Origin of the sequence: uncultured Clostridium sp. (assembly GCF_963515715.1) — a bacterium.
Classification (GTDB): domain Bacteria; phylum Bacillota; class Clostridia; order Clostridiales; family Clostridiaceae; genus Clostridium_AW.
Map to the genome: position 1 here is coordinate 1 of NZ_CAUPZS010000010.1, position 103,292 is coordinate 103,292.

A 103,292-nucleotide genomic window follows, 5' to 3' on the forward strand; every position below is an offset into this window, starting at 1 on the left:
GTCCGACTGGTCCAACAGGTGCAACCGGTGCAACAGGCGCGACAGGTGCGACAGGTGCGACAGGTCCGACTGGTCCAACCGGCCCAACAGGTCCGACTGGTCCAACAGGTGCAACAGGCCCAACAGGTGCAACAGGTGCAACAGGTGCGACAGGCCCAACAGGTCCAACAGGTCCGACTGGTCCAACAGGAGCAACAGGCCCAACAGGTCCAACAGGTCCGACTGGTCCAACAGGTGCAACCGGTGCAACAGGCGCGACAGGTGCGACAGGCCCAACAGGAGCAACAGGTGCAACAGGTGCAACAGGTGCGACAGGTCCAACAGGAACAACAGGAGCAACAGGCCCAACAGGTACAACAGGTGCAACAGGAGCAACAGGCCCAACAGGTGCAACAGGAGCAACAGGCCCAACAGGTACAACAGGTGCGACAGGTCCAACAGGTGCTACAGGAGCAACGGGAGCAACAGGAGCAACAGGAGCAACTGGAGCTCAAGGACCGCAGGGAGTACAAGGCCCACAGGGCCCACAAGGAGCTCAAGGAGTACAAGGCCCACAAGGTGCACAGGGAGTACAAGGCCCACAAGGAGCTCAAGGAGTACAAGGCCCAATAGGTGCAACAGGTGCAACAGGAGCCACAGGTGCAGGAAGTTCACTATCTTCAGTACAATCAAGTAGTTCAATAAATCTTCCTCTTGCGACTCAAGTATCTGTACTATCTCTTCCAGTGACTACTGTTGACGCACAGAGGTTAAAAGTGGATTCAATGGCAGAAGTAGAAATAACAACAGGCACCCTTACTCCTTATCAATATACAATCACGTATAATCTATATCAAGATGGAGTTTCTATTGCTGAAGTAACGGTTGAGAAGGCTCAAGACAATGTTCCATTAACTACGCGTGTTTTAGGAGAAGTTCCTAATCTAACCTGGATAAGTACTCCTTCACCAGGTTCACACATTTTCGAGGTTCGTATTAGAGTTACAGGAACTAATATTGCAAGTGCTGTTGCACTTACTAGAGCATTAAATATAATAAGCTTTTAATGATAGAATATTTATAACGTTGTAACTTCAAAAATAGATAGATATCCAAATATTAAGATAATATTATTTAAATCAATTAATTTGAAACCATTGACAGAGGTCTAGTTACCTCTGTCAATTATATTTTTAATCAATTGGTTTTACCTTCTGTTTCATGTAGATATAAATCACAAAATCAAATTTTGCATCATAGTATGTACTAGAAAATTATTTTCGAGGTGATTAAATGATAACTATCAGTTTATGTATGATTGTTAAAGATGAACAGGACGTCATATCTAGATGTTTAGATTGTATAAAAGATATTGTTGACGAAATAATAATAGTAGATACTGGATCAACGGATAATACAAAAGAAATTATTAAAAGATATACAGATAAGGTATTTGATTTTGAATGGATTGGCGATTTTTCTGCAGCAAGAAATTATGCCTATTCTAAAGCTACAAAGGATTTCATTCTTTGGCTAGATGCTGATGATGTTATTCTTGAAGAAGATAGGGAAAAATTTAAAGAACTAAAGCAAAATTTAAATAATAATGTTGATGTAGTAATGATGAAATATAATGCAGGTTTTGATGAAAATGGTAATATTACTTTATCGTATTTTAGAGAACGTTTGTCAAAGAGAATAAACAATTACCAATGGATTGAGCCTGTACATGAATATCTAAAAGTAAGTGGAAACATAATAAATTCTGATATTTGTATAACTCATAAAAAAGAATATGTATCCGATAAAGGTAGAAATTTATCTATCTATCAAAAAGCTATATGCCAAGGTGTAAATTTAACACCTAGAGCCCTTTATTATTATGGGAGAGAGCTATATTATAACGAAAAATATGATGACGCAATAAAATATTTTAAGAGATTTTTAGATACTGAAGAAGGATGGGTAGAAGATAATATAAATGCTTGTTATAGTCTTTCAATTTGTTATAACGAATTGAATGATAAAAAAAATATGCTAGAGATTTTATTGAAGAGTTTTGAATATGATACTCCAAGAGCTGAGATCTGCTGCCAACTTGGATATTACTATTTTAATAATAAAGATTATAAGAGAGCTATATTCTGGTATAAGTTAGCTCTAGAGCTAGAAAAGCCAGTTGATAGCTGGGGTTTCATATCCCACGATCATTGGGGTTATATTCCATGCATACAACTATGTGTATGTTATGATAAACTTGGAAACACAGAGGAAGCGATAAAATATAATAATAAAGCCGAAGAATATAAGCCAAACGATCCTGCTGTAGAATATAATAAAGACTACTTTAAAAGTATTGATAAATGATAAATCTGATGCAAGAACTACTAAATATTATAGATACAGATAAGCTATTTTATATAGAATTCATGTTTGATGAGGTTTATGAGAATTTAAGTAAAAAAAGTTTGATAATTTAAAAAAAGCCTAGGATGTTTACGTCGTAGGTTTTTAGTTTATAAAAAAGCTTTTATTTAACAATTGTTGACTTATTTTTGAATATGATTTATTATTTGTATATACAAATAATGAAATATGGTTTTTAACCAAGCAAAATAGAAGGGTTGATATAATGAATTTTAAAAAACTTACATTGGAGGATAAAAGTATACTTGAAAGGTATACAAGCCCATACAAATTTTTAAGCTGTGAATACTCATTTACGACTTTATATATATGGAAAGATGCCTGTAATACTCAGTATACAATCTATAAGGATGCATTAATCATAAAGAAAAAAGATTTTGAAGGAAACTATTACTTTATGCAACCATTAGGATATAAAGAGGAAGATTTACAAGAAATATTAGAGTGTTTAGCACAATATAAAAAAGAAAATAATATGGATTATTTATTTAAAGATTTAGAGGAAGATTTTATAGAGAAATTAAAATCTTTGAGCATGGAGATACAAGAGGCTTGCATTGAAGAGGATAGAGATAATTTTGATTATTTATATGAAGCAGAAAAATTAATAAAACTCTCAGGAAAAAAACTTCACAGAAAGAAAAATCATTATAATTCCTTTGTTAAAAAATATGATTATGAAGTAAAGGAAATATTAAATGAAGAGGTTATTAAGGATGTAATAAATGCTTCAGAAAAATGGTATGATGAGAATAATAATAATGATAAAATGCTTTATTATGAAACTTTAGCTATAAAAGATATGGTTAGAAATATAGATTTATTCAACTTAAAAGGAATAGCAGTGTATGTAGATAACGAGGTTGCAGCTTTCACTTTGGGAGAAAAGCTTAATGATAAATTAGCGGTTATTCATATAGAAAAAGGTGATATAAACTACAACGGGATTTATAGCTTTATCAATAAAACATTTATAGACAAGTGCTTTAATGATGTGGAAATAATAAATAGGGAACAGGACTTGGGTATAGAAGGGCTTAGAAAGGCTAAACTTTCTTATTACCCAGTTAAATTAGAAAAAAAGTTTATACTTAGTTGTTATTAGAAAATTAGAAGAAATAATAGCTTTTCAATTGGATATTTAATCTATTTGAAGGTTAGTTTATTGAAAAGGTGATTTTATGAAAAAATTATTAGAAGGAAAAAAAGTGAGACTTACAGCTATAGAAAAAGAAGACGTAAATCAATTTACTCAATGGTATAATGACACCTACTTTATGAGAAACTACGATGTGATAAGTGCGGTACCTAAAAATAGTGAAGAAATTTCAGAAATGTTGCAGGAAGTAAAAGGATCTAGTGACAAATATATATTTGCTATAAGGCATATTGAAAGTGGCGAATTTATTGGAGTTACAGGCTTTGAAAATATTCTATGGAACAATGGGACAGCCCTAATATATATAGGCATAGGTAATGAAAAATATAGGGGCCAGGGTATAGGAGAGGAAGCTATGTATTTAACCATGGAATTTGGATTTCAAGAGCTTAATTTTCACAAAATATATTTGTATGTACTAGAATATAATAAGCCTGCTGTGAATCTATATGAAAAATTAGGATTTATAAAAGAAGGTGTATTTAGAGAATTTATCAACAGAGATAGTAAAAGGTATGACATGTATTTATATGGAATACTTAAAGAAGAATGGGATAAATCATAAAAAGGAAACTAGTATAAATTAGAAAGGATAATTGTAATGGCAGATACAGACCCATCATTACGTAATTGCTTATATTTTACAGTAAACAAATTATCTAGAGTAATCGGCAGAATGGCAGAAGAAGAGTTTGAAATAACAGGCTTGTCACCCACTTATGCTTTGTTAATTAATATAGTTAATGCTAATAAAGGTGTAGGACAAAAGGAAATTGGAGAAGCACTTCATATGACCCCATCGACTATAACTAGATTTATAGATAAATTAGAAGTTAAGGAATTAGTAATAAGAAAATGCGAAGGGAAAAATTGCCGTATATATCCTACGGAAAAAGGTAAAAGGTTGCAATCAGATATTGATAAAGCATGGAGCAATTTACATGAAAGATATTCAAAAATACTTGGATATGAAGAAGGAGAACGGCTAATAGATATCATAGATAGATTAGAGATAAAGCTTGAAGAAAACTTTTGAAAATTAAAGTTCTATGATTTTTAAGTTGTAACATATAAGTTGACAGTGATATAAGTTATATATATAATCATATTAAAATTAATAAATTTTATTTTAAGAAAGGGCAAGGTATTGGCAGGAATGAGAATTTAATTCACTTTAATTTATGTAAAATGAAAAATTAAATAAAGTCTTAAGTAAAGGCTTTATTGTCATGCATTTTATTTAATTTTGAGAGTGGATAGTGTTTTTATAACTGTTGATAGTTTGTTCATACAGTGTGTTTTTTAACTTAATTTATTATTTGAATATTAATGTGTATTAATGCGTATTAATAGCATTTTATTCAAAATGTATTAGGGTTGTTATATAGTTATGACGCTATCCTCTCCAGATTACAAGGAGGGGATTTTTTATGTTATTAATGGAATGCAGTAGCATTAAAAAATATTTTGGCGATAGATTAATACTAGATATAGAAAATTTAAAAGTTTATTCTGAGGATAGAATAGGGATTGTAGGTGTAAATGGAGTAGGCAAAACCACATTAATTAATATACTTAGTAAAAGATTAGAACCTGATGAAGGATGGGTTAAGTTATATGAAAAATACTCATATATATCCCAGTTAGAAAAACCAGAAAATAAAAGCATTAGCAATGAAATGGCTTCAAAATTTGGTGTTGCAAATATTTGGAATGAAAATATGAGTGGAGGAGAAAAGACTAGGTTTAAGCTTGCCGATGGTTTAAGCCATAATAGTTTATTGATATTTGCAGATGAGCCTACTAGTAATGTAGATATAGAGGGTATTGATCTTATGGAAAAAAAGTTTGAAGAATACAAAGGTGCATTAGTTCTTATATCTCATGATAGAAATTTTTTAGATAAATTGTGTAACAAAATATTGGAGATAGAGTATGGCAAAATAAAAATATATAAAGGAAATTATAGCGATTATGTTGCTCAAAGAACTCAAGAGAGGGAAAGAGTTGAATTTGAATATGAGGAGTATGTAAAAGAAAAAAGGCGACTTCAGGCAGTAGTTACTGATACTAAACAAAAGGTAAAGGGTATAAAAAATGCTCCTAAACGAATGGGCAATTCAGAAGCTAGGCTCCATAAGATGGGAAACCAAAAGGGAAAAGCAAACCTTGAGAGGGCAGTGAAAAATATCGAGAAGAGAATAGAACATCTAGAGATTAAGGAAAAACCTAAAAAACAAGAGGGTATTAAGCTAGATATTGTGGATTCAAATAAACTTCATAGCAAAATAATCATACAAGGACGGAATATAAACAAGATATTTGGTGAAAAGGTTATATTCCATGGTGCTGAATTTGATGTATATAATAACTCAAAAATAGCATTGATTGGATCTAATGGATGTGGAAAAAGCACTTTGATTAAAATGATAATGAACAATGATGATTCAATAAAAGTTGCTCAAGGGGCTCAAATAGGGTACTTTAGTCAAGATATGAGCATTTTAGAAGAAAGCTTGACTATAATAGAAAATGTAATGGAAAGTAGTATATATAATGAAACTTTTGCGAGAACATTACTAGCAAGATTATTATTTAAAAGAGAGGATATTTATAAAAAAATAAGTGTATTAAGTGGGGGAGAACGGGTTAAGGTGTCCTTTGCAAAAATGTTATTGCAGGATATAAATTTGCTTATATTAGATGAGCCTACTAATTATATGGATATAAGTTCCCTTGAAGTGGTGGAAAAACTTCTCAAAGAATACAATAGCACTTTATTGTTTGTTTCTCATGACAGAAGATTTGTAGGTTCTGTTGCAGATCACATAATGGCCATAGAGAACCATAAAATAAAAATGTTTAAAGGAAGCTACAACGAATACTTGGCTAGCAGAAATACGTATTTAGATAATGATAAAGAGGAAATTGAAAAACAAATTTTTATATTACAAAATAAACTTTCAGAACTTATAGGAAGACTATCCATGCCGTCGAAGAAGGATGATGTAATAGCGCTAGATAAGGAGTACCATGAAGTATTGGCTAAACTAAAAAAGCTGAAGGACAGTCTCTAAAAGAAGTTTAAAAACGTTTTGAAAAGCTATTGACATTAACGCAACGTAAAGGTGTAATCTAGTCTTGTGAGGAGGTGAAGAGATGGAATATACAGTGCAAAAGTTAGCTAGTTTAGCAGGTGTTAGTACTAGAACACTTAGGTACTATGATGAAATAGGAATTCTTAAGCCGGCAAGAATTAATTCATCAGGATATCGGATTTATGGCCAAAGAGAAGTTGATAGGTTACAACAAATACTTTTTTACAGAGAATTAGGTGTGAGTTTAGACAGCATAAAGAATATAGTAACTACACCTTCCTTTGATGGAACTAATGCACTTAGAGAACATCGTGAAAAGCTCCTCGAAAAAAGAGATCAATTAGACTTGTTAATAGCTAATGTGGATAAAACAATAGCTTTAACAGAGGGGAGGATTAAAATGAGTGATAAAGAAAAGTTTGAAGGTTTTAAGCGAAAGATGATTGATGATAATGAGAATAAATATGGTAAGGAAATTCGAGAAAAATATGGCAAGGATAAGATTGAAAAATCAAATGCAAAATTAATGAACATGACTCAAGAAGAATATGATAAAGTAACAAGCCTAGCGGAACAGGTGATATCAACACTAAAAGAGGCTTTTAAAAATGGTGATCCAGCTAGTGATATAGCTCAAAGAGCAGCTGATTTGCACAAACAATGGTTAACATTTTATTGGAGTGAATATAGTAAAGAAGCACACGCTGGTCTTGCTCAAATGTATGTTGATGATGAAAGATTCACAGCATATTATGATAAAGAGCAACCTGGAACAGCAGCATTTTTAAGAGACGCAATTTTAATTTACACAGGAATGAAAAAATAATATTTCATAATAGGTTAAACAAAGGCGACTGGCTAAAAACCAGCCGCTTTTTTATATGTATATTGTTTAACTTGTAAATAATTTATGATTAACGTTTTCCGTGAAATCATAGAAGAATATTTTAGACATGGGTGGATAGACTATTTTAATATAAATGGTCTTTTGTTTATTAGATGTTTACACAAGGAGGGTAGTATATGGAGCATACAGCAATGATTGGGGTAAGTACTCCAAGAAAAGAGGCTTGGGATAAGGTTACTGGAGCGGCGAAATATAATGGAGATACAACTATTCCTGGTACTTTGTATGCTAAAATGCTTACTAGCACTCATGCTCATGCAATTATAAAGTCAATTGATATTTCAGAGGCATCAAAAGTTACAGGAGTTCAAGCTATAATTACTGGAGATTATTTTCCTGTGCTAAGTGGTTCCGTAATAGAAGACAGACCTCCTATTGCAAGAGATAGAGTAAGGTATTTTGGTGAACCTGTGGCCGTAGTAGTAGCTAACAGTGAAAGGGAGGCAATGAAAGCTATACAACTTATAAAAGTTGATTATGATCCTTTACCTGTAGTAAATTCAATAGATGATTCAATAAAACCAGATGCTACCTTAATACATGAGAATTTAGGTCAGTATCATTGCCCAGTTAAAGATGTATATCCTCAACCTAATTCAAATATTGCAGACCATGTGAAAATTAGAAAAGGAGATATAAATAGGGGATGGGGGGAAAGCGATGTTGTTGTAGAATTAAGTTTTTCACTTCCTCAATCTGACCATCTTGCCATGGAAACTCGAAATGCTGAAGCTGAAATACTACCAGATGGAAATGTGATAATATATACTTCTTCTCAAGCTCCTTTTTCAGTAAAGAAGAGGTTGAGCAAACTTTATAATATACCCGAAGGAAATATCATTGTGCGTGTTCCCCTAGTTGGAGGAGCTTTCGGTGGAAAAGCTACTGTTAACCTTGAGTTTATAGCATATCTTGCTTCAAGAGCAGTTGGAGGAAGAAGGGTTAAAATAGCCAACTCGCGGGAAGAGGATATTGCTTCATCACCGTGTAAAATAGGTACTAAAGCAAAACTAAAAATAGGTGCTACTAAAGATGGATTAATAAAAGCTCTAGAGTGTACTTATCACGTGGATTGTGGTGCTTATGCGGATACTGGTCCCCGCATGGCTAAAGCAATAGCTGTTGATTGTACTGGACCATATAATATTGAAAATGTTTGGTGTGATGCAATTAGTGTTTACACTAATCATACATATGTTACATCTTATCGTGGATTTGGCCATACGGCATTTACTTTTTCTATTGAAAGGATACTAGATAAATTAGCATCTACAATAGGAATAGATCCATTAGAATTAAGAATGAAAAATGCTATATTTCCAGGATGTTTTTCTCCAACACAAGATAAAATAACTTTAAGCAATACAGGAAATTTGGGAAGCTGTATATTGAGATTAAAAGAAATAATTAATTGGCAGGAAGGCAGAAGGATAGAGACAGACAGTGGAACCGTAAGAGCAAAAGGAATGAGCTGCTTTTGGAAAACTTCTGATTCTCCAACTAATGCATCATCTGGTGCTATTCTTACTTTAAATAGTGATGGTAGCATAAATCTTAACTTTTCTGCTGTTGAAATTGGACCTGGAATGAGAACTACTATGGCTCAAATACTTGCTGAAAAGATGAGGATGGATATTAATAAAATTCATGTAACTATGAATGTAGATACTCAAATTTCGCCGAAACATTGGAAGACCGTTGCAAGTATGACAACTTTTATGGTTGGAAATGCAGTTATTAAGGCTGCTGAAGATTTAATGCAACAATTACGAGAACTTGGAGCGATAGTACTTAAATGCACTTCAGAGGATTTGGATGTGAAAGAAGAAAAAGTATATCTAAAAGATGATCCTGATATATATGTATCATTTAAAGATTTAGTTTATGGATATGAATACCCTGGAGGAACATCTATAGGGGGGCAAATGATTGGTAGGGGTAGCTATATTATGAAGCATCTAACTAAATTAGATAAAGAAACAGGAAAAGGAAAAGCGGGAGCATCATGGACTGTAGGAGCCCAGGCTGTAGAAATAGAATATGATCCTATAAAGTATACATATAGGATACTAAAAGCAGTAACTGTTATTGATGTAGGTAAAGTAATTAATCCTAAAACTGCTAGAGGCCTCATAATGGGTGGTATGAGTATGGGGCTTGGATTGGCAACTAGAGAGGAATTTTTATATAGCCAATCTGGTATATTAAAAAATACTTCTTTACGAAGCTATAAGCTAATACGTTTCGGAGAAAACCCCGAATATACAGTAGATTTTATAGAAACACCTCAAATAGATGCACCCTTTGGTGCTCGAGGTATGGGTGAACACGGCATTCTTGGAATTCCTGCTGCTTTTGTTAATGCTATATCACTGGCAGCTGGAGTTGATTTTAATGAACTACCAATCTCACCTGAAGTAATATGGAAAGCTAAAACTGGAGGTAAATATGATACCTTTTGATTTTGAATATTATAAACCAGAAACAGTAGAAGAAGCTGTTAACTTATTTGATAAATTAAATTCTGAAGGAAAAGAACCAATATATTATGGCGGGGGAACAGAATTTATTAGTATGGCAAGAGCAAACAATGTATATACGGAAGCAATTATTGACATTAAAGATATTCCAGAATGTAGCATACATGAATTGAAAAATGGTGAATTAGTAATCGGTTCTGCTGTAACACTTACTAGTATTGCAGAATTAAACCTTTTTCCTCTCCTTAGTTTAACGGTTAAAAGAATAGCTGATCACACAATACAGGGTAAAATTACATTAGGGGGTAATTTAGCTGGCACTGTTATATATCGTGAGGCCATATTACCTCTTATGGTGTCTGATAGTGAGATAGTAGTAGCAAGTATCAATGGAAAAAGACGAGTTTTCATAAGGGATTTATTTAATAAACGTATTCAACTTGCCAAAGGAGAGATGATTGTTCAAGCGGTTATAAAAAGTGAATTTCTTTCCCTACCTTATCTTCATGTAAAAAGAACAAAAAATGAAAAAATAGACTATCCTTTAATTACAATAGCTGCTTTAAAAAATAATGATAGAATTAACATCGCTTTTAGTGGTGTATGTGAATATCCATTTAGATCCTCTTTGATAGAAGAAATTCTAAATGATAATCTAATTTCCATAGATGAAAGAATAAAAAAAATTATTACCAGTGTGCCTGATAAAATATTAGATGATCTTAGTGGTTCTTCTGAATATAGAAAGTTTATGCTACATGTAATGTTAAATGAAGTATTAGAAGAATTTAAGGGAAGTGATAAATCAAATGCTTAAAATTTTAAATAGTACTGTCTTAATTTTAAATGTAAATGGGGAAGACAGAGAAGTCACTGCTAAGCCTTCTGATATTTTATTATACACTTTACGGCAAGGACTCGGTCTTACTAGTATAAAGCCTGGTTGTGAAAATGGAGATTGTGGCGCATGTACTGTTTTAGTAGACAATTGGCCTATAAAGGCGTGTCTGATGCTTACTGTGGAAGCTGTGGGAAAGAGCATAGTTACCGTTGAAGGACTAAAAGATGCACCTATACAAAAGGCCTTTGTTGAAAATTGGGGCTTTCAATGTGGTTACTGCACCTCTGGATTTTTAATGGTTTGTCATTCACTGGCAAAAATTCATCCTAATGCTAATAAGCATGTAATAGAAGAATGGCTTCAATCTAATTTATGTAGATGTACAGGATATGAGGAGATTGAAAATGCTGTAAAATCAATTTTAAGTGGTAAAGTTTAATGAAAATTGAAGGAATAATTTTGGCTGCTGGATTATCAACAAGAGCTGGTACAAATAAACTAATATTAGATATAGATGGCAAAACTGTAATTGAGAGATGTATTTATGGAATGTATGATTTATGCTCTAAAATCATAGTAGTGGGCGGACATAGAATGGAAGAGATAAAAGATATATTGGATAAATATCCTAAAGTAGAGCTAGTTTATAATCCTGATTATTTAGAGGGAATGTTTAATTCAGTAAAGAAAGGACTAAGCCATATTAAAGAAGAAAGATTTTTTTTAATTCCTGGAGACTATCCTGTTATTAGCAAGAAAACATATGAAAAGATGTTAAAGGTAGACAGAGATATAGTTATACCCGTGTATAATGGGAATAAAGGACATCCATTGTTAATGAAAAGCTATCTAATAAAGGAGCTATTAGAAGATATTCATTATGAAACCTTAAGAGATTTTATTAGCGAGAAAGGATTTACATCCCTAAATGTAGAAGAACCTGGGATATTGATGGATATAGATACGATGGAGGATTATAACAGGGCTCTCTTATACTTTATATCTACAGCAGTCTATAGAGATACTGAATCTTGAATTGTGGTATAAATTAACTTATAATATATTCAATGAATTAATTTTAAAAAATAAAATAAGTATTGAATTAATGAGAGTATAAATTTAAGTATAATGATTAATTAAGGAAGTTGAATTTATGGAACATATTTTTCAAAAGATTGATGATAACCACTCAAGATCTGCAAGAGAGATTATTCTTGAAGAGCTTAGAGCTGCTATTTTCGATAAAAAATTAAAGCCGGGAGATAGATTGGTTGAGAATAATATAGCTAAAAGTATGGGAGTTAGTAGGACACCAGTACGTGAAGCTTTACGACAATTAGAGATAGAAGGATTAGCTGTAAATATTGCTAGAAAGGGAACTTTAGTAAAAGGAATTACCAAAGAAGATGCTATGGAAATTTATGATATAAGAGGAGCTCTAGAAGGATTAGCTGTAAGAAAGGCGTGTTTGAATATTTCTAGAATGGAAATATTAAGATTAAAAGAAATAATTGAGATAATGAGAAGATGTATTGATGAAAATGATAATGAGAACTATATTAAGTCTCATAATGAATACAATGGAATAATATTGAATGCTTCGAAAAATAAAAGACTTATAGCGAATTTAGAGAATATATATGAATATTTAAAAAGTATGAGAAAAGTAAGTTTATCTAATGAAATCAGAAGAGAGGAAGCTCTTCTAGAGCATAGGAATATAGTAGAGGCAATAGAAAAGGGCGATGAATCGTTAGCAGAGAGATTAGCCAGAGAACATGTTGTAAATGCCAAAAATGCATTTATAGGAAAAATGTAAAAATAAAAGAAAAGACATGGATGATAGAACATATTATCCATGTCTTTTCTTTTAAATCAATTAAAGGTTTAATTGATTTAAGATTCATAATATTGATGAAATTTCTAAAAAATATTATTGAAATCATTGGGGTGATAGTATACAATAATTAATAATGGTATACAATTTAGTTAAATTGCATACAATGGTATTAAATGTATAATATCAAAAATAAAAATCAGAAAAAACTAGAAAAAGCTAGGGAAAAGGGGGATTTTACATGGAGCTCAAGGTGGTAGCCAAGGCAGGAACTTTAGAATCAAGTGATATTCAAATAATAATAGATCCAAATAATAATGGAATAGACATTGAGTTAAACAGCGTGGTTATGGCTCAATTTGGAGAGCAAATAGAGGCTCTTATTAAGGAAACCTTAAATTCATTAGAGGTTAAAAATGCAAAAATAGTTGCTGATGATAAAGGTGCAATAGATCCAGTGATTGTAAGCAGAATTCATACTGCGGTATACAGATCAGCACAATCAACGGATTTTAAATGGATATAAAGGAGGAATGAAAGATGAAGCTTAGACGTTCTATGCTATTTGTTCCAGGTAATAATCCAGCTCTAATTAGGGACGTGCATATATATAAACCAGATTCAGTTATGTTTGATCTAGAAGATGCTATTTCCATTAATGAGAAGGATTCAGCCCGTTTTCTAGTTCATAACATGCTAAAAAATTTAAAGGATTATTATAAGGAACTAAATATAGAAACTGTAGTTAGAATAAATGGTTTAGATACTGATTTTGGATTAAAAGACTTAGAAGCAGTAGTTTTAGCTCAACCGGATATAGTTAGAATACCAAAAACAGAAACACCACAGGATGTACTAGAAGTTGAAAAACATATGGAAAGAATAGAAAAAGAAGCTGGAATAGAGATTGGTTCAACTAAAATAATGGTTGCAGTAGAATCACCTTTAGGAGTTTTAAATGCATATCAAATTGCTACTTCTTCAAAGCGACTTGTAGCTATGGCTATAGGTGGAGAAGATTTTGTAACTAGCATGAAAACAAACCGTTCAGAAGAAGGAATTGAATTGCTTACAGCAAGAGGAATGATAGTTATGGCTGCTAGAGCTGCGGGAATTTCAGCTTTAGATTCAGTGTATTCACATGTGAATAATGATGAAGGTTTCTTAAGAGAAGCAAAGCTTATAAGACAATTAGGATTTGATGGTAAATCTTTAATACATCCAAGGCAAATTGAACTTATTCATTCAGTCTATACTCCATCAGAAAAGGAAATACAAAAAGCTTATAAAATAGTAGTGGCTACTGAAGAAGCTATAAGAGAAGGTAAAGGAGTATTTACTGTAGACGGAAAAATGGTAGACAAACCTATAATAGATAGAGCAAATCATGTTTTAGCATTAGCGAAAGCAGCTGGTGTTATGGTAGGGGGTGACTGCTATGAAATGTAAAAGAGTAGATGAAACCTTATTAAAAAGCATAGAGGGTTATGAAGATAGGAAGGCTTATATTGAACCATTCACTTATAGTCCAGAAGGAACTATGATTTATAGTGAAAATGAAAATATAAAAGAAAAAGTAAAAAGAGACAAAGTGATAGATTCTTTAAAGGAAGCAATAGAAAATGTAGGCATAAAGGATGGAATGACAATTTCCTTTCATCATCATTTCAGAGCTGGGGACAAGTTACTTATGATGGTTGTAGAAACATTAGCAGAAATGGGAATTAAAGATTTAAGAATAGCTGCAAGTTCGCTTACAAGTGCTCATGAAGAACTTGTTGAATATATAAAAAAGGGTATAGTTACAAGAATAGAAACTAGCGGCATAAGAGGAAGATTGGCAACGGAAATATCGGAAGGAATATTAGGAAAGCATCCAGCAGTAATACGTTCTCATGGGGGAAGGGCTAGAGCTATATGTGAAGGTGAAATAAAAATAGACGTTGCATTTGTTGCCGCACCATCATCAGATTGCATGGGTAATGCTAACGGTGTAAAAGGAAAATCTATATGCGGATCCATGGGATACGCTAAAGTAGATGCAAGATATGCAGATAAGGTCATAGTTGTTACAGATACATTGGTTGAGTATCCTAACTTTCCACAAAGTATTCAACAAACCTTAGTTGATTATGTGGTTGTAGTTGACGAAATTGGAGACTCAAAGGGGATAATGTCAGGTGCAACTAGACTTACATCCAACCCAAAGGAATTATTAATGGCTAAGAGAGTTTCAGATGTTATGTTAGCTACAGGATTATTTGTGGATGGCTTTTCAATGCAAACTGGTTCAGGTGGTGCAGCTCTTGCAGTTACTAGGTTTGTAAAAGATGAAGCTAAAAAAAGAAATATAAAGCTTAGCTATGCCTTAGGCGGAATAACTAAACCAATGGTTGAACTATTGGAAGAAGGATTAGTTGATACGTTATTTGATGTACAATCTTTTGATTTATATGCAGCGGAATCTATAGGAAAAAATGAAAAGCATGTGGAGATAAGTGCAGATTTTTATGCTAATCCATTTAATAAATCAGCAGCAGTGAACAAATTAGATTTCGTTATATTAAGTGCCTTAGAGATAGATGTGGATTTCAATGTAAATGTTATATCAGGCTCCGACGGAGTTATAAGAGCTGCTTCAGGGGGACACAGCGACACTGCAGCAATGGCTAAGGTTTCCATAGTAGTTGCACCGCTTACTCGAGGAAGAATATCAACGATAATTGATAGGGTTACTACTGTTGTTACTCCAGGAAGTACTGTGGATATAGTTGTAACTGATTATGGAGTAACTGTTAATCCAAGGCGTAAGGACTTAATTGAGAAATTTAAAAAAGCAGGTATTCAGCTTGTAACAATGGAAGAGTTAAGAAAAATTTCTACAAGATTATTAGGAACGCCAAAAGAAATAGAATTTAGTGATGAAGTTGTAGCAGCAGTAGAGTATAGAGATGGAAGTATTATAGACGTAATCAGAAAAAGAAGGTAATAAGAAGTTGTTTATTAAATTGCAAGAGGTGGCTATGAAAATATTTCTTGCAATTTAAAATAATAAATTTGGGGAGGAAAATTAAAATGTCTACAACAACGGTTACAAAAACGTCTAAAGAAATGAAAGAAACTTTTAAAGTATTTGGAATGCCATGGTACATTTTGATTGGAGTTGCAGCAACGGTTATATTTGCAACTGCAAAAGGGTTTTTACCTAATAATGTAGTAGGAGGTTTTGCCTTACTTTACACAGTAGGTATATTATTTGGATTTGTAGGTGATAGAATTCCTATATGGAACGAATATGTTGGTGGAGGTCCTATATTAGCATTCTTAGGCGCAGCGGCATTAGTTTATTGGGGAGTAATACCGGAAAAAGGTGTGGAAACTGTAAAATTATTTATGGATACAACTGACTTTTTAGATTTATTCATTTCAGTACTTATAACGGGCTCTATACTATCAGTTAACCGTAAGTTATTAATGAAGGCATTCTTAGGATACATCCCAGCGATATTTGGAGGTATTTTCGCTGCTTTTGCGTTTGGGATTTTAGGAGGATTAGTATTTGGTGTACCTGCTAAAGAAGTTGCTACAAAATATGTTTTGCCTATAATGGGTGGTGGCACTGGAGCGGGAGCTATACCAATGAGTGAAATATATGCCAGTGTTACAGGGGGAGATCCAGCTGCATGGTTATCCTTCGCACTATCAATATTAACTATAGCCAATATAATAGCTATAATTTCAGCTTCTATATTAAGCAAGCTTGGAGAAACAAAAACAGGTGAAAAATTTAATGGGCACGGTGAATTAATTAAAACAGCAGATGATATTTCTAAATTAGAAGAAAAGGTAGAGGTTAAAGTTACTGCTAGAGAAGTTGCAGTAGGATTAATATTGTCTTGCTCATTCTATGTATTAGGAAACATACTCTCAAAGATTATAACAATACCTGAGTTCACATTGTTTGGAACCAATGTAAAAATAGATATACACAGATTTGCATGGATGGTTATATTGGTAGCAATAGCTAATATAACTAATGTAATACCTTTAGAATTAAAAGAAGGTGCTAAAAAATTACAAGGTTTCTTTTCGAAGCAATTTACAATAGTAGTGATGGTTGGAGTTGGAATAGCATTAACAGATCTTGGAGAATTAATAGCTGCATTTACCTTTGGAAATGTTATTATAGCTGCACTTATAGTTTTGGGAGCTATAGTGGGTTCAGGCTTAGTTGGATGGCTTGTAGGGTTCTATCCAATTGAAACAGCTATAACTGCAGGTCTTTGCATGGCAAACCGTGGAGGATCTGGGGACGTAGCCGTTTTAACAGCGGCAAAACGTATGGAGCTAATGTCATTTGCGCAAATATCATCCCGTCTTGGTGGTGGATTGATGCTTATTATTGCAAGTATACTGTTCGGCGCACTTTTCTAAATAGTAGAAGGTAAAAGAGTGTTGATTTTCAACACTCTTTTTAAACAAGCTATTAAAGTAACTTGATTTATATATTAGTAAATTATCTAATATTGAGAGGTGTTTAAATGAAAAAAATTAATATAAAAAAGTTAGCCACAGAAGCAAGACAAGAGGGATTGTTCAGTGAAGCTTTTGAAATATCTAAAAGAAAAAAAGTATATAAGGTCAAAAGCTTAAAAGATGGGATATTAATAATCATTTACTTTATTTTGGCCCTTATAGTTATCGCCTTTATCAGAAATATCTAATATATTAGGCATTGTGTTATGTTTATATAAAGAGTGCAGAAGGAGGTGTAGTTAAACTAGGGTGTTTTTTACCCAGTTTAACAAAGGGATATGAGTGAAAATGTAAAAGAGCAAGCTTTAAAAATACATGAAGAAAAAAGAGGAAAACTAAAAGTAGTAGGAACTATACCAGTTGAAAATGGAGAAGATTTGGCTTTAGCCTATACTCCAGGGGTAGCTGCGCCTTGCTTAGAAATAGCTAAAGATAGAAATAATGCCTACAAATACACTATTAAAGGAAAGACTGTAGCAGTTGTTTCAAATGGAACAGCAGTGCTTGGATTAGGAGACATAGGGCCAGAGGCATCTCTTCCAGTAATTGAGGGTAAAGCATTGTTACTAAAGAGGTTCGGAGATGTGGATGCAATACCTATTAGCATAGACTCTAAAGATCCCGAGGACATAATAAATACAATTAAAAACATAGCTCTAGGTTTTGGAGGTATACATCTTGAGGATATAAAAGCTCCTGAATGTTTTTATATTGAAGATAAATTAAGAGAAGAGCTAGATATTCCAGTATATCATGATGATCAACATGGCACTGCTATTGCTGTATTAGCTGGATTATATAATGGATTAAAGGTAGTAAAGAAAAACATAGAAGAAATAAAGGTAGTTATAAATGGAGCTGGTGCATCTGGAATTGCAGTGGCAAAGCTTTTAAGGGTAGCAGGTGTTAAGGATATAGTTTTGTGTGATCTAAAGGGAGCAATTATTGAAGGAGGTGCCTCTTTAAATGAGGCTCAGCAAGAAATTGCAAGGATAACCAATAAATCTTTTGAAAAAGGTAAATTAGAAGATATAATTAAGAACAAGGATGTATTTATAGGTGTCTCTGATGGGAATGTATTAACTAAGGAAATGGTTAAAACAATGAATACAGGCAGTATAGTTTTTGCTCTGGCTAATCCTACTCCAGAAATAATGCCACATGAAGCAAAGGCAGGAGGAGCTAGAGTAATAGCTACAGGTAGGTCTGATTTCCCAAATCAAATTAATAATGTATTAGTGTTTCCAGGAATATTTAAAGGAGCTTTAAAAGTTAGAGCAACAGATATATGTGATGAAATGAAAATTGCAGCGGCAAAGGGCCTTGCCAGTCTAATAAAAGAAAAAAAGTTAAATGAAGAATATATAGTTCCCAGCGTATTTGAAGATGGAGTTTGTGATGCTGTTGCAGATGCAGTGATGAAAGTAGCAAAGGAACTTGGACTAACTAAGTAATTTGAAGGATACTTTAATTTTCACCCCTTGGGTTTCGATGCTCAAGGGGATTTTTATATTTATGAATTTATGCAACGTTTTTACCCCCTCATACGTCTAATAGATGAAGCAGCTTCGAAAGGGAAAATGAAAGGAGTGGAGAAGTTGGTTAATGAAATAAGCTTTTACAAAGCTAAAGATGGAGATGGAGAGAGTTTTTATAGGATGCTAGAACCTATAAAAAACAAGTTATACAGAGTGGCTCTTATTTATATGAAAAATGAAGATGATGCATTAGATTGTATTCATGATTCTATTGTAAAAGCTATTCAATCCATTGATAAATTAAAAGAGCCACAGCATTTCAATACCTGGATTACTCGCATTATGATAAATACATGTAAAGATCATATACGAAAAAATAAAAATATAGAAATAAATGATACTACTACTTTTGAAGATAAGTTGATTTATAGTAATGACAATATAGAAGAAAATATGGATTTATATAAGGCTTTAGATAGCCTAAAAGAAAAGGAAAAAGAGTTAATTGCCATGAGATATATGAATGATATGAGTATAAAGGATATTTCAGAGGTAACCAATGTTCCAATGGGAACTATTAAAAGTAGCATTAGTAGAACCATAAAGAAGTTGAGAGTCTATATGGAGGAGGTATAGAGATGAAGTATGAGAACATAGATAAAATTAAAGTTTCATCAAAGTTAGATGACATAATTAAAGATGCAATTGAAGAGGGGTATAAAGATAAGGGGGAATCAAAAATGAAAAATAAATGGAAGAAAAAAGTAGTAGCGGCAGCGGCAACTATAGTAATTGGAACAACAGCACTTGGCATGGCATTTCCTGCCTATGCTAAAGATATTCCTGTTATAGGAAATATATTTTCTTATTTAAGTGAAAACAAAAAGGGAAGTTATATGGATTATAAGGAGTATTCTAAATCATTAGATATGACTCAGGAAGATAAGGGGATTAAAATTACTTTAAATGATGCTATATATGATGGAAGAACAATCATGACCACATATACTATAGAAAGTGAAAAGGACTTGGGGGATAAGATATCTGCTAAAGATGATCTTAGTATCGAAGGATATAAAGGTGGAATGACAGGTAGTAGTGGAGTTTATAAAGTAAAGGAGAATACCTACGTAGGTTTTACTAGAATGTCTATAGATGAACCTAAAGAGGATCTTAATCTGAAGCTAAAAGTTAATGGCATAAATAATCATAATGATTTAGATATAAATGGAGATTGGAGTTTTAAATTTAATCTTAAAAAGAGTGATGCTGATACTATAATAGTTAATAAAAGCGCAACTAAAGAAGGAGTAAATTTAAATATAGAAAAAATAACTTTTACACCTATGTCCACTATTTTATATTATAATCAACAGGTTTCAGAAGAAGAATTAAATGGATATCATAGTGTAGATATTAATCTCGTTGAAGTGAAAGATGATCTAGGTAATGTATATTCAGGTGAGGGAGACGGAGGACATGGTACTAAAAATATTATGAATTGGACGTCTACCTATGAAAAAATAGATGAAAATGCTACTAAGCTTATAATAACTCCTAAAGCTGAGTTTACTGTATTAGCTAAAGATGGACAGCGAATAATTAGCCCAGCAGCCCTTAAAGATAAATATGTGGATAAAGAAGTGTTAGATTACTTAAAAGAGAAAGGAATAATGCCTAAAGAGATAATTTTGGATGACATAGTTATTGATTTAAAATAGTTACTTATGTTTAATCATAAATCTTGAATCTTGCCCCTTGAGTTTTATATTCAAGGGGATTTTATTTGTTAAGTTTAAAAGAGGAATTATTAACAATAAAAATGCAACTTAATATTACTTTATATGGTAATGAAAATAATAAAAATGAAATATAATTTTCATAGGGGTTTCTTTTTATGCAATGATTGAGAAAAAAATATTTTATTATGTAAAAATAAGTCGCTTTGAATTTTTTAAGTTAAAAGCTTATAACACTAGTTCTATAAGGTTTGTTCTCATAAAATTGAAGGATGAAGATATATATAATTTGAATGAAAAATATAATAAATAATTCAAAATTAAATATTATTGAATTATTTTTAGTCATATGTTAGAATGTTAATAAATTGTAAATTGACACTAAATATATAATGCGCTAAATTCAAATAAAAAATAATAGTGTATTATTAAAAAATTAACATTATGATGGGGGAGTAGAATATGGGTAAACCTATTATTGAGACCGAAAAAGAAAAAAAGAGAGGTCTCGGAAGATTTTTAGACTGGGTTGAAAGGGTTGGAAATAAGATGCCACACCCTATGGCAATTTTCATTATATTAAGTATTATAGTAATAATAATATCTGACCTTTGTGCAAGAGCAGGTGTAAGCGTTCAATTCGACATGGTGGACAGGGTTAATGGAGGAACAAAGTTAACAGATGTAAAGGCAGTAAGTTTACTTACAGCGGATGGTATAAGATACATGTTCACAACTGCAGTTACAAACTTTACTTCCTTTGCACCATTAGGAACGGTTTTAGTTGCTATGCTGGGAGTAGGTATGGCAGAGGAAACTGGATTTATACAAGCTCTACTTAGAAAAACAGTGATGAGCACGCCTAAACAACTTATAACGGCGATAGTTGTATTCCTTGGTATTATGTCTAACATAGCATCAGACGCAGGATATATAGTTTTAATACCTTTAGGAGCATTGGTGTTTTTAAGTTTTGGTAGACATCCACTTGCAGGTATTGCTGCAGCATTTGCAGGTGTATCAGGTGGTTTTAGTGCAAACTTGCTTATAGGAACCACAGACCCACTACTTGGTGGTATATCCACTGAAGCTGCTAAGCTTATGAATCCAGCTTACGATGTAGCGGCTACAGCAAACTGGTATTTTATGATTGTTTCAACTTTTTTAATAACGATTATAGGAACTTTCGTAACGGATAAAATAGTAGAACCAAGGCTTGGAGCATATAAAGATGTTCCATCAGAAGACATACTTGAATTAACTAAAGAAGAAAAGAAAGGTTTAAAGTATGCAGGTATAGGATTCTTAATATTTTTAATAGTTATATTAGCAATGGTTGTACCATACAATGGTATACTTAGACATCCAGAAACACATGAAATTATAGGAAAAACTCCATTTATGGATTCAATTGTTCCAATCATAGCATTATTTTTCTTTGTGCCAGGGGCTTGTTATGGAATCGCTGCTGGTAATATAAAAAACAATAAGGATATTGCAAATGCATTAGGTAAATCCATGGGCAAAATGGGAGGCTATCTTGTTTTAGTTTTCTTTGCATCTCAATTCGTTGCATATTTTGGTCATAGTAACTTAGGAACTATATTAGCAGTAAAAGGTGCAGGATTCTTAGAAACTACAGGATTGACTGGTATACCGCTTATAATATTATTTATTTTACTTTGTGCATTCATTAATTTATTTATGGGATCAGCTTCAGCAAAATGGGCCATTATGGCACCAGTGTTTGTTCCAATGTTTATGAAAATAGGCTTTACACCTGAATTTACTCAGGCAGCTTTTAGAGTAGGAGACTCATGTACGAATATCATAACTCCACTTATGTCATATTTTGCATTGATAGTTTCTTTTGCTGAAAAATATGATGAAGATACAGGAATAGGTACATTAATATCAATGATGTTGCCATACTCCGCACTATTCTTAATAGGATGGAGTGTTCTATTGATACTATGGTATGCTTTTAAATTACCACTAGGACCTGGAATAGGAATATTTATGTAGTAAAAATATAATATTACAAATATATATAGATATATAACTATATACCTATATAGTTAGTCATCCCCTTGGGTTTTAACACTCAAGGGGATATTTGTTTTTGCAATTATTTAGGTCATTCCTTATTATTGATGGGAATAAAATGCCATGAAACGCATAAACTATTCACTGAATAAAAATACCTATTTAAGGAGTGATTTATATGGCCACAAAAATTGTTGCATCTCCAAGTAAATATATTCAAGGAAATGGGGAGCTAGCTAAAATTAGGAATTATACAAAGGATTTTGGTAAGCTCCCATTTGTTATTGCAGACGATTTTGTTATGAGTTTGACTAAAGATATTATAGAAAAGAGTTATAAAGATAGTGATTCAAATTTTGTAATGGAAAAATTCAATGGAGAATGTTCAAAAGTAGAAATAAACAGATTAAAAGAAATATGTAAAGGTAAGTCTTGCGATATAGTTGTGGGTATAGGTGGTGGAAAAACTTTAGATACAGCAAAAGCTATAGCTCATTATTTAAATTTACCTGTTATTATAGCACCTACCATAGCATCAACAGATGCCCCTTGTAGCGCTTTATCTGTAATTTATACTGAAGAGGGAGAATTTGACGAATATCTATTATTACCTAAAAACCCAACAATGGTACTTATGGATACAAAGATAATAGCAGCTGCACCAGTAAGGTTATTAGTGGCAGGCATGGGAGATGCGTTAGCTACATATTTTGAAGCTAGAGCTTGCAAACATTCAAATGCAATTACAATGGCAGGGGCACATTCTACTGATGCTTCCTATGCCCTTGCTGAGCTTTGTTATAATACGCTGATGACAGATGGATTAAAGGCGAAATTAGCAGCTGAAAGCAAAGTGTCAAATATATCTTTAGAAAAAATAATTGAAGCTAATACATATTTAAGCGGTATAGGTTTTGAAAGTGGAGGATTAGCGGCAGCCCATGCTATCCATAATGGTTTTACGGTATTAGAAGAGTGCCACCATTTATATCATGGGGAAAAGGTTGCCTTTGGTACAATAGCGCAACTGGCCCTTGAAAATGTTCCTATGGAAGAAATTGATGAAGTAATTGAATTTTGTATTGACGTAGGACTTCCTATAACCCTTGAAGATATGGGAATAGAGGAAGTTAAAGAAGAGGACATAAGAAAAGTTGCTAAAGCCTCTACCGCTGAAGGAGAAACCATATACAACATGCATTTCCCAGTAACTGAGGATGATGTATATGCAGCAATATTAACTGCTGATAAAATAGGAAGGCTATATAAATAAAAATAATATTTCCTTGACAAAATAATTATTAAATCATATTATAGATATTAAAATATATTATATTGAATTCCATTGAAGGGAAGAGTAAATATTATCTGAGTATCTAAAGCGAGTGGAGGCAGGTGGAAGCTCCATGAGAAAAGTGATATTGAAAGACATCCTAGAGGAGTTTATCTGAAATTAAAAGTAGGATAAAACGGATTCCACCGTTAAAGGGATTAAAGATGACTTAGTTATTAATTAACTTTGTTGAAACAGGATGGCACCGTGAATTTATAGCTTTCACTCCTATAAGGGAGTGAAAGCTTTTTGTTTTATCCGATGACTAGCATCCGTAATACTTCCATCTTCTATAAGTGGGAGATAACGGATGCTACGTCCCTGGATAAGTTCTTCTAAGCTTCAGTTGGAGTAAGTATTCCTTTTAAGCAAACTCCATCTGAAGCTAAGAATCACTTGATGATTAGAATAGGGCCCATTCTAATTATATGGTGTTATTCTATGGTTTCATAAGTTAATAATATAAGATTAATTAGGGTGGCACCGCGAATTTTCGCCCCTTGAGCTTTAATGCTCAAGGGGATTTTTGTTTATTAAAATTAGTTTTTATTAGATTTAAAAGGAGAGATTGTAATGAGAAGAGTTATGGTAAAGGAATTAAATAATTATATAAATGAAGAAGTTAAAATCCAAGGATGGATTTATCGTATAAGAAAACTTAAAGAGATTACTTTTATGATCTTAAGAGATAGAACCGGCTTAGTGCAATGTGTTATAGACAATAAAACAATAGATGTAGGAAATATAAAATTAGAGTCTGTAGTATCAATTATAGGAGAAGTAAAGGAAGATAATAATATATTGAATCCTTTTGAGGTTGTTACTAAGAATTTTGAAATATTAAATGAAGTAAAAGAAGAGTTGCCTATTGAGATCAATAAAAAAGAGTTAGGAATTAATTTAGATACTATGTTGAATAATAGAGTTTTAAGCTTGCGTCATGAAAAAGTAAACTCTATATTCAAAATACAAAATCTCATAATACAAGGATTTAGGGAGTTTTTGACTAAAGAAGGGTTTACTGAAATTTTCACACCTAAAATTGTAGCTGAAGGTGCGGAGGGAGGTACAGAAATATTTGAAGTAAAATATTTTGAAAATAAAGCATATCTTGCACAAAGTCCTCAATTTTATAAACAGATGATGGTTGGGGCTGGCTATGAAAGGGTTTTTGAAATAGCCCACGTATACAGGGCGGAACAGCATAATACTAATAGACATCTCAATGAATATATAAGCATGGATTTTGAGATGGGATTTATTGAAAATGCAGAAGATGTAATGAACATGGAAGAAAATCTTTTGAAGCATGTGCTAAATAAGATAGAAAAAGAGGGTAAAGAATATTTAGAGATATTGAATACAGTTATGCCTAAGATAGAAAGTACCATTCCAAGAATTAAGTTTAGTGAAGCTATAGAGATACTGAGAAAGGAATATAATAAAACTGACATAGATAGAGACTTAGACCCTGAAGGAGAAAAGTTAATTTGTAAGTATGCAAAAGAAAAATTGGGATGCGAGTTTATATTTTTAACTCATTATCCAAGAAAGAAAAGACCGATGTATACAATGCCTTGTGGTGAAAATGAAACTCATAGCTTTGATTTATTATTTAGAGGCATTGAAATAACAACTGGAGGGCAAAGAATTCATGAATACGACATGTTAATGGAGAATATAAAATACAAGGGTTTAAATCCAGAAAAATACCACAACTATACTTCAGTATTTAAATATGGAATGCCTAGGCATGGAGGGCTTGCTATTGGACTTGAAAGAATAACAATGCAGATTCTTAAATTAGAAAATGTGAGAGAGGCTTCATTAATTCCTAGGGATAGAACAAGATTGACTCCATAGAAGTTAAAACTACATTTAAGGGATATTACTTGAACAAAATCCCTTAGATGTAGTTATTTTATATTATAGTCTAGCCCTTATTATTTCTTTTAATTCTTCTAATACATTACCGAATTTTTTAGAGGATAGGCGTGGGTAAGCATTTATAAAGTGATAATGTTTTTCTCTAGCCATTATAATTAATTGTTGATAGCGCTCCTTTAAATATTCTGTTCTATGGTTAATCTCTTCTAATTTTCTAGAATCAAGAGCTTTATTTTTAAGTAATGCTAAATTGCTTTTAATTTCTTTAGAAATAAGCTGTAGCTCGGAAAATTGTTTTTTGAAATCAAATAATTTAGCTATTGTAATAGTTGCATCTATTACGAATAAAATTAAACTGACATTATATAATATCTCTGACCATGGAGCAGGAATAGAAAGCATCATTTGTTTAACTCTTGGGTATAATAACTTAATGAAAATTATACTCATGCCACCCCAGATAAGAGAGAATTTTAGACATATATACCCTTTAATATTAAAGGATTCTTTTGAGTAATCCCACCATTTTGTGTTGAATAGCAATTCTAAAATCCATCCTGTAAAATATTCTAAAATAGTTGCAACTGCTGCCCCACCTAAAAATATAAGCCATATTTTATTTCCCAATGGCTCCAATGTTAATATTAAAGTTACCGCTGCAGAGCCATAAATTGGACATACGGGGCCATGTAAAAAACCTCTATTAATAAAGCGTTTATCCGTATATAAGTGATAAATTACTTCAAGGCACCATCCTAGCATTGAAAAAGCTATGAAATAAGCAAAATAATAATAAAATAAATTTTCAGTATAGTGAAACATAGTGTAATCCTCCCAGGTGACTTTATATATTATATAAGTATACAACTTATTTTAAAATATAACAAAAACTATATACGATTGATAAAATATATATAATTGATAAAATATATATGATTCATAAACATAAGTACGTTAATCATAAGATTATTATTACGATAATTCTAAATACATAGAAAGCAAGAAGGTGGTACTTATTATGAAAAATCCATTGTTTAATGAAATAAAAGTTCTAAATAATTTTAGATATGGGTTAAACAACTTTATAAAATATCAGATTGCAACAAAACTCTTATTATCTATAATTATATTTCCTATATCTTCCTTCATAATAAATGTACTAATGAGTAGAAAGGGATTTCATATTATTACTAATACTGAAATACTAAAGTATGGCTTTTCCGTGGAAGGAATGTTAACACTGCTTATACTATATATACTGTCAATTTTCATAATACTACTAGAAATAGGAGGACTAATAGTAATCAGTAATGAAACATTGGCAAATAGAAAAGAATCTAATTTTTACTCTATATTAAAATTTTGTTTGAAAAAATTTCCTGGGTTCATAGGTATAGGTGGTATTTTCGCTATTTTATTTTTCTTTCTTTTTACTAGTTTTATAGGAATAGAATCTTATGCAAGCTTAGGATTTTCATTTCAAATTCTACATTTTATACAGGATTTTATAGATGAACATATATTTTTAAAGGCTATGGAAGTATTAATTTTAATTATACTTTTTGTTAAAGCTATAGGACTAATTTTTTCATTTCATTTTATAATATTGGAGAATAAAAAGCCTAAGGAGGCTTTGAAAGCTAGTAAAAGGTTAATTAAAAATAATAGGAAGAAATTTTTGATTTATTTTTTAACTATAACTGCGATTAATTTAATGTTATTTTTATTAATTTATATGTCATGGATTTCAATTGTGGCTGCTTTAGTAGGAAAGTTTAATTATAATTCCTATTTGGGAAGGATTATAATATCAAGTATAGTTGTGTTTCATCAAATGGGAATGATGATATCTTCTTTTGTAGTTGCACCATTAGAGGTTTATTATATAACAAGGCTATTTTATATATTAAGAGAAAAAAGTAATGAAGTGAAGATTCAACCATTGAATATAAAAATTAGAGAAAAACCAAGTCTATTGGATAAGTTTTTTTCCAATAGAAAAAGAATCTTTGCTGTATTTATGCTTGTATTCATAAGTTTTACTGCCATAACAAGCTTTATAGTAAGTGAAATAATGAATGTTAAATATGACGTGAAAATTACTGCTCATAGAGGAGTTATTAAAGAAGCGCCGGAAAATACTTTGTCATCTATAGAAGCAGCAATAAATCACAACGTAGATTTTGTTGAAATTGATGTACAAGAAAGTAAAGATGGTGAAATAGTTCTTTTGCATGATTCTAATTTAAAAAGGACAACAGGCGTTAATAAAAATATATGGGAACTTGATTATAGTGAAATAAAAGAATTAGATGCAGGGAGCTATTTCGATAAAAAGTTTTCAGAAGATAAAATACCTTCACTTGAAGAGGCTATTAGATTGGCGAAAAATAAGATTAAACTTAATATTGAAGTTAAGATAAATGGTCATGAAAATGATTTAGTTAGGAATGTAGTAAAAATAATAGAAGAGAACGATATTGTTGATTCTTGTGCGGTAACATCTCTTGATTACAAAGTTCTTGAAGAGGTGAAAAAGTTAAATCCTAAAATTAAAAGGGGATATATTATATTTTTGATAAAAGGAGATCTAAAAACATTAGATGTGGACTTTTATAGCATTGATAAATCTGTTGTCAGTGATTACATTATATATACAGCTCATTCTATGGGGAGAGAGATTCATGTTTGGACTGTAAATGATCCCACTAGTGTTAAAAGATTAATTAATTCGGGAGTAGATAATATAATATCCGATGATATAGTTATGGTTAAAAATGTTTTAAATGAGATGAGAAAAGCTTCTCCTTATGAGAGATTTTTAGACATGATGTTTGAATAGATAAAATCCATAAATAATTTTCGATAATATTGTAAATATTCTACAAAAATTAAAATAAAGAATAGACAAAGATTATCGATATATATTGTAATGAATTAAATATTTTATTAAATTTAATTTATAGAATTATAATAAATATTTTTAAAATATGGAATATTTGTTATAATTACTATACAATAATATTTATCTAATAATATATTATATAACTCAAAGAGGGGTTGGTTTGGTGTGGCAGATAATAGGGTTGTTGTAAGTGTAGATGATTTAAAAGAAGGTATGATTGCAGCAGAAGAAGTTATAATTAATAATAATGTATTAATAACAAAAGGAGCAAGGTTAACGGATAGTATAATAAAGAAGTTAAAAGATGTTTACTTAGAGAATGATTTACAAGTATATGAAAGGGATCCAGAGCAAGAAAATATATTAAAGGAAAGTAGAAAGGAATTAGAACAAGCTCAAATGACCGTTAAAAGATTATGCGGACATTTGGAGAATATGTTTTTTAAAATAAAGCTTGAAGGAAAAACAGATATAAATGAAGTGACAAGCTTTTCTAAAAAAGTAATGGAAGAGCTAATTTCTCCAAGAACAATGATTAAAAACATAGTAATAGAAGGAAGCGGACAAGACTCCATATATAAGCATTCAGTTAACGTTGTTATATTGAGTTCTCTGTTAGGAAAATGGCTAGGATTTACAGAAGATAGGCTAAATTTATTGGCATATTCAGCTATTTTACATGATTTCGGTAAAACAAGGATAAGCAAGGATATATTGAATAAATATCCTAGGCTTAACACAGAAGACATGGAAGAATTTAAAAAACATCCAGTAATAGCTTATAATTTAATTAAAAATATATCTTATTTAAGCAATTCCGTAAAATATGGTGTGTTAATGCACCATGAGAGAATAGATGGATCAGGATATCCTTTGGGTTTAAAAGAGGATAAAATACACAAGTATGCAAAAATTATAGCTATTGCAGACACTTTCGACTATATTAATTCAAATAAAAATTCTAATGATCCTTTTAAAGCATTAGAATACATCAGGAAGGATTGTCTGGGAAAGCTTGACTATAATTATAGTAAAATATTTGTAGACCATGTAGCAAACTATTTCTTTGGAGAAAATGTATTATTGAATGATGGCAGAGTAGGTAAGATAGTACATATAGATACAAATAATTTATCCAAACCTCTCATTTTATGTGATGAAAATTTTATAGATTTAAAGCAGAATAGTGAATTAAAAGTAGAAGGATTTCTAATGGATTAATCCTACAAATTTACCCGAACAATTATAATATTATGTCTGGATAAATTATTAATTTATAAAACCCCTAAAAGTAGGTAAAGTACTTTTAGGGGTAATTTTTTAATAAGTTTAATTTTTTTATATAATAATAAATTATTTTTTCAAAACTAAATTTATTAGATTTGTAAAGTATTCTAAATTAAAACCTTCATCTTTGCAATAAAGTCTAATATCATTATTGCACTTATTCTTATCAACAGAATTAACATAATAATCTAAATAAGTTACGCCGATCTCGAACATAAGTATCACCTCCCAATAAGTTATTTACAGTTGTCATGTTAAAGTTTTTCATCATTTTACATACGCCCCTTTCTTATTTTTTTATATTAAAAAAAGCCATGGAAATACCAAGGCTTTCTAATAGCATAAATATAATATTAGGAATTTAAAAAGCCATGGGTAATGATAACCCATGGACACAAACGCTAAAAATATTAATAAATAAAAATTTATACAACACTTGTGGCAGAGCTATCATCATTTTTTATTAAGATGTATTTAGTTGAATTTTTTAATGAAAATATTATTGTTAACATAACTCTACCTCCTTATAGAAATTTTTAATAGATTAATAAGGTAATTATAGCATAAGTAGAAAAAATTGTAAATACATTATTTGATAAATTTATTATAAATTTATTATATATTTTGAGATTTACTATCTAAAAGTAATTTTAAACATTTAACAGGTAAGTTAAAGCTATTAGCTATTTGTTCTATAGTGAAACCTTCAAAAGCTATTTCATCTATATTAAGATCTATTAATTTTAAGGCAAAATAATTAGCTTGCCTTTCCAGCTTATTTAAATTTAAAAGGTTTCTACTAAAAGCACTAGTTATTATATTAGTATGTATAATAGCGTGTCCTAGTTCGTGGGATAATATAAATTTTTCATATTCCATATTTAAATCATCTCGTATAAATACAACTTCTTTATTAAAAAAATTTCTATTATAAAAAGCTTCATTGCCTTTAAGTAAAATATTACACTTAGGTAGCTTTCTTATGGAAATTTCTAAAGAGTCATATAGTTCATAAATATCTTTAGTGCCGTAAACATCAATTAACCCATCTATGAAATTATCAATCCATTTGTATTCCATAGAACCCCTCCATTTGTATAGATTAAACTATAAATTCAAGTCATTTTTTATATTTATAGCTTATTAACTTAAGTTGTCTTAATAGTTCATTAGCAAATTCAATAATTTCATCGTCACTCATCTTACTTATATCAAATCCACCAAAACCCATAATAGCTGGTTGTTCAATAATAAACTTCATAGCTTCTTCTGGAGTACTAAAATTTATACCAATATCTTTATTTTCATTATCCAGTAAATCACTAGTCTTTACCCCTAAAGAATTAGCGATAGAATTTAATACATCTAAACTAGGGTTGTATCTACCATTTTCTACATCAGCAAGGTAAGAACGTGATATATTAGCCTTTTCTGCCAGCTCTTTTTGCGTCATTATTTTTTCTTTTCTATAATTCTTTATATTTTTCCCGATAGACATACAAATCTCTCCTGTATATGTTAAATTTATCATGTGGGTTTAACCGACATTCTTAATGCTATTATATAATATAAAATACGTAAATACAATACAATATTGGTCGGATATACCAGTTAATATGAGGTAAAAGACGTATAAACAAGTAAAATAAACGTAATTTATAAAAATAATCCAAAAACAGGAATGTAGTTCTTTTACAATTTGACGGAAATACAATACAATATTTTTAAAAGATATTGAATATTAAAGAATAAAATTCAGGGGGGATATGTAATGAATAAAGATTTAAATAGAAAGACGGATGGATTATTAAATAGTTATAACTTAATACTAGCTGAGATAAAAAATTTAGAAATAGAAATTGAAGAATTAAAGTTTGAGTACAATGGCTATAAATCAATTAATTATAATGAGAAAACAAGTAAAACCTTTAAAATTAACAATGTAGTAGAAGAAGAATACATAAGAAAAGAAACTCTGATAGATAAGTTGATGAAAGAAAAGGAAAATAAAGAGAGATTAATAAATAAAGTAGATAATGCTTTAAGCACATTAGATGATAAAGAAAGAAGCATTGTAAAGTTAAGATGTATAGATAATAGACCTTGGAAAGAAGTGGGCGAATTATTAGGCTTAGACTACGATTATGCAGGGAGAATAAAAAGGACTGCCATAAACAAGATATCTGATTTAATATGGATTAAGGAAAAATACAGTAAATAAGTCGTAAAAATTGCTTTTATGCTACGTTTCATTCGTGGTTTAATAGTAAATGAGAAAGTGAACTGATTTGAAAAAACATTCAGCAGTTCATTATTTTAAATAAGACGCTTGGATTCCAAGGGTCTTTTTATTTTATCCGATGACTAGCATCCGTAATACTCCCATGATAACGGATGCTACGTCCATGGATAAGTTCTTCTAAGCTTCAGTTGGAGTAAGTATTCCTTTCAAGCAAGCTCCATCTGAAGCTAAGAATCACTTGATAGATATTTCTAATGAAAGGAGGTGATGCATATGGAAATAGCTACTTTAATACATGAGAAAATAAAAAAAGACTTATATAAGAAGTATCCCTATGATAGAGATGGTACTAGCTTTAAAGAAAGACTAACCACTAGAGAGTTAGAAGAACTTATGGGAGTTAATAGACCTACTTATAAAAGGCACAAAGGTGCTTATAGGCAAAATTATTAAGCCCAATATTAATGGCAGGTGATTTTAATGGCGAACACAAATGATTTAAGAATAGAAATTAGCCAAAGGCTAGATAAGAAATTTCCAAATATAAATATATACGAAGAAGGAATAGAGCAAGAATTTAAAAAGCCTTATTTTTTTATTAAGCTATTAAATTCAATACAGAGTAAAGAGTTCAATAATAGATATAAAAAAAGTGTCTGTTTTGATATCAATTATTTTAGTGACAGAGAAGATATTAATTCAGACTGTTTAGACATAGCTGATAAGCTCTATGAGTTTCTTGAATATGTACCTGTAGGTAATAGTTTATACAGAGCTACTAATATGAAACATGAAGTTATAGATGAAGTTTTACATTTCTTTTTCCAGTTTAATTACAAAGTGGTTAAGCAAATAGAGGAAGTGCCAAAAATGCAAACATTAGATAGGGAGGTAGTAACTAAGAATGACTAAGAAAGAAGTTAATCAAGGAATCAAATTTACAAAGGAACAAATTATCAATTCTAATAAGTTTAATGTAATTGAAAAGGATGTTTTAAAAGCTTTACTAGAAGACAAACAATACAGCCTAGATGAGGCTGAAAAAGTTATAGAGAATTTTAATAAGAAAGAGGTGAAATAAATGGCAGGAGGAACATGGAACAAACAAAACAAAATTAGACCGGGAGCATATATAAATTTTAAATCTAAGGAGAAAGACTCTTATATTATTGGGGAAAGAGGAATAGTTACAATGCCTTTAAGTCTTCAGTGGGGACCAGAGAAGCAGGTTGTTGAGATAGGGGCTGATGATGACTTATTTGATTTAATAGGTATAGATATAACAGAAGAAAGTGCGCTATTAATCAAAGAAGCACTTAAAAGAGCAAATAAGCTTTTATTATGTAGAATTAATACAGGAACTAAGGCAACAACTACAATTGAAGGATTAACTGTAACAGCTAAATATACTGGAACAAAAGGTAATAGCATTAAAATTATTATACAAAATAATATTGATGATGAAAGTTCTTTTGATGTAATAACCATGTTAGGAAACACACAAGTAGATAAACAAATAGGAGTTAAATCCATAGAGAATTTAAACTCTAATCCTTTTGTAGAGTTTAAAGGTACTGGAGAATTAAAAGCTACTGCGGGAATTACCCTTAGCGGAGCGGATGATGGTACAGTTACTAATGAGGATTATATAAATTATTTAAGTGAAATTGAATTGTATGATTTTAACACTATGGCAATTTCTACGAAGGATTCTAGCATTAAGGCTATAGTTACAAACTTTATTAAAAGACTTAGGGAGCAAGAAGGGAAAAAAGTACAATGTGTACTTGAAAACTATCCAGAAGCTGACTATGAAGGAATAATTTCTGTTAAAAATGGTGTAATTCTAAATGACATGACGGTTATTTCTTCTGAAAAGGCAGTGGCATTTGTTGCAGGGGCAACTGCTGGGGCAAATATTAATCAATCTCTAACTTATAGCACCTATGATGGAGCTATAGATGTGGATACCAGATATACAAATAAGGAAATAGAAACTGCTCTTAAAAATGGAGAAATAGTATTTATAACAAACAATGGAAAGGCAATCATAGAGCAGGACATAAACACCTTAAAAACTTTTACAGAAGATAAGAATAATGATTTTAGAAAAAATAGAGTTATAAGAGTTCTTGATGGAATAGGTAATGATATTAAAGCCTTATATGAAAATAGCTATATAGGTAAAGCTTCTAATAATGAAGATGGCAGAAATTTATTTAAGAAAGATATAATAAAACATTTGGAAACTTTACAAGGTATAGGAGCAATAGAAAATGTTGCTACGGAGGATGTAGTTATATTACAGGGAGAAGACAAGGATTCTATACTTGCCAAAGTAGGAATACAATCCATAGACAGTATGGAAAAACTTTATATGAACGTGGAGGTGCAATAGCATGGGATTTTTTAAAGCAGAAGATACTATCAGCGGACAAGAAGCTAGGGCTTACATCACTATAGAAGGGCGTAACGAAGAGCTTTTTTATGCTAAGAAAATAGAAGCAAAGGTAGAGAAACAAAAATCAGAAATAAAAACCCTTGGTAAAAGAGGAACACAAAATAAGGCAACAGGGTGGAAAGGGACAGGCACCCTTACAGTCTATTATGCCACATCTTTATTTAGAGAGCTTATGCTTAAATATATGAAGGAAGGTAAGGATGCATACTTTGACATTACTGTAATCAATGAAGATCCAACTAGTAGCTTAGGTAGACAAACAGTTGTACTGAAAAGCTGTAATTTAGATGAAGTAAGCATGGCTGCCTTCGATGTAGATAGTGAAGTTCTTGAAGAAGAAATGAGCTTTACATTTGAGGATGTGGACATATTAAATGCATTTAATAAACCAATATTAGGATAAGACAGGATAAGAATAGGAGGAGTATGGAATGGATTTTAAAGACTTTTTAATGGATGAGTTTGAAGAGGTAGAACCTATAGAGAGAATTATAAAAATGGGTGGCAAGGAAAAGAAGATGAAATTTAAACCTATATCAGCAGCACTAGGTGATGAACTTAGAAAGAAGTGTAGGAAAATAGATTTTTATAAAGGACAAAAGGTTATGGAAACTAATCAAGATAAGTATATTGCTAATTTAATAATAGAAAGCACCATATATCCTGATTTAAAAAATGCAGAACTTCAGAATGCATGGGGGGTTAAAGGTGCAGAGGAATTGTTAAGTGCTATGAAAGCTAAGATGAATGATGGAGAATATTCCGAATGGTCAAGTGCTGTCAGTGAAGTAAATGGCTATGACAAAGGAATGCAAGAACTTGTTGAAGAAGCAAAAAACTAATAAAGGAGGGCGATAGTGATGCTAATTATGCACACTATGCCCTCCATAGGCTTAAAATTCTCCCTAGTACATTGATGAATATGGATAGAAAAGAAAGAGCTTATATTTATGCTAGTATAGACCTCCACATAGAAAGTGAAAATAAGGCTTTAAATAAATCTAAAAAGAAAAGATAGGTACTAAAAAGTAGATTCTCAAATACTATATTGGTATAATATAGTATATAAGGGGGAATTTATAATGAAAGTAAAAATGAGAAAGATGTTAATGTTTTTGATTATTACTGTTTTTACCATTACACCAGTTTTTGTATTTGCTAGTACAAATAAAAAAACTATAAAGGTAACATTCAATAAAGCTAACATTAAAGTTGATGGATCTAGCTTTAATGGCAATAGAATGGTGTACAACAACAAAATATATCTACCAATTGAAAGTATTGCTAAACTATTTAATATGAATGTTTATCATTATGAAAAAACTAAAACAACATATATAGGTCAAGTACCTACGGGAGAGGTTCCTAAAGATGTTGTTGACTCTTGGAAAAAGATTAAGCAACCAGATAAAAATAAAAAAGAAACACTAATTTCAAATAAAGTAACAAATATTAATGCAGTTTTCAATAGTATTGGCGTTAAAATTCATGGTGAAAAAATGAAGACTGATAATATCCTATATAATAATATTATTTTTGTGTCATTAGAAGAAGTGTGTAAGATACTCGAAACTAATTGCAATTATTATAAGCCAACTTCAACAACATATGTAGGAATGATTCCTCAAAATGAAGTTCCATATGATGTGTATAAAAAATGGTTTCCAAATACAGCAAAAGACTTGAAATCAAAACCAGCCACAGGGGAAATGGCAGGATGGCAAAAACTTATAGGTCATGAATATGAGAGCATAGCTGATATTTACTATAAGTTAGACGGAGATATTTTACAGGTAGAATTAAAAGATATAAGAAAAGTTGATTTAAATAGGATTGTAGAATGGACAAATGATGATGGTATAAAAATACGTAATAGAGTAGGAGATATATATGCACTATTTTGTGATTTTAGTCCATATACAACAGATTGGTTTAGAAATAAATTTGGTAAACTTTATGAGGACTGGATGCTGGTAAGCGCCATAAAAGCTGAAAATATAGTATCTGATTATCTAGAAGAAACAGGACAACTTGAAAAACAAAATAATATAACCCTAACTCCAGATGCTGAATATAAAACTATAGAACCTGAGAAAAAGAGTCCTAGTGCTGAAGAAATAATAAGAAATATAGAAAATTCTATGAAAAACATGAAAAATAAATGAGAATATGAATCTAAAATTAAAAAAGTAACTTAATAATAAAAACACTTACATTTTGTAGGTGTTTTTATTATGTATAAAAGTGAGGTGATAATTATAGAAGCGGCATTGACGAATTTAAGAATGTTTGAACAAATTACAACACCCCTATACCAAGTGACAAGAGCAGCGGAGATCTCAGTATTAGCTATAGATGATGTGAGTGATAGTTTAGATAGAGGAGCGGATTCTTCTAATGGATTATCAAGTAAGCTCAAAGACTTGATAAGCAATTTTTTAGGATTTGAAAATATAAAAAAAGGATTATATACAGCTATAGAGGGAGCAGCTAGATTAGAGAGAGAAATTATTAACATGGGCAATACATTAGGCAATAAAGATATTGGAAAGGCTTTCTTTTTAAATTTAAATAAACATGCCAATGAAAGTGCATATAGTATAGAAGAATTTAATGCTGTAACAAGACAATTTAGTAATTCTACGAGGAATCCTAAGAAATTAATGGATTTAAATAAGGCATCTGAAAAACTTACGCTATTAGACCCAGGGCAAGGATTAGAAGGGGCGGGAAGTGCGCTAAAAGAGGCTCTTGGGGGAGACTATACTTCATTGCAAAGTAATTTTAAATTTAATGATGGTGACACTCAAATGCTTCAAAGTGCCGAAGGTATGGATGATTTCATAAATAAGTTTAATATTTTATTAGAGAAAAAAGGTGCTACAGAGCAGGCTTTAGAAGAATTAAATACATCAGCTTTAGTACAGTTTAATAATATTAAGTCTAGTCTAGAGACTGCTTTTTTACAAACAGGTAGCAATGCTTTAGAAGCTTTAAAACCTATTTTAAGTACGATTAATGAATGGTTTAGAGAAGGGAGATTCCAACCGTTCTTTGATTTTATAAGTGCAGGATTCTCAGTAATAGCAACTATAGGAACATGGGCATTTAGTTTAATTTCAAATAGCATAGATGTTGTTATAGATAATATGAATTTTATAACAGATATAGTCTACAATTTAGCAATAATTCTATTGGGATTGTCCCCTATAATATTAGGGTTAGCAGCAGCATGGGGAATTTATAATGCTATAGTGTTTATAACAGGAACATTGATACCTGCAATACAGGCATTAATGACTGGGTGGTCTTTTGTAACACTTCGGCTAGCAGGTGCTTTGGCATTAGCGACCATAAAACACAGACTATTTTATCTTGTCGCATCATTAAATCCTATAGGAGTTGTAATTGGATTAATAGTAGGACTAATAAGTGCTATGCTAGCTTTTAGCGCTGTAACAAACGGAATCAGAAAAACCTTTGCAGATGCATTTGGGTATATAGTTGATATAGCGCAATGGGCTGTAAATGCTATGATAAATATATTAAATGGTGCAATTAAAGGGATAAATAATGTTTCAAGCTTTTTCGCTAACCTGCTTGGAGTAGAAGCAAAACAGATAAAAGAAATAGAATATAGAGCTGATTTTAGTAAGTTTAAAGCATCAGGACAAGACTTTATTGAAAATGCAACTATTGATGATATAAAAGCTAAATTTGGATTAGATAAATTATCAGATCTTCAAGATCCTTTGGAAAATTATGCAGATGACTCAAATGAATTATTAAATAATTTGAATACAGATCAAAAAGATGGTCTAGCACTGGCGAATAATAACCTTGGCCAAATTAAAGATAGTGTAGATATAAGTAATGAACATTTGGAGCTTATGAGAGATTTAGCAGAGCAGGAAAGTATACAAAACTTTGTAACTTTGACTCCTACAGTGCAAGTGACTACAGGAGATGTAAAAGAGGAAGCGGATATTAATAAAATAATATCTAGGATAGAGAATTACATGCAAACCGAATTGGTTAATAGTGCAGAGGGGGTATATGCTTAATGTACAAGATGTATTTAGGAATAAACGATGGGGAAGAAGGTTTTACTCTTCCTGTACTCCCTGAAAAAATAGAATTTAGTGAAAGTGGGGATAACAAAACCTTTGATATTATAAATTTAGGAGAGATTAGCTCAATAAATAAACCTAAATTGACTCAAATATCTTTTGAAAGTTATTTCCCTAAGAATATAGGGCCATATGTGAGTTCAGAGCAACTATTTTCTCCTAATGTTTACATTTCTAAGATGAGGGAGTGGAGAGAAAAGAAGCAAAAGATAAGATTTATATTTACAGGAAGTCCTTTGGATATTAATGATTTATTTACTATAGAGAATTTAAAGCTAACAGAAAAAGGTGGAGAAGTAGGAGATATATATTATTCCATAGAGCTTAAGGTTTATAGGCCTTATTCAGCGAAGAAAGTAGTCATAGATAATAAACAAAATAATACTAATAAGGCTACTGCAAAATCTAAGCCTTCAAGGCCAGTGGAAAAACCAAAGCAAAAAATACATACTGTTGTTAGTGAAGATACATTGTGGCACATTGCTAAAAGGTACCTTGGCGATGGTGCTAGATATCCGGAAATAGCAAAACTAAATAATATTAAAAACCCTGATCTAATATATCCAGGGCAAGTATTTAAGATACCGTAGGTGATATTATGCAAATTGAATTATTGTTAGATAATAAAAACGGAAATATGTTTAATATATCGGAACTTATTACAGAAGTTACATGGAAAACTAAAAGAAGAGGTAAACCCTCCAGTTTAGATTTTAACTTCTTAAAAGACAAATCCATATCTATAAATAATGGTGATGTAGTAAGTTTTAAAGTAGATGACCATAAAGTCTTCTATGGATATGTATTTGATATAAGTGGCAGCAAAGAGCAAGAAATAAAAGTAACAGCATATGATCAAATAAGATATTTACTAAGCAATGACTTCTATGTTTTTACTAATAAAAAAGCTAGCCAAATAATAATGAAGATTGCTAAAGATGTAGGATTGACAATAGGTAATATAGAGGATACAGCATATGTCATACCAAGTTTATTAGAGGATAATAAAAAACTTTTAGATATAATGTACAGTGCATTAGAAAAGACATTAATGAGTACAGGAAAAACTTATACACTATATGATGACTTTGGAGCTCTTTATTTAAAAAATATAAACAATATGAAACAAAAAATTGTAATTTCTGATGACAGCAATTTAGGTAACTATGATTGGAAAAATAGCATAGACAATGATACTTATAATAAGGTAAAAATAGTTAGGGATAATAAAGATACTAATCGTAGAGATATTTATATTGCACAAGATAGCAAAAATATAGCTAAGTGGGGAAGATTGCAATATTTCCACAAGGTAGATGAAAATATGAATAAAGCACAAATACAAGAAATGGTTAATAATACATTAAAGCTTAAGAACAGAGAAACTAAAACTTTGAAATTAAAAGATGTAGTAAGCACAGATATTAAGGAAGATTTAAAGCTGAGAGCAGGGGCAGGGGTATATGTAGAAATAAAAGAAAAGGGCATAAGTCAATATTATTTAATAGAAGATGCTACACATAAATTTGACCAAGGAAATTTAATTATGGATTTTGATTTAAAGGTGGTGTAGATATGGGAATGATAGATATTATAAAGAAGGCTGGAGTGGATGCAGTAGGAGCAAACAATCCAGTTAATATTTTGTTTGGAGAAGTGTTAAATGTAGAAGAGCTTAAAATAAAGATAGATCAAAAGTTTATATTATCTAAAGAATTTTTTATTATCCCACAAAGTTTAATTAAATATGAAATAGATTTAAGCCATAGTCATAGCTATTCAAATGGTTCAACATCTAAAGAACTAAATAAAATAGTTATTAGAGAAGGGCTTAAACAAGGGGATAAGGTATTGCTTTTAAGAGTACAAGGCGGCCAGCAATATGTCATCCTAGATAAGGTGGTGTAACAATTGAGTATATTACCACAGGGAGCAACAATAGAAAATGATTTAGAAATAGCAGAAGAAATTGAAGCAACAAGAACCTATAAAATTGACTTTGAAAAAGGAAAAGTAGTAGGGTATTGTGATGAAGTGGAAGCACTTAGGCAAGCTATACAATTAATATTAAAAACAGAAAGATATGAGCATCTTATATATAGCTGGAATTATGGCAGTGAATTAAAGTATTTAATTGGTAAGGATAGGGATATAACAGAAAGCGAGATTAAAAGAAGAGTAACAGAGGCACTTATGCAAGATGACAGAGTTAATAATGTGGATAATTTTATATTTAAATATGATAAAGATGGTGTAATAGTAAATTTCACTGTCTTTTCTATTTATGGAGAATTTACTGAAAGTGTGGTGAGATAGTTGTTTGAGGAAGTAAATACAGATGAAGCTATACTTAAAAGAATGATGGATAAAGTTCCTGATGATTTAGATAAAAGAGAAGGCAGTATAATGTATAATTCTCTAACTCCCATAGCTTTAGAGTTAGCTGCAGCTTACTCCAATCTAGATAGGTTCTTAGAATATACTTTTGCACAAACAGATACTCCAGAAGAATTTTTAGAAAAAAGGGTAAGTGAAATAGGAATGTATAGAAAACAACCAACTAAAGCTATTAAGAAAGGACAGTTTTATAATGGCGAAAATAAATTAATAGATATACCTTTAGGTAGTAGATTTTCTATAGATGATTTAAATTATAAAACAGTAGAAAAGATAGACAGGGGTATATATAAAATGGAGTGTGAGGAATTAGGAGCTATAGGAAATAAGCCAGTAGGAGTTTTAATTCCCATAGATTATATAGAAAATTTAGCCACCGCAAATCTAGGAGAAACAATACAGGAAGGACAAGATGTTGAAGAAGGGGAGGATTTATATAATAGGTTTACAGAAAAGATTCAAAATCCTACTACTTCGGGTAACTCCAATCATTATAAACAATGGGCTTTAGAGGTTACGGGGGTTGGTAAAGTAAAGGTATTTCCTCTTTGGGAAGGCAATGGAACTGTAAAGATCGTTATGGTGGATAGCAATAAAAAATCTCCTAGTCAGGAACTAATTAATGCTGTATATAACCATATAGAAGAAGTTAGGCCTATAGGAACTAAAGTTACTGTTAAAGGGGCTATGGAAAAACCAATTGATATAAGTGCAAAAATAATCTTATCTAATGGATTTAATATTGCACAGGTTCAAGGAGAATTCATTAAATTACTAGATACTTATTTAAAGGATATAGCTTTTGAATTATCTTATATCAGTATAGCAAGAATAGGAAACTTGCTTCTTAGCACTCCAGGAGTTTTAGATTATACAGATTTAAAGATCAATAATTCAACAGTAAATATGGGACTAAAAGATGAAGAAATACCAGTTTTAGGAACTGTGGAATTGGGGGTGTAAAAGTATGTATCCTAATAATATAGATAAGTTTATAGAAAAGTTAAATAAGATTGATGGAAACATCTATGTAATTGAAGAGGAAGTTAATTTAAAAGATGGAGTGTACGAAGGAGAATTAGAGCATGATAATGTAAGCAGTTCTAGTGTAAGGGTTTATACTGGCTCAAAATTAACGGGAGAAAAACTAGAAAACTTTATATTATCTACTCCAAGTACTACCCCATGGAAGACCATAATTCGCCTTTATGGAAGTGTAGATAAAGCCTATATTACCTATGAAACACCTGGTGATACCATAGAAGCAGAAGATATAAATAAAGTTCAGGAAAGTATTGTTAATACCCAGAAAGCATTAAATAGTGAAGTAGAAAGATCATCTAAGGCTGAAGAAAATATAAATAAAGATTTAAACGAAGAAGCAGAAAGAGCTAAAAATGCAGAAAAAATTTTAACAGATAACCTAAATAGTGAAATTAATAGGGCTAAATCAGCGGAAGAAAAATTAACTAATAATATTAATGAAACAAATAAAAACTTAAATAATGAGATTACTAGAGCGAAAACTTCTGAACAGAATTTATTAGATGGCCTTAACTCAGAAATTAATAGAGCAAAGACTAGTGAAAAAACTTTGACCGATAACTTTAATGCCACTAATAATAATTTAAATAATGAAATTAATAGAGCCAAGGCTGCTGAAAAAGTATTGACTGATAATCTTAATGCTACTAATGATAATTTGAGTAGTGAAATTACTAGGTCTAAAAATGCTGAAAGTGTAATTAATAATGATTTGAGCTCTTATAAAACTAGTAACAATGCTGAAATACAAGGATTAAAAGCTAATGACACTGATTTAGAAAATAAAAAAGCTAATAAAACCTATGTAGATACTGAATTAAATAAAAGGTATTTAAAGGAGCAGGTGTTTACTAAAGAAGAAGTATTACAAAAGATAAAAGATGTTATAGGAACTGCTCCCGAAGCCTTAGATACCTTACAAGAGATAGCAGAGGCATTGAATAACGACGCAAATTTTGCTGGAACTATGACTAATGAATTAAGCAAAAAAGTTGATAAGGTACAAGGGAAGCAGTTAAGTACAGAAGATTATACTACTATAGAGAAGAATAAACTGGCAGGGATAGAGCAGGGGGCAAATAAGTATACACATCCTTCAACCCATAGTGCTGATATTATAGTTGAAAATGCAAATAAAAGATTTGTAAGTGATACGGAAAAAGCTAATTGGAACGCTAAAGAAACACCTGCAGCTTCTCAGACTAAAGCAGATACTGCTCTTAAGATAGCTAAGGAATATACAGATACTCATGATAGTAATGAGATAAAGCATATAGTAGCAACTGAAAGAACCAATTGGAATGAAGCTTACAGTAAGAGGCATGTACACAATAATAAATCTGTGTTAGATAAAATTACACAAGCTCTGCTGGATGCCTGGGATAGTTCCGTAACTCATATGGCGGATTCTATAAAACACATAACATCTACTGAAAGAACATTATGGAATACTGTAAGCAATAAAGTAGATAAAGTGACAGGTAAAGGATTATCAAGCAATGATTTTGATAATAGCTATAAAGGTAAATTAGATGGAATAGCTACAGGAGCTACTAAAATAGAAAATACCAGTACCAATGGAAATATTAAAATAAATGGAACAGAGGCGACTGTATATACTCATCCCTTAGGAACTAATCCTCATGGAACTACTAAAGGTGATGTGGGATTAAGTAATGTGGATAATGTTAAACAAGCTACTAAGACAGAATTTGATATACACGCAACCGATAGCTTAAAACATATAACTGCTGCTGAAAGAACAAAATGGAATAATAAGTGGGATTATAATGAAGCGATTATAAAAGCAGTAAAAGTAAATAATGCAGTTAATTCTGATACGCTTAATGGAAAAAATGTTAGTGACTTTGTACAAAGAAATTCTTTAGAGAGAATAGAGGGTACAACTAAAAATTTAAATAACTACACCTTAGGTGGCTTTTATAACATAAAAGCAGGTGTTCAAAATTATCCATTAAACCATGATGGGTATTTAATTGTTATGCCTTGGGATATGAATAATGGTAAGTTTTCTGGACAAATAGTCTTTGCAGGTGCAGGGAATCCAAATCCAGATATGCATTATAGATATTCGAAAAGCAATGATGCCAGTACTTGGAGTGCTTGGACCAAGATAGCTAAGTTTAGTGATTTACCAACAAAGCTAAGTCAACTTACTAAAGATATTAACTTTGATGACATATACTACACTGAAACTGAGGCAAATTCTAAATTTGCAACAAAACAGGAGTTAGAAAGTGCTGGATATGGAGATATGCTTAAGTCTATCTATGATAAAAACAATAATGGTAAGGTTGATGCGGCAGAGGTTGCAGATAGTGTGCCTTGGACAGGTGTAACAGGAAAGCCAGGTAGCTTTAACCCATCTACGCATACACACACTAAAGCTCAAGTAACAGACTTTCCATCCAGCTTGCCAGCTAATGGGGGAAAGGCTGATACTGCTACAAAGTTGCAAACTGCTAGAACGATTAATGGAGTTAGTTTTGATGGAAGCTCCAATATAACAATAACAGCAAATCCAAATTCTCATACTCATTCAATATCTAACGTTACAGGGTTGCAAGGTGCTTTAGATGGAAAAATGAACAAAGGCTCTATTACATGGAATCAATTAAAGGGGGTGTAAGCTATGTATGGATCTATAAAGTATGGTACTACTAAATATGGAGAAAAATCATCATTATCAGAAGAAGAAATAGATTTATACAGACCTAATCTTTTAGCTTATCTACCTCCAATTTTAAGAGAAATTAAAGAGTTTAAGGTAATAGATGATGTTGTGGGATATGAATTAGGACTCTTGAGTTGGAATATACAAGATTTACTTAAACAATGCTTTATTGATACTGCTACATGGGGACTAACCTTATGGGAAAAAGAATATGGAATTAACATAGATATAAGTAAGAGCTATGAGGAAAGAAGAGAAGTAATAAAAGCTAAAAAGCGAGGACATGGTACAGTAACCAAAAAACTTATAAAAGAAACAGCAGAAGCTTTCAGTGGTGGAGAAGTAAAAGTAATAGAACACCCTGAAAGCTATTCTTTTACAGTGCAATTTATAGGAGTTAGAGGTATACCAAAGAATTTAGCAGGTTTTAAGGATATATTAGACAATATAAAGCCAGCTCATTTATCCTATTATTTTAAATACACTTATACACTTTGGAATCATTTAAATAAAAAGGAACTAACATGGTTCAATGCTAAAGCTAAATCATGGAATGACTTAAAAGTATATGAATAGAGGTGATTATAATGAAAACTACAATTAACTATGGACTTAAAAAGCCAGAAGGTACAGATGTAGTTAATATTGAAGACTTAAATTACAATGCAGATATAATTGACCAAAAGATAAAAGAAGTAGATACAAAGGCATCAAATATAAAAGTGCCAGTAACTTCTGTAAATGGAAAGACTGGAGCGGTTACTTTAGCAGCTAGTGATGTAGGTGCAGTTCCTACAGGTAGGAAAGTTAATAGCAAGCCTTTATCAGCAGACATTGCACTAAGTGCAACAGATATAAAGGCAGCAGATGGGAAAACTTTAGAAGTTTTTAAGACAGGGGTTACGTCGGAATTGGCTCAAATTGCATCTGAACTAAATAAACATGAGATGGAGTTAGCTAAACTTTCATCTACAAATGGTTCCTTTAAATATTATGTTGATATTGTTAATGGTTCAGATACAAATGATGGTTTAACAGTTGCTACTGCTTTTAAGTCAATTAAATATGCGATAAGTAAATTACCAAGAACTATAAATAACTTAGTTTCAATATGTGTTTTAAAAGGTGATTATTCTTCCGAGGGTATAATATATTTAGATAATTTTTACGGTTCTGGTATTCTTACGTTAACTGGTTATGATGGCACTAAAGATATAGATAATGCTTCAAAAGCTGTAGATTATAAAGTAAAGGGTTTAATTGTTAGTGGTTGTTTAGTTAGGGTATCTGTATATGGGCTTTCTAGTAGTAGTAGTTATTTTAAGTCAACATGTTCAATGTCCGTAAGATTTTGGTATTGTAATAATACTTATACATCTCCTTATTCAACAGCATTTGAATTTGAAGGAACACCAAGTGGCGAAGTTAGGTATTGTATAGCTTCAAATAAACAAGTATGTGTTAAGTCCGATAAGTCAAAAGTTATATCTGGAAACTGGACTTCTGCTTCCACTAATAACAGTTTTGGTTTATCTGCTGTTGATGGCGGAGTTATTTCGAAAGACCCCAATTCATCTCAACCAGTAGGAACAAGTGCTAATGAAAATACATCTTGGGGAGGTGTTATAAGATAATGAAGCAACTTACTTTTAATGATGAAATATATGAAGCTGAAAAAATTATTAAGAGTGATTCTAATATTATAGGTTATACAGATAATTTCGAGGTTTTTGGTGTAAAAGATTTTTCATTTTTTAAATTAGGTGAAGGTCAGGTGTTTGACCTCCCAGACTTAACTATTGATGAATTATCTGAAGCATTAGCAGATAGTCAATTAAAAATTATGGAGCAAGAGCAATTGTTACAATCTTCATTACAACTTATTGCGGATTTACAAATACAATTAGCAGGAGGTAGATAGTATGAGTTTAAATTATAGGCTTTGGAAATATTTATTCGACAAAAAATTAAAGTTTGAAAAAGACATTTTGCTGGCTTATTCACTAGGTATTTTAACATTAGAAGAAAAAAATGATATATTAGATATTACAGATTAAGAATATGTGCAGAAAGAATTATGAATGGTGGATTAAATCCAAAAACAGAAAAGGTTTATGTTATTGATGATATAACTAACACTGATTACAGAAAAGCTGTTGAAGATTATATATTAAAGAATACTCCAGAAGTATAAGAGGTTTATATAGTATAATCAATACAAAATTGCCAATATATTTGACTTATTACATATAATGTAATAAAATAGTAATTGAACAGGCCTGTACTAAGATAAAAGAAAGGGTGACTATTATGAAGAAAATATTCCCTATTATTTGTTTGGTTATAGGCTTATTATTTTTTAATGTAAGTCCTGCGTCAGCTGCTGAACAATATATAAACTGGGAGACTGAACCTAATAATTATTTTGAAACGCCTAATTATTTATTACCTTATAGCTACAAAAGTGCTTTAAATAAAGGATATATTCAAGACAAGAATGATATTGATATATGGTTTTTTTTCGCCTCAGAGAAGAATTACAGAGTAGTATTGGAACCACCATACGGAAGTTTGTATGATGTGGCTATATGGGAAAAAGATAGATATACTAAAGAACGAAAACTTGTGGCTAATACGCGAGAAGATAACTTTGATATAGTAAAATATATTGATCTTCCAGGTATTTATGATGATGGTGTAGTACGTGAGTATTATATAGTAGTTCATTCAATATTTCCTGCGTTGAATCAACCTAATGAACCTTACATGTTAGTTATCGATGATACAATATAGCGTAAATAAAGAATCCTGTTACATTACAGGGTTCTTTTTTCGTAATTGAGTTAAATCATATAATGGGCAAAAGTTAAAAAGAAATTAACTATTTTTGTAGGAAATTAATATAATATTAAAATGTAACAAAAAAATATTTATGTAAAAAGAAGGTAATTGAAAAGAAATGTAGAATGATTAAATATAGCTAAAATTTTTAGATGGCCATCTAACCTAGAGGAGAGGGAAATTCATGTCTAAAAAAAATATTAAAACAATGTCATTGACATTGTTATGCTCAAGCCTATTACTCTTTAATTCTGCACCTGTATTAGCAAGTGAAAGTGCAAGTGCAAATGTAAGTGATAATATAAAGGTTGTTTCTATGGCTAATATGTCAAATAAATTAGTTGATGGGGGATCTTGTACACAAACAATAGAAGGTAAAGAACTGGGAGTATTCTCTGTAACTGTAAGTGATTCTGATTTAAGAAACTTAACAGTAGATAGTGATGCGGCTGTAAAAATCTCAATATTGCCAGATTATCCTGTGTATCAAAATTATGCTAGTTTTAACTCAGGAGAGTATAGAATGTTTAATACGATTGGCTGGCATTTTATCCCGATGATAGAGTATAAAATATTTGTTGAACCAGAAACTACAGCTGACGTAACAATAAGTATGTCGAGAGCAACAAGTGCATTAAGTTGGATTAATGTGGGTAACGGTACCATTAATGAAAAAAATTTACTTCAAAGTGGGCAAGTGGAACAATACGGACTTACCTTCAAAACATCAGGAACATATAGGATCACTGTACATGCTGCTGGCAAATTATTTGCAACCTATGGTGATGGCATTGATTCTTCTAACTCAAAAGCTGTGCCATTAGATAAAGAAACTTATGTTTTTGACAATCTTGAAATAAAAAGCACTGGAATATATATGATAGTTCTTGCTAATGGTGATCCTCAAAACAGCGGCAGTACTTACACTGTTACAATAGAAAAAATAAATTAAAAATTTATATCAGATGTTTAAATTCTTAATAAAACAATATTAAAAAACACTCTATTACTAGAGTGTTTTTTATGAATAATAGAGTTATATTACGACACAACTAAATAAACTTTAAAGGCAAAATAAAGACTGAAACATAGTCTTTTTATTTTCCCTATTTTTTGAAAGCAAGGAGGGTGATAATTAATGAAAACTACGATTAACTATGGACTTAAAAAGCCAGAAGGTACAGATGTAGTTAATATTGAAGACTTAAATTACAATGCAGATGTAATTGATCAGAAAATAAAAGAAGTAGATACAAAAGCGTCAAATATAAAAGTTCCAGTAACTTCTGTAAATGAAAAGACAGGAGCAGTTACTTTAGCAGCTAGTGATGTGGGGGCAGTTCCTACAGGTAGAAAAATTAACAACAAGCCTTTATCTACAGATATTGCACTAAGTGCAACAGATATTAAGACTAGTTCTGGAATTACAGTTGAGTCGCAATTGGCTCAAATTAAGACGGATATAGGAAGTGAAACATTACAAACAACTAAGAAGAATCTTAAAGGTGCTATTAATGAGGTTTTTCAGTCTGGCGTTGATGCTAAAAATAGTGTAGTTACGGCTTTAACGTCAAGTGGTGCTGATGTAACTACAGATAGTACGTGGGAGGAAATTTCAAATGCAATACCTACTGTTACAGGTGATTATAAAGTAGGCGATGAGATATATTTTCATAATATTGAACAGAGTACACCATTTGGTACATTGGTGAAGGAGATTTCAGTAGCTGATTTATATGAAGGTACTTCAACATTTTATAGGTCGCCTACATGTATAGTATTTAACGGTGATGGTAGTCGATTGTATTTTACTATTTTAGATTATATAACTGATGGTAGTTTAAAATCGAAAATATATTATTGGGATTTAACTACTAATGAAATAAAAAATATAGAAGTTAACACAACAGATGATTATTTATCTGTGTATAGAAATGTAGGGAAAGTTAAGGTTAATACTAAAAATGGTGACGTGTATATTCTAAGTGATAAAACAAGACTTAATGTGTATAATAGTAATCATAAAATTATAAGGACGATTACAAAACCAAAAATTGTTGACTTTGATTTTGACATGGATACTGGAAATATCTTTATACTTGTAGATACAGGTTCTTCTGGTTATAGTATTGAAATTTATAATAAATTAGGGGTATTAGAATCTGTTATTGATAATAAATCTTTGGGTGCATATTATAATTACATTTATTCTTTATTTTACAATAAAACATATAATTATTTGATAATTAGATATATACCAAGTGGAACAGATAACTACCACAAATTAAGAGCAATAAATCTAAATGATAATACAATAGCATGGTCTGGTGTTGATGCGTGGGAAAAAAGTTATAGTAATACTGATAAAGGAAAGGTGTCAGTAATGTACGAAGGAGAATATTTAGCTACTCTTAAAGGCTATAAAGATGGTTATTACTATGATAATACAGTATATTTAAGAAAAGTATTTGGAGGTTCTATAGGTTCATTTAGAATAGAAGAGGATACTACACGTGTAGCTATGTCTATTGCATTATATAGCAATGCTATTTATGCTATGGGCAGAGATATACACATGTTAAATTATAAACCAGAAAGAAAAGATAGATTACTTGATGGTTCTTATGCAAATAGAGATGAAGAATATTACAATAATGTATTATCTTTTAATAAAGAATATATGGCATATGTTAGTTATGGTACAAAAATAAAGATAGCTTACTGTGTCAATAAATATAAAATACTTAATAAATTGATGTTATAGGAGCGTGATATTTATGTCTAAAAAATTTATAGAAACTAGTGATAATAATGAAGTAATGATAATAATTTATAATTACGATGATTTAAAAGAAGATGAAAGACAAGAACTTGTTGGCAAAGGCTATTTAACTGAATTGGAAGTTCCTAAGCCAACAGAAGAAAATAAAATATGTATACTGCATTTTACTACTGATAGAGGTTTTTACTATGAGTATAAAGATATACCCAAATCAAAAGAAGAATTAATAATAGAACAAATAAACTCTTTGAATATAGCATTAGCTGAATTAATGGGATTATAGGAGGTGGTTATATGCCATATTGGAAAAAGTCTATCTTCGTAAACGCAATAAAAGTAAGAAGAAAAATAGAGAACAGAACAGCAGAAGATATAATACAAGAGTATACTAAATTAACAGAAGAAGAAAAAACAGAGATTTTAAATGATATAAATTCATAATTGAGTTATATTACGACACAAACTAAATAACTAAAAGGCAAAATAAGGACTGAAACACAGTCTTTTTATTTTGCCTATTTTTAGAAGCAAGGAGGGATGACATGGATAAAAAAGAAGTATTTAATGGGGTGATTGCAGGAGCTGGAACGTTTTTTACTTATCTTTGTGGATTTTGGGATACTGCTCTTATAGTGCTTATATCCTTTATGATATTGGATTATATCACTGGTATATTGGGAGGAATGGTATATAAGGATTTAAGCAGCGAAGTTGGATTTAAAGGACTTTTAAGAAAGTTCACTATAATGGTAGTACTCATTGTTGCAGTTTTATTGGATAGATTATTAAACGATGGAACTTGGGTATTTAGAACATTGGTATGTTACTTTTATATAGCAAATGAGGGAATTAGCATATTAGAAAATGCAGGCAGGTTAGGGCTACCCCTTCCAGAGAAGCTACTAGAGGCATTAGCCCAGCTAAAGGAAGGTAATAAAAAAGCTAACAAAGAAATCAATGGAGAAATTAATAAGTAAATAAGGGATTGATTAAGTTGAAGATAATAAAAACTAGTTTGAAAAGAATTGGTTCTTTAAAATGGGGTAATAAACCTAATAAGATAATAATTCATCACCCTCAGTTCTATGGAAATATTGAAGAGTTAAATAATTTAATGATAAACATGGGATACTCCATGATAGGATATAATTATTATATAAGAAAAGACGGTAGCCTGTGGGAAGGAAGACCTGTTGAAGCCATAGGAGCAAACTGTTATGGTCAAAATACTTGTAGTATAGGAGTGTGCTTTGAAGGAGATTATGATAAGGATAAAATTATGCCGGAAGTTCAGCTAAATTCAGGTATAGAACTAATAAAATATTTAATGAAAAAATATGATATAAAGGAAGTGGATGGCCATAGGGCTTATTACAACACTTCATGTCCAGGGAGATACTTTCCATTGGAGGAACTATTGAATGGAGTAAAAGAACATTCCTATATAAGTATAGATGGAGGGGCATATTCAAATTACAAAGGTATGCCTGCATTGAACTTGATTATTAGAGATTACTCAAAGGATATTTTTAGAGTTTTTGCTTGGGTAGACAATGATGAGGGAGCCAGCTGGGCTTTTGATATAAAACCTCCTAATGGTAATTATACGAGGTTATTTAAAAATACTAATAAAGTTATAAATACAAGAAATGGTGGGTTCACTTGTTCTAAAGGATCCTACTATAAAATTAAAGCTAAAGGCTACAATGGTATGGGAAGAGTTGTAGCAGAAAATCAAATAGTTATCAAAATTCCAGATTAAAATTAAAACCATGGGTAAGAAAAATTTATCCATGGCTCTTGTTTTTTATATAATTAAAATTTGTGCAATTAAAACTGAGAAAATTAAAATAATGATAGATTAAAAATTTAGTTTTATTCCTGTATATTCCTCTAGATTTTTTACATTATCTTTATTAAATATAATAATGAAAGGTGAACTGGATAGAAAGCGTAAAACAAATATTTTATATTAAAGCCTTTTTCTCCATTGTATAGTTTTATTGGTATTAATGCTAATATGGCTAAAAGTTGCATAAGTACATCTAAGGACAGTATATATTTAACAGGTACACCCATTAAAAATAAAATACCGCTATAAGCCAGTTGAGACATGAGTATAAGAAATATTTGATTCTTCGCCATATCTTTAAAATTATCATGGTATTTAAAGAAGAAGTAAATGCTAAATACTCCAGTGAAGTCTCCGTCTATGCGCAAGAAGAAAGCTGCAATGGCAATAACCCAAACAAAGGCGATTCTATATTTACTTTTAGAATTATCATAAAGGTATATAGCTATAAGTCCCAAAAACAAATCAAAAATAGTATTCAGTGCAAGAAAGTTTTCTCCAAAAGCTTGTCTAAATGCTAATGTAAAAGGTATTTGAGATATTAAAGCGCAAATAAACAACCTTAGCATGTACTTCTTTTTATTTCTAGTTTTTAAATATCCTTCTGCAATAAAAAAGCAGAATATGGGAAAGGCAAGCCTTCCTATTAGCTTAAAAATTATAACTTGTGGATAAAGAATAGTTCCGATATGATCTAAAAGCATTGCTATAATAGCAAAAAGCTTAAGAGTAGTTGAATTCATATAAATTCCTCCTGTATTTTTATTGATAATATAAAGATACAGGATAATTTTAAGGATTCTATAAAGTTTATATAAAAATTTTACTCATATATATCCCCAGCCAATTTTTCTAAAGCTTCACCATCTAATATAATTATAGAATTCTTATCTTTTTTAATTATTCTATCACTGCATAATTTATTTATGGTTCTATGAAGATGTCTATAACTGCTACCAAGTAGATCTGCCATTTCAGTTAACTTATCTGTTGAAATTCCGTTAATAGTATCACTCCATTCATCTTTAGATGAAGAAACGGCTAAAAGATAGCTGGCTAGCCTATTTTCTAGAGGGTAGAAAAGATTAATGGAACTAACTTTTGAATTTTTATCTAACTTATCTCCTAAACTATTTATTATATATCTTAAAAATAAGGTATCATCAAGGGCGAATTGGCGCAGTACTTTCATAGGTATGCAAACACACAAAGCTTTTTCTAATACTTGAACATTTGAATTGGTATAACTATCACTAACAATTTCAATATCTCCTATTATACTAAGAGGCTTATAAAATCTTAATAAGAGTGATTTCCCATTTTTAAGTAGCAAATAAACCTTAGTTTTACCCTTTACTAAAAAATAAAAATACTCTAGCCTTTCGTCTGATTTACATATATGCTCATTTTTATCGAACATATGCAATTCCATGTATTCCGTCATATCCTTTAAAAACATATCTTTAATATTGTATTTATCAATATAATATCTAAGTTTATTTTTGTCCGTAATTTTTTGCAAGACTATCACCTCAAGGTAAATTTTATACTTATATCAAGTGATTCTTAGCTTCAGCTGGAGTTTGCTTAAAAGGAATACTTACTCCAACTGAAGCTTAGAAGAACTTATCCAGAGACGTAGCATCCGTTATCTCCCACTGTAGAAGATGGGAGTATTACGGATGCTAGTCATCGGATAAACTAAAATAATTAATAAAATTATGACATATGTCCTATTATATGATTTTATTTATATTATAACATTAAGTAAGCAGAAATAATTTGAAATGGAGAGTAAATGTATGTATAAGTTAGGTTCCGTAATTATAGGATTTTTAATTACAATCATGGTCACTATAAATGGTGTTTTAGCCAAGGGTGTAGGAGATTATAAATCAGTATTAATAATACATGTGGTAGGTCTTATATCTATAAGTTTACTTTTGTTATTAAGAAAAGAAAAAATTAATTTAAAAAAAGAGATTCCTAAATATCTTTTCAGCGGAGGAGCCATTGGGGTTTTTGTTGTACTATTTAATAATATATCCTTTAATAAATTGGGAGCGGCTCTTACGTTGTCATTAGGTCTATTTGGACAACTCATAATGTCAGGAATAATAGATCACTTTGGATTGTTTAATATGGATGTAAGTAAGTTTAAAGTGGAAAAGATATTTGGTTTTTTGGTGATTTTTGCAGGAATAGTTGTTATGGTTATATATTAGGAGGGTGAGATATGATAAGTATTATAATCGCCTTTATAACTGGAGCTTTAGTTATTTTATCTATGGTAATTAACTCTAGTTTGGGCAAAAAAATTGGAGTGCTCCAAGGAACTTTTATAAATTATATTGTAGGATTGATAGGCATTTTTGTAGTGCTTTTAATTAAATATGGTGGAATAGGTATACCCTTTAATCACTTGCAGAGCGTACCCTTATGGGCATATTTAGGAGGAGCAATAGGGGTCATAGTAGTGGCAACTTCTAATATTATAATCCCTAATATTCCAACTATATATTCAACTTTATTGATTTTCATAGGACAACTTGGAACAGGTATAGTTATAGACTATTTAACAATGAATATGGTATCAAAAGGAAAGATTTTAGGAAGTATTCTTATACTATTAGGACTTTTATATAATTTTTATATAGATAAGAAAGAATTAGTAAAAGAACAAGCTGGTTTTTAAAAACCAGCTTGTTAATTTTAAAAAAGCATAAAATAATAGTAAGACTACATAACCCTTCCAGGTAATAATGCGTCTATTATTCCAATAACTAGAGCCGCCAATATAGCACCAATTATTGATACTCTCATATGAGGTACAAAAAGTTGAGTTACATATATTATTATAGCTGCTATAACAAATCCCTTAAAGCCCTTTCCAAAAGGTGATGCATCTGCACCCATAAAGCTTTCTACTAAAGCGTCTATTATTGTAATTACAACTGCTGCTAATATCATTGGCCAAAACCCTACTATAGTAAAGCCAGGTGTAAAGAAAGATGTTATTGCAAGCACTATAGCAGTTAATATAAGTCTTATTATATAACCCATTATAGTAGAATTAGTACCTTCAGCATTTTTATTGGCCATAATCATTTCCTCCTTTAAAATAAAAATTAATTCATATATATTGTGTGTATAAAATATAAAAATATTTAAATAATATGAGAAAATTTTTGACTTTAATTTATCATTACCTTAAAAATATAAAAAAATACATTTACAACTTAAGTTATAAATGCATTTTCATAAATTATTTAAATTTTTTTGAGTTATTATCTCGTTTTTTATTAATTGTTTTATTAGAGTTATCTATATCTATTAAATTTCCCTTATATATAGATTTGCCTATAATTTTTATATTTAAATCCTTTTCGTATTTTTTAATTGAGGAAACTTCCTTTTCTGTAGCTATAGAAATAGTAGTACCTAAACTACCTGCTCTTCCAGTTCTACCTGACCTATGTATGTATTCTTTTGAATCCTGTGGTAAGTCTAAATTAAATATATGAGTCACTTCTTTTACATCTAATCCTCTAGCTGCTAAATCAGAGGCTACTAATAATTGAAATTTACCACTTCTAAAACCATCTAAAGCTTTTTTTCTTTCTTCCTTTGAAGCATTTCCATATATTCCATAAGCATTGATATGATGATATTGAAGTTTTGCTGTAGTTATTTCTATTTCATCTGGTTTATTTATGAAGATTATACCTTTTTTAGGTTTCGTTGCAGCTACTAATTTTCTTAAAATCTCAATCTTGTCTCTTTGTTCACAGGTTACATAAAAATGATTAATATTTTCGTTAACTTGAACTTTTTCTTCTATAGTTATGACTTCGGGATCTTTCATTAAACCCTTTGCTATATCTAAAGTTCTATTGTTTATTGTAGCTGAGAAGGTCATAAGTTGCCTATCTCTCATTGTTGTTTTTATTACATCTTTTACGCGAAGTAAGTTGTTTTGGTCTAGCAATCTATCGCCTTCATCTATAACTATAGTTTTTATAGTATGGGCGCTGATTTTTTTCATTTTTATAAGTTCAAATATTCTTCCTGTAGATCCTACAATTATATGAGGTTTTTCTTTTAGTTTTTCTATTTGTCTTTTTACATTAACCTCTCCTATTATAGGGGTTGAAGTCACAGGAATTTCAGAATTTGTAGCTAAAAGTTTTATTTCACTGTCTATTTGCATAACCAATTCATGGGTTGGAGCTAATATAATAGCTTGCATTTCTCTTTTTTCAGTATTTATTTTTTGAAATATAGGAAGTAAATAGGCTAGAGTCTTACCACTTCCAGTCTGGGACTGTCCTATAATATCTTTATTCTCTAAGGCTAGAGGAATGGCTTTTACTTGAATATCTGTGGGGATTTTTATACCACCTTTGTTTAACCCATCAACTAATTGAGGGTTTAAATTTAGTTTATCAAATGATATCGTCATACTTATCTCCTTTTGTTTATGTATTTAGAAATTATTATTTACTAGATTAAATTTTTTATATAGTATTTTATAAGATGATTTACTTATAAATTTTTTTCTTTAACATTATAACACATCTTCCATTACAAGAATGTAATATAATAACTTTAAAATAGGCAACATAAGTAATATAGGTAACGCATATGATGTTAAAATATGGTAAAATTGATATAATCTACTTAAGGAGGAGTCTTTATAATGAAGTTCATTAACCTAAAGGAGGAAAAATTGATGAGTAAAAGAATAGTAATAGCCGATGATGAACCTATTACTAGAATGGATATTTCAGAGATTTTGATGGAGGAAGGCTACGAAGTTGTAGGCACAGTCTCCGATGGATTAAGTGCAGTGGAGATTTCTAAAAAAGTTAATCCAGATTTAATTGTTATGGATATAAGCATGCCTGTACTTGATGGACTAGAAGCCTCAAAAACTATTATCGAAGAGGGAATAACAAATTGCATTATAATTATAACAGAACAAAATATAGAAGAACTTATAGATGCTGGAGATGAAATTGGCATTATGGGATATGTGGCAAAACCTATAAGCGAAAAAAAACTTTTAGCTACTATAGAGACGGCAATATTTAAAAGTAAAAATATGAAAAGCAATAGAAGATATATGAATAATATTGATGAAAAGTGGATGGAAAAAGTAGGATATGTGGAAACCCAAGTTACAATGTAATCAATAAATTAATATAAAATACATTAAGAACATAAAAAAATATAATTAATATAATTATTATGTTATAATTATATTAATTATTAAATATAGAAGTTAAACATAAAATTGATAAAGTAGTTATTTTAGTTTACTATTAGAAAATAAATAATGTATTAAATAAAATCATGTAATTATGAAGGGTATCTTTAAAACTAAGGTACCCTTTTTTTATATGGTCATTATAAACGTTAATATGGAGGAAAAAATTATGGGAAAGATTTTAGTTTTGGCAGAGAAGCCAAGTGTAGGTAGAGATTTAGCGAGGGTTTTAAAGTGTAATACAAAAGGAAATGGATATTTAGAAGGAAATAAATATATTGTAACTTGGGCATTAGGGCATTTGGTTACCCTAGCAGACCCCGAAGCTTATGATGATAAATACAAAAAATGGAGCATGGATACTCTTCCAATGCTACCTAAAAGGATGAAGCTTAATGTTATAGGAAAGACTGGGAAACAGTTCAGTCAGGTAAAGAAAGTAATGACTAGAAATGACGTAGATGAGCTTGTTATAGCAACGGATGCTGGAAGAGAAGGAGAGCTGGTTGCTAGATGGATTGTTGAAAAAGTAGGTTTTAGAAAACCTATAAAACGTCTTTGGATTTCATCTCAAACAGATAAAGCTATAATTGACGGTTTTAATAATTTGAAGCCAGGAAAGAATTATGAAAATCTATACAGGTCTGCAGTATGTAGAGCAGAAGCAGACTGGCTTGTAGGCCTTAACGTTACAAGAGCATTAACATGTAAATATAATGCTCAGCTTTCTGCTGGAAGGGTTCAGACACCAACCCTTGCGCTAATAGTGGAGAGGGAAGAGGAAATTAAAAACTTTAAGCCGAGAGCTCAATATAGCATAGGTGCTAGTAGCAAGGGCTTTACTCTTCGTTGGCAAAATAAAGGGGGGCAGTTCTATACCTTTGATGAAAATGTTGCAAAAGAGGTTGTAGCTAAGGTTAGTGGCCAGAGTGGTAGAATAGTTGAAGTATTAGAAAAGGATAAAAAGCAATATGCTCCAGCACTTTATGATTTAACGGAGCTACAGAGAGATGCCAATAGGATATTTGGATATTCTGCAAAAGAAACGCTTTCTATAATGCAAAGATTATATGAAAATCATAAGGTATTAACTTATCCAAGAACGGATTCTAGATATATTTCTAATGATATTGTACCTACACTTCCACTTAGATTAAAATCTATAGCTGTAGGTCAATATAGTAAATTTGCCAACGATATATTAAAAGATAAGATTAAAGCTCATAAGGGCTTTGTAGATGATAGTAAAGTATCAGATCACCATGCTATAATTCCGACGGAGCAAAGGATTAATTTAGCATATTTGAGCAATGAAGAAAGAAAGATATATGATTTAGTTATTAAACGTTTTTTAAGTGTTATGCTTGCACCTTTTGAATATATGCAAACCACTATTAAAGCAGAGGTTAGTGGAGAAACATTTATAGCTAATGGTAAAAATATTAAATCAAAAGGCTGGAAAGCTATTTATGATAAAGAAGAAGTAGTAGATGAAAATTTGGATGGTGAAGATGAGGTTAAAGATCAGAACCTTCCAAAGGTTAATAAGGGAGATGCCATAAGTTTTATTTCAGTTAGTATAAACAAAGGTCAAACAAAACCACCTGCAAGATTTAATGAAGGAACGCTTTTATCAGCCATGGAAAATCCTCAAAAATATATCAGCTTAAATAAAGAGCATGCAAAGACATTAGGGGAAACAGGTGGGCTAGGAACCGTTGCCACAAGAGCGGATATAATAGAAAAACTTTATAACTCCTTTTATGTAGAGAAAAAAGGAAAAGAAATAATCCCAACATCAAAAGGAAAACAGATTGTAGATTTAGTACCTGAAGATTTAAAATCTCCTGTGTTAACTGCGAAATGGGAAAAGGAACTGGACTCAATAAGTAAAGGTAAGATTAGTGATAGAGAGTTTATAGATAAAATGAGAGGTTACTCTTCAAAACTTGTAGAAGATGTAAAGGGTAGTAGAGATAAATATGTACACAACAATTTAACGGGAACTAAATGCCCTGATTGTGGTAAGTATATGCTTGAGGTTAATGGTAAACACGGTAAGATACTTGTGTGTCAAGATAGAGAATGTGGCAAAAGACAGAATATCAGTAGATTCACTAATGTTAGATGTCCTGAATGTCATAAAAGACTGGAACTTAAAGGAGAGGGTGAAGGACAGATTTATGTATGCGGAAATTGTACCTTCAGAGAAAAACTTTCTTCATTCAATAAAAGATTTAAAGAAAATGAAGGTAAGTTAAATAAAAAAGAAGTTTCAAGATATATGAAAAAAATGAAAGAGGAAAGTGAAGCGCCTATAAACTCAGCTCTTGCAGAAGCTTTAGCAAAATTAAATTTAAAGTAATTTGTGTATAAAATAAAAACTCTATTTAAAACTATTGTAAACAATATTTTTAAATGTATAATTATTTATTATAATTAAGATACAGCTATTAAAAACTAATGTATGCAGTCTTTTAAAGAGAGGATACATGATTAAATTTAAATATGGAGGAAGAAGATGCTAAATAATAAGAATAACAAAGATAAGAATAATAAGTTTGATGACAATAAATTCAAATATATAATTTATTATGCTATTGCTGTTACTTTAGTTGTATTTATGATTAATGATTATGTAGTAAATAATCAAGTTAGACACATAAAATATCCAGAATTTAATAGTATGGTTCAAGAGAATCAAATAAAAGAAGTACAAATTGCTACAGATAAAATTATAATACATCCTAAAGAAGGTACAAAAGATGAGGGAAAGATACTTTATACAGGCAAGATAGTTGAGGATGAAAAGTTGATAGAAAGATTAGATAAGGCTAATATTCTCTATGATGGAGTTGTAATTAAGCAAGATAGTCCTATTAAAAGCTTTATATTAACTTGGATTTTACCATTTTTAATTTTGGCGGCTATAGGAAGAGTGATGTTTAGTAAGATAGATAAGAAAATGGGTAGTGGTGTTATGTCATTTGGGAAAAATACTGCTAAAATTTATGCTGAAAATGAAACAGGTGTAACCTTTAAAGACGTGGCAGGTCAAGAAGAGGCTAAGGAATCCCTTGTGGAGATAGTTGATTTTCTTCACAATCCTAAAAAATATGGGGAAATTGGTGCAAGACTGCCTAAAGGCGCATTGCTCGTAGGTCCTCCTGGAACAGGTAAGACACTTTTAGCTAAAGCTGTTGCAGGGGAGGCAAAGGTTCCTTTCTTCTCCATATCTGGGTCAGGCTTTGTGGAAATGTTTGTGGGTATGGGTGCTGCTAGGGTAAGGGATCTATTTAATCAGGCTCAAGAAAAGGCACCATGTATAATTTTTATAGATGAAATAGATGCTATAGGTAAAAGCAGAGATGGAAATTTAGGTGGAAATGATGAAAGAGAGCAAACGTTAAATCAGTTGTTAGCTGAAATGGATGGTTTCGATTCCTCTAAAGGGGTAGTAATTTTAGCTGCAACAAACAGACCAGAGATTTTAGACAAGGCTCTTTTAAGACCAGGTAGATTCGATAGAAGAGTTATTGTAGATAGACCTGACTTGAAAGGTAGAGAAGAAATATTAAAGGTTCACATAAAGGGAGTTAAGGTATCAGAGAATGTGGATTTAAATGCTATAGCAAAATCAACTTCAGGTGCTGTAGGAGCAGACTTAGCAAATATAATAAATGAAGCAGCTTTAAGAGCAGTAAAAAATAATAGAAAAGAAGTTATACAAGAGGATTTAAATGAAGCTGTAGAAGTTATAATTGCAGGAAAGGAAAAGAAGGACAGGATATTATCTCCTAAAGAAAAAAGAGCAGTGGCTTTCCATGAAGTTGGCCACGCCTTAGTAGCTGCATTGCTTAATAATACTGATCCAGTTCACAAAATTACTATTGTACCAAGGACAATGGGAGCGCTAGGATATACTATGCAGCTTCCAGCAGAGGAGAAGTATTTAATAACTAAAGAAGAAATGTTTGATCAAATTTGTGTCATGCTAGGAGGAAGGGCAGCAGAAGAAGTAGTACTTAATAGTATATCTACTGGTGCATCAAATGATATTGAAAAGGCTACAGCTACCGCAAGGAGCATGGTAACTATTTATGGAATGACTGAAAAATTTGATATGATGGGATTAGAATCCACATCAAGCAGATATTTGGATGGAAGACCTGTTAGAAATTGTAGTGCTGAAACAGAGGCTATTATCGATGAAGAAACCTTAAAAATAATAAAAGAAGCTCATAAAAAGGCAATAGATGTATTAGCAGAAAATAGAGAGTTATTAAATAAGATTACGGAAAGACTATTAGAAAAAGAAACTATCATGGGCGATGAATTTATGGCTATAATAAAAGGTGAGAAGGAATCTACCCAGGAAGAAGAATAATTAGGGTGGTGGTGAAATAATGATTAATTCTGAAATTGAAAAGGAACTTCAAAAGGAAATAGAATTCAACATTGAAAAAGAAAAGTTAGAAGATACTATTACTATAATAAATAATGAGATAAACCAATTAATAAACAGTAGAAAAAAAATAATAGATCATATAACAAACTATAGAAAAGATGATGTTGAAGAATATAGAAAAGATGAAGACCAGGTAGCAGAATATTTTGATCATGAAAGATATATATTAGAAGAACAATTTAGATTTATAGACAAGAAATTAAAGGAGCTAACCATATTAGCTTCTTCTCCCTATTTTGGGAAAGTAGATTTTATAGAAGATAATTCTATGGATGAAGAGCGTATTTATGTGGGTAGGTTTGGGTTAACGCCAAAAGAGACTTATGAACCTATAGTTATAGACTGGCGATCCCCTGTATCAGCGTTATTTTACACTGGTAAACTAGGAGAGGCCTCTTATAAGGCACCTGCAGGAGAAATTAAAGTAGATATATTAGGGAAAAGACAACTAATAGTAAAAAGAGGAAAGCTTTTAGGGTTATTTGACTCTGCTCTTGATATAAAGGATGAAATACTTCAAATGGTATTGAGTAGCAATTCAAGTGATAAACTTAAAGATATAGTAATGACTATACAAGAAGAGCAGGATAATTTGATAAGGCAACCTTATAATAAAACTATAATAGTAGATGGAGTAGCAGGTAGCGGTAAAACTACAATAGCTCTTCATAGAATTGCATACTTATTGTATAATTATAGAGATATTCTCCAAGATAGAGTACTTATACTTGGCCCTAATAATATATTTATGGAATATATTTCAATGGTTTTACCAAGCTTAGGCGAGGTTGGAGTTAAACAGAGTACTTTTGTAGATTTTGCTATATCCTTGATAAACATAGAGGAGATAATGGGTCTAAAAGAGTACATGGAGAAAATAATTCAAGAGGATGAAGAGTTTATAGAAAAAGCTAAACATAAAGGCTCTTACGAATATCTTAAAGAATTAGATCTCTTTTTAGAGCATATCAATAACAATTATTTTAAAGTTGAAGATGTAACATTCTTTGATAATGTAATATTAACTAAAGAAGAAATAGAAGAAATGTTTAATAAATACTTTAAAACCATGCCTCTATTTAAGAGAAGTAAAAGAATAAAGAGAGTTATATATACTAAAATTAGAGATGCTAGGGATGAAAAAGTAAGAGAAATAGAAAAAAATTACAAAGAAACTGTAGCGAAAATGACACCAGAAGAACTAAATGCTCATGGAAATCAATTGGAGTTCCAGAGAAGGCTTAATATTAGAAATGTAATTTCTGAGGTTATGGAAGCTAAGAAGAGACTCCATTGGTTAAAGAATGATGATGTAGTAAATATGTATATAGAATTTAATAAAGATGGATATTTAACGGTGGATGACTTGGCACCTATATTATATTTGAAAATTAATCTAGAAGGGCTCACATATAAAGATGATATAAGACATGTAGTTATAGATGAAGCGCAAGATTATAATCCACTACAGTTAATTGTGATTAAAAAACTAACAAGATGTAAATATTTCACTATAGTTGGAGATAGCAATCAAAGGTTGATTCCTTATGAGGATAAAATAGCTATGGATTATTTAGAGGAATATATGGAACTTGAAAATGTAGAAAGATACCCTTTAAATAAAAGCTATAGATCCACCCAAGAAATAATGAAATATGCTAATACTTATTTAGGTGAAAATGAAATAATCCCACTAGTTAGAAGGGGAGAGGAAGTAATAGTAAAAAGCATACATGAGGAAAAGGAACTTCAAGATACACTTCTAAGTACTATAAAAGAATTTAAAGATAAGGGATTAGAGACCATTGCTGTAATATGTAAAAACGATAATGCCACCCAATATGTAAGCAATCTTATAAAAAGTAAGATATATATAAAGACTATAGATAGAGAAGATGCCATATATACTTCAGGAGAGATAATTATATCATCATACTTGGCTAAGGGCCTAGAATTTGATGGAGTAATAATAATTGATGATGGTTTTAATAACTATTCGAAAATGATGTACGTTATGGCAACAAGAGCTTTACATGAATTGAGGGTTCTTAAATTAGAATATTAGAAGATGGGAGTATTACGGATGGTAGTCATCGGATAAAAAAGGAAGCTAGATTAGCTTCCTTTTAATATTTTAATATTTTAAAAGTCTATTGATTATTTTTTCTGAGATTTCATCCCTACATTGAAAATCTATGTTATCAACATAATATTTTTCAAGTTCGTCATGAAGATTTTTGCAATTTGATAAATTTTTAAGACCTATATCTAATAATTTATAAAAGCTATCACTATCTTCTAGTATTAAATCTTTAACAGATTCTATATAATCTTTATTTAGCAAGGAATCCATATCGATTTCTTCACTGGATAGAGATAATTTATTTATTTCGTTAGAAGTCAGTACTGCTATGTCTAATTCAGGCAAAATCAGATGTTCAATTCTTTCTGGATTTAAAGGATCATGGAATATCTCAACATCATATCCATTTACCAGAGCTTCCTCTTTAATGTAGTTTAACAATTCAGTTTTTCCAGTTCCGGGGCCGCCTTTTAGAAGGTATGTTTTACTACAATATTTATATAAAGTATCTATATAAGTTATTATGCCATTAGGTGTAAAAGCTGTAGCAAATAGATGTCTTTCATTTGCCTTTTTATCTAGATTGTTTTTAATTATGCTATTTTTTAAATTTATTTTTAATTTTCTTAATCCATCTTTGTCTAATGCTTTACTATTATGGTGCCTCCAATCATCATGAACTTTTCTTGCAGCACCTATATAAGCATATGCTCTTTTGAAGCTATCTTTAATTTTGTCATCTACCTTCATTATTTCTTCTTTTACTTTAAAAAGATTAGTTTCATTTAAGCAAGTTCCAAAGTTAATGATTTCATCTAAACCACCAGGTACTTTTGGGTCATTGATGTGAGGAGCTGTACCATCTAATAATGCAATTCCTAGTTCTTTAATTACTACCCCGTCTAGAGATTCATTGTCAGAAGAACAATGAAAGTATTCAATGGAATAGCCCTTTTCACTAAACATTTTTCCTATTTTTTTCATGAGGAAGGATTTTCCAGTTCCAGGGCCACCTTTTATATAAAATATTCTTTTAGCTTCATTTAGGGGTATAATATATTGAAAAAATGAATGAAACCCTATGGAAGTATTGCTTCCAGGGAATAAGTGTCTTTCTTTAACCATAACATACTCACTCTCCATATTATAAGAATCAATATATATTATGCTAATGCTTACATTATGTTGAAAAAATTATTTTTTAAAGAAAATCTCTATCTATGGTAATTACTGCATTATACTGAGGATGAATATTTTTAATATCTCTATCTATGTTTTCAATTATATTAGCTTGAAATTCCTCAGTAAGGGGTTGTTTATAATCGATAACTATATCAAATATTAAATTCTTTTTTTCTCCTTCTCCCACAATTCTAAAGTCGTGAAGGGAGGTTATTACAGGATAATTTTTTATTATTTTTTCTAATTCTTCTCGAGCATAATTAACTTCTTCATCATCTGTGTTTATAGGATCCATATGAATTACTAGTATAATATTAAGCTCTTCTGATAATTCTTTTTCTGCTCTATCAATTATTTCATGTATTTTTACTAAGGATATATCTTTAGGCACTTCAGCGTGAATTGATGCCATAAATTTACCAGGCCCATAATTATGTATAATTAAATCGTGTACTCCAGATATATACCTATAACTTAATACTCCATTAATTATTTTATTAACTAAATCCTCATCAGGAGCTTCACCTAATAGAGGGCTTAGAGTGTCTTTTATTAAATTGTATCCTGAATACATAATAAAAAGAGAAACCAGTACTCCTATATAGCCGTCTATAGGAAAAGTGGTCCATTTTGATATTACTAAAGATAAAGCAACGCAACTTGAAGTAAACACATCTCCTAAAGCATCAAGTGAAGAAGCTTGTAGGGCAGTAGAATTAATTTTTTTACCTATAAAACTATTAAACCTACTTAACCAAACCTTCGTTCCGATAGACAAGAGTATTAATACAAAAGATAAGGTTTTAAATTGAACTGGTATAGGATTGATTATTCTACTATATGAAGACTTAATAAATTCAAAACCAACCAAAATAACCATAAATGAAACAATTAATCCAGATAGATATTCTATTCTTCCATGGCCAAAAGGATGTTCCTTATCTGCAGGCTTTGAAGCTAGTTTAAAACCTATCATAGTTATTAGAGAAGAAGTTGCGTCAGAAAGGTTATTAAAAGCATCAGCAGTAACAGATATACTCTTTGTTATTATACCCACAAATAATTTAACTATAAATAAAATGGTGTTGACTATTATACCTACAATACTTCCTAGAAAACCATAGGAATTTCTTACATTTTCCGTATTTGTATTTTCAGAGTCTTTAATAAAAGTTTTAACTAAAATTTCAGATAACAATTTTAACACCTCTTAAGAAATTTAATAAACACATTTTAATATTATAGCATATTATAACAAATATTAATAAAATAATACAATTCATGAGTAAACTATGATATTCTAATGTTAAGATATATGCTGTGGAGGTATTAAAAATGAACGAAAAATTGAAGTTAGCAGAAGAGCTTATAGATTTTTCATACAGTAGTCCAACAGCTTTTCATGCTGTGGAAACTGTGGAAAACATATTAAGGAATTGTGGATTTAAAGAATTAAAAGAAAGAGATAAATGGGATTTAATAAGTGGAGAAAAATATTACGTTAAAAAGAATGAATCTGCTATAGCAGTATTCATAACGGGAAGTGAAAGTGTAGTAGAAAATGGATTTAAGATCATTGGTGCACACACAGATTCTCCAACCTTTAGGATAAAACCAAATCCATATATGGTTAGTGAAGGAGCGTATTTAAAATTAAATACAGAAGTATATGGAGGGCCAATATTAAATACTTGGTTAGATAGACCTCTATCCATCGCTGGAAGGGTAATATTAAAAGGGGAAAAGGTAATGGAACCTATTGAAAAACTAGTGAATATAAAAAAACCTTTGCTAGTAATACCAAATTTAGCGATACATATGAATAAAGAAGTTAATAGAGGTGTTGAACTTAATCCTCAAGTGCATACTCTTCCACTGATGAGTATTATAAATGACTCATTAGAAAAAGAAGATTATCTAGTTAATTTAATATGTGAGGAGTTAAATTTAAATAAAGAAGACATTTTAGATTTTGATTTATTCTTATATGAATATGAAAAAGGTTGCACAATGGGAATGAACAATGAGTTTATTTCCTGTTCAAGACTAGATGATTTATCCATGGTACATGCAGCTCTTAAAGCTTTAATAGAGAGTGAAAAAGGGAAGAGTACTAATATGGCAGTTTTCTTTGACAATGAAGAGGTAGGGAGCTCAACAAAACAGGGAGCGGATTCAATTTTTTTATCTAGTATATTAGAAAGAATAGTAGAAAAAGAGGAAGTAGGAAAAGAACCTTATTTTAGAGCTTTAGCTAAATCCTTTATTATATCATCAGATTTAGCTCATGCAGTTCATCCTAATTCTCCAGAAAAGGCGGATCCAATAAACAGACCGTTGATTAATAAAGGACCAGTAATTAAAACAAATGCTAATCAAAATTACACAACAGATAGCTATTCTTCATCCATATATGAATCTATATGTAAAAAAGCAAGAGTTCCTGTTCAGAAGTTTGTAAATCGTTCTGATGCTAGAGGGGGTTCAACTATAGGTCCTATATCATCAACACATATAAATATACCATCTGTAGATATTGGAAGCCCAATTCTTGGAATGCATTCAATAAGAGAATTAGGCGGAGTTGAAGACCATTATTTTATTACAAAATCTTTTAAGGAATTCTATAACCTGTAATTACTATTGAAAGATAGCATAGAGTATGATAAACTATTTTTAATAATTTAATATACAAAAGTTACCTATGGGTAGAGGTGCTGTAGTTAATAGTACTTATTTGGAGAAGCCACACTATGAAGAATAAGAAAAGGAACTATGGCCGAAGAAAGCAACACTGGCAATTTGTTTTCTGGCTTTGCATAGAATATATGTAAAGTTGTCACTATTATGGTGGAGAGCTACAGGGGTCACAGAGTTGTTATAATTGCAGCTAAAGGTGTACCTTAGCTGCTTTAATTTTTACCCTATAGATAATAAGTTCTAATACTCCCATTTACTTTTATATAGAGATGAGAGTTGGCGAGAAAAATTTATAGAGGAGATGAGTATAATGAGGTTATTTGGAAATATAGAAGTACAAGACAACACTTTATATATGGGTGGATTAAGTGCTATAGATTTAGTAAAAGAACATGGTTCACCTCTATATGCCATGGATGAAGGGTTAATAAGAAAAAATTGTAAAGAATATTATAAATACTTTAAAGTTCAAGAGATGGGCAACAAGGTAGCTTATGCAGGAAAGGCTTTTTTAACTAAAGCTATGTGTAAATTAATAGAAGAAGAAGGATTATATCTAGATGTAGTATCTGGGGGAGAATTGTATACTGCTTATAAATCAGAGTTCCCAATGGATAGGATATATTTTCATGGAAACAATAAAACTGTAGACGAAATTCAAATGGGCATAGATTTAGGAGTAGGAAGATTTGTAGTAGATGGTTTTGGCGAAATAGATATAATCAATGAAATAGCAAGAGAAAAAGGGACAATTCAAAAGATAATTCTAAGAATTAGCCCAGGTATTGAAGCTCACACTCATGAGTATATAAAAACAGGTCAAGTTGACTCAAAGTTTGGTTTTACATTAATTGAGGATGAGGCTTTTAAAGCCATAGAAAAGGCTATTAAATATTCAAATATTAATTTGATTGGATTACATTGTCATATAGGTTCACAAATTTTTGAAACTACACCTTTTGAAGATGAAGTAGATATCATGCTAGAATTAGTCAATGAGGTATATAAAAAATTTGACTACAAGCTAGAAGAATTAGACTTAGGCGGCGGCTTTGGAATATACTATAAAGCAGGAGATAAGCCTAAAACTACTGAAGAATATTGCAATTCTATAATAGATAGGGCTATAAAAAAAGCTAAAGAGCTTAAAATGGAGCTTCCTATATTAACAATTGAGCCTGGTAGATCAATTATAGGTAACGCAGGAATAACTTTATATACTGTTGGAGCTATTAAAGATATACCTAATATTAGAAAGTATGTATCCGTAGATGGAGGTATGACAGATAATATAAGACCAGCTTTATATAATGCAGAATATGAATGTTTAGTAGCAAACAATATAAATGGAGAAGTTTCAGAAAAGGTTACTATAGCAGGAAAATGTTGCGAATCGGGGGATATACTATTAACTGATATAGTTATGCCTCAAGTTAATAGAGGGGATGTTTTAGCTGTTTTATCTACAGGAGCTTATGGATATTCTATGTGTAATAACTATAATAAAATACCAAAACCACCTGTGGTATTTATAAAAAATGGAACCTCTAGATTGGTTTGTAAAAGACAAAGCTATGAAGATTTATTGGATAATGAAATATAAACTAGAATTTAATGGAACATTTATAAAAATTTAATACTTATATATTTTAAAAGGGTTGCTTAAAAAATATTATGGAGAGGGTCTTCATAATATTTTTTATTTTTTTGGAAATAATAATTTAAGCAATTTATATTTTGAAAGGGATGGATAGTTATGTTATATTACGAAATTTCTCTTATCATTCTTTTAGTATTATTAATATCTTCTGTGATATATATTTTTTTAAAAAATAAAGAACAAAATGAAGATTATAGAGAGATGTATGGGGAGGAATTAGAGGAATGTCCCTATAATAGAAAAGATAAAAGTATTAAAAGCAGAATAAAAGTAATTAAAAGTTTAGATAAATGTTACCAAGATATTTTAAAAGGCTATGATTATATAAACAGTGAAGCAAATAGAAAAAAAGACATACCACCTGCGGGAGAATGGCTTCTAGATAATCTATATTTGATACAAAGAGAATACAAAAGTATAAAGAGTAGTATGCCTAATGACTATTATGAAAATTTACCTTTAATCAATAGAGGAGCTACAAAAGGATATCCGAGAAGTTATCATATAGCAAGAAAAATAGTTTATAAAACAGAAGGAAGGGTTACTGGAGAGTACATAGAAAAATTTATTGATGAATATCAAAAACATACACTACTTACCAGCGGTGAATTATGGGCCTTGCCGATAATGATAAGGGTAGCGTTAATAGAAAACATAAGCAAGGTTACAGATGATATAGCATATGGCCAAAGGGAAAAAAGTAAGGGAGAAAAGATTGCAGAAAGGTTAATAGAAAATTCTAATAGTGAAGAAGTTTTAGACAATATATTTAAACAAAATATAGATTTTAATCCTTATTTCACAGAAAGACTATTAAAAGTATTAAGGGATAGCGGTTTCGAGAATGAAGATGTATACAAGTGGATAGATGAAGAGCTAGTAATGCAGGATATTAACGGTGAAAAAATAGTGCTTTTAGAGCATAAACGCCAAGCTCTTTTTAGAATGATAATTGGAAATAGTATAACAGGTATCAGAGAAGTATCTTCATTAAACTGGAGGGAGTACTTTGAAAAATTAAGCTACTTAGAGAAAACATTAAAGGAAGACCCAGCAGATATATATGAAAAAATGGATTTTGCTACTAGAAATTTTTACAGACATAAGATAGAAAAATTAGCGAGACATATGAAGTTAGGAGAGTCTTTTGTTGCTAGAAAGGCAATAGAATGTGCAAAGGAAGCTTCAGAAGATGAGGGGAATTTATATTTAAAGCATGTAGGTTACTATATTATCGATGATGGAGTTGAATGTTTAAAAAATAAAATTGGATTTAAAGATAATGGATTTAGAAAATTAAAACATGCAGATAAATGTAAAAGAGCTAGTTACTATATTAGCTTTATAACTTTGTCAACTCTAGCTTTAGCATTCATACTAGTATACTTTAATTTTAATCCATATAATATTCCTTTATGGCAGTATATTTTAGCTTTCCTAGTTATATTAATACCATGCAGTGAAATAATAGTTTCTATAACCAATTGGAGTATAACCCATTTAACTAGTCCTGATGTCATACCGAAACTTGAATTTAAAGAAGAGATACCAGATGAATATAGTAGTATTGTAGTTATATCTACTTTGATAAATAGTGAGAAAAGAGCTAAAGAATTAGTCAAAGATTTAGAAGTTTATTACCTAGGTAATAGATGTAAAAATATATATTATGCTATATTAGGAGATTTCAAAGACAACAAGGAAAAAGAACATATAGATGATGAAAAAATAATAAACTCTACCTTAAAAGAAATTAAAAGATTAAATGATAAGTATGCGAAAGATGGGGAGGAAATTTTCTATTTTTTCAACAGGCATAGACAATACAATGAAAAAGAGAATACATGGCTAGGCTGGGAGAGAAAAAGAGGAAAGCTGATGGAATTTAATCGACTGATAAGGGGAGACGAGAACACAAGTTACGACGTCATAAGTGGAGATATAAAAAGATTATATAAAATTAAATATGTAGTAACCCTTGATGCAGATACAAAATTACCTAGAGATTCTTCTAAAAAGCTTATAGCTTCCATGGCTCATCCTCTTAATCATCCTTATATTGATAAAGATAACAAGAGAGTAGTGAGAGGATATGGGCTAATGCAACCTAGGATTAATATTTCAACTATTAGTGCCAATAAAACTTTATTCTCTAAAATTTTTTCTGGGGAAACAGGAATAGACCATTATACAACTGCTATATCAGATGTTTATCAAGATATGTTTGAAGAAGGAATATTTACTGGAAAAGGTATTTATGATGTTGATATATTTAATTTTATGTTAGGGGATCAAATACCGGAAAATTCAGTATTAAGTCATGATTTACTGGAAGGATCTTATGTTAGAACTGCACTTTTAACAGATATAGAATTAATTGATGGATACCCTGCCTATTATAACGCTAGTTGTAAGAGGTTACATAGATGGGTTAGAGGGGATTGGCAATTGCTTCCTTGGATTTTTAGGAAAAACCCATTAAACAAATTATCCAAATGGAAAATATTTGATAATTTAAGGAGAAGTCTTTTAAGTCCATCCATAGTATTATTGATAATATTATCTTTAACAGTGCTAGAAGCTTCAGAAGCATGGATAATACTTGCATTTATAGCCTTGATTTCGCCTTTATTATTTGATATTTCTGAAGCAGTTATTGCGCCAATAAAAGGTATAAGTTTTTCAGGGAAAATAAAAAATTGGAAAATTGGAATTGAACAGTTTTTTTTAATTTTTTCTTTTGTACCTCATCAAGCTTACTTGATGGTTGATGCAATAATAAGAACTTTGCACAGGCTTAAAATAAGTAAGAAAAACCTATTGGAATGGCAAACAGCAGCGGATGCAGAAGCTTCCTCAGGAAAAAGATTAATAGATTACATTCGATATATGTGGGTAGGAAGTTTTATTGCATTTCTTATAGGGCTTCTAGCACTATATAAATCTACTTCTTTAGGGGTTATCCTATTGCCATCCTGTATTATATGGTTTGTTAGCCCTTATACAGCTTATTATATAAGTAAGGATATAATAAGAAAAGGCTATGAAATAGGAATAGATGAAAGAAGAATGTTAGGAGGATTAAGCAGAAGGATATGGGCTTATTTTGAAGATTTTAATAATGAGGAAAATAATTGGTTAGCGCCAGACAACTTTCAGGAATACCCGGAAAAGGGAGTAGCCCCTAGAACATCTCCAACTAATATGGCTATGGGACTTATATCTAATATTATAGCCTATGATTTAGGATATGTAGGTTTAACTCAGTGTATATATGGAATTGAAAAAACTGTTGAAAGCATGAAAAACCTTGAGATGCACAGGGGGCATTTTTATAATTGGTATAACACTAGAACTAAAGAACCTTTATATCCAAAGTATATTTCTACTGTAGATAGTGGCAATCTTTTGGGTTATATATGGTTAACAAATAGAACTTTAGAAGAATTTATAGATGGTTCTATTTTTAATATTAATATGGCTAAAGGGTTAGGAGATTTATTGACATTATGCAATGAAGAATTAAATGATATACATAGCGAGTTTTATAAAGACTCCTCAGAATGGATAAGTCAGTGGAATGGAGATTTAATAGATTATATAAAAGAGCTGAACAAAATATCTGATAGGATAAAGGCGATTGAAAAGAGTGATAAGTGGAAAGAGCTATATTGGAATAAAAAATTAAAGGACGCAGTAAATGATAGTGTTTCTAACATATTAAATTTATTTCCATGGTTAGAAATAGAGTATTTCAATAATGAAGAAGAGATGTATTTAGAAGAGCTAAAGGCTCTGGTCAATAAGAATGGTATTAATGGTGTAATTCTTGCATTGCAAGAACTAAAAAATAAGCTGCAGGACAAAAGTGGAGCTTTATATAAATCAATCTTAAAAGGAGAAAGTAATTTAAAAACTTTACTTAGTTCAATAATTAAAATTAAAGAAGACCTTGAAAGAATAGAGGAAGAAATGGACTTTAAGATGTTGTTTGAAGAGTCCAGACAATTATTCTCAATAGGATATGATGTAGAAAGAGGTAAGATTGATAACTGTTATTATGACTTATTAGCTTCGGAAGCAAGGCAAGCGAGTTTTTTAGCTATATCTAAAGGAGATGTGGAGCAGGATCACTGGTTTAAGTTAGGAAGAACTTTAACATCTATTAACAATAATAAGGGTTTAGTTTCGTGGAGTGGAACTATGTTTGAATATCTAATGCCATTATTGATAATGAAAAGTTATCCAGATACATTATTAAATAGTACCTATAATTTTGTTGTAGAATCTCAAAAAGCATATGGAAATAAGTTTAATGTTCCTTGGGGAATATCTGAGTCTGGATTTTATGCTTTTGATATAAATTTAAATTATCAATATAAAGCTTTTGGAGCACCAGGAATGGGATTAAAAAGAGGGTTGTCTAGAGATTTAGTAATATCACCATATTCCACTATAATGGCATTACAGGTTAATGCTAAGGATTCAATTTTAAATATAAAAAGATTCATAGAGGGAGGATTTTTAGGAAGATACGGACTTTATGAAGCTATAGACTTTACAAAAGAAAGACTACCAAAGGATGAAAAGTATAAAATAATAAAGTCTTATATGGTTCATCACCAAGGAATGAGTTTAATGGCTTTAGACAATTTAGTAAATAATAATCTACTTCAAGAAAGATTTCATAGGGATCCAAGAGTTAAAGCTTCAGAATTATTATTGCAAGAGAAAGTCCCTAATATGGTTGTATATGATAGGGAAGAAAAATATGAGGAAAATGTATTTATAAATGATAAGAGTATAGGCATGATTAGGAGATATGCTACGGCCAAAACTTCTTATCCAGAAACAAATATACTCTCTAATGGTAACTATTCTATTATGGTTACAAACAGAGGTAGTGGATATAGTAAAAAAGAAAATATGAATGTATATAGATGGAGAGAAGATGTAACTAATGATAATACCGGAATGTTCTTCTATATAAAAAACCTTAATTCTAATGAATATTGGAGCAATTATTATCAACCTTGTAAGCATGAAGGAGAGGAATATGAGGTTATATTTGCTCAAGATAAAGCGGAGTTTAGAAGAAAGGATGGAAATTTATATACAGCTACAGAGATAGGTGTTTGTAGTGAAGATAATGGGGAAGTTAGAAAGATAAGCATAACTAATAATAGTAGTAGCAATAGGACAGTAGAAGTTACTAGTTATTTTGAGGTGACTTTAGCTAATTATAATTCCGATTTAGTTCACCCGACCTTTAGCAATCTTTTTGTAAGGACTGACTTTCAAGAGGAGCCTATGTGTCTATTAGCCAACAGGAGAAAAAGAGAGAAGGAAGGAAAAGAACCCTGGGTAATGCATACTGTCATAGGAGACGAAAAAATAGTAGGAAAAACACAATACGAAACCAGTAGGGCAAATTTTATAGGAAGAAATAGAGATTTGCATAAACCAGAAGTAATGGAAAATGACGCTCCACTTACAAACACTAAAGGAGCAGTATTAGATCCTATTTTAAGTCTTAGAGTAAGAGTTGAAATACCTTCAGGAGAAACTTGTAAATTAGCTTTTGTTACTGCATTAGGAGACAGCAGAGAAGAAGTTATGAAGTTAGCTGAAAAATATAGGGATTGGAATAATGTAAATAGGATATTTGAACTTGCTTGGACACAGGCGCAAGTTGAGAATAGATACTTAGGTATAAATTCTTCTATGGCAAATTTATATCAGTCTATAGCTTCTAAGATTATATTTATGAACAATAGTTTTAAAGGGAGAGAGAAATATATAAAAGCTATAAATAGAGGGCAATCTGAGCTTTGGAAATACGGTATATCCGGTGACTTACCTATAGTTTTATTAATAATTAGAAAGGAAGAAGATCTAGAGTTATTAAGACAACTATTAAAGGCTCATGAATATTGGAATATTAAAGGCTTAAACGTTGATTTAATTATATTAAATTTAGAAGATACAGCTTATATACAGCCTTTGGAAGAGGGTATTAAAGAAGCAGTATTTTCAAGTTACGCTAGGGATAAAGTAAATAAGTCTGGTGGAATATTCTTATACAATAAAGCCACTATAGATTATGAAGATATTAATCTTATCATGTCCATATCCAGACTAGTCATTGACGGAGATAAAGGTAGCTTAAGTAGCCAAGTAAAAGTTAATTTAGAGAAGGAACAAGAGGATGAACTATTAGAATGCAAGGAAGTAAACTATAAGGAAGGGAATTTTACATTTACTGTTCCTGAACTTCAATATTTTAATAGTTTAGGGGGATTTAGCCCTGAAGGAGATAAGTATTTTATAATATTGGATAATTATAAAAACACCCCAGCTCCTTGGATAAATGTTGTCTCAAATGGAGATTTTGGATTTCATATATCGGAAAGCGGTATTTCTTATACATGGAACAAAAATAGTAGAGAAAACAAAATAACTACTTGGTCTAATGACCCTGTAAAAGATAGCGAATCAGAAGGATTATATATAAGAGATGAACATACAGGAGATTTTTGGAGTATTTCTCCAAAGCCTGTAAGAGATAATGGAAGATATATAGTAGAACATGGCTTTGGATATTCTTCTTTTAGACATAAGGCACATGGAATAGCAGGAGAATTTACTACCTTTGCCTCCTTAAATAAAAGCGTGAAATTATGCATTGTAAAACTTAAAAATGATACAGATATTGAAAGACAATTATCTTTAACTTACTATGCTCAACTAGTTTTAGGGGTTGTACCTCAAGGGACAGCTCAGTATATATCTACTTATATAAATGAAGAGAGTGAATATATATATGCTAAAAACCCTTATAGTAGCAACTTTGGAAATTTAACTAGTTTCCTTAAGGTGGTAGGAGGAGAGAAAACCACATTTACTGGGGATAGAGGAGAATTTATAGGGAAAGAAGGTTCCTTTGAAAATCCTCAAGTGCTAGATAAAAGGTCTCTTTCTAATACTGTAGGATCAGGATTGGATCCTTGTATGGCCATGAATACTAAAATATCCATAAATCCAGGAGAAGAAAAGACATTATTAGTTATGTTAGGTCAAGAAGAGAATATTGACAATATAGATGATGTAATTAAAGAATATGGTAATGCAGAAAAAGCCTTAAAAGAATTGGATAAGGTTAAAGAGTATTGGAAAGAGATATTAGGTGTAATTCAAATAGAAACTCCAGATAGAACAATGGATATAATGGTAAATGGATGGCTTATGTATCAAGTAATAGCTTGTAGGTATTGGGCCAGAACAGCTTTTTATCAATCAGGCGGAGCTTATGGATTCCGAGATCAGCTACAAGATACCTTAGCAATATCTTATTTGAAGCCAGAGATTACAAAAGAGCAAATACTGTATTCCTCTTCAAGGCAATATGTTGAAGGAGATGTTCAGCACTGGTGGCATCCAGTTGTAGATAGTGGTATAAGAACTAGATTCTCTGATGATTTGCTGTGGTTACCTTATGTGACATTAGAATATATAAAAAATACAGGAGATTATTCAATTTTAGACGATGAAGCTCCATATTTAGAAGATGAACCTCTAAGAGAAGGTGAAGACGAAAGATACACTATTGCAAGAAAGTCTGAGTTAAAAGAAAGCGTATATGAGCATTGTGTAAAAACCATAGATAGAGCATTAAAATTTGGTGAACACAATATACCTTTAATGGGATCAGGAGACTGGAACGACGGTATGAGTACTGTTGGAAATAAGGGTAAGGGTGAAAGCGTATGGCTGGGTTGGTTTTTATACACTATTCTTAAAGATTTTATAAGGATTTGTAATATAAAAGGAGACATTAAAAGAGAAGAAAGATACAAAGAAATGTTGCAATTTATCATAGAAAATATAGAAAAAAATGCTTGGGATGGCAACTGGTATAGAAGAGCTTACTTTGACGATGGAACTCCTTTAGGCTCCTCTGAAAATGATGAGTGCCAAATTGATTCATTGTCACAATCTTGGGCCGTTATATCTGGAGGCGCTAAGGAGAGTAGAAGAAGAGAAGCAATTTTATCCGTGGAAAGATATCTTGTGAAATATGATAAAGGCTTAGTAATGCTTTTAGCTCCACCTTTTAATAACTCCTCTTTAGAGCCAGGATATATAAAGGGCTATGTACCAGGAGTAAGAGAAAATGGTGGTCAGTATACACATGCAGCTATATGGTATGTATTAGCATTAACTATGGCAGGATTTAATGATAAGGCTTGGAATATATTTAATATGATAAACCCAATTAACCATGGACTCTCATATTTAGATTGCCAAAGATATAAAGTAGAACCCTATGTAGTTACCGCTGATGTTTATGCGGTAGAGCCTCATGTAGGCAGAGGCGGGTGGAGTTGGTATACAGGTGCTGCAGGATGGATGTATACTACAGCTATAAATGGTATATTAGGTTTTAAACTTAAAGAAAATCAAGGATTTACTGTAGAGCCTAGAATACCTGAAAATTGGAATGGATACAAGATGACTTATAAAAAAGGAGAAAGTATATATCATATATATGTTGAAAGAGGAGAAGAATTTAGTGTGTTGATTAATGGAAAATTATCAGAAAAGAATATTATACCATTCATGGAAAAAGGAGAACATAGAGTAGAAGTGATAATTAAAGATTAATAAAATAAAAAGGAACTGTCTTCTAAGATGAAAATCAAGGAAGACAGTTCTATAAAACTTATTTGAATAAATCGTCTGATTCCCACATATCTTTAGATGTGTAGTCAAATTCCACATTAGCTATATTATTAGAAACTATAGGATCTCTTACATTATCAGGCAACTTAGTGTAGTCTTTTTTGCCTGGTGAATAAGATTTAATTACTTTTTGATTGACATCTAAAAAGTCTCTTTCATCTGGTAGGTGTGATAGGTTAATTTTCTCTTTATCCATATTTACTCCTGCTAAAAAGTCTCTTTCGTCTGATAGGTGCGATAGGTAAGTTTTTCCTCTATCCATATTTACTCCTCCTTTTTATTTAATAATATTTTTAGTATTTGACACATGAAAAATACTATGCACATACTTATATAATGGTAAAAATTAATACGAAAATATAAAAAAAGAAGGGTAATAAGAATTCTTATAGAATAATTAATATATATTGATAGTTTTAAACAAATAAAAAATTATTATGGAGGTAATGATTATGACAGAATTAAGACAAATTTATAAATGTGAAACATGTGGAAACATAGTTGAGGTAATTCATCCAGCAGGTGGAACTTTAGTATGTTGTGGCAAGCCAATGACATTAAAGAAAGAAAATACTACTGATGGGGCAAAAGAAAAGCACATTCCAGTAGTAGAAAAAGTTGAAGGTGGAGTATTAGTTAAAATTGGAGAAGTTGAGCATCCAATGATAGAAGAACATTACATTGAATGGATAGAAGTTTTAACAGAAAGAAAGACTTATAGAAAATTCTTAAAACCAGGTGAAAAACCAGAAGCATTATTTAAGATTGATGAAGAAATTATAGCAGTAAGAGAATACTGTAATCTTCATGGACTTTGGAAAAAATAAATAATGTTGACAAAAAAAATTATTTGTAATATTATAAATAGAAAATATTAACTCAGTGAAGGAAAATAGTAGGCTCGAAAACAGATTTATAGAGAGTTGTAGCTGGTGAAATTACAACATTTATGATTGAGCTGAATGGGTTCTGGAGAGTCGGAATGAAATTAGAGTAGTTCTAGACGTAGGTCTCACGATATAGAGACAGGATATTGTTGTATCTTTATGAGGAGGAAGACTAGATCTTTCTTAAAGTTAGGTGGTACCGCGTTACTACGCCCTATAGTTTTACTATAGGGCTTTTATTTTATTTAGTCGCATATTCTTAAAATTTAAAATAGATTAGGAGGAGTAATAATGGAGGAAAGCAAAAAAGTTATATTTAGTGGAATTCAACCTTCGGGAAATTTAACTATAGGAAACTACTATGGTGCATTAAAAAATTGGGTTAAGCTACAGGATGAATATGATACTTATTATTGTATAGTAGATTTACACGCTATAACTGTAAGACAGGAGCCAAAAGAACTTAGAAGAAGAACCTTAGAGGTATTAGCTATATATTTAGCTTGTGGATTAGATCCAGAAAAAAATACAATATTTATTCAGTCCCATGTACCAGCTCATAGTGAGGCAGCTTGGTTATTGAATTGTTTTACTTACACAGGAGAACTAGGTAGAATGACTCAATTTAAAGATAAATCTGCAAGATATGGAGAAGCATCTATAAGTGCAGGGTTGCTTACTTATCCAGTGCTTATGGCAGCGGATATATTGCTTTACAATACAGATTTGGTGCCAGTAGGAAGCGACCAAAAACAACATTTAGAGATAAGTAGAGATATTGCTGCAAGATTTAATAACTTATATAGCCCTACATTTAAAATCCCTGAACCTTATATAGGGAAATCTGGAGCTAGAATAATGGATTTACAATCCCCAGAAAAGAAGATGTCAAAATCCGCAGATAATCCAAATAGTTATATACTTATAATGGATCCACCAGAAGTAATTAGAAACAAAATAAATAGAGCTGTTACAGATACAATAGGGGTTGTAAAATATAGTGATGAGCAACCTGGAATTAAAAATTTAATGGATATATTAAGTGTGGCTACAGGAAAAAGTATAGATGAAATAGAGAGAGAATATGAAGGAATGGGATATGCTAAGTTTAAGAAGGATGTTGGAGAGGCCATAATAGAAGATTTATTGCCAATTCAAAATAAAGTAAAAGAATATTTGAATAATAAGGAATTATTAGAAGAAATATATACAAAGGGTGCTGAAAAAGCCAGCTATGTAGCTAGAAAAACCCTATCAAAGATGCAAAGGAAAATTGGCTTTGTAGCTAAATCAAGATAGTAAATTTAATTGACAGTGAAATTACTTAAAGTTAAAATCTATTTAGTACACATTTTAGAAAGAGGAGAGAATATAGTGGAAGATATAGTTAGAGAGATAGAGAAAAGAAGAACCTTTGCGATAATATCTCACCCAGACGCAGGTAAAACTACACTAACAGAAAAACTATTACTATATGGAGGCGCAATAAGACTTGCAGGGTCAGTAAAGGCTAGAAAGGCTTCAAAGCATGCAGTTTCAGACTGGATGGAAATAGAAAAACAAAGAGGTATTTCTGTAACCTCATCAGTTATGCAGTTTAACTACGATGGTTATTGTATAAACATATTAGATACTCCTGGTCACCAAGACTTTAGTGAAGATACTTATAGAACATTAATGGCAGCAGATAGTGCAGTAATGGTTATAGATGGAGCGAGGGGTGTTGAGGAACAAACCAAAAAGCTGTTCCATGTATGTAGTTTAAGAGGAATTCCTGTATTTACTTTTGTAAATAAAATGGATAGAGAAACAAGAGATCCTTTCGAACTTATGGAGGAACTTGAAACAGTCCTTGGAATAAGATCCTATCCTATGAACTGGCCTATAGGTTCAGGTATTGATTTTAAAGGTGTTTATGATAGAAATAAAAAGGTGATTGAAGTATTTAACGATGGTAAACATGGTCAAACAAGGGTAGAAGCTCTTGAAGGAACTGTTGATGATCCTGTATTTAAAGATTTATTAGGAGAATCACTTCATAATAAATTAATTGAGGATATAGAACTTTTAGATATAGCTGGAGATGATTTTGATTTAAAAAAAGTTAGAAGTGGGGAATTAACTCCTGTATTTTTCGGTAGTGCACTAACTAATTTTGGAGTAGAACCATTTTTAGAAGAATTTTTAAATTTAACACCACCACCTCTAGGTAGAGATTCTAACATAGGAGAAATAGATACATTTTCTAATGATTTTTCCGCCTTTGTTTTTAAAATACAGGCTAATATGAATCCAGCTCATAGAGATAGAATAGCTTTTATGAGAATATGTTCAGGTAAGTTCAAAAAAGGCATGGAAGTATTTCATATACAAGGTGGAAATAAAGTAAAGTTAGCTCAACCTCAACAGTTTTTAGCTCAAGATAGAGAAATAGTTGAGGAAGCTTATGCTGGTGATATCATAGGTGTATTTGATCCAGGAATATTTAGAATAGGGGATACATTATGTACACCAAGTAATAAATTTTCCTTTGAAGGAATACCTTCCTTTGCACCTGAACATTTTGCAAGAGTTAGAACTTTGGATACTATGAAAAGAAAGCAATTTGTAAAGGGTATTACTGAAATATCCCAAGAAGGTGCGATTCAGGTGTTTAAAGAAATTAACATGGGATTTGAAGAGATAATAGTAGGAGTAGTAGGAGTTCTGCAATTTGAAGTATTAGAATATAGAATGAAAAATGAATATAATGTAGATATTAAAATGGATAGACTTCCATATAGATATGTAAGATGGGTTGAAAGCTCCAATTTAGATGCAGACAAATTAACTATAACTAGTGATACTAAGATAGTAAGGGATTTTAGAGATAGAGTACTTTTATTGTTCCAAAGTGATTGGGCAATAAGCTGGGCACTAGAGCATAATAAAGATATAGTGCTATCTGATGTAGGTAAAAGCGAAGAGTAATTAAAATTGCGAAGCAATTTTATAATTAAATAAAATTGCTTCGCAATTTTTCTATACTTCTTTTTTTCTACCAAATAAAACATCTATAATAAATATTAAAGCAGCTATTGACAATAGAAGGTTTATTAAATTTCCACCTATTCTAAATATTAATCCTATTAACCAAAATAAAACTACAAATCCACCCAACCATCTAAGAAATGTCATATAAAAAACCTCCATTCAAAATTAAATACTACAAAAATTAGTATTTGCAAATGTGGAGGTAATTATATAAAAAAATAAAAAGAGAGGAAAAACCTCTCTTATCTTTTCTATCTTTGTCCGTTATTTCTAGTAGCTTTTCTAGCTCTTCTACATTCTGGACATCTTACAGGATCATTCTCGAATCCTTTTTCTTTATAGAATTCCTGTTCTCCTTCTGTGAATATAAATTCTTTTCCACAATCTTTGCATTCAATTGTTTTATCAGCCAAAGTAAAAACCTCCTTTTAATCATAGGTTAATTTTTCACGGATAGCTCTCCTATGATTAAGGAGTTAAGTACCTGAGAAATTACCTATATATTTAATAATAAATACATTTGTAATTATATCATAAAAACCGTTATATATACAATATAGATAAGTCAATTTATAATTAGTTATTTACTGAATTTTGAGAATTATTATTTCTGGCTTTTTTCTTCTTGTTTTGTCTATTGTTTTTAAAATTAAATATTATTATAGCTATTAAAGGTATTATGAAAAAGTTTATTAAAGATATATAAGTATATATATTTAAATAGTTAAAAAACAATAGTAAATCATCTGCAATATAATTAGTGAATGCAAAAACCAATATAGTTATTATATAAACGGTATATTTCCCGTCAATTTTTATCTCCTTCAGTGCTTTTAATATTAATGCTAATACAATTACATATTTAACATACCATCCTCCAATTGTTTGAAGCATAACAAACAATTCTCCGCTTTCTATGAATCTCCAATAACTTATTAGTTGAGTTTGAGTGAGTTTAGGATAGGATAAATTTTTTAATCTATCAATTTGGAAGGTCATGAGAACTCCCAAAGTAGATATAACTTCCATCTGAATTACAAAAAGTAGTGCTAAAGTGCCATGCCTTAATAATTTATCCTTTTTAACTACATCATTTAAATAAGGATATACTAAAGTTATATGTGCATATAAACCTAGTATTTGTAATATGCATAATAAAAAATTCCACGTGAAAACATTTTGAAACATAGGTAATATAAAAGTTATATGTTTATATGTACTAGTAAGAATAGCTAAGTTTATTCCAGCTAATATCATTAATATTATGCCTATTATAGTAGTTGCTAGAACACTTCGAGGACCTTTTTTTACTATATATATAGCTGGAAATAGTAAAAATATGAGAAGATACCATATAGGAGTTTCCAGCAATAGATTAGTATGCATTGCACTAGATTCTACTCCTGCACATTCTATCAAAGTCAATAAAAGAGATATTATATAAAATACATGGAAAATGTTTCCTAATATTTTCCCGAAAGAAGAACAGTATATATGGTATAAGTCGTAGCAGTTTGACTTTTTAAATACTTTAATTGAAAAAATAAAATATAATAATATTATTATAGATGCAATAATTGTAGCAATCCAAGAATCTTTACCACCATTTTTAATGTAAACAGTGGGATAAGTTTTTTGAGATACTATTATTAACCCTAAAATTATGAAGCCTAGTTGCTTTGAATTTATTTTATACATTTACTCACCTTTAAAAAAGTTTTTATTTATATTATTTACCAATTGCTGAATAATATTCTTAGCAAATACAAATAATAATCAAGGGTGAAATTTATGAGTAAATATTTTGAATTAGTAAAAGAGAAGTTAAAGGATAATTTTGATCTAAAATATAGAGAACTTGAAACAGCTATAGGATTAATATATGTAGTGTATATTGATGATTTATGTAATTCTAGTTTTATAAGTGAGTATATTATTGGTCCAATAATTCAAGAAAAGGATAATATAAAAGATATAGATAATTTAAAAAAAGGGATACTAAGTGCCAGTTATGTAGATGATATTACTAATTTTAATGAAGCAATGCTCCATATATTATCTGGAGATGTATTGCTAATATTTGAATATAATGAAAAAGTATTATACTGTGAAGCGAAAGGGTTTAGTAAAAGGGATATATCAACAGCTGACACAGAAAACGCTATAAAGGGACCAAGGGAGGCATTTAGTGAAACTGCTGTAGATAATGTAGCTTTAATAAGGAAAAGAATAAAAAATGCTGATTTAAAATTTGAAAGCTTTTATATTGGTAAAAAGTCAAATACAACGGTATTTATGACTTATATAAAAGAAGTAGCTGAAGAGGATTTAATTGATAGAATAAGAGATAAACTTAAGAATATGGATCCGGATTTTATTTTAGATTCTAATTATATATCAGAACAATTATCAAGTACCAAAACTTTTTTTGATACTACTGGATTCAGTGAAAAGGCGGATATAATATGTTCAAAGCTATATGAAGGTAGAGTAGGAGTCATTGTAGATGGTTCACCATTTGTAATGACTGTACCATATTTTTTTATAGAAGGTTTTCATGCTCCAGATGATTACTATATTAATAAATATTATTCTAATGCAGCAAGGATATTGAGGGAAATTGCTTTCTTAATATCTGTATTTTTGCCAGGATTATATTTAGCTATTACAACTTACCATTTTTCTCTCATTCCTTCTGTTTTTGTTTTTAGGCTTGCAGTATCAAGGGCAGGAGTTCCCTTTCCTTCAGTGGTAGAATTGATTTTGATGATGTTTTTCTTTGCAATATTAAGAGAGGCCGGAATAAGATTACCTCAACCAATAGGTCAAGCGGCAAGCATAGTAGGAGCACTTATTCTTGGTGATGCGGCAATAGGTGCTGGTTTAGCATCACAAATAGGATTAATAATTGTAGCAGTATCTTCTATAGCCGCTTTTTTAGTACCTAAGCTATATAGTCCTAGTATAGCATGGAGTATAATTATAATTTTATTTTCTTCGCTTTTAGGATTACCTGGATTTTATATAATAATGCTTACTTTTGTAGCTCATATATCTAGTTTAGATTCAGTAGGATACCCTTATTTATATCCATTGGGCACAGCTAAAGAAATTAAATTAAGAGATATTTTATTTAGAAGAGATTTAGAAGATATATCTAAAAATATAGGCAGGGATGATTTAAATGAAGAAGATATTAATTAGTTCAATATTAGCTATGTGTTTCTTACTAAATGGTTGTTTTAATTATAAAGATATAAACAGGGTATTATTTGCTACTAGCATATTAATTGATATTGATGAAGACAACAATCCTATAGTATACGTAGAAACTTTTAAACCTTATAGAAGTGCTATAAGTGGATCAGAAAAAGGGCAGAGAATCATATATAAAGGAAAAGGAAAAACCATTTTCGAAGCTTTAAGAACTATAGGGCTATCTACTAGCTATAAAATAAATGCTACACAAAATAAGGCTTTAATATTTACAGAAAAAGCAGCCAGGTATGGTATGCATGATTTTATAGATCTTATGGGTAGAGACCAAGAATTTATAATAAGGCAATATATAGTGATATATCAAGGTGATGTGGATAGATTATTAAAGGCTAATATAAAATCAGAGGAATATATAGGATTATTTATAACGGATTTGATAGAAAATATAGGAACATCTTCAAGATCTATAAAACTTAGTACAAATGATTATTTAAATAAAAGATTAAGTCCTGGTGGTACGGTTGTAGCAACTCTATTAAAGATGAGTGACGATCAGTTAGAGGAACTGTTGATTATCGATGGTGGATCTATAATAAAAAATGATAAATTAATAGTAAATATACCAATACAGGATAGCCAAGGATATAATTTTCTTGTAGACCAGGTTAAAACAGGAACTTTGGAAATTCCCTATTTAAGCGAAGAAAACAAATATGCAACTTTAGAAATAAGAAATAGTCGTACTAAAACTAATATGGAGTATGATGGTAAAAATTTAAAACTGATTAAAACAATAAATGTAAGAACTACTTTAGCTGAAACTCAAGCGGCCCTTGACTTTACTCCTGAAAATTTAGAAAAGATCGCCAAGGGAGCTGAAGATAATATTATAAGAGCAACTAGGGATGTCTTTGAGAAATATAAAAACAATAATTTAGATATATTCAACGTGGAAAGAGATTTTCAAATTAGGTATCCTCATGCAGATTGGAAAGATATATTGCAAGACACTACATTAGAAGTAAAAGCAAAAGTTGTAATAGAAGGTTCGTCTAATAGGAAGGGATTTCATTAATATATGATATAATATAATTACGGTAACTAGTAATTATTGTATGAGGGTAAATTAATATGGATAGTAAAAAGCTTTTGAATTTAATTAAAAGAGGAGAAGGAATTAAATTAGACTTTAAAGAAATGCTGGACTTAGATATGGAAAGTGGTAGAAAGGAATTAGCAAAAGATATATGCGCAATAGCTAATTCAAGGGGAGGCAGAGGATATTTAATTATAGGGATTGAGGATAAAACAAAAAAAATCATAGGTATAGATGAAAATAATTATGGTGAAGAGAAAATACAACAAATAGTAAGTTCTAGATGTGAACCTCCTATACCTATTTCATTAGAATTTGTAAGCTTACATGATAAAAAGATAGCTGTAATAAATATATATGATGGATCACAAAAGCCATATCAATTAAGAGAGAATGGAGCTTTTTATATTAGAAGGGGCTCAACGACGGATACCATGAGAAAAGAAGAAATTATATCTGCTTTAAATGAAAATTTAAGTTTAAATGTAGAGTTATGCCCTATAGTAAAGAGTGAAATAAGTTTTATAGATAGAAATTTAGTTAAGAAATATTTTGATTTAAAGGGTATAGAAGTAGATGATAGCAATATAATTAACCTTATGGAAAATGCCTCAATAATTACTTTTGATAAGGATTCCAATAAATATGTAGCAACATTAGGAGGAATTTTAGTTTTTTCAAAATACAATAGTATATTTCTTCCTCATAATATGATCAAGATAATAAATAATGTAAATAAGGATTTTGAAAATAATATAATAATAACTGGTGATTTGTTATCTATGTTAGATAAAGGTGAGGAGCGGTTAAAAGAAATTTTACCTAAGGATTATCCTATAAATGGTATTTATGAAGGCTTAAGAAATTCAATACTTTATAGGGATTATACTCTATGCTGTAATGAAATAGAAGTTGTCATAAATCCCAATAGCATTGTATTAATGAGTCCAGGTGTAATCATAAATGGTAAAGATATAGGAACTAGTAAATATTTAAAAAGAAATATGTGGATATATGAAAAGCTTATAACTATAGATAACAAAAATAGATTTTTTAATACAGGCAAAGGGTTTTTAAGAATGAAAAGATATTTCAAAGGAAAAGGTAAAGTAGTGTTTGTAAACTCAATAAAAGAAAATTGTTTTAAAATAATTTACCCAGGGGTTAAGGGTATTAAGTAAATGTAGAAATATGTAATAATAAAGTGGATTTTTGGGCAAAAATGCCCATTTTTTTTATTGAAAAAAGATTCAGAATATTATATAATTTATATAATAAAACCTAAAAAAATATAGTTAGGGGTGGTAATATGATTCAAGTACTTTGCGCCCAAAGAGGAGCAGGAAAAACAAAGACATTAATAGAAATGGCAAACAATAGGGTAGAAGACAATAAAGGACATATAGTATTTATTGACGATGATAAAAGAATCATGTTTGAACTTCAGAGAGATATTAGATTTATCTCAACTTGCGACTATAACTTAAGAAATCACCATAGTTTTTATGGCTTTTTGTGCGGCATACTTTCAAGCAATTATGATATTGATACCATTTTTGTGGATGGCTTATTTAATATTATAAATCTTGATATAGAGGATGCTGCTTATTTATTTTATGAATTAGAAATGTTAGAAAAACAATATGACGTTGATTTTCTGATCAGCGTAAATGAAGAAGAGATGCTCGATTGTATGAGGAAGTATGTTGTTGACTTAGTTTGTGCTTGATGTAAACATTTTATTTAGTGAGAAAATAATGTAGATTAATATAGAGAATTTTATATATTTTACAAAAAGCTGGGGGTAAATATCCAGCTTTTTTGCGTATAAAAGTTGATAAAAATAATGTTTATATATATACTATAAAGAAGAAATAAATACATAAAATATACCAAGGGAGGCAGTATAAATGAGTAATGTATATGACGTATTATTAGAGCGTGGGTACATAAAACAAACTACCCATGAAGATGAAATAAAAGAATTGTTATCTAAAGAGAAGATAGCTTTTTATATAGGTTTTGATCCTACAGCTGAAAGTCTTCATATAGGACACTTTTTACCACTTATGATGATGGCCCACATGCAAAAGGCTGGGCATAAGCCTATAGCTTTAGTAGGGGGAGGAACTGTTGTAGTAGGAGATCCTTCAGGAAAGACTGATATGAGAAAAATGCTTTCAAGGGAAACTATAGATCGTAATGTAGCTTGCATAAAAAGCCAATTGGAAAGATTTATAGACTTTGATAATGACAAAGCTATAATGGCTAATAATGCAGATTGGTTATTAAAGTTAAACTACGTAGAATTTATAAGAGAAATAGGAGTTCATTTCTCAGTAAATAGAATGTTAACTGCAGAGTGTTTTAAACAGAGATTAGAAAAGGGTCTCTCTTTCTTAGAATTTAACTATATGCTAATGCAGGGATATGACTTTTTAGAACTGTTTAGAAGATATGGCTGTGTTATGCAATTAGGTGGAGATGACCAATGGAGTAACATGCTGGCGGGAGCAGATTTAATCAGAAGAAAAGAAGGAAAACCTGCTTTTGCAATGACTTGTACTTTGCTAACCAATAGTGAAGGAAATAAAATGGGTAAGACTGTTAATGGTGCATTATGGTTAGATAAAGAAAAGACTACTCCATATGAATTCTACCAATATTGGAGAAATGTTGATGATGCAGATGTAAAAAAGTGTCTGGCTCTATTAACATTCTTACCAATGGATGAAGTAAGAAGATTGGGTGCACTAGAAGGCTCAGAAATAAATGAAGCTAAAAAAGTGTTGGCATACGAAGTTACAAAGTTAATTCATGGAGAAGAAGAAGCACAGAAAGCAAAGGAAGCTTCAGATGCTTTATTTGGTGCTGGAAAGGATATGAGTAATGTTCCAACCTCATGTATTACAAGAGATAAATTAAACTCCTCATTACTTGATATTCTTGTTGAAACAAAAATAATTCCATCAAAAGGTGAAGGAAGAAGATTAATACAACAAGGTGGATTAAATGTAAATGATAATAAAGTTACAGATGTAAACTTAATTATTACAGAGAAGGATTTTGTAGATGGCACTATTATAATTAGAAGAGGAAAGAAAAACTATAATAGAATAGTGCTTGAATAAATATAATAGATGAGTATATTGAAATAGAACAATTAGCAAAAGCTACTAAAGGACATGAGGCTATAACTAAAGCTTTACTAAAGTAATATTTGCAATATAAATTGATTAGATGTAAATAAGGATAAAACCAATAAGGTACTAAGGCTTAAAACCTCAGTACCTTATTTTATATATTGCACTTTCGCATTTTATATATCATATTTCCACATGATTATAGCATCTTCTCCATCGTCACTATAGTAATTTTTTCTTATGCCCTCATTTACAAAATCAAATTTTTCATAAAGCTTTTGAGCAATTATATTAGATTTTCTAACTTCTAAGGTCATGCTATGTACTGCATATCTTTTACATTGCTCTATTAATTCTTCTAATAATGCAGAAGCTATACCAATACTCCTATAATCAGGATGAATAGCAATATTAGTTATGTGACCCTCATCTAGAATAATCCATATTCCAGCGTAACCTATAACCTTACCATCTTTTAATACTACTAAGTATAGAGAGTTTTCATTGACGATTTCATTTTCTACAGACATTCTGCTCCAGGGTACCGAAAAGGATAAATCATTAATTTCACATATATCATCTATGTGTCCCATATTAGCAATGGAAAATTTAAAGTCCATTTTTACGGTCGTACTCCCTTTCTGCTTGAGATTTTCTCAAATATATAGGAGCAAAGGTATGTATATCTTCGCTTATATCGGATTTAATGAGATTAAATCCTATGGCTCCTAGAGAAGAAGCTTTTACTACATTCAATGAAGAAGGGGCAAAATATATATTTTCAAGAGAAGTACTTAACTTATCTTGAAATTTTTTAGTACAATCACCGATGAAGGTAATCTTTTCATCATAAGTATTTAAAATAGAAATTAGTTCCTCTATAGATATTGCAGAATAATCTATAAGCTGCTCTAGCATACCATCGTTAAATCTGTATAAGCATGTATAAACATTATCTCTTAAGGCATCTAAAATAGGGCATATAATACCATCGGTATAAGCTAAGTTAAAGGCAAGCCCATCTAAAGAGGAAACTGAAACAAAAGGTTTTCCCGTACCCTCGCTTAATCCTTTTATGGTGGCTGCACCTATCCTAAGTCCTGTAAAAGAACCAGGGCCTTTGGATACTACAAAACCATCTATATCTTGAATAGTAAGATTCAAATTTTTTAAAAGATAATCTATCATAGGCATTAAAATAATAGAATGTTGTTTTTTATAATTAAAGACTACTTCACCTAATAGTTTATTTTCATCTAATATGGCACATGTAGCGCATTCGGTTGCAGAATCTAAACTTAATATTTTCATAGTTTTATCTCCTTTATGTATTTGTATCTATCTCCATAGTAATCTATTGTTATTTTGCGGTGTTCATCTTGGTGGGGAATTTTTTCAATAAGTATAGATATATGTTCCTTTGGTATAAGCTCATCTATATAATTTGCCCATTCGATGATACTTACTCCATCGGAAAAGATATACTCATCAAATCCAATGGCAGCAATTTCATCGGGATCATTTACCCTATATACATCGAAATGAAATAATTTTACTCTTCCAGAAGTATATTCATTTACTATATTAAAGGTAGGGCTCGTTATATAATCCCCTATATTTAAACCTTTAGCAATACCTTTTGTCATATGGGTCTTACCCGTTCCTAAATCGCCAATAAGACATATAATGTCACCAGGGCTACAAAGTTTTCCTATTTGTTCACCTATATGCGATGTCTTATCAACATTATCAACAAAAAATTCCATATATTTAACCTACTTTCTAGTATAGTTTCATACACATATTTTAACCAATAAAGACAAAAAAGAAAAGGTAGCGTTAAAGTTACCTTCCTTTATTTATAAATCATTATATCCAATTGTTTCTTTCAAATAACCTAAAGCTTTACTACATATTAAATATCTATCAGCCATGCTATTCATTATTTCAAAGGTTTTTTCATGGGAGAAACCTTGTTTGTAAGGTCTGCTTTCCGTTAGGGCCTGATATATATCACAAATTGCAATAATTCTAGACTCTTCATTTAACTGGTGAGCTTTTAAACCTCTAGGATAGCCAGTGCCATCTAATTTTTCGTGATGATTACTTGCCCAATCGCTTATATCGGGGATATCTTCAATTCTATCTAAAATGATTTTAGAATAGTAAACATGAGATTTAATAATATTAAACTCATCATTTGTTAATCCAGAATTTTTATTTAATATTTTTATGGGTATTGCAAGTTTTCCTATGTCGTGAAGCAATCCCGCTATTTTCATTTTCTTGCATTTTTCTTCATCATACTTAAGATGTTTAGATACATTATAGGCCAGCTCTCCTATGTTAAGGGAATGGGAGGCTGTATGATCATCTTTATTATCTATTATGCTCGAAAAAATATAAGCTACTTTTTCGAATTCCAATAGATTTAAAGTTAGATTCATTTTTGGAGCTACATTATCTAAAATAAAATTCATAGAATTTAAATTCTCTAAATTAAACCAAAATATATCCTTTCTAGAACACCTTAAAAAAGCCTCTGTAATTTTAGAAGAGTATATTTTGTTGTTATTTTCCTTAATCCATTGTACTATTCTATCCTTTTGAAATAAGGATGATTGAGATTCCTTGAAAAGAAGTTCAATTAAATCTGATATTCTAATTATTTGACTTTCTAAGGGTATATTTTCCCCACTGAGCTTTAATGAGCCAGATCCATCGTAATTTTCGTGGTGATAAAGTATAATATCAGACAAATTATTAAACAAAGGAAACTCCTTTGTTAGATTACTACCCATTATAGAATGTTCATAAATAAAATCATTTGAATGGTGACTAGCATTGAAGAAGTTAGTAGCACCTATATCATGTAAAAGTGAAGAGATATAAAGTAATTGGAGTTTATTTTCTGGTATATTTAATTCTCTTCCAATTTCTATAGCTATATAGCATGTCCTAAGCGAATGATTCATAAATTTATGCTTAGAATAATGTATATTAGTTACTTCTTCTATTATATTTGTACCATCAACTGAACTCATTTGAGATAAATCTAAGGCAATGGATATGGCACGAATTACTTTATTTAAGCTAATTTCCATAGGGTACCTCACTAAAACTATATTAAAGATAATTTTACCATATAAATTGGTAACAATAAACATTAATTTGCATTGGAGATATTACTTATGTAAAATATATATATATTCAATTTGCGAGGTGGAGAAATTGAAAAAAATTAAATACATAATTGTTATGTTAATTTTTGTGATTTTGTTATCAGGCTGTGAAAAATTAAATGAAGATATTGAAATAAATTTAAATGTAAATAAAAGCAGTGATGTTGTATTAAACATAATGACTACAGATAAATTATTATATTTGATGACTAAGGATATAGTTGGGGATAAACATTTTGTTGATTTCATGTTTAAAAATAGAGAAGAAGAATTAAATTATGTTTTTTCACAAGATGCGATAAATAATATAAGTAAATATGATTTGTTTATATACAACGGTGGAGGATTAGAGCCTTGGGCTAATGATTTTGTAAATAAATTAAGTAAAGGAAAATTAGGGGTAATAAATCTTTCAAGGGGAATAAATATACTTTCATATAATGATAATGTTAAATATAAAAAATATATTTTTAAAGAAAATCCTTACTATTGGATGAATATTGACAATTATAAAATAGCTCTTTCAAACATAAAAAACTCAATACAAGATAAAGATCCTAAGAATAGAGACTTCTATGAAAAAAACTTTAATGGTATGGTAAAGGAATTGGAAGAATACGAGAAAAAAATAAAGGAAATATGTGCAAATTTAAAAGAAACTGAGGTATATTATTCTGAAGAAGATTTAGAATATTTCTTGAAGTATTGCAATATAAAAGGAATTAAGATGCCTAAAGACAAGGACCTATCTAATGAAATTAAAGACAATAGCAACGACAAAAACAAATTGTTTTTTTACTACAAAGGAAATGAACTAAAGGCAGCAGAGGAAAATATAAAAAAATATAATATGGTACCTATAAACATTTTAATATACAAAGAAGATGCTCGTTATATCGATATAGTAAAATATAATGTTAATAGCTTAAATAAAGCAATTTTGTCAAATGGGGGTAACCAATAATGTTCTTTTTTGGAATAATGGGTATTGAGGAAAGGAAAAAAAGTATTAAACATATTCAAAATATAATATGTAAGAGCTGTGAACGTATGTCTACATATGAATTGATTAAAGTATATACTGTTTTTCATTTCTTCTTTATACCTTTAGCTAAGTTTAACAAAAAATATTATGCAATTTCACGATGCTGTAATTCCATTTTTGAAGTGCCACAAGAGATGGGGAAGCTTATAGAGAGCGGTGAAGAAGTGACTATTGATGATTCTAATTTAAAAGAGGTATATGTTAACAGTAGAAACGGTAACGTATGTAATTATTGTGGTGGGGTTATAGACAAATCCTTTGAGTTTTGTCCTCATTGTGGTAGAAAGATTGACTGAGTTAAAAAAGTAGTTGACGGATATAGGAGGCTGTGCTATAATAAAATTCGTTAAGATATAGGGGTATAGCTCAATTGGTAGAGTAGCGGTCTCCAAAACCGTTGGTTCCGGGTTCAAGTCCTCGTGCCCCTGCCATTAGGAAAGCCAGTAATCATAAAGGTTACTGGCTTAATTAATAAATATTTATTTATAGTGGTTTTTAGGCGTTTGGTTGTCTTTTGGTTGTATTGACAAAAATTCGCTTAAATAATCACTTATTTTTTTAAAAAAATTGTTCTGCTTTAGAAACTTCATTTCGTTGTGTTTCGACGTCTATGTGGCTATAAGTGTCCAGCGTAAATGCTACTGTGCTATGACCTAATCGTTCCGAAATTACTTTAGGGTTGGTTTTTGATTTTAATAATAAGGTTGCATGTGTGTGTCTTAAATCATGAAATCTAACTTTAGGTAAATTATATTCTGCCAACATTTTGGGGAATTTTTGACTAACATAGTGGGGATCCATAGGTCTGCCATCTTCCCAGCAAAGTACATAATCCATATCTATACCATGTTCTAGTTTTCTTTCCATGTGTTCTCTTTTTAATTCCTTTAGAAATTTAATTGTGCTAGGGAATAAAGTTATAGTTCGGTTTGATTTTGGAGTTTTAGTTTCTTTTAATGTTAGCTTACCTTTTATTCTTTGCATTGACTTAGTTATATTAAGTATACTATCAACTAAATCTATGTCCTCCCATTTTAGTGCACACAATTCTCCAACCCTGCACCCTGTATGAGCAGCTAAGAATGTTACATTGTACAATCTATGTCCTTTTATTCTATCTAGGTAAAAACTTATTTCGTCAGCTTTCCAATAGCTCATTTCTTCTTTAGTTGATTTAGGTGGGCTTGCTAAAGAACATGGGTTTACGATTAACATTTGCCAAGTCTGAGCATGTTTCAAGCTAAGATTAAACATTCTATGGATCTTTATAACGGTGTTATTAGAAAGCTTTCTTTCATCTATTAACTTATCATAAAAATCTTCTATAATTAGTGGTTTAAGTTCAGTAAGTTTATATTTTCCTAAATACTTAACTATGTCATTACTAAATTCTTGATATCTTTTATAGGTTGCCGGTTGACAATTACGTTTAGGGTACTTATCTAACCAGTATTCCATAAACTCTTGTACGTTCATTTTACTATTTGCAACAAAGATACCTTTTTCTAATTGACTAATTAACTCAGCAAGAGCTGCTTCACATTCCTTTTTGGTCTTAAAGCCTCTCTTTCTTTTATATTTTTTCTTTCCATTCTCATCAGTTCCAACGTAAACTAGATAACCCCATGAAGGGCCTTCTTTTTTTACTGTACCTTTCAAAATATTCTACCTCCTTTGTATTATAACCCTAAAAAGGGTATAAAAATTACCATGCATTCCTACATAGTGCTAAGATTTCTGGATATTTAATTGCAATTTTACTAAATTCTACAGCCTCCTTTTCAAATATCTTTATATCACCTGGAGAAGAATCAGCATGAGAGTATATGTGTTTAGCTTCATGCCAAATAGTCTCCAGTTGCTTTTCATAACATATATTTTTGTTTATTATCATTAAGAATTTACTATTATGTCCTTTATAGACTAGTCCATAAATACCATCTAAATTCTCAAAAGCAATTCGAATGCTCTTATCTTCTTCAAGGCGACGCATAAAACAAGCAACTTCATACACTTGTTGTTTAGTTACCATTTTCACCCTCGAAAATTTCAATCATTTTTAATACCTTTTGTCTATCGCTTGAAGAAAGATTTTTTATTTTAGAATACAGAAGTTTCATTTCATTTTCCAACTCATCTATTTCATCTATTTTATCGATATCTTCTTTAAATAATTGCTGTACAGTAACATTTAATTCATTCGCTATTTTTTCAAGCATATCCATAGAGGGATTATCCTTTTTGCCTTTTTCTAAGTCACTTAGATAACCTGGTGACATTCCACACGCCTTAGCTAAAGCATTAATACTTAATCCCCTTGAAATTCTGACTTCTTTTATATTTTCTCCTAACATATAAAACACTCCAATTACTTTTATTCTCTGTCATAGAATATGATAACATTATTTTTGTTCTCTGTCAACGAAAAAAAGAGATAATTGGAGCAATTCTCCAATAGAGAATAGTATTTTGAATAATTGGCAATATTTAATCGTTTTTAATAATTGTTCTCTGTTGGAGAATATGATACTATTCTCTTAGAGAGAAAGGAGTGAACAAATTGAACGACATAAAAAATATTAGGCAGCAACAGGGGTTGACGATAAAAGTTCTTTCCAAGAAATCTAAGGTAGCTGGAAGTTACTTAAGCAACCTGGAGAATGGGATATCTAGCAACCCCTCAATGGAAACAATGATTAAAATATCAACTGCATTAGGGAAGAGTGTTCCAGAAGTATTTTTCCCAGAACAAATAAATAAGGAGGTATGTTAAATGTTAAGTCCGCAACAATTCGGGAAGGAATGTGGATTATCTTATCAACAAGTTCTGCAAATGTGCAAGGCTAAAGAAATTAATGCATTAGAAACAGAAGGAGGACATTTTAAAATTCCACCCAAAGAATTGGACAAGTTTAAAAATAATGATTATGTATCTAAAAAAGAATACTTGGAAGTTATAAGAGAGAACGAGAGATTAAGGGTTATAATATCTCAATTCAAGAATTATGTTAGTAATTTTGATATTTAGGAGGTACATATGAACAACTTAATAAACATTTTAAATAAAAATGGACAACTTGTTGTTACTAGTAGACAGATAGCAATAGATTTTAATAAGAGGCACGGAGATGTGCTAGAAAAAGTTGATAGTTTAATTAATGAAATGATCTCAACGGAAAAATCCGTTCAGTACTTTATTCAAGATTCATACAAAGATGATAGTGGTAAAAGCAATAGAGAGTACCTACTAACTAGGGACGGATTTAGTTTACTTGTTATGGGTTTCACTGGTTCAAAGGCGCTAGAGTGGAAACTAAAATACATAGAAGCGTTTAACCGAATGGAGGAGCATATCAAGAATCAAAACATGCCAACATCTTTTGAAGACATGATGATTCTTCAACTCCAAGAACAAAAGAAACTTAAGAGCAGGGTTGAAAATATAGAGGACAAGCTAGAAAGTTTAGAGGTTAATCCAAGTCAAAGGAAGACTATACAGAGCCTTAAACATAAAAGAGTGGTGGAACTGTTAGGCGGAAGAAAAACAAAGGCATATTTAGATAGGAGTTTTAGGAGCAGAGTGTACTCAGACTTGGGGAGAGAGTACTTAAAGTATTTCGATATACCAAGTTATGAATTAACGCCTAAGAATCGATTTAGTGAAGCCTTAGAGGTAGTAGAGTCCTATAACTTAAGCACAGAATTAGCAATGGAGCTTAAAAAAGTAAATAATCAAATAACGTTTTAATAAGGCTACAAGCCTTAATTAAAAAACTTTTACTAGCAACCAAGGCAAAGACTTCCCCAGTATATGTATATTTTAAAAAATAATAAATAGAACCAAGGAGTGAGGTAAATGAGCAAAAGCTTCAGAGAAGGACACAAATATGTTTTTACAAAGAAGAAATTTGTGTAAAGCGAAGGGAAAGAAGATTTAAAGTTTCCAGGGATGAAACAGTGGGTCAATGAATGTAATGGTAGAGACGTGAAAATTGAAGATAGCCAGAGTGGAAATGTAAGAATCTATACTGTGTTCCCCGATTGGTGCAAATGTGTAGGTAAGGAGGAATAACCATGCTAAGAAAATATTTAGAATCTAAAGGAATAACCTTAACAGATTCTGAGTTCAACACAGTTATGCAGATGGTTACAGATGATGTTAAGTTTAACAACATAGGTTTTAACAGAAAGACAGATGTGAATGACATTGTAACTATTGCGGAAATATCAGCAAGGACATTAAAAAGGTGTGACTTAGATGGTTCAGAGATTTATGACAGTAATGGACAAACTGTCGCAGACATAGCAGATATAGCAGAGGTAGAAAGTGGGATACTCAAGGATTTGCTACAAGAAAGCCTAGACTTAATAGAAGATTACAAGAGTATAGCTAAGTATTGGGAAGGCATGTATAAAAGTTTAGATAGCCGTGTTAGACACATTTATAAAGATTTTTAGGAGGGAGAAAAGTGGAAATCCAATATGACAAAGCTGGAAGGATGCTATATAATCCAGAATTTCATCCTAACAAGGGTAAAGCATGGAGTATGGAAGATTTACAATATTTAAAAGATTGGTATCAAAGAATAGGGCCCGAGGAAATGAGTTTTGCCCTAGGAAGACCAATGGGCAGCATTATGCAAAAAGCTTCGCTTTTAAAAAAGAGAGGCGAAATGAAAGAACCTGTTATAAAAAATAACTTCAAGAGAATACAGGCATAAAAAAAGACCCTTTGCAGAGGGCCAACATAAATATTCGTAATTTGATTTTAAATGAAAATGGAGGAAAAAGCAAATGGATAAACAGATATTTTTAAAGAAATTAACTCTTAAGAATTTTAAAGGCATAAAAGAATTAAACATAGATTTTTCTAAAAACACTAACATATTTGGAGAAAACGGAACGGGAAAGACAACCATAGCAGATGCTTTTATGTGGCTGCTATTCGATAAAGACAGCCAGGACAGAGCTACCTTTGAGATAAAGACACTAGATAATAATAACAATGTGCTCCATGGATTAGAACATGAGGTCACAGGAGTTTTAGAAGTAGATAGTAAGGATATAAAGCTGACTAAAATCTATAAAGAGAAATGGACTAAGCAAAGAGGTGAAGCCGAAAAAACCTTAACCGGACACGAAACTTTATATAGCATTGATGAAGTTCCAGTAAAGAAAAAAGAGTACCAGGAGAAAGTAAATAGCTTAATCGAAGAAAACATATTTAAGCTTATAACTAACCCTCTATATTTTTCTATCAACATGAAATGGCAAGACAGAAGAAAGGCTTTATTAGACATAATTGGAGACGTAACAGCAGATAGAATTATCAACTATAAAACTAATTTAAAGCCACTAGGAGAGCTTTTAGAGGATAAGGATATAGATACATTAAAGAATGGTGTACAAGCTAGTAAGAAGAAGCTTAATGACAAAATTAAGGCTATTCCAATAAGGATAGATGAAACTAATAATTCTATTCAAGAACACGACTTTGATGCTCTTGAATTTAGAAAGAGAGTAATAGTAACTGGAATAAAATCTTTAGAAGAAAAGATGTTGGACAGCTCTAAGGTTAATGATGAACTTTTGAGAGAAAAGGATAGGTTGTACGAGCTTAAAAACAAATTAAAGGATATTGAGTATGTAGCAAAATTAAAGGCTGAAAAACCTTTTATACAGCTTAATGAAGATTTAAGAAAAATTAAGTTTGAGATTAGTTCAAAAGAAAGTGAGTTAGTTTACAAAGAAAGAGAGCTATCGAAAATAAAGGCAGACATTGAGAAACATGAAAAATACAAGGATGAACTTAAAAAGAAATGGTATGAAACAAATGAAAAGCAATTCCAATTTGATGAATCCTCATGTGTATGCCCGACTTGTAAAAGATCATATGAAACTGAGGATATTCAAAAGACTAGGCAAGAAATGCTTGAAAACTTTAATCAAAACAAAGCTTCAAATTTAGCTTCAATTACTAAAGAAGGACAAAAGGGAAATAAGTTTATAGAAGAACTTAAAAGCGAAATTAATGAAATAAATTTAGATGTTTTAAAAACTGAAATTTCCACATTGAAAGATAAACAGAAAGAATTAGAGTTTAAACATTTTAACTTTGAACCACAGCTAGATTTAGAATCAAATACAGAATACCAGGAGATTAAATCTCAAATAGAAGAATTGAAATCCAAACTTCAACAGCCACAAGTTAACTATGAGATAGAAGAATTTAAAACTAAAAAGAAAGAGCTAGAAATAGAGCTTGAAGAGGTTAATGCGAAGTTAGCGTATAAAGAGCAGAATGAAAAGCTTAAGGCTAGAATAACTGAATTAATGGATGAAGAAAGAGAACTAGCAAAGCAGATAGCAGCACTTGAAGGTCAAGAGTTCCTTTGTGAAGAGTTTATAAAAACCAAAGTTGAATTATTGGAAAACAGCATAAATTCAAAGTTTAAATATGTAACCTTCAAGCTATTTGATACCCAGGTAAATGGTGGATTAGTAGAGACATGCGAAGCATTAATAAACGGAGTACCATTCGGCAATGCAAATACTGCAAGCCAAATAAATGCAGGGTTGGATATTATAAATGCACTTAGTAATCACTACGGGGTACAAGCTCCAATCTTTATAGACAATAGGGAGAGTGTAAATACCTTAATAGAGACAGATAGCCAGATAATAAATCTAATAGTTAGTAAAGATAAAAAATTAAGAGTGGAGGATATGTAGATGAAAGTTAAAGTAATTTCATTAACCGAAGAAGTAATTGAGGAAAGAGATTATAGGGATGCAGTAGCCATAGAAATAGACGGAAAGAAAGTATTTGAGGTTCGTGATGATGAACCAGAGGATAGTAATTTGAGTAGAAGTTTCAGTGATGTTTGGAAAATACCTGAGCTTATGGAAATGGCATTTATAGCTGGTTCAAAACATGAGGATCTAGAAATTATATCTGAAGAAGTGGAGGAGATTTAAATGAGTGAAAATAAAGCAATTACAGTACAAGAGAAAAATGTAACAGAAGAGGTGCTTGCAAGAGTTCAAGACCTTAACAAAAAAGGAGACTTAGTTATTCCAAAAGGATATAGCGCCGAAAATGCTCTCAAGAGTGCATGGTTAATACTACAGGAAACTATAGATAGAGATAAAAAGCCAGTACTCCAAAGCTGTAGTAAGGCCAGTATAGCAAATGCCCTTTTAGATATGGTAATACAAGGCTTATCACCTGCTAAAAAGCAATGTTACTTCGTAGCCTTTGGTGGTAAGTTGCAGTTAATGCGTAGCTATATGGGAACCGTAGCAGTAACTAAGAGGCTTAAGGGAGTTAAAGACGTTAAAGCACATGTAATTTATGATGGTGATGAATTTGAACAGGAATATAACATAGATACTGCAACCGTTAGGATAACTAAATTTAATCCCAAGTTTGAAAATATAGACTTAAACAAAATCAAAGGAGTCTTTGCGGTAGTGCTAGGGGAGAATGGCCCTATACATACAGAAGTAATGAATATAAATCAAATAAGAAAAGCGTGGGCACAAGGTACAGCATATTCAAGTGGTAAGTCTACAGCACACAATAATTTTACGGATGAAATGGCTAAGAAAACAGTTATAAGCAGAGCGTGCAAAATGTTCGCAAACACCAGTGATGATAGTGATATTTTGATAGAAGCTTTTAATAACAGCGAAGAAAAGAACTATGATGAAAAAGACATAATAAACAACGCTGAATATGAAGTAAAAGAAGAAATAAAAGAAAAAGCTAACTCCAAGCCTATAGACATAGAGCCAGAACCTTCTAAGGTAATAGATGTTGAAGCAGAACCAGTAGAATCACAGCAAACTTCAATGGAAGGGCCAGGATTCTAATGAAACTTAAAGTATTAGGTAGCAGCTCCTTAGGGAATTGCTACCTCCTAGAAGGGGAAAAAGAAACTTTGATAATAGAGTGCGGGATATCGCATAAGGAGATTTTAAAAGGCTTAAATTTCAACTTAAATAATGTAGTAGGGTGTTTAGTATCACACGAACACAAAGACCATAGTAAAGCTATTGGAGATATGTTAAAGGCAGGAATAGATGTTTATACAAGTTTAGGCACCGCAAGAGCACTTACAGATGAATGCTATATAGAAACTTATTACAGGCTTAACTTTATAAGGTCAGAACAACCACTTAAGGTTGGAGACTTTACAATATTACCTTTTGAAGTAGAACACGATGCTGCAGAGCCACTAGGATTCTTAATCCAACATAAAGAAATGGGCAAGTTACTTTTTATAACAGATAGCTATTACTGTAAATATAATTTTTCGGGATTAGATTACATTCTCATAGAGTGTAACTATAGTTCGCAAATACTGGCAGAAAAAGAGCTTCCAAGAAGCTTGAAAAGCAGAATAATTAAATCTCACTTTGAACTAGAGAATGTAAAGGAATTTTTAAGAGCTACAGATTTAAAGAAAGTAAAAGAAATAGTTTTAATACATTTGTCAGATAGCAATAGTAATGCTGCACAATTTCAAGAAGAGATAGAAAAAACCACAGGCAAACCTACGTACATTGGGGATAAGGGATTAGAGGTAGAATTAACTATATAAATTGTTTAAGTTTAAGGAATTAAAGTAACTAAAACTAAGGTTTTAGGAGAGAAAACTCCATTAAAGGAGGGATAAATGCATTGGCAAGACCAAAGAAAGAAGGACTAGATTACTTTCCATTAGATGTATACCTAGATGATAAGTTCAAATTTATAGAGATTAAATATAGATTAGAAGGATTTGCAATAGTTATAAAGTTACTTCAAAAAGTATACGCAAGTGGCTATTATGCAGAGTGGGGAGAGGATGAAGAGCTTCTATTCGCAGATGAAATAAGAGCTGACCTAGGGTTAGTTAAAGATGTAGTTGAGGAATGTTTTAAAAGAGGAATCTTTTTAAGAGAGCTTCATGATAAATATAAAATCTTAACTTCAAGGGGAATACAGAAAAGATACTTAGAAGCAACTAAGAAAAGAACCAGAATTAAGATAAAAAAGATTTATGATTTAGTTTCCGAAGAGAAAACCCCAGTTAAAGGAGAAGAAACCCCCATAAACTCCGCAGAAAGTACACAAAGTAAAGTAAAGGAAAGTAAAGTAAAGGATAAAGATGTTATTTTAATGATAAACAATAGAAGAGATAGAGTTTATAGGA

101 protein-coding genes, 1 tRNA gene, 1 pseudogene, 1 riboswitch and 2 other annotated features are annotated in these 103,292 nt (G+C 30.8%); of the genes and pseudogenes, 82 read left to right on the forward strand and 21 right to left on the reverse strand.

What is annotated here, in order from left to right; genetic code table 11:
* The 23 genes and pseudogenes from RYO54_RS08850 to aspS all read left to right on the forward strand — a co-directional run.
* A pseudogene (locus RYO54_RS08850) lies at positions 1 to 1,046 on the forward strand (collagen-like protein); the annotation flags it as partial.
* 226 nt (positions 1,047 to 1,272) lie between these two features.
* The gene (locus RYO54_RS08855) at positions 1,273 to 2,346 is read left to right on the forward strand and encodes a glycosyltransferase (protein ID WP_315117693.1); all 1,074 of its coding nucleotides are present in this window, start codon (positions 1,273 to 1,275) and stop codon (positions 2,344 to 2,346) included.
* 262 nt (positions 2,347 to 2,608) lie between these two features.
* The gene (locus tag RYO54_RS08860; RefSeq protein WP_315117938.1) at positions 2,609 to 3,511 is read left to right on the forward strand and encodes a phosphatidylglycerol lysyltransferase domain-containing protein; all 903 of its coding nucleotides are present in this window, start codon (positions 2,609 to 2,611) and stop codon (positions 3,509 to 3,511) included.
* Between the two features lie 76 nt (positions 3,512 to 3,587).
* Positions 3,588 to 4,130 (forward strand): GNAT family protein, encoded by a 543-nt coding sequence (locus RYO54_RS08865; protein WP_315117695.1) that lies wholly within the window; start codon positions 3,588 to 3,590, stop codon positions 4,128 to 4,130.
* Between the two features lie 36 nt (positions 4,131 to 4,166).
* Entirely contained in the window at positions 4,167 to 4,601 is a 435-nt protein-coding gene (locus RYO54_RS08870; protein WP_315117699.1) for a MarR family transcriptional regulator, read from the forward strand.
* Between the two features lie 394 nt (positions 4,602 to 4,995).
* Positions 4,996 to 6,642 carry a ribosomal protection-like ABC-F family protein gene (gene abc-f / locus RYO54_RS08875; protein WP_315117701.1) on the forward strand — a complete coding sequence of 549 codons (1,647 nt, stop codon included), beginning with the start codon at positions 4,996 to 4,998 and terminating at the stop codon, positions 6,640 to 6,642.
* A gap of 82 nt (positions 6,643 to 6,724) precedes the next feature.
* Complete coding sequence (locus RYO54_RS08880; RefSeq protein ID WP_315117702.1) at positions 6,725 to 7,489, forward strand: MerR family transcriptional regulator; 765 nt, start codon at positions 6,725 to 6,727, stop codon at positions 7,487 to 7,489.
* A gap of 197 nt (positions 7,490 to 7,686) precedes the next feature.
* Complete coding sequence (locus RYO54_RS08885; RefSeq protein WP_315117704.1) at positions 7,687 to 10,032, forward strand: xanthine dehydrogenase family protein molybdopterin-binding subunit; 2,346 nt, start codon at positions 7,687 to 7,689, stop codon at positions 10,030 to 10,032.
* The gene (locus tag RYO54_RS08890; RefSeq protein WP_315117706.1) at positions 10,019 to 10,867 is read left to right on the forward strand and encodes an FAD binding domain-containing protein; all 849 of its coding nucleotides are present in this window, start codon (positions 10,019 to 10,021) and stop codon (positions 10,865 to 10,867) included. Before RYO54_RS08885 ends, RYO54_RS08890 begins: the two co-directional genes overlap by 14 nt.
* A complete protein-coding gene (locus RYO54_RS08895) occupies positions 10,860 to 11,330 on the forward strand; it encodes a 2Fe-2S iron-sulfur cluster-binding protein (protein WP_315117709.1) in 471 nt (156 codons plus the stop codon). The genes RYO54_RS08890 and RYO54_RS08895 overlap by 8 nt, the downstream gene beginning before the upstream one ends.
* The gene (locus RYO54_RS08900) at positions 11,330 to 11,926 is read left to right on the forward strand and encodes a nucleotidyltransferase family protein (RefSeq protein ID WP_315117711.1); all 597 of its coding nucleotides are present in this window, start codon (positions 11,330 to 11,332) and stop codon (positions 11,924 to 11,926) included. The genes RYO54_RS08895 and RYO54_RS08900 overlap by 1 nt, the downstream gene beginning before the upstream one ends.
* 118 nt (positions 11,927 to 12,044) lie before the next feature.
* Complete coding sequence (locus RYO54_RS08905) at positions 12,045 to 12,710, forward strand: GntR family transcriptional regulator (protein WP_315117714.1); 666 nt, start codon at positions 12,045 to 12,047, stop codon at positions 12,708 to 12,710.
* Between the two features lie 259 nt (positions 12,711 to 12,969).
* Positions 12,970 to 13,254: a citrate lyase acyl carrier protein gene (citD, locus tag RYO54_RS08910; protein ID WP_315117717.1), complete on the forward strand. Its 285-nt coding sequence runs from the start codon at positions 12,970 to 12,972 to the stop codon at positions 13,252 to 13,254.
* A gap of 14 nt (positions 13,255 to 13,268) precedes the next feature.
* On the forward strand, positions 13,269 to 14,177 hold the full coding sequence (locus tag RYO54_RS08915) for an aldolase/citrate lyase family protein (RefSeq protein WP_315117720.1): 909 nt from the start codon (positions 13,269 to 13,271) through the stop codon (positions 14,175 to 14,177).
* Positions 14,167 to 15,717, forward strand: a complete 1,551-nt coding sequence (gene citF / locus RYO54_RS08920; RefSeq protein WP_315117723.1) for a citrate lyase subunit alpha — start codon at positions 14,167 to 14,169, stop codon at positions 15,715 to 15,717. The genes RYO54_RS08915 and citF overlap by 11 nt, the downstream gene beginning before the upstream one ends.
* Positions 15,718 to 15,803: 86 nt before the next feature.
* On the forward strand, positions 15,804 to 17,162 hold the full coding sequence (locus RYO54_RS08925; protein ID WP_315117726.1) for a 2-hydroxycarboxylate transporter family protein: 1,359 nt from the start codon (positions 15,804 to 15,806) through the stop codon (positions 17,160 to 17,162).
* Between the two features lie 107 nt (positions 17,163 to 17,269).
* Positions 17,270 to 17,452, forward strand: a complete 183-nt coding sequence (locus RYO54_RS08930; RefSeq protein ID WP_315117729.1) for a hypothetical protein — start codon at positions 17,270 to 17,272, stop codon at positions 17,450 to 17,452.
* A gap of 90 nt (positions 17,453 to 17,542) precedes the next feature.
* The gene (locus tag RYO54_RS08935) at positions 17,543 to 18,718 is read left to right on the forward strand and encodes a malic enzyme-like NAD(P)-binding protein (protein ID WP_315117732.1); all 1,176 of its coding nucleotides are present in this window, start codon (positions 17,543 to 17,545) and stop codon (positions 18,716 to 18,718) included.
* Positions 18,719 to 18,862: 144 nt separating this feature from the next.
* Positions 18,863 to 19,378: a sigma-70 family RNA polymerase sigma factor gene (locus RYO54_RS08940; protein ID WP_315117735.1), complete on the forward strand. Its 516-nt coding sequence runs from the start codon at positions 18,863 to 18,865 to the stop codon at positions 19,376 to 19,378.
* 2 nt (positions 19,379 to 19,380) lie between these two features.
* Positions 19,381 to 20,463, forward strand: coding sequence for a DUF4179 domain-containing protein (locus tag RYO54_RS08945; RefSeq protein ID WP_315117738.1), 1,083 nt, complete (start codon positions 19,381 to 19,383; stop codon positions 20,461 to 20,463).
* A 480-nt stretch (positions 20,464 to 20,943) separates the two neighbouring features.
* Positions 20,944 to 22,506, forward strand: coding sequence for an AbgT family transporter (locus tag RYO54_RS08950; RefSeq protein WP_315117740.1), 1,563 nt, complete (start codon positions 20,944 to 20,946; stop codon positions 22,504 to 22,506).
* Positions 22,507 to 22,705: 199 nt separating this feature from the next.
* Positions 22,706 to 23,800 (forward strand): glycerol dehydrogenase, encoded by a 1,095-nt coding sequence (locus RYO54_RS08955; protein WP_315117742.1) that lies wholly within the window; start codon positions 22,706 to 22,708, stop codon positions 23,798 to 23,800.
* A 63-nt stretch (positions 23,801 to 23,863) separates the two neighbouring features.
* Positions 23,864 to 24,093: a binding site (T-box leader), on the forward strand.
* 340 nt (positions 24,094 to 24,433) lie between these two features.
* On the forward strand, positions 24,434 to 25,723 hold the full coding sequence (gene aspS, locus RYO54_RS08960; RefSeq protein WP_315117745.1) for an aspartate--tRNA(Asn) ligase: 1,290 nt from the start codon (positions 24,434 to 24,436) through the stop codon (positions 25,721 to 25,723).
* Positions 25,724 to 25,786: 63 nt separating this feature from the next.
* Here aspS and RYO54_RS08965 read toward each other — a convergent pair whose 3' ends face one another.
* Entirely contained in the window at positions 25,787 to 26,569 is a 783-nt protein-coding gene (locus RYO54_RS08965; RefSeq protein ID WP_315117748.1) for a putative ABC transporter permease, read from the reverse strand.
* 196 nt (positions 26,570 to 26,765) lie between these two features.
* Here RYO54_RS08965 and RYO54_RS08970 point away from each other — a divergent pair, with 196 nt between their 5' ends.
* Both RYO54_RS08970 and RYO54_RS08975 read left to right on the forward strand, forming a co-directional pair.
* On the forward strand, positions 26,766 to 28,589 hold the full coding sequence (locus RYO54_RS08970) for a glycerophosphodiester phosphodiesterase (protein ID WP_315117751.1): 1,824 nt from the start codon (positions 26,766 to 26,768) through the stop codon (positions 28,587 to 28,589).
* Positions 28,590 to 28,817: 228 nt separating this feature from the next.
* The gene (locus RYO54_RS08975; RefSeq protein WP_315117754.1) at positions 28,818 to 29,873 is read left to right on the forward strand and encodes an HD-GYP domain-containing protein; all 1,056 of its coding nucleotides are present in this window, start codon (positions 28,818 to 28,820) and stop codon (positions 29,871 to 29,873) included.
* 132 nt (positions 29,874 to 30,005) lie between these two features.
* Here RYO54_RS08975 and RYO54_RS08980 read toward each other — a convergent pair whose 3' ends face one another.
* The 3 genes from RYO54_RS08980 to RYO54_RS08990 all read right to left on the reverse strand — a co-directional run bounded on the left by RYO54_RS08980 (position 30,006) and on the right by RYO54_RS08990 (position 31,437).
* Positions 30,006 to 30,155 carry a hypothetical protein gene (locus RYO54_RS08980; RefSeq protein WP_315117756.1) on the reverse strand — a complete coding sequence of 50 codons (150 nt, stop codon included), beginning with the start codon at positions 30,153 to 30,155 and terminating at the stop codon, positions 30,006 to 30,008.
* A gap of 399 nt (positions 30,156 to 30,554) precedes the next feature.
* Positions 30,555 to 31,019, reverse strand: coding sequence for an ImmA/IrrE family metallo-endopeptidase (locus RYO54_RS08985; RefSeq protein WP_315117757.1), 465 nt, complete (start codon positions 31,017 to 31,019; stop codon positions 30,555 to 30,557).
* A 40-nt stretch (positions 31,020 to 31,059) separates the two neighbouring features.
* Positions 31,060 to 31,437: a helix-turn-helix transcriptional regulator gene (locus RYO54_RS08990; protein WP_315117760.1), complete on the reverse strand. Its 378-nt coding sequence runs from the start codon at positions 31,435 to 31,437 to the stop codon at positions 31,060 to 31,062.
* A 273-nt stretch (positions 31,438 to 31,710) separates the two neighbouring features.
* Here RYO54_RS08990 and RYO54_RS08995 point away from each other — a divergent pair, with 273 nt between their 5' ends.
* The 26 genes from RYO54_RS08995 (at position 31,711) to RYO54_RS09120 (ending at position 52,293) form a co-directional block, all read left to right on the forward strand.
* Positions 31,711 to 32,160: a sigma factor-like helix-turn-helix DNA-binding protein gene (locus tag RYO54_RS08995; protein WP_315117761.1), complete on the forward strand. Its 450-nt coding sequence runs from the start codon at positions 31,711 to 31,713 to the stop codon at positions 32,158 to 32,160.
* Between the two features lie 294 nt (positions 32,161 to 32,454).
* On the forward strand, positions 32,455 to 32,634 hold the full coding sequence (locus RYO54_RS09000; RefSeq protein ID WP_315117763.1) for a hypothetical protein: 180 nt from the start codon (positions 32,455 to 32,457) through the stop codon (positions 32,632 to 32,634).
* Between the two features lie 27 nt (positions 32,635 to 32,661).
* Positions 32,662 to 33,093, forward strand: coding sequence for a DUF6838 family protein (locus RYO54_RS09005; protein WP_315117765.1), 432 nt, complete (start codon positions 32,662 to 32,664; stop codon positions 33,091 to 33,093).
* Positions 33,086 to 33,262 carry a hypothetical protein gene (locus RYO54_RS09010; RefSeq protein WP_315117768.1) on the forward strand — a complete coding sequence of 59 codons (177 nt, stop codon included), beginning with the start codon at positions 33,086 to 33,088 and terminating at the stop codon, positions 33,260 to 33,262. The genes RYO54_RS09005 and RYO54_RS09010 overlap by 8 nt, the downstream gene beginning before the upstream one ends.
* Complete coding sequence (locus RYO54_RS09015) at positions 33,263 to 34,579, forward strand: phage tail sheath family protein (RefSeq protein WP_315117770.1); 1,317 nt, start codon at positions 33,263 to 33,265, stop codon at positions 34,577 to 34,579.
* A gap of 1 nt (position 34,580) precedes the next feature.
* A complete protein-coding gene (locus RYO54_RS09020; protein ID WP_315117773.1) occupies positions 34,581 to 35,045 on the forward strand; it encodes a phage tail tube protein in 465 nt (154 codons plus the stop codon).
* Between the two features lie 28 nt (positions 35,046 to 35,073).
* Positions 35,074 to 35,484: a phage tail assembly chaperone gene (locus tag RYO54_RS09025; RefSeq protein WP_315117775.1), complete on the forward strand. Its 411-nt coding sequence runs from the start codon at positions 35,074 to 35,076 to the stop codon at positions 35,482 to 35,484.
* Positions 35,485 to 35,724: 240 nt separating this feature from the next.
* Positions 35,725 to 36,807: a stalk domain-containing protein gene (locus RYO54_RS09030; protein WP_315117777.1), complete on the forward strand. Its 1,083-nt coding sequence runs from the start codon at positions 35,725 to 35,727 to the stop codon at positions 36,805 to 36,807.
* A gap of 69 nt (positions 36,808 to 36,876) precedes the next feature.
* Entirely contained in the window at positions 36,877 to 38,706 is a 1,830-nt protein-coding gene (locus RYO54_RS09035) for a hypothetical protein (protein ID WP_315117780.1), read from the forward strand.
* Positions 38,706 to 39,362, forward strand: coding sequence for a LysM peptidoglycan-binding domain-containing protein (locus RYO54_RS09040; RefSeq protein WP_315117783.1), 657 nt, complete (start codon positions 38,706 to 38,708; stop codon positions 39,360 to 39,362). Before RYO54_RS09035 ends, RYO54_RS09040 begins: the two co-directional genes overlap by 1 nt.
* 8 nt (positions 39,363 to 39,370) lie before the next feature.
* Positions 39,371 to 40,345 (forward strand): hypothetical protein, encoded by a 975-nt coding sequence (locus RYO54_RS09045; protein ID WP_315117785.1) that lies wholly within the window; start codon positions 39,371 to 39,373, stop codon positions 40,343 to 40,345.
* 2 nt (positions 40,346 to 40,347) lie between these two features.
* On the forward strand, positions 40,348 to 40,680 hold the full coding sequence (locus RYO54_RS09050) for a DUF2577 domain-containing protein (RefSeq protein WP_315117787.1): 333 nt from the start codon (positions 40,348 to 40,350) through the stop codon (positions 40,678 to 40,680).
* A 3-nt stretch (positions 40,681 to 40,683) separates the two neighbouring features.
* Positions 40,684 to 41,088 (forward strand): DUF2634 domain-containing protein, encoded by a 405-nt coding sequence (locus RYO54_RS09055; RefSeq protein WP_315117791.1) that lies wholly within the window; start codon positions 40,684 to 40,686, stop codon positions 41,086 to 41,088.
* Complete coding sequence (locus RYO54_RS09060) at positions 41,089 to 42,132, forward strand: baseplate J/gp47 family protein (protein WP_315117794.1); 1,044 nt, start codon at positions 41,089 to 41,091, stop codon at positions 42,130 to 42,132.
* Positions 42,133 to 42,136: 4 nt separating this feature from the next.
* Positions 42,137 to 44,863 carry a hypothetical protein gene (locus RYO54_RS09065; protein WP_315117798.1) on the forward strand — a complete coding sequence of 909 codons (2,727 nt, stop codon included), beginning with the start codon at positions 42,137 to 42,139 and terminating at the stop codon, positions 44,861 to 44,863.
* Between the two features lie 3 nt (positions 44,864 to 44,866).
* Positions 44,867 to 45,484 carry a YmfQ family protein gene (locus tag RYO54_RS09070; protein ID WP_315117800.1) on the forward strand — a complete coding sequence of 206 codons (618 nt, stop codon included), beginning with the start codon at positions 44,867 to 44,869 and terminating at the stop codon, positions 45,482 to 45,484.
* Positions 45,485 to 45,495: 11 nt separating this feature from the next.
* Complete coding sequence (locus RYO54_RS09075) at positions 45,496 to 46,542, forward strand: hypothetical protein (protein WP_315117802.1); 1,047 nt, start codon at positions 45,496 to 45,498, stop codon at positions 46,540 to 46,542.
* A complete protein-coding gene (locus RYO54_RS09080) occupies positions 46,542 to 46,829 on the forward strand; it encodes a hypothetical protein (protein ID WP_315117803.1) in 288 nt (95 codons plus the stop codon). The genes RYO54_RS09075 and RYO54_RS09080 overlap by 1 nt, the downstream gene beginning before the upstream one ends.
* Before the next feature lies 1 nt (position 46,830).
* Positions 46,831 to 46,965 carry a hypothetical protein gene (locus RYO54_RS09085; RefSeq protein WP_315117806.1) on the forward strand — a complete coding sequence of 45 codons (135 nt, stop codon included), beginning with the start codon at positions 46,831 to 46,833 and terminating at the stop codon, positions 46,963 to 46,965.
* Between the two features lie 253 nt (positions 46,966 to 47,218).
* Positions 47,219 to 47,701: a hypothetical protein gene (locus RYO54_RS09090; RefSeq protein ID WP_315117808.1), complete on the forward strand. Its 483-nt coding sequence runs from the start codon at positions 47,219 to 47,221 to the stop codon at positions 47,699 to 47,701.
* Between the two features lie 256 nt (positions 47,702 to 47,957).
* Positions 47,958 to 48,701 carry a hypothetical protein gene (locus tag RYO54_RS09095; RefSeq protein WP_315117811.1) on the forward strand — a complete coding sequence of 248 codons (744 nt, stop codon included), beginning with the start codon at positions 47,958 to 47,960 and terminating at the stop codon, positions 48,699 to 48,701.
* A 186-nt stretch (positions 48,702 to 48,887) separates the two neighbouring features.
* Positions 48,888 to 50,513, forward strand: a complete 1,626-nt coding sequence (locus RYO54_RS09100) for a hypothetical protein (RefSeq protein ID WP_315117815.1) — start codon at positions 48,888 to 48,890, stop codon at positions 50,511 to 50,513.
* A gap of 13 nt (positions 50,514 to 50,526) precedes the next feature.
* Entirely contained in the window at positions 50,527 to 50,814 is a 288-nt protein-coding gene (locus RYO54_RS09105) for a hypothetical protein (RefSeq protein ID WP_315117818.1), read from the forward strand.
* An 11-nt stretch (positions 50,815 to 50,825) separates the two neighbouring features.
* Positions 50,826 to 50,972 carry a hypothetical protein gene (locus tag RYO54_RS09110; protein ID WP_315117820.1) on the forward strand — a complete coding sequence of 49 codons (147 nt, stop codon included), beginning with the start codon at positions 50,826 to 50,828 and terminating at the stop codon, positions 50,970 to 50,972.
* Positions 50,973 to 51,073: 101 nt separating this feature from the next.
* Positions 51,074 to 51,508 (forward strand): phage holin family protein, encoded by a 435-nt coding sequence (locus RYO54_RS09115; RefSeq protein ID WP_315117823.1) that lies wholly within the window; start codon positions 51,074 to 51,076, stop codon positions 51,506 to 51,508.
* A gap of 17 nt (positions 51,509 to 51,525) precedes the next feature.
* Entirely contained in the window at positions 51,526 to 52,293 is a 768-nt protein-coding gene (locus RYO54_RS09120; protein WP_315117826.1) for a peptidoglycan recognition family protein, read from the forward strand.
* Positions 52,294 to 52,433: 140 nt separating this feature from the next.
* Here RYO54_RS09120 and RYO54_RS09125 read toward each other — a convergent pair whose 3' ends face one another.
* Entirely contained in the window at positions 52,434 to 53,126 is a 693-nt protein-coding gene (locus tag RYO54_RS09125) for a TraX family protein (RefSeq protein WP_315117828.1), read from the reverse strand.
* 80 nt (positions 53,127 to 53,206) lie between these two features.
* Positions 53,207 to 53,905: a cyclic nucleotide-binding domain-containing protein gene (locus RYO54_RS09130; protein WP_315117830.1), complete on the reverse strand. Its 699-nt coding sequence runs from the start codon at positions 53,903 to 53,905 to the stop codon at positions 53,207 to 53,209.
* A 280-nt stretch (positions 53,906 to 54,185) separates the two neighbouring features.
* Between RYO54_RS09130 and RYO54_RS09135 the strand changes: the two genes are divergently transcribed.
* Positions 54,186 to 54,608, forward strand: a complete 423-nt coding sequence (locus RYO54_RS09135) for a DMT family transporter (protein ID WP_315117832.1) — start codon at positions 54,186 to 54,188, stop codon at positions 54,606 to 54,608.
* Positions 54,609 to 54,619: 11 nt separating this feature from the next.
* Positions 54,620 to 55,078 carry a DMT family transporter gene (locus RYO54_RS09140; protein ID WP_315117834.1) on the forward strand — a complete coding sequence of 153 codons (459 nt, stop codon included), beginning with the start codon at positions 54,620 to 54,622 and terminating at the stop codon, positions 55,076 to 55,078.
* A 44-nt stretch (positions 55,079 to 55,122) separates the two neighbouring features.
* On the opposite strand, the gene RYO54_RS09145 is transcribed toward RYO54_RS09140, so the two are convergent.
* Together RYO54_RS09145 and RYO54_RS09150 are read right to left on the reverse strand one after the other, a co-directional pair.
* A complete protein-coding gene (locus RYO54_RS09145; protein WP_399549278.1) occupies positions 55,123 to 55,485 on the reverse strand; it encodes a phage holin family protein in 363 nt (120 codons plus the stop codon).
* 163 nt (positions 55,486 to 55,648) lie between these two features.
* Complete coding sequence (locus tag RYO54_RS09150; protein WP_315117838.1) at positions 55,649 to 56,845, reverse strand: DEAD/DEAH box helicase; 1,197 nt, start codon at positions 56,843 to 56,845, stop codon at positions 55,649 to 55,651.
* A gap of 270 nt (positions 56,846 to 57,115) precedes the next feature.
* Here RYO54_RS09150 and RYO54_RS09155 point away from each other — a divergent pair, with 270 nt between their 5' ends.
* From RYO54_RS09155 to RYO54_RS09170, 4 genes are all read left to right on the forward strand, one after another.
* A complete protein-coding gene (locus tag RYO54_RS09155) occupies positions 57,116 to 57,574 on the forward strand; it encodes a response regulator (RefSeq protein ID WP_315117840.1) in 459 nt (152 codons plus the stop codon).
* Positions 57,575 to 57,821: 247 nt separating this feature from the next.
* Positions 57,822 to 60,017: a DNA topoisomerase III gene (locus RYO54_RS09160; protein WP_315117843.1), complete on the forward strand. Its 2,196-nt coding sequence runs from the start codon at positions 57,822 to 57,824 to the stop codon at positions 60,015 to 60,017.
* 156 nt (positions 60,018 to 60,173) lie between these two features.
* Entirely contained in the window at positions 60,174 to 62,039 is a 1,866-nt protein-coding gene (ftsH, locus tag RYO54_RS09165) for an ATP-dependent zinc metalloprotease FtsH (RefSeq protein WP_315117845.1), read from the forward strand.
* Between the two features lie 19 nt (positions 62,040 to 62,058).
* The gene (locus tag RYO54_RS09170) at positions 62,059 to 64,185 is read left to right on the forward strand and encodes a UvrD-helicase domain-containing protein (protein ID WP_315117848.1); all 2,127 of its coding nucleotides are present in this window, start codon (positions 62,059 to 62,061) and stop codon (positions 64,183 to 64,185) included.
* A gap of 69 nt (positions 64,186 to 64,254) precedes the next feature.
* On the opposite strand, the gene RYO54_RS09175 is transcribed toward RYO54_RS09170, so the two are convergent.
* Both RYO54_RS09175 and RYO54_RS09180 read right to left on the reverse strand, forming a co-directional pair.
* Entirely contained in the window at positions 64,255 to 65,346 is a 1,092-nt protein-coding gene (locus tag RYO54_RS09175) for a PRK06851 family protein (protein ID WP_315117851.1), read from the reverse strand.
* A 58-nt stretch (positions 65,347 to 65,404) separates the two neighbouring features.
* A complete protein-coding gene (locus RYO54_RS09180) occupies positions 65,405 to 66,583 on the reverse strand; it encodes a cation diffusion facilitator family transporter (RefSeq protein WP_315117853.1) in 1,179 nt (392 codons plus the stop codon).
* A gap of 137 nt (positions 66,584 to 66,720) precedes the next feature.
* On the opposite strand from RYO54_RS09180, the gene RYO54_RS09185 reads away from it, so the two are divergent.
* The 3 genes from RYO54_RS09185 (at position 66,721) to RYO54_RS09195 (ending at position 78,409) form a co-directional block, all read left to right on the forward strand.
* Entirely contained in the window at positions 66,721 to 68,022 is a 1,302-nt protein-coding gene (locus RYO54_RS09185; protein ID WP_315117854.1) for a M18 family aminopeptidase, read from the forward strand.
* Positions 68,023 to 68,086: 64 nt separating this feature from the next.
* Positions 68,087 to 68,254, forward strand: a riboswitch (Lysine riboswitch).
* Positions 68,255 to 68,395: 141 nt separating this feature from the next.
* The gene (gene lysA / locus RYO54_RS09190) at positions 68,396 to 69,688 is read left to right on the forward strand and encodes a diaminopimelate decarboxylase (RefSeq protein WP_315117856.1); all 1,293 of its coding nucleotides are present in this window, start codon (positions 68,396 to 68,398) and stop codon (positions 69,686 to 69,688) included.
* A 153-nt stretch (positions 69,689 to 69,841) separates the two neighbouring features.
* Positions 69,842 to 78,409: a GH36-type glycosyl hydrolase domain-containing protein gene (locus tag RYO54_RS09195; protein WP_315117858.1), complete on the forward strand. Its 8,568-nt coding sequence runs from the start codon at positions 69,842 to 69,844 to the stop codon at positions 78,407 to 78,409.
* 58 nt (positions 78,410 to 78,467) lie between these two features.
* On the opposite strand, the gene RYO54_RS09200 is transcribed toward RYO54_RS09195, so the two are convergent.
* On the reverse strand, positions 78,468 to 78,683 hold the full coding sequence (locus tag RYO54_RS09200) for a hypothetical protein (protein ID WP_315117940.1): 216 nt from the start codon (positions 78,681 to 78,683) through the stop codon (positions 78,468 to 78,470).
* A 256-nt stretch (positions 78,684 to 78,939) separates the two neighbouring features.
* Between RYO54_RS09200 and RYO54_RS09205 the strand changes: the two genes are divergently transcribed.
* The 3 genes from RYO54_RS09205 to RYO54_RS09215 all read left to right on the forward strand — a co-directional run bounded on the left by RYO54_RS09205 (position 78,940) and on the right by RYO54_RS09215 (position 82,344).
* Positions 78,940 to 79,314, forward strand: a complete 375-nt coding sequence (locus RYO54_RS09205; protein WP_315117861.1) for a desulfoferrodoxin — start codon at positions 78,940 to 78,942, stop codon at positions 79,312 to 79,314.
* Positions 79,315 to 79,360: 46 nt separating this feature from the next.
* Positions 79,361 to 79,594 (forward strand) — a binding site (T-box leader).
* Positions 79,595 to 79,665: 71 nt separating this feature from the next.
* Positions 79,666 to 80,673, forward strand: coding sequence for a tryptophan--tRNA ligase (gene trpS / locus RYO54_RS09210; RefSeq protein ID WP_315117865.1), 1,008 nt, complete (start codon positions 79,666 to 79,668; stop codon positions 80,671 to 80,673).
* Positions 80,674 to 80,748: 75 nt separating this feature from the next.
* Entirely contained in the window at positions 80,749 to 82,344 is a 1,596-nt protein-coding gene (locus tag RYO54_RS09215; RefSeq protein WP_315117867.1) for a peptide chain release factor 3, read from the forward strand.
* Positions 82,345 to 82,395: 51 nt separating this feature from the next.
* Here the strand turns inward: RYO54_RS09215 and RYO54_RS09220 are convergent, their stop codons facing one another.
* The 3 genes from RYO54_RS09220 to RYO54_RS09230 form a co-directional block, all read right to left on the reverse strand.
* The gene (locus tag RYO54_RS09220; RefSeq protein WP_315117868.1) at positions 82,396 to 82,551 is read right to left on the reverse strand and encodes a DUF5670 family protein; all 156 of its coding nucleotides are present in this window, start codon (positions 82,549 to 82,551) and stop codon (positions 82,396 to 82,398) included.
* Between the two features lie 107 nt (positions 82,552 to 82,658).
* Complete coding sequence (locus RYO54_RS09225; protein ID WP_315117870.1) at positions 82,659 to 82,820, reverse strand: zinc-ribbon domain-containing protein; 162 nt, start codon at positions 82,818 to 82,820, stop codon at positions 82,659 to 82,661.
* A gap of 163 nt (positions 82,821 to 82,983) precedes the next feature.
* Positions 82,984 to 84,105, reverse strand: a complete 1,122-nt coding sequence (locus tag RYO54_RS09230) for an endospore germination permease (protein WP_315117872.1) — start codon at positions 84,103 to 84,105, stop codon at positions 82,984 to 82,986.
* A 93-nt stretch (positions 84,106 to 84,198) separates the two neighbouring features.
* On the opposite strand from RYO54_RS09230, the gene RYO54_RS09235 reads away from it, so the two are divergent.
* From RYO54_RS09235 to tyrS, 5 genes are all read left to right on the forward strand, one after another.
* Entirely contained in the window at positions 84,199 to 85,611 is a 1,413-nt protein-coding gene (locus tag RYO54_RS09235) for a spore germination protein (RefSeq protein WP_315117875.1), read from the forward strand.
* A complete protein-coding gene (locus RYO54_RS09240) occupies positions 85,592 to 86,701 on the forward strand; it encodes a Ger(x)C family spore germination protein (protein ID WP_315117878.1) in 1,110 nt (369 codons plus the stop codon). The genes RYO54_RS09235 and RYO54_RS09240 overlap by 20 nt, the downstream gene beginning before the upstream one ends.
* A gap of 56 nt (positions 86,702 to 86,757) precedes the next feature.
* Positions 86,758 to 87,903, forward strand: a complete 1,146-nt coding sequence (locus tag RYO54_RS09245) for an RNA-binding domain-containing protein (protein WP_315117880.1) — start codon at positions 86,758 to 86,760, stop codon at positions 87,901 to 87,903.
* Positions 87,904 to 88,031: 128 nt separating this feature from the next.
* A complete protein-coding gene (locus RYO54_RS09250; RefSeq protein ID WP_315117883.1) occupies positions 88,032 to 88,451 on the forward strand; it encodes a hypothetical protein in 420 nt (139 codons plus the stop codon).
* A gap of 181 nt (positions 88,452 to 88,632) precedes the next feature.
* Positions 88,633 to 89,853, forward strand: a complete 1,221-nt coding sequence (gene tyrS / locus RYO54_RS09255) for a tyrosine--tRNA ligase (protein ID WP_315117885.1) — start codon at positions 88,633 to 88,635, stop codon at positions 89,851 to 89,853.
* A gap of 188 nt (positions 89,854 to 90,041) precedes the next feature.
* On the opposite strand, the gene rimI is transcribed toward tyrS, so the two are convergent.
* The 4 genes from rimI to RYO54_RS09275 form a co-directional block, all read right to left on the reverse strand.
* Positions 90,042 to 90,485, reverse strand: a complete 444-nt coding sequence (gene rimI / locus RYO54_RS09260) for a ribosomal protein S18-alanine N-acetyltransferase (RefSeq protein ID WP_315117888.1) — start codon at positions 90,483 to 90,485, stop codon at positions 90,042 to 90,044.
* A complete protein-coding gene (gene tsaB, locus RYO54_RS09265; RefSeq protein WP_315117889.1) occupies positions 90,475 to 91,176 on the reverse strand; it encodes a tRNA (adenosine(37)-N6)-threonylcarbamoyltransferase complex dimerization subunit type 1 TsaB in 702 nt (233 codons plus the stop codon). Before tsaB ends, rimI begins: the two co-directional genes overlap by 11 nt.
* Positions 91,173 to 91,631, reverse strand: a complete 459-nt coding sequence (tsaE, locus tag RYO54_RS09270) for a tRNA (adenosine(37)-N6)-threonylcarbamoyltransferase complex ATPase subunit type 1 TsaE (RefSeq protein WP_315117893.1) — start codon at positions 91,629 to 91,631, stop codon at positions 91,173 to 91,175. The genes tsaB and tsaE overlap by 4 nt, the downstream gene beginning before the upstream one ends.
* Before the next feature lie 93 nt (positions 91,632 to 91,724).
* Positions 91,725 to 92,969, reverse strand: coding sequence for an HD domain-containing phosphohydrolase (locus RYO54_RS09275; protein WP_315117897.1), 1,245 nt, complete (start codon positions 92,967 to 92,969; stop codon positions 91,725 to 91,727).
* 127 nt (positions 92,970 to 93,096) lie between these two features.
* Between RYO54_RS09275 and RYO54_RS09280 the strand changes: the two genes are divergently transcribed.
* The 3 genes from RYO54_RS09280 (at position 93,097) to RYO54_RS09290 (ending at position 94,523) form a co-directional block, all read left to right on the forward strand.
* Entirely contained in the window at positions 93,097 to 94,011 is a 915-nt protein-coding gene (locus RYO54_RS09280) for a metal ABC transporter substrate-binding protein (RefSeq protein ID WP_315117899.1), read from the forward strand.
* Positions 94,011 to 94,388 carry a zinc ribbon domain-containing protein gene (locus RYO54_RS09285; protein ID WP_315117902.1) on the forward strand — a complete coding sequence of 126 codons (378 nt, stop codon included), beginning with the start codon at positions 94,011 to 94,013 and terminating at the stop codon, positions 94,386 to 94,388. Before RYO54_RS09280 ends, RYO54_RS09285 begins: the two co-directional genes overlap by 1 nt.
* Positions 94,389 to 94,447: 59 nt before the next feature.
* A tRNA-Trp gene (locus RYO54_RS09290) sits at positions 94,448 to 94,523 on the forward strand.
* A 127-nt stretch (positions 94,524 to 94,650) separates the two neighbouring features.
* Here the strand turns inward: RYO54_RS09290 and RYO54_RS09295 are convergent.
* From RYO54_RS09295 to RYO54_RS09305, 3 genes are read right to left on the reverse strand one after another with little or no spacing between them, the layout of a single operon-like run.
* A complete protein-coding gene (locus RYO54_RS09295) occupies positions 94,651 to 95,751 on the reverse strand; it encodes a site-specific integrase (protein WP_315117904.1) in 1,101 nt (366 codons plus the stop codon).
* 46 nt (positions 95,752 to 95,797) lie between these two features.
* Positions 95,798 to 96,124 carry a hypothetical protein gene (locus RYO54_RS09300; RefSeq protein WP_315117907.1) on the reverse strand — a complete coding sequence of 109 codons (327 nt, stop codon included), beginning with the start codon at positions 96,122 to 96,124 and terminating at the stop codon, positions 95,798 to 95,800.
* Positions 96,114 to 96,446, reverse strand: a complete 333-nt coding sequence (locus tag RYO54_RS09305) for a helix-turn-helix transcriptional regulator (protein ID WP_315117909.1) — start codon at positions 96,444 to 96,446, stop codon at positions 96,114 to 96,116. The genes RYO54_RS09300 and RYO54_RS09305 overlap by 11 nt, the downstream gene beginning before the upstream one ends.
* Positions 96,447 to 96,652: 206 nt before the next feature.
* Between RYO54_RS09305 and RYO54_RS09310 the strand changes: the two genes are divergently transcribed.
* From RYO54_RS09310 to RYO54_RS09360, 11 genes are all read left to right on the forward strand, one after another.
* Positions 96,653 to 96,865, forward strand: coding sequence for a helix-turn-helix domain-containing protein (locus RYO54_RS09310; protein ID WP_399549289.1), 213 nt, complete (start codon positions 96,653 to 96,655; stop codon positions 96,863 to 96,865).
* The gene (locus RYO54_RS09315) at positions 96,866 to 97,120 is read left to right on the forward strand and encodes a DNA-binding protein (protein WP_315117913.1); all 255 of its coding nucleotides are present in this window, start codon (positions 96,866 to 96,868) and stop codon (positions 97,118 to 97,120) included.
* A gap of 9 nt (positions 97,121 to 97,129) precedes the next feature.
* On the forward strand, positions 97,130 to 97,840 hold the full coding sequence (locus RYO54_RS09320; RefSeq protein WP_315117916.1) for a Rha family transcriptional regulator: 711 nt from the start codon (positions 97,130 to 97,132) through the stop codon (positions 97,838 to 97,840).
* A 201-nt stretch (positions 97,841 to 98,041) separates the two neighbouring features.
* Positions 98,042 to 98,164 (forward strand): hypothetical protein, encoded by a 123-nt coding sequence (locus RYO54_RS09325; RefSeq protein WP_315117918.1) that lies wholly within the window; start codon positions 98,042 to 98,044, stop codon positions 98,162 to 98,164.
* Between the two features lie 2 nt (positions 98,165 to 98,166).
* Complete coding sequence (locus RYO54_RS09330) at positions 98,167 to 98,550, forward strand: hypothetical protein (RefSeq protein WP_315117920.1); 384 nt, start codon at positions 98,167 to 98,169, stop codon at positions 98,548 to 98,550.
* 11 nt (positions 98,551 to 98,561) lie between these two features.
* Positions 98,562 to 98,813: a hypothetical protein gene (locus RYO54_RS09335; protein WP_315117923.1), complete on the forward strand. Its 252-nt coding sequence runs from the start codon at positions 98,562 to 98,564 to the stop codon at positions 98,811 to 98,813.
* A 73-nt stretch (positions 98,814 to 98,886) separates the two neighbouring features.
* Positions 98,887 to 100,824, forward strand: a complete 1,938-nt coding sequence (locus RYO54_RS09340; protein ID WP_315117926.1) for a DUF2813 domain-containing protein — start codon at positions 98,887 to 98,889, stop codon at positions 100,822 to 100,824.
* Entirely contained in the window at positions 100,825 to 101,070 is a 246-nt protein-coding gene (locus RYO54_RS09345; protein WP_315117928.1) for a hypothetical protein, read from the forward strand.
* Positions 101,071 to 101,967, forward strand: coding sequence for a RecT family recombinase (locus RYO54_RS09350; RefSeq protein ID WP_315117929.1), 897 nt, complete (start codon positions 101,071 to 101,073; stop codon positions 101,965 to 101,967).
* Complete coding sequence (locus RYO54_RS09355; RefSeq protein ID WP_315117932.1) at positions 101,967 to 102,698, forward strand: MBL fold metallo-hydrolase; 732 nt, start codon at positions 101,967 to 101,969, stop codon at positions 102,696 to 102,698. The genes RYO54_RS09350 and RYO54_RS09355 overlap by 1 nt, the downstream gene beginning before the upstream one ends.
* Before the next feature lie 80 nt (positions 102,699 to 102,778).
* Positions 102,779 to 103,292, forward strand: a 514-nt coding sequence (locus RYO54_RS09360; protein WP_315117935.1) for a DUF4373 domain-containing protein, incomplete at its 3' end; no start/stop codon positions are given.

Excerpts from the sequence above, each read along its gene's own strand:
- RYO54_RS08855 (WP_315117693.1), top strand. The coding sequence starts at position 1,273 with ATGATAACTATCAGTTTATGTATGATTGTTAAAGATGAACAGGACGTC.
- RYO54_RS08865 (WP_315117695.1), top strand. The coding sequence starts at position 3,588 with ATGAAAAAATTATTAGAAGGAAAAAAAGTGAGACTTACAGCTATAGAA.
- RYO54_RS08870 (WP_315117699.1), top strand. The coding sequence starts at position 4,167 with ATGGCAGATACAGACCCATCATTACGTAATTGCTTATATTTTACAGTA.
- abc-f (WP_315117701.1), top strand. The coding sequence starts at position 4,996 with ATGTTATTAATGGAATGCAGTAGCATTAAAAAATATTTTGGCGATAGA.
- RYO54_RS08880 (WP_315117702.1), top strand. The coding sequence starts at position 6,725 with ATGGAATATACAGTGCAAAAGTTAGCTAGTTTAGCAGGTGTTAGTACT.
- RYO54_RS08885 (WP_315117704.1), top strand. The coding sequence starts at position 7,687 with ATGGAGCATACAGCAATGATTGGGGTAAGTACTCCAAGAAAAGAGGCT.
- RYO54_RS08890 (WP_315117706.1), top strand. The coding sequence starts at position 10,019 with ATGATACCTTTTGATTTTGAATATTATAAACCAGAAACAGTAGAAGAA.
- RYO54_RS08895 (WP_315117709.1), top strand. The coding sequence starts at position 10,860 with ATGCTTAAAATTTTAAATAGTACTGTCTTAATTTTAAATGTAAATGGG.
- RYO54_RS08900 (WP_315117711.1), top strand. The coding sequence starts at position 11,330 with ATGAAAATTGAAGGAATAATTTTGGCTGCTGGATTATCAACAAGAGCT.
- RYO54_RS08905 (WP_315117714.1), top strand. The coding sequence starts at position 12,045 with ATGGAACATATTTTTCAAAAGATTGATGATAACCACTCAAGATCTGCA.
- citD (WP_315117717.1), top strand. The coding sequence starts at position 12,970 with ATGGAGCTCAAGGTGGTAGCCAAGGCAGGAACTTTAGAATCAAGTGAT.
- RYO54_RS08915 (WP_315117720.1), top strand. The coding sequence starts at position 13,269 with ATGAAGCTTAGACGTTCTATGCTATTTGTTCCAGGTAATAATCCAGCT.
- citF (WP_315117723.1), top strand. The coding sequence starts at position 14,167 with ATGAAATGTAAAAGAGTAGATGAAACCTTATTAAAAAGCATAGAGGGT.
- RYO54_RS08925 (WP_315117726.1), top strand. The coding sequence starts at position 15,804 with ATGTCTACAACAACGGTTACAAAAACGTCTAAAGAAATGAAAGAAACT.
- RYO54_RS08930 (WP_315117729.1), top strand. The coding sequence starts at position 17,270 with ATGAAAAAAATTAATATAAAAAAGTTAGCCACAGAAGCAAGACAAGAG.
- RYO54_RS08935 (WP_315117732.1), top strand. The coding sequence starts at position 17,543 with ATGAGTGAAAATGTAAAAGAGCAAGCTTTAAAAATACATGAAGAAAAA.
- RYO54_RS08945 (WP_315117738.1), top strand. The coding sequence starts at position 19,381 with ATGAAGTATGAGAACATAGATAAAATTAAAGTTTCATCAAAGTTAGAT.
- RYO54_RS08950 (WP_315117740.1), top strand. The coding sequence starts at position 20,944 with ATGGGTAAACCTATTATTGAGACCGAAAAAGAAAAAAAGAGAGGTCTC.
- RYO54_RS08955 (WP_315117742.1), top strand. The coding sequence starts at position 22,706 with ATGGCCACAAAAATTGTTGCATCTCCAAGTAAATATATTCAAGGAAAT.
- aspS (WP_315117745.1), top strand. The coding sequence starts at position 24,434 with ATGAGAAGAGTTATGGTAAAGGAATTAAATAATTATATAAATGAAGAA.
- RYO54_RS08965 (WP_315117748.1), bottom strand. The coding sequence starts at position 26,569 with ATGTTTCACTATACTGAAAATTTATTTTATTATTATTTTGCTTATTTC.
- RYO54_RS08970 (WP_315117751.1), top strand. The coding sequence starts at position 26,766 with ATGAAAAATCCATTGTTTAATGAAATAAAAGTTCTAAATAATTTTAGA.
- RYO54_RS08980 (WP_315117756.1), bottom strand. The coding sequence starts at position 30,155 with ATGTTCGAGATCGGCGTAACTTATTTAGATTATTATGTTAATTCTGTT.
- RYO54_RS08985 (WP_315117757.1), bottom strand. The coding sequence starts at position 31,019 with ATGGAATACAAATGGATTGATAATTTCATAGATGGGTTAATTGATGTT.
- RYO54_RS08990 (WP_315117760.1), bottom strand. The coding sequence starts at position 31,437 with ATGTCTATCGGGAAAAATATAAAGAATTATAGAAAAGAAAAAATAATG.
- RYO54_RS08995 (WP_315117761.1), top strand. The coding sequence starts at position 31,711 with ATGAATAAAGATTTAAATAGAAAGACGGATGGATTATTAAATAGTTAT.
- RYO54_RS09000 (WP_315117763.1), top strand. The coding sequence starts at position 32,455 with ATGGAAATAGCTACTTTAATACATGAGAAAATAAAAAAAGACTTATAT.
- RYO54_RS09005 (WP_315117765.1), top strand. The coding sequence starts at position 32,662 with ATGGCGAACACAAATGATTTAAGAATAGAAATTAGCCAAAGGCTAGAT.
- RYO54_RS09010 (WP_315117768.1), top strand. The coding sequence starts at position 33,086 with ATGACTAAGAAAGAAGTTAATCAAGGAATCAAATTTACAAAGGAACAA.
- RYO54_RS09015 (WP_315117770.1), top strand. The coding sequence starts at position 33,263 with ATGGCAGGAGGAACATGGAACAAACAAAACAAAATTAGACCGGGAGCA.
- RYO54_RS09020 (WP_315117773.1), top strand. The coding sequence starts at position 34,581 with ATGGGATTTTTTAAAGCAGAAGATACTATCAGCGGACAAGAAGCTAGG.
- RYO54_RS09025 (WP_315117775.1), top strand. The coding sequence starts at position 35,074 with ATGGATTTTAAAGACTTTTTAATGGATGAGTTTGAAGAGGTAGAACCT.
- RYO54_RS09030 (WP_315117777.1), top strand. The coding sequence starts at position 35,725 with ATGAAAGTAAAAATGAGAAAGATGTTAATGTTTTTGATTATTACTGTT.
- RYO54_RS09035 (WP_315117780.1), top strand. The coding sequence starts at position 36,877 with ATGTATAAAAGTGAGGTGATAATTATAGAAGCGGCATTGACGAATTTA.
- RYO54_RS09040 (WP_315117783.1), top strand. The coding sequence starts at position 38,706 with ATGTACAAGATGTATTTAGGAATAAACGATGGGGAAGAAGGTTTTACT.
- RYO54_RS09045 (WP_315117785.1), top strand. The coding sequence starts at position 39,371 with ATGCAAATTGAATTATTGTTAGATAATAAAAACGGAAATATGTTTAAT.
- RYO54_RS09050 (WP_315117787.1), top strand. The coding sequence starts at position 40,348 with ATGGGAATGATAGATATTATAAAGAAGGCTGGAGTGGATGCAGTAGGA.
- RYO54_RS09065 (WP_315117798.1), top strand. The coding sequence starts at position 42,137 with ATGTATCCTAATAATATAGATAAGTTTATAGAAAAGTTAAATAAGATT.
- RYO54_RS09070 (WP_315117800.1), top strand. The coding sequence starts at position 44,867 with ATGTATGGATCTATAAAGTATGGTACTACTAAATATGGAGAAAAATCA.
- RYO54_RS09075 (WP_315117802.1), top strand. The coding sequence starts at position 45,496 with ATGAAAACTACAATTAACTATGGACTTAAAAAGCCAGAAGGTACAGAT.
- RYO54_RS09080 (WP_315117803.1), top strand. The coding sequence starts at position 46,542 with ATGAAGCAACTTACTTTTAATGATGAAATATATGAAGCTGAAAAAATT.
- RYO54_RS09085 (WP_315117806.1), top strand. The coding sequence starts at position 46,831 with ATGAGTTTAAATTATAGGCTTTGGAAATATTTATTCGACAAAAAATTA.
- RYO54_RS09090 (WP_315117808.1), top strand. The coding sequence starts at position 47,219 with ATGAAGAAAATATTCCCTATTATTTGTTTGGTTATAGGCTTATTATTT.
- RYO54_RS09095 (WP_315117811.1), top strand. The coding sequence starts at position 47,958 with ATGTCATTGACATTGTTATGCTCAAGCCTATTACTCTTTAATTCTGCA.
- RYO54_RS09100 (WP_315117815.1), top strand. The coding sequence starts at position 48,888 with ATGAAAACTACGATTAACTATGGACTTAAAAAGCCAGAAGGTACAGAT.
- RYO54_RS09105 (WP_315117818.1), top strand. The coding sequence starts at position 50,527 with ATGTCTAAAAAATTTATAGAAACTAGTGATAATAATGAAGTAATGATA.
- RYO54_RS09110 (WP_315117820.1), top strand. The coding sequence starts at position 50,826 with ATGCCATATTGGAAAAAGTCTATCTTCGTAAACGCAATAAAAGTAAGA.
- RYO54_RS09115 (WP_315117823.1), top strand. The coding sequence starts at position 51,074 with ATGGATAAAAAAGAAGTATTTAATGGGGTGATTGCAGGAGCTGGAACG.
- RYO54_RS09125 (WP_315117828.1), bottom strand. The coding sequence starts at position 53,126 with ATGAATTCAACTACTCTTAAGCTTTTTGCTATTATAGCAATGCTTTTA.
- RYO54_RS09135 (WP_315117832.1), top strand. The coding sequence starts at position 54,186 with ATGTATAAGTTAGGTTCCGTAATTATAGGATTTTTAATTACAATCATG.
- RYO54_RS09140 (WP_315117834.1), top strand. The coding sequence starts at position 54,620 with ATGATAAGTATTATAATCGCCTTTATAACTGGAGCTTTAGTTATTTTA.
- RYO54_RS09145 (WP_399549278.1), bottom strand. The coding sequence starts at position 55,485 with ATGGCCAATAAAAATGCTGAAGGTACTAATTCTACTATAATGGGTTAT.
- RYO54_RS09150 (WP_315117838.1), bottom strand. The coding sequence starts at position 56,845 with ATGACGATATCATTTGATAAACTAAATTTAAACCCTCAATTAGTTGAT.
- RYO54_RS09155 (WP_315117840.1), top strand. The coding sequence starts at position 57,116 with ATGAGTAAAAGAATAGTAATAGCCGATGATGAACCTATTACTAGAATG.
- RYO54_RS09160 (WP_315117843.1), top strand. The coding sequence starts at position 57,822 with ATGGGAAAGATTTTAGTTTTGGCAGAGAAGCCAAGTGTAGGTAGAGAT.
- ftsH (WP_315117845.1), top strand. The coding sequence starts at position 60,174 with ATGCTAAATAATAAGAATAACAAAGATAAGAATAATAAGTTTGATGAC.
- RYO54_RS09170 (WP_315117848.1), top strand. The coding sequence starts at position 62,059 with ATGATTAATTCTGAAATTGAAAAGGAACTTCAAAAGGAAATAGAATTC.
- RYO54_RS09175 (WP_315117851.1), bottom strand. The coding sequence starts at position 65,346 with ATGGAGAGTGAGTATGTTATGGTTAAAGAAAGACACTTATTCCCTGGA.
- RYO54_RS09185 (WP_315117854.1), top strand. The coding sequence starts at position 66,721 with ATGAACGAAAAATTGAAGTTAGCAGAAGAGCTTATAGATTTTTCATAC.
- lysA (WP_315117856.1), top strand. The coding sequence starts at position 68,396 with ATGAGGTTATTTGGAAATATAGAAGTACAAGACAACACTTTATATATG.
- RYO54_RS09195 (WP_315117858.1), top strand. The coding sequence starts at position 69,842 with ATGTTATATTACGAAATTTCTCTTATCATTCTTTTAGTATTATTAATA.
- RYO54_RS09200 (WP_315117940.1), bottom strand. The coding sequence starts at position 78,683 with ATGGATAAAGAGAAAATTAACCTATCACACCTACCAGATGAAAGAGAC.
- RYO54_RS09205 (WP_315117861.1), top strand. The coding sequence starts at position 78,940 with ATGACAGAATTAAGACAAATTTATAAATGTGAAACATGTGGAAACATA.
- trpS (WP_315117865.1), top strand. The coding sequence starts at position 79,666 with ATGGAGGAAAGCAAAAAAGTTATATTTAGTGGAATTCAACCTTCGGGA.
- RYO54_RS09220 (WP_315117868.1), bottom strand. The coding sequence starts at position 82,551 with ATGACATTTCTTAGATGGTTGGGTGGATTTGTAGTTTTATTTTGGTTA.
- RYO54_RS09230 (WP_315117872.1), bottom strand. The coding sequence starts at position 84,105 with ATGTATAAAATAAATTCAAAGCAACTAGGCTTCATAATTTTAGGGTTA.
- RYO54_RS09235 (WP_315117875.1), top strand. The coding sequence starts at position 84,199 with ATGAGTAAATATTTTGAATTAGTAAAAGAGAAGTTAAAGGATAATTTT.
- RYO54_RS09240 (WP_315117878.1), top strand. The coding sequence starts at position 85,592 with ATGAAGAAGATATTAATTAGTTCAATATTAGCTATGTGTTTCTTACTA.
- RYO54_RS09245 (WP_315117880.1), top strand. The coding sequence starts at position 86,758 with ATGGATAGTAAAAAGCTTTTGAATTTAATTAAAAGAGGAGAAGGAATT.
- RYO54_RS09250 (WP_315117883.1), top strand. The coding sequence starts at position 88,032 with ATGATTCAAGTACTTTGCGCCCAAAGAGGAGCAGGAAAAACAAAGACA.
- tyrS (WP_315117885.1), top strand. The coding sequence starts at position 88,633 with ATGAGTAATGTATATGACGTATTATTAGAGCGTGGGTACATAAAACAA.
- rimI (WP_315117888.1), bottom strand. The coding sequence starts at position 90,485 with ATGGACTTTAAATTTTCCATTGCTAATATGGGACACATAGATGATATA.
- tsaB (WP_315117889.1), bottom strand. The coding sequence starts at position 91,176 with ATGAAAATATTAAGTTTAGATTCTGCAACCGAATGCGCTACATGTGCC.
- tsaE (WP_315117893.1), bottom strand. The coding sequence starts at position 91,631 with ATGGAATTTTTTGTTGATAATGTTGATAAGACATCGCATATAGGTGAA.
- RYO54_RS09275 (WP_315117897.1), bottom strand. The coding sequence starts at position 92,969 with ATGGAAATTAGCTTAAATAAAGTAATTCGTGCCATATCCATTGCCTTA.
- RYO54_RS09285 (WP_315117902.1), top strand. The coding sequence starts at position 94,011 with ATGTTCTTTTTTGGAATAATGGGTATTGAGGAAAGGAAAAAAAGTATT.
- RYO54_RS09300 (WP_315117907.1), bottom strand. The coding sequence starts at position 96,124 with ATGGTAACTAAACAACAAGTGTATGAAGTTGCTTGTTTTATGCGTCGC.
- RYO54_RS09305 (WP_315117909.1), bottom strand. The coding sequence starts at position 96,446 with ATGTTAGGAGAAAATATAAAAGAAGTCAGAATTTCAAGGGGATTAAGT.
- RYO54_RS09315 (WP_315117913.1), top strand. The coding sequence starts at position 96,866 with ATGTTAAGTCCGCAACAATTCGGGAAGGAATGTGGATTATCTTATCAA.
- RYO54_RS09320 (WP_315117916.1), top strand. The coding sequence starts at position 97,130 with ATGAACAACTTAATAAACATTTTAAATAAAAATGGACAACTTGTTGTT.
- RYO54_RS09325 (WP_315117918.1), top strand. The coding sequence starts at position 98,042 with ATGAAACAGTGGGTCAATGAATGTAATGGTAGAGACGTGAAAATTGAA.
- RYO54_RS09330 (WP_315117920.1), top strand. The coding sequence starts at position 98,167 with ATGCTAAGAAAATATTTAGAATCTAAAGGAATAACCTTAACAGATTCT.
- RYO54_RS09340 (WP_315117926.1), top strand. The coding sequence starts at position 98,887 with ATGGATAAACAGATATTTTTAAAGAAATTAACTCTTAAGAATTTTAAA.
- RYO54_RS09345 (WP_315117928.1), top strand. The coding sequence starts at position 100,825 with ATGAAAGTTAAAGTAATTTCATTAACCGAAGAAGTAATTGAGGAAAGA.
- RYO54_RS09350 (WP_315117929.1), top strand. The coding sequence starts at position 101,071 with ATGAGTGAAAATAAAGCAATTACAGTACAAGAGAAAAATGTAACAGAA.
- RYO54_RS09355 (WP_315117932.1), top strand. The coding sequence starts at position 101,967 with ATGAAACTTAAAGTATTAGGTAGCAGCTCCTTAGGGAATTGCTACCTC.